We start from the raw sequence: 114,187 nt of genomic DNA, 5'->3' as shown, positions 1-114,187 counted from the left end.
AGAACCTGGGATTCACCGCGGAAGGAGAGGGCTGGAAGGTCACCGAGTCGGGGGCCACCGCGCTCGACGGTGACATCCCGTGGAACGCCTCCGGCGGGGTGCTGTCCAGCAACCCGATCGGCGCGTCCGGACTGATCAGATTCGCCGAGGCCGCGCTGCAGGTGCGCGGGATGGCGGGAGAGCACCAGGTGGACGGCGCCCGGCTCGCGCTCGGCCACGCCTACGGCGGGGGAGCCCAGTTCTTCGCGATGTGGATCGTCGGACGGGAGAAGCCCTGACCAGGGGGGACACCCGCACACCCTCGAACCGAGGAAGAAGAGGTCCGGATGGAGTTCAACCACGCTGACCTGTTCGAAGCGCTCGCGGACGCGATCGGGGACCGCGTCGCCGTCGTGTGCGGCGACGAACGGCGCACCTACGCCGAGCTGGACGCCGAGGCCAACCGGCTCGCCCACTACCTGCTCGACCGGGGCGTCGGGCCCGGCCAGCACGTCGGCATCCACCTCTACAACGGCATCGAGTACATCGCCGCGCTGCTCGCCGCGCTGAAGATCCGGGCCGTGCCGATCAACGTCAACTACCGCTACGTCGAAGCCGAACTGCTCTACCTCTACCGCGACTCCGGCATCCGGGCGTTGTTCTACGACGTCGAGTTCGAGTCGCGGGTGGCCGCCGTCGCCCCCGACGCCCCGGAGTTGCGGCACCTGATCGCGGTGGGCGGGCAGCCGGCCACCCGCGACGCGGTGCCGTACTGGATGGCGCTGGAGAGCGGCAAGCCGGAGCGCGGCTTCGCCCCACGCTCCGGGCAGGACGTCTACATCATCTACACCGGCGGCACGACCGGCATGCCGAAGGGCGCCATGTGGCACGTCGAGGACCTGTTCATGGCCTTCGGCGGCGGCAACCCGTACGGCGAGCCGCGCGCCACCCCGCAGGAGGTCGTCGACGAGGCCGTCAAGGCGAACCCGATCGTGATGATGGCCGCGCCGCCGCTGATGCACGGGGCGGCGCAGATGGCCACCTTCATCGCCTGGTGGATGGGCTCCACCATCGCCTACGTCCGCAAGTTCGACGCCGCCGACGTGTGGCGGACGATCGAGCGGGAGAAGGTGTTCACCGTCAACATCACCGGCGACGCGATGGCCAGGCCGCTCAGCGAAGAGCTCGAACGGGGCGGCTACGACGTCTCCTCACTGGTCGCGGTCAGCTCCACCGGCGCCATCCTGAGCGGCGCCGTCCGCGACCGGCTCCAGGAACTGCTGCCGAACGTGATGATCCTCGACAACTTCGGCTCCACCGAGTCGGGCTTCACCGCCTCGGGCGTCGAGGGCTCCTCGCCGGAGAAGGGGCTGCGCTACCAGCCCAACGCGACCTCCGGGCTGGCCGTGCTCGACGAGAAGCTGCGGCCCGTCGAGCCGGGCTCGGGACAGCTGGGCACCGTGGCCAAGGCCGGGCGGATCGCGTTCGGCTACCACAACGACCCGGACAAGACGGCGCGGACGTTCGTCACCGACGCCGACGGCACCCGCTGGCTGCTGACCGGCGACCTGGCGACCGTCGAGGCCGACGGCACCGTCACCATGTTCGGCAGGGGCTCGCAGTGCATCAACACCGGCGGCGAGAAGGTCTTCCCCGAGGAGGTCGAGGCCGTGCTCAAGGGCCACCCCGCCGTGTTCGACGCGGTGGTGACCGGCGTGCCCGACGAGCGCTGGGGCAACAGGGTGGCCGCCGTCATCGAGCGGCGTCCCGGCGTCGAGGTCGCCTCGGAGGAGCTCGACGCGCACTGCCGGCGATTACTGTCGGGCTACAAGGTGCCCCGCACGTACGCGTTCGTGACCGAGATGGTCCGCTCCCCGGCCGGCAAGGCCGACTACCGCTGGGCCAGACAGGTGGCCGAATCCGCCTGCTGACCCCCATCTGGCAAGCCGCGGCATGGAGGCGGTGATCAGCGCTCTCACCGTCATCGAGGCCACTCACCGCCGAACGGACAAAACCCGGCTCGCCTGGCTCCTGTCCGGTATGCGGATCGTCCACGTTGGCGAAGAGGAGGCCAAAGCCGCCTCAGCGCTGCGGATCGGAGCCGGACTGCATGGTCACAAGTACGCGATCGACGCCGTGGTGGCGGAGCTGGCGACACGGCAACAGCGGCCGGTCGTCATGCTCACCTCCGAAATCGACGACATGACCAAGCTCTGTGGTGATCGAGTTCGGCTCGTAGCCGTGTAGACACGGGGTGAGGTCAGACCGGACACCCGCCTGCCGGCTCAGGCCTTCTCGCCCGTCAGCAGGGCGGCCAGCCCGAGGTAGACGACGCCGCTGCCGATGTCGAGGCGGCGGCGAGCCTTGGCCGACCGGCGCAGGCGCCCGGCCAGGGCCGAGGCCGCCATCGCGTAGGTGCCGTCGCTGACCATCCCGAGCACCAGCCAGAACAGCCCGAGCAGCAGGATCTGCGGCCCGACCGGGCCCGCGGCCGGGTCGGTGAACAGCGGCAGGAACGCCAGGAAGAAGATCGCGGTCTTCGGGTTGAGCACGTTGACCACGAATCCCTCCCAGAACATCCGCCGCCTGGAATGGGTCTCGGTGGCCACGGTCTCCTCGTCTGTCCCGCGCTGCATCAGCTTGCGCACGCCCAGCCACACCAGGTAGGCCACGCCCGCGTACTTGACCACGGTGAACGCCGTCGCCGAGGCGGCCAGCAGCGCGCTGATGCCGAGCGCGGCGGCCACCACGTGGACCAGCGAGCCCGCGTGCACGCCGAGGACCGAGACCAGGCCGGCCGACCTGCCCTGGGCGACACTGCGCATGACGATGAAGAGCACGGCGGGGCCGGGCACCACGAGCAGGGCGAGGGTGGCCGCGCAGAAGAGCGCGAGCGTCGCGAGATCCGGCATGGGGCCATCCTAAGGACGCGGTCAAAGGATTTCCGGCGCTGCGCTTGGCGCTGACGGCTCTTACGCCCGAGGAAAATCCTGATCCGGCACGATCTTCGGTCCGTGTTCCTTGCGCTGCCCGTCCATGGTCCTAAAGAGCGTGATACTCGTCAGGACCGCGATCATCGCCTGCATTCTCACGATGAGGGTGGATATTTTCCGTCCCGCGGTCTCCTGCGCGGCCAGCGCGGCCACGGGATTGGCCATGTAAGACGTGCGGATCAAGGCCAACCCCAACACTCCCAACAGGGTCACCCCGTAGACATGATCGTGGAGACGGTTGAGCAACTTCACCGCCGACGCCAAGTCCTGGGCGTGTCCTACGGCTTCGTCGGAGAGCTCGATGCCCGCGGTCATGAAGGCGCGCAGCTTCGCGTCGGCCGCGACCATGGCATCACCGCTCCACGCCCGTGCGAGAACGTCTCTCTTCGCTGGATCGCCGCCGCGGAAGAGTTCGTGTAACGAGCGTGCCATTGACGCCCAGTAATTCACATGATTGTCCAGGGTTTCGTCGCTCGGAACCACGGCCGTGGCCCAGACCAGCGCGCCCACGGTGGCGGCCACGGACATTCGCCCTGCGACCTTGAGCAACCCGGCGGTGCGGCCACTCCGTATCGCGATGCGCGATGGTTCGGTTTCGGTGGTCCAAAAGGACCTCCGGGACCCCGGCGGCCTGTATTCGGATAGACGGTCGCCTGGGTGCTTGATGTAGCGCTTTTGGGCCAGCATGTGACGCAGCCCCAGCGCGCTCAGCCCCCCAGCGGTTGCTACACCCAGCAGGGCCATCAATTCCCACTCCCTGTTCGAGCCCTGGGCGTCGAACAGGGGATTTCTCCTGCCGTCCATGGACACGGGCTCAGACAGGAGGTCGTGATCGAGTTCCGAGGCATCAGTGGCCGGCAGGTCGAGCAACGCCTGCACGTTGGCGTCCTCGGCCTTGTAGTAACCGTCGGCGCTGCGGATGAGGGTTTCGGACAGATGTTGAGCCGAGTGGGAGCCGTCCGCCAGGCGATCGTTGAAGCCGTGGAGCCCGAGGTTGTAGCGCAGGCGCGCCGGCTCGCCGACAATCCCCAGTGCGCCCACCGGCATCGCGGTCGCCGGATCCATCCCATCTCGTTGCGCGCCGTGCAACGTGAACAGCTGCTCTGCGAAAAGGTCGAGATTGAGGCCTGAGTGCCGCAGAGCGGCGCCTTGGACCTGAAGAGGCTGCTCCACCATGGCGTCATCCTTTCCGGACCTTGGGCTCGACCAGAAGTGGATCACGAAAAGGTGGTTACTTCGTGATCATTTGCCGACTATTCCCGGGCCCGCGGCCTGCTCCGCCAGCTCACGGTGCACCAACTTGCGCACGCCCTGCCAGACCAGGTGGGCCACGTCCGCGGACCTGCCCTGGGCGACGCCTTAAACGAGCTCCCGAGGGAAATCCTGTGACGGCACGTTGCTGGGCCCGGATTCTCTGCGCTGCCCGTCCATCCCCGCGTAGAGCACCATGCCCATCGAGGCGGTGAGCACGGCCTGAACGGCCATGATGGCGATGGTTATCTTGCGCCCCATGGTCTCCTGCGCCGCCAGCGCGGCCACGGGATTGACGGAGTAAAAAATACGGATCCCGGCCAGCGCCGCGACTCCCATCACCGTCACCCCCAAGGCCAGGTCGTGGAGAAGGTTGAGGTTCGCCACCGCCTGTGCCAGGTCGTAGGCGCGTGCCACGGCTTCGTCGGAGAGCTGGATGCCCGCTGTTATGAAGGCGCGCAACTTCGCGTCGGCCGCGACCATGGCATCACCGCTCCACGCCTGGGCAAGGACAGATCTCTCCGCCGGATCGCCGCCGGCGAAGAGTTTGCTTAACGACAGCGCCACACTTGCCCAGTAATTGACGTGATCGTCCAGGACTTCGTCGCTCGGGACCACGGCGGTGGCCCAGGCCAGCGCACCGACGGTAGCGGCCAAGGACATTTGTCCGGCGAGCTTGAGTAATCCAGCGGTACGACTACTCCGTAGCGCCACGCGCGCTCTTTCGTATTCGTTGAACACGGTGGGACTCGGTGCGACGTACCGCGAACTCTTGGCCATGAATTGACGGAGCCCCAGCGCCGTCAGCCCGCTGACGGTCGCCCCTGCCGTCAGGGTCATTCCTTCCCAGTTCCTGTTCAGGCCCCGATGAGCGTCGAACAGGGGATTGCCGGGGATGGAAACGATATCGTCACCGAGCAGACCGAAATCGAGATCGGAGCCACTTCCCCTCTGCTGCATCCTGATCAGGTCCTGCACGTTGGCGTTCTCGGCTTCGGTGTATCCGTCCAGGTTGCGGATGAGGGTTCTGGACAGGAACTTGGCAGAGTGGACGCCGTCGATCAGGCGATCGTTGAAGCCGCGGAACCCGTTGTTGTAGCGGAGGCGCGCCGCCTCGCCGATGATCCCCAGCGCCCCCATCGGCATCGCGGATACAGGGGGGTACCCGTCGCGTTGCATGCGGTGCGTGTCGAGCAGTGCGTTTGCGAAGAAATCGAGATTGATGGCCGAGTTTCGCAGGCCGGCGCCCTGTACCTGAAGAGGTTGCTCCGTCATGCGATCATCCTCTCCGGCCTCCTGTTCGGCAGGAGGTGAATCACGCGCCACGAGGTTGAATTGTGATCATGTGCCTGCGGTTCTGAGTCGGCGCACCCAGCTCCCGTGCACCCCGAGTATCGGTGTGAGCCCGCTGAGCCACCCTCAGGACACGTGGTCAAGGCTCTCCCGAAGCGCTGACAGCAGCGCCTCGGTGGCCGGAGGATGCGGCGGCCCGCCGTAGACGGCTGCGTGGACGTGCCTGGTCGAACCGGCGACCTCGGTGACCGTCACGCCGGGATGGCGGTGCGCGGCCAGCGCCAGCCCCGGCAGCACGGTCAGCCCCATGCCGGCCGCCACCAGCGCCTGCACGGCCACGATGTCATCACTGGTGAACGAGATGCGCGGCTCGAACCCGGCCTTGGCGCAGATGTCGAGCAGATGGCTTCGGCACCGATCGCACCCCGCGATCCACGCCGCTCCCGCATGCTCCGCCAGCCTGGCGGGCTTATGAGCCTTGGGGGACGCGCCCGCCGGTCCGCTGGTTGGTTCGCTGGCTGGGTCGCCTGCCGGTCTGATCGCCGGTCCAGCCGCCGGTTGGCCGGCCGGCCCGGTCGCCGGTTCCCTGGTCGACGGGGAGACGAGGTAGCTGGGGTCGTCGAGGAGGTGGGTCAGGTGGAGGCCGCTCTCCTCGGGCATGGTGTCGTCATAGCGGAACATCACCGCCACGTCGACCCGTCCGGCCCGCAGGAGCCTGAGCGCCTCGGGCGGCTCGGTCTCGGTGAGCTCCAGCTGCAGCCCCGGATGGTCGCGGGCGATCCGCATGGCCGCCTCGGGGACGAACGTGCCCAGCGCCGAGGGGAACGCGGCCAGCCGCACCCGGCCCGAGCGCAACCCGACGTGCGCGGCCAGCTCCTCGGCGGTGGCGTCGAGCCGGCCGATGATGTCGGCCGCGCGCTCGGCGAGCAGCCGCCCCGCCTCGGTCAGCCGGATGCCACGCCCGGCGCGCTGGATGAGCCGGGCGCCGGTCTCGGCCTCCAGGCGGGCCAGATGGTGGCTGACCGACGGCTGCGAATAGTGCAGGTCCTTGGCCGCCGCCGTCAGCGACCCCCTGCGGGCGACCGCCACGAGCACGCGTAGCCGTACGACATCGAGCATTCATCAATCTTATCTATCGATGAGCAACAGAACTTCTGTTGGACCTATCGATGTGAGCTGTAGCAGGGTGGAAACGGAAGGCAGATTAGCGTCTTTCCCTAGGGGGATACCATGGATATGGCGACCATCGTCAGACCAGGACTGGACGAGCTCGTGCGGGGCGTCGGAGCGTTGACCGCCCGCCGGCTCGACCGCCGTGAGACCGCGTTCGCGGTCGCCGACCTGCTCCGCGCCCAGTTCCCGTCGCTCGACCTGCTCACGCCGGAGGAGCGCGAGGGCTCCCCCGACAGGTACGTCTCGCAGGTGCTGCACGCCCAGGACGACTTCTCGATCGTGGCGGTCGTGTGGCGCCCCGGTCAGGGCACGGTGATCCACGACCACGTGTCGTGGTGCGCTTTCGGCGTCCTCAGTGGCATCGAGCACGAGACCCTCTACCGCGACCACGGCGACCACCTGACCGAGATCGGCCGCGCCGACAACCGTCCGGGCGAGGTCAGCGGCTTCGCCCCGCCGGGCGACATCCACGCGGTCCTCAACACCAGCGACGAGGTGGGCGTCTCCGTCCACGTCTACGGCGCCGACGTTCGCCGCCTCGGCAGCAGCGTCCGCCGCGTCTACGACCTGCCCGTCCGTCAGAGGTAGCTCTCCAGAAGGCCGACTTCCCGGCAGGGCCGGCATCGGGGGTGGCCGCTGTCGATCTCGTCGGGCGTGACGCCCGATTAGGGTCGCGGACGAGCCCGCGCTCGACTCGCGAAGTCCTCAGTACGGCGCTGATCCTCAGACCATCGGAAAGTCCGTCTGCGGCACGTTCGCTGGGCCGGTCTTGGTGGGCTGCCCGTCCATGTTCGCGTAGAGCGCGCCGGTGGACGCGACGATGAGGCCGTAAACGAGGCTAATCATCAATGTCAGCCGATGTCCGATGAGTGACGACATTGTCAGAGCAGCCGCAGGATTGACCGGAGAGTACGTACGGACCGCTATGAGTAGGGCAATCTGTACCGCGGTTGCAAGGTAGGTCCAGTCGTGCAGGTTGTTGAGCCTGTCGACCGCTTGTGCCAGGTCGTATCCGCGCCCCACGGCCTCGTCGGAGAGCTGGATGCCCGCGGTCACGAAGTCACGGAGCTTACGGTCCGCCACCTTCATGGTCTCGCCGCTCCAGGCCTTGGACAGAGCCTCTCTGCCCGCGGGATCACCACTGCCGAATGTGGCGTCCAGCTTCGCTGCCATGTTCTGCCAGTAGTCCATGTGCTGGTTCAGGGGCTCGTCGTCGGGGATGATGGCACTGGCCCAGATCAGTACGCCTGCGGCGGCGGTGACGGACATGCCCGCGCCGACCCGGAGCAGCATCGCGGTGCGAGCGCTCGTCATCGCGCCACGGGACCGAGCGATGACCCCGGCTCCTGCCGCGAGACTGGCGCCGACGGCTGCCATAGAGGTCATCCCGGGTAACTGCCAGTCCTTCTCCTCGCGCTTGCGGTTCAGGTTGCGGAAATTGGACGGCGTGTCATCGTCGCGCGGCTTGTATTCGTGGTCGTCGCGCTGGAGTACAAGCTGGAGGTTCTTGGCCTCGGCCTGCAGGTAGCCGTCCTTGCTGACCTTGACCGCCTGAGAAAGGTTGTCGCTGAGGCGACGCCCTCCGCCAGCCGACGCTGGAACGCCTTGAGACCATTGTTGTAGCGTGAGCGCGCAGACTCGCCGACCAAGCCGAGTGCCAACGGCGGCAGCGAGGTCCCTCCGTACGTGCCTGTGCCGTCTCTGAGGGTCTTGAGCTGTGTACTCGTATCCTCGAGGTGAATGGCCGATCGCTCGAAACCGGCACCATGAAAGTAAAGACTCTTGTTCCCCATGAGATCACTGTGAACCGGCCTTCATTGGCCTCAGTGCGAATCCCACGTGCGTAGCGAAAATGTGATCATTATGTTCCCCGGCGCTCGTCGGATATCGGTCAGTCGCCTCGGCAGCAGCGTCCACCCGTGTCTACGACCTACCGTCTCGTCAGAGGTAGCTCTCCAGGCGGTCGGCCAGCTCCACAGGGCGGGCCAGCATCGGGGTGTGGCCGCCGTCGATCTCGTCGGGCGTGATGCCCAGCCGGTCGCGGACGAGCCCACGCATGAACGCCGGCGAGAAGAACCGGTCGTCCCGGCAGAGCAGGAACCTCGTCGGCACGTCCGGCCACGCGGCCAGCGGCCACGGCTCCAGCAGCGCCTTCTCGGCGTGCTCCCGTCCCCGGGTCAGCACCTCGGCGGCGACCTCGGCGGGGACGTCCTGCAGGAAGACGGCGACCGGATCGTCCATCGCGGGTGCGTGGAAGCCGGCGTTGGCCCACCAGTCGGCGGGCGGCTCGCCCGGAACCGGGATCATGGCCGTCACCAGCACCAGCAGATTGGCCGGGACCCGGTCACAGACCAGCGGGCCGACGAAGCCGCCCCACGAGTGGGCCACGACGACCAGGTCGCCGCGGTCGCCGACGGCCCGGACCACGGTGTCGGCGTAGTCGCCGAGGCTCGCCGACTCGTCCTCGATCGGCAGGTCCACGGCCACCGCGTCGTGCCCTCTGCGGCGCAGCTCGGCGACGACCAGGTGCCAGTCCCGGGCGCTCGAGCCGCCTCCATGGATCAGTACGAACGTGGCCATGAGTCCTCCTCGAAGTCCTGTTCCACAGGAAGACCGGCCAACGGCCGGAAAGTCATCGGGCGGACCCGCAGGAAGACCAGTCAGGGGCCGGACCCGCGACCCGGGGCGGTCAGATGCCGAGGGCCGACGGGAGGCTGAGCTCGTGCAGGAAGAGGGCCTCGGCGGTGGCGACGCGGCGCAGCTCCTCCAGGTCGACCCGCTCGTTGGGCGCGTGGATGGCGGCGTCTTCGTCCTCCGCCCCGAACAGCAGGATCTCGGCCGCCGGGAACTGCTTGAGCAGCGTGTTGACCAGCGGGATCGAGCCGCCGGCGCCGACGTCGCGAGGCGGGCGCCCGAAGGCGCGCTCCATGGCCCGGTTGAGGGCCGAACGGGCCTTGCCGCCCGAGTCGGCCTGGAAGCCCGAACCCACGGTGAAGTCGCCGAACGAGACCTGCGCCCCCCACGGCGTGACCTGCTGGAGGAACTCCACCACCGCGTCGACCGTCGTCTTCGGATCGCCCGCCGGGGGCACCCGGACCGTGACGCGGGCCCGCGCCGCCGGCTGCACCGCGTTGACCGCCCCGGAGACGGTCGGCACGTCGAGGCCCGTCACGGTGATCGCGTAGGACGACCAGAGCCGGTCGGCCAGCGAGCCGGAGCCGACCAGTGACACGCCGTCGAGCACGCCCGAGGTCTTCCTGAACTCCTCCTCCGGCGGGCCCTGCCCGAGGAACGACCCCCTGGGCAGCCCCGGGACCCGGATGTCGCCGTTGTCGTCGTGCAGCGAGGTCAGCATGCGCATCAGGGCGGCGAGCGCGTCAGGGGCGGCGCCGCCGAACGACCCGCTGTGCACCGGCCCGCGCAGGGTGCGGACCTCGATGGTGAAGCCCGCCATGCCTCGCAGCGACGTGGTCACCGCGGGGTCGCCGACGCGTGGGTTGCCGGTGTCGGCCACCACGATGGCGTCGGCCCGCAGCAGGTCGGGGTTGCGCTCGACGAAGGCCTCCAGGCGCTCGCCGGCGTATTCCTCCTGGCCCTCGATGATGACCTTGATGCCCACGGGCAGCCGGCCCTGGAACGCGCGCAGCGCCGTGACGTGGGAGATGATGCCCGACTTGTCGTCGGCGACGCCCCGGCCGTACAGCTGCCCGTCGATCTGCGTGGGCTCGAACGGCGGGGTGCGCCACGCGGCGGGATCGCCGGCGGGCTGCACGTCGTAGTGGGCGTAGAGCAGGACCGTCGGGGCACCGGGCGGGGCGGGCGACTCGCCGTAGACGGCGGGGAAGCTGCCCTCGACCGGGACCTGCTGGACATGCCGCAGGCCGGTGGAGCGCAGCAGCTCCTCGGTGGCGGCGGCCGCGGCGAACACGGGCTCCTCCGGGTGCCCGGGGAACGCGACGGAGGGGATGGCGGCGAGCCGCTTCAGCTCCTCGATGGCCTGTGGCATCGAGGCCGCGACGGCGCTCTCGATCTGGTCAGGTGTCACGGACGATCCCCCGGGGGTTGTTCAACGGTCAACGTCTCATTGCATCACACACGGCCCCGCGGCGCGGGATCGGCATGACCCGCGGATCAATCTACCTGCGGATTTCGTAGCAGTTACATGTTGCTGCTGCGGATCTCGGCTTGCTCACAGAATGTCGCAACGTTTTCGCTTGGCAAAGCCGAAGTGAAGAGGCAGACTGTGGTGAGATCAAAGGCAAGGGAAGATAAACATGACGCAGCCGGACAACGACATCCTCAAGGCCGCGCAGGATCATTTGTGGCTCCACTTCACCAGGCACAGCTCCTACGAGCAGGCCGAGATCCCGACCATCGTGCGTGGTGAGGGCTCCTACATCTACGACATCCACGGCAAGCGCTATCTCGACGGCCTCGCCGGGCTCTTCGTGGTCCAGGCCGGTCACGGGCGCGGCGAGCTGGCCGAGGCGGCGGCCAAGCAGGCCCAGGAGCTGGCCTTCTTCCCGCTGTGGTCCTACGCCCACCCCAAGGCGGCCGAGCTGGCCGCGAGGATCGCGGCCCTGACGCCTGGCGACCTCAACCGCGTCTTCTTCACCTCCGGTGGCGGCGAGGCGGTCGAGTCCGCCTGGAAGCTGGCCAAGCAGTACTTCAAGCTCACCGGCAAGCCGCTCAAGCACAAGGTCATCAGCCGCCAGATCGCCTACCACGGCACCCCGCACGGGGCTCTGTCGATCACCGGCATCCCGGCGTTCAAGGAGATGTTCGAGCCCCTCGTGCCCGGCTCCGTCCGGGTGCCCAACACCAACCACTACCGGGCCGACGAGATCTCCGGCATCAAGGGGATGACCCCCGAGGAGTACGGCTTCTGGGCCGCGGAGCGGGTCGCCCGCGCCATCGAGATGGAGGGCCCCGACACGGTGGCCGCCGTCGTCGCCGAGCCGGTGCAGAACGCCGGCGGCTGCTTCCCGCCCCCACCCGGCTACTGGCAGCGCCTGCGCGAGATCTGCGACGAGTACGACGTGCTGCTCGTCTCCGACGAGGTCATCTGCGCCTTCGGCCGTCTCGGCACCATGTTCGGCGGGCAGAAGTTCGACTACGTGCCCGACATCATCACCTGCGCCAAGGGCCTGACCAGCGGCTACTCGCCACTCGGGGCGATGATCGCGAGCGATCGGCTGTTCGAGCCGTTCAAGAAGGGCGACAACACCTTCGCCCACGGCTACACCTTCGGCGGCCACCCGGTCTCCGCCGCCGTGGCGCTGGCCAACCTCGACATCTTCGAGCGTGAGGACCTGCTCGGCCACGTCACCAAGAACGAGCCCGTCTTCCAGGCCACCCTCGAAGGCCTGAAGGACCTGCCGATCGTCGGCGACGTGCGCGGCTCCGGCTACTTCTGGGGCATCGAGCTGGTCAAGGACAAGACCACCAAGGAGACGTTCACCGCCGAGGAGTCGGAGCGGCTGCTGCGCGGCTTCCTGTCCAAGGCGCTGTTCGAGGCCGGGCTCTACTGCCGGGCCGACGACCGGGGCGACCCCGTCATCCAGCTGGCGCCCCCGCTGATCGCGGGGCCGAAGGAGTTCGACGAGATCGGCTCGATACTCCGCACCGTGCTCACCCAGGCGTGGGCCCGCCTGTAGAAACCCCCCTGTCCGGTACGGCATAGCCGTACCGGACATTTTCGTCCCGAAAGGAACCGGCGCAATGAAGATCGGTGTGCCCGCCGAGGTCAAGAACCATGAATACCGCGTGGCCGTCACCCCGGCGGGCGTGCACGAACTCGTCCGCAACGGCCACGACGTCACCGTCCAGAGCGAGGCCGGCCTCGGATCGCACATCACCGACGACGAGTATCTCGCCGCGGGCGCGAAGATCATCGACAGTGCCGACGCGGTGTGGGCCGAGGCGGAGCTGGTGCTCAAGGTGAAGGAGCCGATCGCCTCCGAATACCACCGCCTGCGCGAAGACCTCGTGCTCTTCACCTACCTGCACCTGGCCGCCTCGCACCCGTGCACCGACGCCCTGCTGTCCGCCGGGACGACCGGCATCGCGTACGAGACCGTCCAGGTCGGTGACGCGCTGCCGCTGCTCGCCCCCATGTCCGAGGTCGCCGGGCGGCTCGCCCCGCAGGTCGGCGCCTACAACCTGATGCGGTTCAACGGCGGCCGCGGCGTCCTGCCGGGCGGCGTGCCCGGCGTCGCCCCGGCCAAGGTCGTCGTCATCGGCGGCGGCGTCTCCGGCCTCAACGCCGCGCAGATCGCCGTCGGCATGGGCGCCGACGTCACCGTCCTCGACACCAACGTCGACCGGCTCCGCTTCATCGACGCCGTCTACCAGGGCCGCCTCAAAACCCTGGTCTCCACCTCGTACGCGATCGAGCGGGAGGTCCTTGAAGCCGACCTGGTGATCGGCGCCGTCCTCATCCCCGGCGCGAAGGCCCCCACCCTCGTCTCGAACGACCTGGTCTCCCGCATGAAGCCGGGCTCGGTGCTCGTCGACATCGCCATCGACCAGGGCGGCTGCTTCGCCGACTCGCGCCCCACCACCCACGCCGAGCCGACCTACCGGGTGCACGACTCGGTCTTCTACTGCGTGGCCAACATGCCGGGCTCGGTGGCCAACACCTCCACGTACGCGCTGACCAACGCCACCCTGCCGTACGCGGTCAAGCTGGCCAACCTGGGCTGGCGCGACGCGCTCAAGAGTGACGCGGGGCTCGCGCGCGGCCTCAACACGCACGGCGGGCGCCTCACCAACGAGCCGGTCGCGCAGGCGCTCGACCTGCCCTACACGCCCGTCCCCGACGTACTCGCCGCCTGACCTCCCTCGCGGCCCGCACCGCTATCGGCGCAGGCCGAAACGGCGGCGCAGCTCGCGGGCCGTGGCCAGGACGTGCTCGATCTCGGCCGGGCTGGGCCACGGCGCGCCGCCCGGCCGCAGCAGCGTGACCCGCACCGCGGCCAGATGCTCGATCGCGCTGGTGTGCAGGCCGCTCCGCGCCACCAGCCAGCCGATCACGTCGGCGTGGTCGTGCAGCGGCCTGGTCACCACGTCCCAGGTGCAGAGAACCTCCGTCAGCGCGGGCACCGCCAGCGAGACGCCGCCCCTGCGGCCGGTCGCCGCCGCCGCGAGCTCCGCCCGGGCGCACAACTCGGGCTCGGCCATCCTGCCCCACGACGGCGGCGGCGGATCGGCCAGCCACCGCCGGGCCTCGCCCACCTCCCCGGCCGCCGTCAGCAGGCCGCCCAGCTCAAGGGCCGCCTGGTGGTGCCCGGCCAGCGCCGCCTCACGGAACCAGTGCCGCCCCCCTTCGAGGTCGCCGAACTCCGCGATGAGCAACAGCCCGAAGTTGAACGAGGCCTCCGCATCGCCCCCGGCCGCCGCCCGGCCGAACCAGTGACTGGCCCCGCGCGAGTCGCCCAGCTCCACGCAGACGAACCCGGCCATCCGCTGGGCCTCCACCCGGCCCGCGCCCGCCGCCCGTTCGTACCAGCCGCGAGCCGTGCGCAGGTCGCCACGGGAGAGCGCGATGCCGCCCAACTGGGCGGCGGCGCCGGGATGCTCGCTCGCCGCGGCCAGCCGGAAGTAGGTCTCGGCGGCCTCGGGATCGCGGCTGGCCTGCAGGAACAGGCCCAGACAGTAGGCAGAGTCGGCCTGCCCGCCGCGCGTCGCGAACTCCCACCACCGCACGGTCTCCTCGTCGTCACCGGCCGAGTAGGCCAGGAACCCCAGGTCGTGGGCGCAGGCCGTGTCGCCGTCGGTGGCGGCCCGGCGATGCCACTCCCGCGCCGCGTGCAGCTCGCCCGCGTCCTCGCAGATCAGCGCCAGCCGCCGGGCCGCGGGCCGGGACCCGGCGCGGGCCGCGCACTCGAACCAGCCCCTCGCGCCCTCCAGGTCGCCGCGCTGCTCCAGCAGCAGCGTGGCCAGGTTGACGGCCGCCTCCGCGTCACCCGTGCCGGCCGCCCGCTCGTACCAGAAGACCGCCTCCTCCAGGCTGCCATGCTTCTCGTGCCAGATGCCCAGGTTGAAGGCGCTGTCGACGTTGCCGCCCGAGGCCGCCATCTCCCACCAGTGCCGGGCCGCTGAACGGTCACCCCGCTGCGCGTGCAACCTGCCGAGCCGGTGCGCGGCCTGCGGGTCACCCGCCTGCGCGGCCAGCAGCAGCTCGGCCTCGTCGCCCACGCGCGGCGCCGGAACGGCCGGCGCCTCACCTTGCCACCACGACATGGCCCACAGGGTGACACGTAACCGGACGGAAGCGAGGGGTAATTGCCGGGTCTAGGAGAACTCGATGAACCCCGTGTACATCCCCATCGCGCAGGTGTAGCGCATCGTCCCGGCGGGCTGCGGAGGTAACGTCACGGTCGCCGGCAGGGTGATGTCACGGCCGTCGAGCACCACCGTGCCCGTGCAGCCCTGGTCGACCAGCTTGAACACGACCTCCACCGGCACGCCCGCCCTGGCCGTCACGATGCCCGGCCGGTAGCCGTCGCGCATCGCCCACACCGTGACCCTGCGCCCGCCCTCCGCGACGGCCGTCCCGGTCGTCCCGGTCGTCCCGGTTTCGTGTGTGCCGGTTTCGTGTGTGCGTGCGCTGCCGGTTGTCGGTACGCCGGCCGAGGCCGCGGCGGAGAGCGTCGGCCGCGGCAGCCAGCCGCCCAGGTTGAGCCCGGTGCCGATCGTCCACAGCCCGGCCGCCAGCGCAACCACTCCGGCCAGCCTGGCCACCCTGGTCCGCGAGACGCGCCGGAGCACGTAGCCCAGCAGCGCGAACGCCGGAGCGGTGCCGAGCACGAACCCGGCCATCACCGCCGCCCCGCCGAGAGGGGATCCGCTGGAGACGGCGACCATCTCCATGCCGATCGTCACGCCGCACGGGACCAGGATGGTCGCCGCGCCCAGCAACGGCGCGGCCAGCCGCCTCGTCTGCCGTGCCGGCGGGGCGCAGCCGGGTTCCGTACGGCGCAGCAGTCGTACGGCGAACACGATCACCGTGACGCCCGCCGCCACGAGCAGCAGTGCCCTGGCCGCGGGCGGCAGGCTGACGGCCGCGCCCAGCAGCCCGAGCAGCGCTCCCACCGCCGAGTAGGCGACCAGCCTGCCCGCCAGGAACCACCCGATCAGCGACGGGTCACCGGTGGAAGGCCGCGCCGAACACGTCTCGTCCTTTCCGGCCGCTCTCGTCGATCGGGGGGCGGTGGCCGGGCCAGGGCTTCGGTCCATCAGGCCGACCAGAAGGCCGCCCTGGACCGCCGCGCAGGACGCGGTGCCCGCCAGGAGGCCGGCGGCGAGGCCGCTGGCGAGCAGGGCGGCGGCCTGCGCGCTCAGTGGACGAGAGCCAGGTCGTCCAGCGCCCCGCTCTTGGCCGCCTCCACTATCGAGCTGAACTGATCGCGGCTCATCTCGACGCGCTGCCCGAAGTCGTCGGTGATGATCACCTGACGGTCTTCTGGGGCTGCGTGGTCGACGAACAGCTCGGGGCAGCCACAGCTGCACTGGCCGCAGAATCGGGCGATCGACCGCATACTCGTCCCCACTCTCGATGTAGGTTCCAGGAGCAACGTAACGTGTCTTATTGGACGCGGCCAGTAACAGTATGTTTACCGGCGTTGACCGAATCGGACCCTCGTTCGGGGCCGTCTACGGTGGGTGTGCCTGCGGGGCGGGTGGGCGCTTGGGCCGCGCAAACGAGCGGGCGCCTGGGCCATCTACGGTGGGTGGGCGTTGGGGCTGCGGAGGCGGGTGGGCGCTTGGACCGCGGAGGCGGGTGGGCGTTCCGGCCGACCGCGATTGCCCGGGGTCTGGTGATTTTGGCCTTCGGCCTTGTTTTCGGGCGCGGGGGTACCTGGCACGGTCTTAAGTCGGCCGGAACGCCCACCCGCCTCCGCTTCACCGCCCCCGCCGTCCTGCCTGACCACCGCAGAGCGGGCCGGGCTTCGACGCCTTCCTGCTCGCCGACGCTGAAGCGCCTCATCCCGTACGTCGCGGCTGGTCGCCGTAGGCTGAAGCCTTCACTTTCCGGCACAGCGCGGGCCGGGCACCGTAACTAAACCCCAGCTTTGCGTGGCCGGGCACCGCAGCTGAAGCCTGACTGGACTTTCCAGCACGACGCGGGGTGTGTTCAAGCCCTTGCCTCGATGAGGAAGCGGGCGGAGTGGGCGACGAACGGGCCGTCAGTTTGGATGCGGTCGTGCAGGTCGCGCAGCTCCTTGCGATAGCGGTCGACGGAGAAGCCGGGCACGATCCAGATCACCTTGCGCAGGAAGTAGATCACCGCGCCCACGTCGTGGAACTCCATGCGGAGCCGTTCCGCTCGCAGGTCGACGACGGTCAGACCGGCCGCCTCCGCCTCGCGCCGGGCCTGCTCCGGGTCGCGGGCCGAGCCGTCCAGCGGACCCAGGAAGAACTCCGCCAGCTCGAAGACGCTGCGCTGGCCGACCTGTTGGGAGAAGTACGTGCCGCCGGGGCGGAGCACGCGGGCGATCTCCGTCCACCACGTACGCACCGGGTGGCGGCTGGACACCAGGTCGAAGGCGCCCGTCCGGAAGGGGAGCCGCGGCTCCTCGTCGTCGGCCACGACCGCGCCCCCTCTCTCGCGCAGCCTGGCGGCGGCCAGTCTGAGATTGGGCGGCCATGATTCGGTGGCGACGGTCACCGGCGGGAGCTTCGGGAGCCCGGCCAGGATCTCGCCGCCACCGGTCTGGATGTCCAGCGCGGCCGTCGCCTCGGCCATCCGCTCACCGAGCAGCCGCGCGTACCCCCAGGAGGGGCGTTCCTCGCTCGCTCGTCCGTCGAGCCAGGAGAAGTCCCACCCGTCGACGGACACCGTCTCGGCTTCGGCCACCAAGTCCTCGAACAATCTCCCCATCGCCCGACCGTGCCATCCCACCTGACCCCCGGACAACCGATTTACCCCCCGGCCGCGCCATCCCGCCTCGCCTCAGAAGACTCGATTTGCGCCCCGACCGGCCTCTCCTCGACCGGATACTTGATCAACCGCCAGGTCTCGGCGGCTGCGGCCGTTCAGGGAAGTCCAGCGCAGGTCCCACATATCCGGAGTGTGTGCCCAGCCCGCACTGTGCCGGAAAGTGACGGCTTCAGCTACGGCGAGCATGCCCGGCGGGCGGAAACAGACGCTTCAGCATCGGCGAGACGGAAGGCGACGGGCCCCTGCCCGCTCTGCGGCGGGTGAGCAGAGCGGGCCGGGTAGCTTGAAGCGGAGGCGGGTGGGCGTTCCGGCCGACTTAAGACCGTGCCAGGTACCCCCGCGCCCGCGGCAACGCCGAAGGCGAACATCACCAGACCCCGGGCAATCGCGGTCGGCCGGAACGCCCACCCGTCTCCGCGGCTCCAACAGAGTCGGCCGGAACGCCCACCCGTCTCCGCGGCTCCAACAGAAAGGCGGTCGGCCGGAACGCCCACCCGCCTCCGCGGCCACCCACAGAAAGCACGGACCTGGGAACGGGCCACGCCGAAGCGGCAGGTCAGAGCCAGCCGGGTCTGACCACGCCGGATTCGTACGCGATGACGACCAGTTGGGCGCGGTCGCGGGCGTTGAGTTTCATCATGGTCCGGCTCACGTGCGTCTTGGCCGTCGCCGGCGACATGAACAGCTTGGCCGCGATCTCGTCGTTGGTCATGCCGGCCCCGACCAGGGTGAGGACCTCGCGCTCGCGTTCGGTCAGCCGGTCGAGGTCGTCGGCGGCCAGCGGCTCCTTGGCGCGCGAGGCGTACTCGGAGATGAGGCGGCGGGTCACGCTCGGGGAGAGGAGGGCTTCGCCGGCGGCCACCACGCGCACCGCCTGGATGAGCTCGGCCGGCTCGGTGTCCTTCACCAGGAAGCCGCTGGCGCCGCCGCGCAGGGCCTCGAAGACGTACTCGTCCAGCTCGAAGGTGGTCAGGATGATGACGCGCGGGCCCGGGGGCATCTGGCGGGTGGCGGTGAGGCCGTCGGTGCCGGGCATCCGGATGTCCATCAGCACCACGTCCGGATCGTGCTCGCGCGACAGACGCACGGCCTCGGCGCCGTCGGCGGCCTCGGCGACCACGGTCATGTCGGGCTGGGCGTCGAGCAGGGCCTTGAAGCCCGCCCGCACCAGGGCCTGGTCGTCGGCGAGCAGCACGTTGATCAAGAGTTCTCCTCGGGGAGGGGGAGCCGGGCCGAGACCTGGAAGCCGTGGCCCGAGGGGCCCGCGACCAGCGAGCCGCCCAGCGCGGAGGCGCGTTCGCGCATGCCGGGGATGCCGTTGCCGCTGCCCACCTCCGCGTGCACGGCGGGTGACGTCGCGCCGGTGTCGCTGATCTGGATGCACAGCTCGTCCGCGCCGTACTCGAGGCGGACCGAGACCCGGGAGCCGGGGGCGTGGCGGGCGGCGTTGGTGAGCGACTCCTGCACGATGCGGTAGGCGGCGCGTTCGACCGGCCGGGGCAGCGGCCGGGAGCCGGCGTGTTTGATCGTCACGTCCACGCCGGAGCGCTCGGCCAGCTCGTCGAGGCGGTCGAGCCCGGCGGTGGGGGAGCGGGGAGCGCCGTCGCGGAGCACGTTCAGCACCGAACGCATCTCGCCGAGCACCTCCTTGGAGGCTAGTTTGATCGTGGCCAGCGCGGTGCGGGCCTGTTCGGGGTGGTCGTCGATGAGGTGCAGCGCGGTCGAGGCCTGGACGTGGATGAGCGAGATGTTGTGCGCCAGCACGTCGTGCAGCTCCTGGGCCATGATCAGTCGTTCCTCGCTGGCCTGCCGCCTGGTCTCCTCCTGGACCGCCCGCGACTGCTGGGCGCGGCGCTCCCGCAGAATCCTGAGCAGCTCGGCCGCCACCATGAACACCAGGATGAACGCGCTGATCGCCAGCGCGTGGTAGAGCCAGGGCCCTCCCTGGTAGGTGCCGAGCCCGGCGTAGACGAGGAAGACGGCGAGCGTGACTCCGGCCAGGATCCACGCGGCCAGCCGCCGCCCGTTCATGATCAGCAGGAACAGGACGACGATCGGGGCGAGGAAGATGGGGCCGTACGGGTAGCCCTGCCACACGTACACGTACGTCACCGCGAACGTGATGAACGACGAGATGAGCGGAAGCTTCCGGAACACCGCCAGCATCGCCGGACCGACCAGCAGCAACCCGTACGCCAGAGGGGTGAGCGGTTCCCTGAACGATTCCTGCCCATACTCCGCGCCAGGGGACAACCCCACCTGGACGATCGCGACGATCAGCGCGAGGTATGGGGTGTATCCGGACTTCATGCGCACATGCCCACGCTAGGTCAACGTCCTGACCAGCGCATCCCCCGCATGTCGCAGGGGGCCCTACCGCGACGGGCGTACCTGGTCCATCGTGGACACCATGCGCAGTGTGATCGTTTCCACAGCAGCAGTCCTCCTCATGCTGGCCGGCGCCCCTCCCGCGCTGGCCGTACCCCCTCACAAGGTCCCCGTCGCCGAGGGGACGGGCGGCGCGGTCGCCACCGTCGACCTCGACGCGAGCAAGGCGGCCATCGCCGTACTGAAGAGAGGCGGCAACGCCATCGACGCCGCCGTCGCCGCCGGCGCGGTGCTCGGGGTCACCGAGCCCTACTCCGCCGGGCTGGCGGGCGGCGGCTTCATCGTCTACTACGACGCCCAGCGGCGTAAGGTGCACACGATCGACGGCCGTGAGACGGCACCGAAGGCCATGCACGCGGCCACTTTCGAGGGCATCCCGTTCGAGGAGGCCGTGACCAGCGGCCTGTCGGCGGGGGTGCCGGGCGCGGTCGCGCAGTGGGATCTGGCGCTGCGCAGGTTCGGCACGATCTCGCTCAAGCAGGCGCTGCAGCCGGCCATCGAGGTGGCGTCCAAGGGCTTCGTCGTCGACGAGACGTTCGCCGCCCAGACCGAGCAGAACCGGGCGAGGTTCAAGGACTTCTCCTCCACCGCCGCCCTCTACCTGCCGGGCGGCGCGCCGCCGGCCGTCGGCTCCGTCTTCAGGAACCCCGACCTCGCCGCCACCTACCGCGAGCTGGGCAGGCGCGGCCCCGACTGGTTGTACGGCGGGCAGCTCGGCAAGGAGATCGTCGCCACGGTCAAGCAGCCGCCGGTCGTGCCCGGCGCGACCCGCAACGTCCGGCCCGGCCTCATGGAGCAGTCGGACCTGCGGGCCTACCGCGCCCTGCTGCGTGAGCCCACGCGCGTCGACTTCCAGAATCTGCGGGTGTACGGCATGGCGCCCCCGTCCTCCGGCGGCTCGACCGTGGGTGAGGCGCTGAACATCCTCGACTCGCTGCCCCAGGTCGGGCTGCACGAGTACCTGGAGGCGTCCCGGCTGGCCTTCGCCGACCGCAACAAGTACGTCGCGGACGTGCCCGGGGTGCCGCTGGAGGAGCTGCTGTCCGACGGCTTCGCCAAGGAACGCGCCTGTCTGATCGGCCCCGACGCGATGGCGCACCCCGCCGCGCCGGGCGACCCGGACGGGAGTTACACGTTCTGCGAGGCCCCGAAGGGCGCCTCGACGCCGACGGCCGGCGAGGGCCCGGAGACCACGCACCTGGTGGTCGCCGACCGCTGGGGCAACGTGGTGGCCTACAACCTGACCATCGAGTCGACCGGCGGCAACGGCATCGTGGTGCCCGGCCGTGGGTTCCTGCTCAACAACGAGCTGACCGACTTCACCTTCGGCCCGGCTCCGGGCGACCCGAACCTGCCCGGTCCCGGCAAGCGGCCGCGCTCGTCGATGGCGCCCACGATCGTGTTCCAGCACGGCAAGCCGGTGCTGGCGGTCGGCTCGCCCGGCGGCGCGACGATCATCACCACGGTGCTGCAGATCCTGGTCAACCGCTTCGAATGGGGCATGAGCCTGCCCGAGGCGCTCGCCGCGCCGCGGGCCTCGCAGCGCAACAGCGCGCAGACGCAGGCGGAGCAGGCGTTCCTGGACGCCCATCGGGCCGAGCTGGAGGCCCGCGGGCACAGCTTCGCGCTGACGGCCGAGATCGGGGCGGCGACCGCGCTGGAGTTCGTCGGCCGGAACAAGGTCCAGGCCGTGGCCGAGCCGACCAGGCGCGGCGGCGGCAGCGCGCTGGTGGTGAGACCTAGTAGATGAGCTCGTAGGCGTCGGGCTTCACCTTGCGGGTACGCGCCCAGTACTCGAAGGTGAAGCCCGGCCAGATCGTCCGGTTGACGCCCTGCTCGTCGAGATACCAGGAGTCGCAGCCCCCGGAGTTCCACACCAGCGGGTCGAGCCGTTCGAGCAGCCGCCTGCCGAACTCCCGCTGCCGCTCCGGCCGGACGTCGAGCGCCCTGGCCCGGGTCCTGGAGAGCAGGCGCAGGCAGTCCATGACGTAGCGGATCTGCGACTCGATCATGAAGACGACCGAGTTGTGCCCGAGCCCCGTGTTGGGGCCGAGCAGGAAGAACAGGTTGGGGAAGCCGGCCGTGCTGATGCCGTAGTAGGTCTCGATGCCGTCCTGCCAGGCCTCCTGGATCTTCACGCCGTTCCTGCCGACGATGCGCTGGTCCTGCAGCGACTCGATGACCTTGAAGCCGGTGCCGTAGACGATCACGTCGACCTCGTGCTCGGCGCCGGTCGCGTCGATGATCGAGTGCTCCCTGATCTCCGCGATCTCGTCGGTGACCAGGTCGACGTTGCCGCGGGTGAGCGCCGGGTAGTAGTCGCTGGAGATCAGGATGCGCTTGCAGCCGATCGTGTAGCCGGGGGTCAGCTTGCGGCGCAGCTCGGGGTCGGGCACCTGGCTCTCCAGGTGCCGCCGGGCGAGCGTCTCGTGCACCTTCATCAGCCGGGGGTCCACGGTGAAGCCCAGCGCCCTGCTCTCCAGCAGCCAGTAGAGGGCGTGGCGCAGTGTCCTGGCCGCGCCCGGCAGCCGCAGCGCCCGCCGCATCCGGCGCGGGATGGCGAAGTCGGGTTTGGGATGGATCCACGGCGGTGTCCGCTGGAAGACGGTCAATTTGGCGGCCCTGGAGGCGATCTGGGGGACGAACTGGATGGCCGAGGCGCCGGTGCCGATCACGGCCACGCGCTTGCCGGTGAGGTCGACCGAATGGTCCCATGCGGCGGAGTGGAAGGCCGGGCCCGCGAAGCGCTCCCGCCCCGCTATTTCCGGAAATGACGGGATATGGAGGGCGCCGATGCCGGAGACGACGGCATGCGGCCGCAGGGTCTCGCCGTCCGCCGTGGCCACCTCCCACAGCCGGGCGCCGTCGTCGTACTCCAGGGAGACGACCCGCTTGCCGTACCTGAGATGGGGGGCGATGCCGTATCTGTCGACGCACGCCCGCATGTAGTCCCAGATCTCCTCCTGTGGGGAGAACATCCGCGACCAGTCGGGATTGAGGGCGAAGGAGTAGGAGTACATGTGCGACGGCACGTCGCAGGCGCAGCCGGGGTAGGTGTTGTCGCGCCAGGTGCCGCCGAGGTCCGGGGCCTTCTCCAGGATGACGAAGTCGTGGTAGCCGGCCTCTTTGAGCTTGATCGCCATGCCGATCCCGGCGAAGCCGGAGCCGATGATCACTATGCCTGGCTCAGCCACTGCTCCTCCTCCGCGTCCCGGGATTATTGGACGCGAAGTCCAATGTAATCCGCGTCCCGCGTCCGGTCCAGGTTCTGTGTGGAGTGAACCACATCACACCGACTGGTCGGTATGGGCTGCCTGGGAAACACGAAAAGCGCCGAGAGCCGTAGCCGTCGGCGCACCCTCGGGCCGGGTCAGCGCAGGAGCAGGAAGACGCCCACGCCGACGATCGCGATCGCGAGCACGACGGCGATGATCGGCAGAAGAGGCGACCTCTTGGGCGTCGCCGCCTCCTCCTGCTCGGACTGCTGCGCGAACGCGCGGAACTGCTGGGTGTTGCCCGCGGGGTCTATATGCTGGTCAGACATGGGCAGCAGCCTAGCGGGATCACATGCCGCAATTGCACTGCTTCGTGTGATTCGTAGACCCCGGGTTGATGGGGCGACCACCCGGATCGCCGGATAGCTTGTAACCATGCTGAGGACCCTGCTCTCACCCCGCATGCTGGGGTTGCACCTGCTGACGATCGGGGTCCTCGTCGCGTTCCTCTTCCTCGGGCGCTGGCAGCTCGGCGTCTTCCAGGACTCCGGCAAGCCGCACAGCGCGACCGACCCCGCGCCCGTCGCCGTCGCCACGCTCACCCAGGTGGGCGCGCAGATGCCGAGCGACTCCGTCGCGCGCAAGGTCACCGCCGAGGGCGTCTACGACGCCACCCGCCAGCTGCTGGTCATCGACAGGCGGCCCAGTGTCGAGGCGCCGGGCGGCAACGTCGCGCGAGACGAGGGCTACTGGGTGCTCACGCCGCTCAAGCTCGACGACGGCACGCTGGTGCCCGTGGTGCGCGGCTGGGCGGCCACGGCCGACGACCCGGGCCTCGCGGTGCCGCAGGGCAGGGTCACCGTGGCGGGCCGGCTCAGGCCGCCACAGGGCACCGACAGCGTCCAGCGGCGCGCCGGAGCCCTGCCCGAAGGCCAGGTGCAGACCGTGTCGACGGGTGAGCTGATCAACCTGTGGGCCGGCGAGCAGGTGCGCAACGGCTTCGTCGTCGCCCAGCCGCCGTCGGGCTCGCTCACCCAGGTCGAGGTCGCGCCCCCGGTCGTCAGCGGCACCCTCACCTGGCGCAACCTGGCCTACGCCGCCAACTGGTGGATCTTCGCCGGGTTCGCCGTGTTCATGTGGTTCCACTTCGTACGCGATGGCGTACGCGCGGATCGGGACCGTCGCACGTCCCCTGAAATGGTTCTGGAAGGTTAAACGGTGGAATCGGCTCTCAAGCCCTTCCGGGCGCTCGCCTACGTCGTCGGCGTGATGCTGCTCATCCTCTGCGTGGCGATGGTGCTCAGGTACGGCTTCGACAACGCGACCCTGTCCAAGGTCGTGGCGCCCATCCATGGATTTCTCTACATGGTCTACCTGGTGGCGGTGATGAACCTGGGCATGAAGGCGCGCTGGAACTGGCCGTACATGCTGGGCATCATGCTCGGCGGCACGGTGCCGTTCCTGTCGTTCGTCGTGGAACGCAAGGTCACCGAGCGGGTGCGGAACGCCCAGCCGGCGGAGGCCTGAGGCCCCCGCCGCCCGGGATCAGCGGCCGATGCCGCGCTTGCGCGACCTCTTGAGCCGCTCGCGCTGCGACGGGTCGAGCATCAGATAACCGACCACGGGGGCGCCGACCACGCCGAGGATGACCAGCAACGTGATCCATCCGGCCCCGAAGAAGATCAGAGAGAGCAGAACCGCTGCGCCGGCTCCGATGGCGTACTTCTGAACTGGCGACATCCTCAACGTCCTCCGAACGCGGGGCGCACGCCCCGCCTCTTCACTATTCTGCGTCGCCGGTCCAACGAGTGGCGCACGGACACGGTTCCGTACGCGATGTATCTCAACCGTTGCGTTCACCTGGAGCCGGTCCTCAGGCCCTCGGCCTCGGCGCCGACCGCCAGCAGCTCCTGGCGCAGCTCCGCCAGGTCACCCCGTTGGGCCGGGTCTCCCGACAGCAGCCGGAACAACACCGGCGCGAGCGTGCCCGCCCTGGTCAGCGGGGCGCCGGGGGCGGGCGACCGGCCCTCCACGGCCGCGAACAACGTGGCCCCCAGCGACCACAGGTCGGCGGCCTGGCTCGCGACCCCCTCGGGCGCGGTGTAGTCGGGCATGGGCGGCCCCGCCACCCGTGCCGAACGCAGCCGCGCGGGAGCGCCGCCCGCCGGCAGCAGGACCATCCCCGGATGCACGGCGCCGTGGTGCCGGCCGCGCGAGTGGATCGCGGCCAGCTGGTCGAGCACGGCCAGCCCGATCGCGACCACCTGACCGATCGGCACCGCCCCGGAAGAGGCGATCACCTGGTCGAGGGAGCGGTCGAGGGCGAGCCGGTCGAGCGTCTCGGCCACCACTTCGGCGGGCGGCGGTCCCGCCGGATCGAGCATCGCCCGGATCAGCGACCGCAGTGGATCGGCGCCCGCGACGGGCGCCGGGCCCGGCGGCCGGCCCTCCACGGCGAAGTGCAGTGTGGCGGCCAGCGACCAGAGGTCGGAGGCGGGCGACAGGCCGGGATCCGGGAACCCGAACCCCGAGAGCAGCGCCCGGCCGGTCGAGGTGAGCAGCACGTTGGCCGGATTGACCCGCCCGTGCACGATCCCCTCGGCGTGCGCGGCCAGCAGCGCCGAGAGCACGCAGACGCCCACCCGCGCGGCCTGCAGGACGGGCAGTGGATGGCGCGACAGCACGGTTCGCTCCAGCGAGGCGCCCGTGGCGGACTCCGTGACCAGCCACGGCTCGCCCTTCTCGACCACCACGTCGAGCACGCCGACGATCGAGGCGTGGCGCAGCCCGATGGCCCGCCGCGCGTCACGCACGGCGGCGTCGCGCAGCTCGGGCGGCACGTGCACGGCTCTGACCGTCACGTCGCGGTGCTCCAGCTCGTCGAAGGCCGGTCGTGCGACCCCACCGCCCAGGGGGTCCAGCAGCCGGTAGCGCCCTGCGAGTTTCGTGGTCTTTCCCATCCCGAGGTGCACGATAGCGGCCTCTAACCGGGCAAGCCATGGATGAACGTCACGAGACTCACGTACCGCATTGTCCCTGACAGGAGGCGTCAGGCCGGCGTCGCCGCGAGCCACTCCTCGTGCGCGTCGTGCAGCCTGCCGAACAGCGCGTCCTTCTCCCCGGCGCTCACGTCGTCGAGCGACAGCCCGAACACGTCGGCCAGCGCGGCGTAGTAGTCGCGGGCCGAGTCAAGCGTGACCGAGTGGCTGCCGCTGCCGAGGCGGGACAGCCTGAGCCCGCGCAGGATGTCCGCCCCCGAGGCGTCGCGCCGCTGCACGGTGGCGACGCGGACGAAGCCGGAATCCGGCGAAGTGCTCAGGTGGTCATGCATTTTTGTGAAGGCCGACATGTCAGTGGGTGTCAGGGCGAAATCCATGCCCTCGAACGAGCCGCCCGGGTCATGGTCGAACCGCCAACCGCCCGGCACCACCTCCGACGGCCGCAGCCCGTACCTGAAGGGGCCCTGCCGGTACGTCCCCTCGACCAGCGGGAGCGGCTCGTGCAGGCCGTCGCCGAGCCCGAGGTCCACCAGCCACTCGCCGCCCGGGTTGTCGTCGGACGGCAGGCCGCGCGCGGTGAGCACCAGGTGGTTGCCGCTGACGCCGGGCTCACCACCCCGCATCTGCGCGCCTCCGACGTGCCGGGTCACCTCGTACCCCAGCTCCATGGCCAGCCGGGAGAACGCGCCGTTCAGGTGGTAGCAGTAGCCGCCGCGTCCCCGCAGGATGCGTTCGGCCGACTCCAGCGGGTCGACGGTCGTCGCACGGCCCAGCCAGATCTCCAGCACTTCGTATGGCACCCGCTCGACGTGCGCGACGTGCAGGGCCCGCAGGCTCTCGGCCGAAGGCGGGGTGTTGAGCAGGCCGGGAAGCCCGAGACGGCGGAGATATTCGGCAGTATTCACTCGCCCAAGTCTGCACCGGATGTGCACAGTTAGGGGAGTGCCGTCTGCACGGGGCACTTCTAGGCTTTCGTCCGTGGCAGAGCAGCGACGCGTCCTCCTGGTCGAGGACGACGAGACCATCGCCAGGGCCGTACGCGACAGATTGGCGGCGGAGGGGTTCGACGTCCGGGTGGCCGGCGACGGCGAGACCGCCCTGACCGAGTACGGCAGGGCGGAGCCCGACCTGGTGATCCTGGACCGGTTGCTGCCGGGCCTCGACGGGCTGGAGGTGTGCCGCCGGATGCAGGCGGCCCGGCCGGTGCCGGTGCTCATGCTCACCGCGCTCGGCGAGGAGACCGACGTGCTCGTCGGGCTCGGCGTCGGCGCCGACGACTATCTCGCCAAGCCGTTCAGCATGCGCGAGCTGGTGGCGCGGATCCACGCGCTGCTGCGCCGGGTCGAGCGGGCCGCCCAGCTGGCCGCCGAGGACACCGTGCTCCGCGTGGGGGAGATGGAGATCGACACCGCGGCCCGCCGGGTGTTCGTCCGCGGCACGGAGGCGCAGCTCACCAGGACCGAGTTCGACCTGCTGCGCCGGCTCGCCGAGCGGCCCGGCCAGGTGTTCGAGCGCGATCGGCTGCTGTCCGACGTGTGGGGTTTCTCCGAGGCCGCCGCCACCAGGACCGTCGACAGCCACGTGCGCGCGCTGCGCCGCAAGCTCGGCTCCGACGTCGTACGCACCGTCCACGGCGTCGGCTACGCCCTGGTACGGCCATGAGACCGCTCGACTTCCTCGGCCGGATCAAGGTCAAGCTCGGCATCGTGATCGTGCTGGCCGTCGGCACCGCGTTCGTCATCAACGAGGTCGGCATCTACTCCGGGTTCACCCGCGACGTCAGGATCGCCGTCGCCGTGGTGCTCGCCCTGATCATGGTGCAGGTGCTCGCCATGGGCATGACCAAGCCGCTGCGCGAGATGGCCCGCGCCGCCCAGACCATCGCCAAGGGCCGCTACACGCTGCGCGTCCGCGCCACCTCGCGCGACGAGGTCGGCGAGCTGGCCAGGGCGTTCAACGCGATGGCCGCCGACCTCGGCGAGGTCGACCGGCAGCGGCGCGAGCTCGTCGCCAACGTCAGCCACGAGCTCCGCACGCCCATCACCGGGCTGCGGGCCGTGCTGGAGAACGTCGTGGACGGCGTCTCCGCGCCCGACCCCGTCACCATGCGCACCGCGCTCGCCCAGACCGAACGACTCGGCAGGCTCGTCGCGCAACTGCTCGACCTGTCGCGGCTCGACTCCGGCGTCCGGCTGATCGAGCCCGAGACGATCGAGCTCGCGCCGCTGCTCGTCCAGGCGGTGCGGGAGAGCGCGCTCGCGCGCGAGGACGTCCGGCTCGCCGCGGCGGTCCCCGGCCGTCTCGTCGTCCGCGCCGACCCCGACCTGCTCGCCCAGGTGCTGGCCAACCTGCTCGACAACGCGGTACGGCACAGCCCGCCCGGTGGCGTGGTCACCGTGTCGGCCGCCCCGACGGAGGGCGGCGTCCAGATCACCGTCGCCGACCAGGGGCCCGGCATCCCCGCCTCGGCCCGGAGCCGCGTGTTCGAGCGCTTCTCCCGGCTCGACAGCGGCCGCGCCGCCGACGCCGGGGGAGCGGGGCTGGGGCTGGCCATCGTGAAGGAGATCGTCGAACTGCACGGCGGTTCGATCAGCATCGACGACTGCGCGGGGTGCCGCATGATCGTCGAACTACCAGGGAGGACGATGATGGCGAACGAGCCATTAGAGGGACGGCAGGTGGAGTCCGGCCTTCCGGCCACCCCCACGCTGACGCCGGTGACCAGTCCTGGGACGGCGGTTGCCGGTGTGTCGGCGTCCGGCCCCCCGGCGTCCGGCCCTCTGGCGTCCGGCCCTCTGGCGTCCGGCCCTCCGGCGTCCGGCCTCCCGGTGTCCGGCCCTCTGGCGGGCGCGGCCGAGCCGGGTGCCCCTGCCGCGGCGGCCATCCCGGCAGGGGCGGCTGAGAGCGCGGACGGGGTGACCGCTGCCCTGGCCGCGCTGATCGGGGCCGTTCCCGGCACCGAGGGAGCGGACGCGACCCGCGCTCCGGGCGGTGGCACGGACGCGACAGGTGACCGGGCCACGCCGCCCCCGGCGGTCACGGATGCCGCCCAGGCGACCGTCGCCGGCATGGAAGACGCGGCCGGCACCGGCACCGGGACCGGGACCGACACCGGCACCGGGACCGGGACCGCCACCGGGACCGGGACCGGCATCGTCACCGGCATCGTCACCGGCACCGGCACCGGGACCGGGACCGGGACCGGGACCGCCACCGGGACCGGCATCGTCACCGGCACTGGGGCGGCCGGTAAGGGAGTCGTGGTGCGTGAGCTCGGCCCAACCGGCTCCGTGGACGCGCTCGATGGGAGCGTCGAGACCACTACGGCGGCGATCGTCGGCCCGATGGACACCACCGTGGCCGTGCCGGGAGCTGGGCCGATGGCGTGGCCGGTGCCGGAGGCAGGGGTGCTGAGGGGGGCGCAATCCCGGCCGATGCCTGGAGAGACGGCAGGGCCGACGGCCGAGTCCGGGCCGAGGCTGGTGCGGATGGTGGTCGGGACCATCGTCGGGCTGCTCATCGGCTTCCTGGGCGGCATGTTCGCCGCCGTGTTCATGAGCGTCACCGTAGGCGACGGGATGGCGTTCATCACGCTCGTGCTCTGCACCGCGCTGGTCGGCGCCATCGGCATGGCCATCGGCGCGGGCCCCGGTCGCCGACCGGCTCCACACCAGGGCCACGACGGGCCGCACCAGGGCCAGGGCGGGCCGCAGCAGGGCCAGGGCGGGCCGCAGCAGGGCCAGGGCGGGCCGGAGCAGGGCGAGACCTACCCGAGATCGCCGTACCAGGGCGAGACGCACCATGGGGAGGGTGGGACACCGGCGCGCCCTGGTGCGCCACACCCCGCGCAGGCGTCCGGGCCGCGGCAACCGCCGCCACCGTACGTGCCGCCACCGCTGTTCCCGCGGCCGGAGCTGCCCGAGACGCCGCGCTGGCTGCTGCCCGCGGCGGCCGGGGCAGGGGTGTTCACGGCGGTGGCACTGCCCGAGGCGCAGGCCGGGCTGGGGCTGGTGCTGGTCGCGATGGTGCTGGGCGCGGCGGCGCTGCCGGCGGTGCTGCGGAGGATGACGCCGTGGACGCTGGGGTTCGGGGTGCTGGCGTACTGGCTGATCTCGATGGCCGCGGTGAGGGACGCGGACTGGCTGGTCAGTCTGCTCGTCGTGGCGGGGGTCGGGCTGGCCGCGCTGGCGGTGTCGGGGGCCGGGCTCGGCTGGCTGGGCGTGATCAGGGGCGGCGTGTCGGTGCTGCTGGCGCTCGGGCCCGTGCCGTGGTTCCTGGGCAAACCGGTGAAGAAGCTGAAGTCCAGGCACCACGTCATGCCGACGCTGGTGGCGCTGGGCATCACGACCGTGCTGCTGCTGGTGTTCGGGCTGCTGTTCACGTCGGCCGACGCGGTGTTCGCCTCCTACGTGGAACGCCTGACCAGCACTCCCGACTGGGTGGAGTCCCTGCCGATTCGGATCTTCCTGTTCGCGGTCGGCGCGGCGCTGCTGGCGGCCGTGGTGCTGGTCGCGCTCAGGCCGGTCGCCGATCCCGTGGGCCCCGAGGTCAAGGTCGTCGTGAGCCGGGCCATCTGGCTGCTGCCGCTCACGGCGGTCAACCTGCTGTTCGTCGCGTTTGTCGCGGTACAGATCACCGCGCTGTTCGGCGGCAACGCCTGGGTGCTGGAGACGGCCGGGCTCACCTACGCCGAATACGCTCGTCAGGGCTTCTTCCAGCTCGTCGTGGTGAGCGTGTTCGTGCTCGGCATCGTCGCGGTGGCCAGCGGCATCCTCAGGACCTCCAACCGTGAGCGCTGGCTGCTGGCCGGGCAGCTCGGCGTGCTGTGCGCGCTGACCGTGGTCGTCCTCGCCTCGGCGCTGCACCGGATGGACCTCTACACCGACGCGTACGGGCTGTCGCGGCTCCGCCTGTCGGTGCAGGCGACGGTCTGGTGGCTGGGCGCGGTGTTCGCGCTGGTGCTGCTCGCCGGTGCGGTACGCCTGGCCGGCCGTGGCTCCGGCTGGCTGCCGCGTACCGTGGTGCTGATCACCGCGATCGGGCTGGGCGCCTTCGCCATGGTGAACCCCGACCTGCAGGTGGCCCGCACACAGGTGGAGGTGCGGGGCATCGCCAAGATCGACCCCGACTACCTGGGAGACCTGGGCGCCGAGGCCGTGCCGGCGCTGGACCGGCTGCCGGAGCCGCAACGCAGCTGCGTGCTGGCCGACGTGGTGCGTGCCAACGGCCTGGACCGCCCGGACCCGTGGAACGGCTGGAACCTGGCCCGTGCGCAGGCCCGCGACCTGCTCGCCAAGCGGCCCGTCAACCAGGCAGCCCAATGCGCCGACCGCACGCACTGACGACCGGGCGGCCCAATGCGACGGCCGGACGGGGCTGACGGCCGGGCGGTCTGATGTGACGGCCGGATGAGGCTGACGGCCGGGCGGTCTGACGTGACGACCGGACAGGGTGGCCGGGTCGGCGGTCCGATGGCCGGCCGGATGAGGTGGCGGATCGACGGCGGACCTGAAGCCGTACCGGCCGGTCGATCGGGTTTAATCCTTGGGTGGCCTTCGATGTGATCATCAGCGGCGGACAGGTGCTCGACGGGACCGGCGCTCCGCCGTACCGGGCGGATCTGGCGATCACCGGCGACCGGGTCGCCGCCGTGGGCCGCCTGGACGGCGCCGAGGCGGCGACTGTGATCGACGCGAGCGGCCGGTTCGTGGCGCCGGGGTTCGTCGACTGCCACGCCCATGGCGACGCGGCGGTCTTCGACCCGGCGGTGCAGCTGGCGGCGTTGCGGCAGGGGGTCACGACGTTCGTGCTCGGCCAGGACGGCCTCTCCTTCGCGCCGGGCTCCGCCGCGACCGTCGCGTACGCGTCCCGCTACTTCGCCGCCGTCAACGGGCCGCTGACCGGGAGGCCGCTCATCAAGGGCCCGCTTGTTGAGGGCCCGCTCGTCGAGGGCCCGCTGACCGTGGGGGAGTTGCTCGGTGGTTACGACCGGGCCGTCCCGCTCAACACCGCCTACCTGCTCCCGCACGGCACCATCCGCTATGACGTGATGGGGCCGTCCCCCGCCGCGCCCACCCGCGACGAGCTGGCCCGGATGGTCGGCCACGTCGAGCGGGGGCTGTCGGAGGGCGCGGCCGGGCTGTCGAGCGGGCTCGAGTACCTGCCGGGCCGCTACGCCTCCGCCGCCGAGCTGACCGCGCTCTGCGAGCCGCTCGGCGGCCGCCCGTACGTCACCCACATGCGGGCCTACGGCGCCCAGGCCGGGGTGGGCATGGCGGAGGTCGTGGAGATCGCCACCCGCTCGGGCGCGGCCGCGCACGTCTCCCATCTGCACGGGCCCGCCGACGTGCTGCTGCCTCTGGTGGAGGACGCGCTCGCCGGTGACGTCGACCTGACCTTCGACACCTACCCCTACCTGCGCGGCAACACGATCCTGGCGATGGTCGTGCTGCCGCCCGAGGTGCCCGGAGCCGACACCGGCCGGGCTCTGGAGATGCTCGGCTCCGGCGAGCTCGACGACTGGTGGCCGCGGCTGGCCGAGACCTGGCCGCGGCTGACGATCTCGCACGCCCCCGGTCTCGCCTGGGCCGAGGGGCTGGGCATGGTGGAGGCGGCCGAGCGGGCGGGTGTCGCGCCGGCTGAGTTCTGCCGCCGCCTGCTCGTGGAGACCCGGCTGGAGGCGGGCTGCGTGACGGCCCGCCCCGACGAGGGCCCACAAGGGGAGGATTCTGTACGAAGGATGCTCCGCCACCCGTCGCACACCGGCGGCTCCGACGGCATCTACGTGGGCGGTCATCCGCATCCGCGCGGGTTCGGGGCGTTCGCCCGGTTCCTTGGGCGGCACGTCCGGGAGCTGGGTGACTGGACCTGGGAGCAGGCCACGGTCCATCTGGCCTCGCATCCGGCGCGGCGCTTCGGGCTGGCGGACCGGGGGCTGCTGCGAGACGGGTTCGCGGCGGACGTGGTGGTGTTCGACCCCGTCACGGTGGCCGACCGGGCGACCTACGCGGCTCCGCGGCTGCCCGCGACGGGAGTCGAGGACGTGCTGGTGTCGGGTGTACGGGTGCTGGCGGCGGGCGAGCCCACCGGCGCGACACCTGGCAGAGCCCTCCGCCCTGCCTGATCGAAAATCGGGCGAGATAGGGTCATGCCCGACAAAGGGGGTGTCGTGCAGGGATCGCTCAAGCAAACGGTCTTCAAGGGAGGGCTCTCCTTCCCGCTGATGGTCGCGCGACGCGAGGCACTCGAACACAACATCGCCACCATGGCGGCGTTCGCCCGCGACCACGGCATGGAGCTGGCGCCGCACGTCAAGACGCACATGTCGCGCGAGATCGCCGCCATGCAGCTCGGAGCGGGCGCGTGGGGTCTCACCGTGGCCACCACGCGGCAGGCCATGGCGGCCCGGGGCTTCGGCGCCGCCCGCGTCATGGTGGCCAACCAGGTCGTCGACCCGGCCGGGCTGGAATGGGCCGCCGGCGAGCTAGCGCGCGACCCGGGCTTCGAGTTCCTCAGCTTCGCCGACTCGGTGACGGGCGTCGACATCCTCGCCCGGCACGCGTCGGCCCGGCCGTTCACCGTGCTGGCCGAGCTGGGACACGACGGCGGGCGAGCCGGCTGCCGGTCGCTGGAGCAGTTGCTCGACGTCGCCCGGCACATCCAGGACACGCCCGGCGTCGAACTGGCCGGAGTCGCCGGGTACGAAGGCGCGCTGCGGAACGCCGAGGAGGTCAAGGCGTACCTCCGCCGGTTGCAGGACGCGGTCGAGCACCTGAGGGTCAGAAACCCCATTCTGTCGGTCGGCGGCAGCCAGTGGTTCGACGTGATCGGCCGCGAACTCGTCGCCACCCAGGCCACGATCGTGCTGCGCAGCGGCGCCTACGCCGCCCACGACGACGGCTACTACCGCGACCGCACCCCGTTCAACCGCGTGGCGGGCGAGCTGCGGCCCGCGCTCGAGATCTGGGCGCACGTGCTGTCCACGCCCGAGCCGGGCCTGGCGATCGTCGGCATGGGCAAGCGCGACGCCCCGTACGACGAGGGGCTGCCCATCCCCAGGCGCGAGGGCGTCACGGTCGTGGCCATCCAGGACCAGCACACGGTGGTACGCGCCGACGGGGTCCAACCAGGCGACCTGCTCGCGTTCGGCATCTCCCACCCGTGCACGGCGTTCGACAAGTGGCGCACGCTCCCGCTGGTCGACCGCGACTACCGGGTGGTCGGCGAGATCACCACGTACTTCTGAGACCCGCACCGTTGCACCCCTACCGATGAGGAGAACCATGAAGAAGGAACTGAAGACCACCGACGGCCCCGCCCCCAAGGGCTCCTACTCCCAGGGAGTGGTCGTCGGCGACTTCGTCTTCACCTCCGGCGCGTCCGGGGTCGACCCGCAGACCGGTGAGCTGGCCGGCGACGACGTGGTCGCGCAGACCCACCAGGTAATGCGCAACCTCGGCGCCATCCTCGCCGCCCACGGCCTCGGCTACGACGACGTGGTGAAGGCGACCGTGCACCTGCAGCACCTCAAGCGCGACTTCGACGCCTACGACGCGGTCTACAAGTCCTACTTCACCAAGCCGTACCCCGTGCGCACCACGGTGGGATCGGACCTCTTGGACATCCTCGTCGAGATCGACTTCGTGGCGCACAAGAGCACCTGACCAGAACTGTAAGGTCGGCTCGTGGACAGTTCGGTGTACGCCTTCGTCGAGGACCTGCGGGGCGAAGGCGTGGAGCGGGTGCTCGACAGGGTCAGCGGATACGGCGCGGCGGGCGTCACCGTCGGCGTCGTGCACCACGCCTCACGCGACGTCACCCCCCACGGACTGTCCCGGCTCACCGTGCGCCACGACGGCGCCCACTTCCCGGTGCCCGCCGAGCTGTTCGCCGGGCTGCGGCTCAAGCCCACCCCCGGCCACGCCGACGCCCTCGACGGCGTGCGCGAGGCCTGCTCCGAGCGCGGGCTCAAGCTGCACGGCTGGACCGTCTTCCTGCGCAACGCCACCCTGGGCGGCCAGCACCCCGACGTGACCGTGCGTGACTGCTTCGGCGACCGCGGCTCGCTCACCGACCTGTGCCCGGCTCATCCCGACGTACGCGACTACGCAGTCGCCCTGGCCCGCGCCGTCGCCCGGCTCGGCGTCGACAGCGTGGTGGCCGAGTCGCTGCACTTCAGGCCGCTCAAACCGCAGCGGTCGTTCGTGCCGCTGGGGCCGATGGACGCCTACCTGTTCGGGCTCTGCTTCTGCGACTACTGCATGCGACGCGCCACCGACCTGGGCGTGGACGCCGACGTGGCACGCGACGAGTGCGCCCGGATCGTGGGCGGCGTGCTCGACGGCGACGCTCCCGCGCAGGGCGAGGTGACCCGCGCCGCGCTGACCGCCTACGCCGGCCCCGACGTGGTGGCCTACGCCCGGGCCCGTTCCGAGACGGTGACCACGCTGGTGTCGGAGGTCGCGTCCGCGGTGGCCGACGAAGGGTCGAAACTGGTGTTCATCGACTCGACCGGAGCCGTCAAGGGCTACACCGACGGCCTGCCCACCCCCGGGCTCGCGGCCCACGACGCCTGGCAGCTCGGCGTCGACCTGGTCGCCCTGGGCGACCTGGTGCCCGCGTTCGGGGTGCTGGCCTACGCCCGCGACGCGGCCCGGGTGGCCGACGACGTCGGCGCCTACCTGCGGTCCGTGGGCAAGGACCGCGAGGTGCGGGCGGTGTTACGGCCCGGATTCCCGGACAGCGACTCGGCCGACCGGCTCGTCGCCAAGGCACGCGGAGCGAAGGCGGCCGGGGCGATGGCGATCGACTTCTACGCCTACGGCCTGGTGCCGCATCCGGTCCTCGACCGCATCCCCGTCGCCCTCGCCGAAGTGCACTGAGGCCCCGGGTCAGCCGGCCCCCACCCCGTCCAGGACCGCCGACACCGCCTCGGCCGCGAACCCGTCGGAGACCGGCAGCCCCCGGAACACCGCCCTGACCCACACCGCCCCGGCCAGCAGGTCGACGACCAGCATCGGGTCCACCGACCCGGCCAGCTCGCCGCGCCGTACGGCTCGCTCGAAGATCTGACGCTCGCGTACGAACCGGTCGACGAAGAAGCGGCGCCCGTCGAGCTCGGGATGGCGGACGGCGGCGCCGAGCGCGGCGACCGCGATGTCGCTGGCCGGAGGCTCGGTGAGCAGCCGCCGGACGCCCTCGACCAGCGCGACCAGGTCGCCCCGCAGGCTGCCCGTGTCAGGCGGCTCGAACCCCAGCACGTCGGCCTCCACCAGCGCCGCCCCGAGCAGCGCCGCCTTCGACGGCCACCAGCGGTAGATCGTCGTCTTGTTGACGCCGGACCGCTCGGCCACGCCCTCCACGGTCAGCCCGTCATAGCCCTTCTCCGCGACGAGCCACAGCGTCGCGTCGAAGATCTCCTGCTGCTTCCTCGGCGCCATGTGGTCATTTTCTCCCGGCGAACGCGGCGAGGACGCCCATCCCCAGGTAGACCACCCCGCTGAAGTGGCGTAGCGCCTTCGCTCCGCCTGCCAGGCGGCTGCCCAGGGTGCCGGCCGTGATCGCGTACGCGATGTCTGACAGCAGCCCGAGCAGCAGCAGCGTGACCCCGAGCAGCACGATCTGCAGCGCGGCCGACCCGGCGGCCGGGTCCACGAACTGCGGCAGGAACGCCAGGAAGAACAGCATGACCTTGGGATTGAGCACGTTCACCACCACGCCCTCCAGAAAGACCGCACGCAGCGGCTGCGGCCTCAGCGTCTCGGCCCGAGCCGGCTCCTTGGCGGTGAAGGCGCGGATCCCCAGGTAGACGAGGTAGCCGACACCCGCCCACTTGACGATCGCGAACAGCGTCGCCGATTTCGTGATCAGGTAGGACAGCCCCGCGGCGGCGGCCGCGATGTGCACCAGCGTGCCCGTCTCCACCCCGAACGCGCTGGCCAGCGCCGCCGCCCTGCCCTGCGTGAGACCTCGCGCGGCGATGTAGAGATGGTTGGGCCCAGGGATCAGCACCAGCACCAGCGAAGCGGCCAGGAACGGCACCAACGTCGACCAAGAGATCATGAATCCTCAGCGTAGAACGGCTTTGGTCCGGTCATCAGGGCCAATCGACGCCTTTGTTTGTGTACCAATGGGGATGTCGGCAGAACATGGGATAGTGGCGGGCGTGAATGGTCTTCTCGTCGGGCGTGGCGCCGAGCTGGAAAGACTCGTGCGGGTGCTCGAGTCCGCCGTCGCGGGCACGGCGGGAGTCGCCCTGGTCGGCGGCGACGCCGGCATCGGCAAGACCAGGCTGGTGACCGAGCTGGCCGGCCGGGCCCGCGAGCTCGGCTTCCACGTGCTGGCCGGCCAGTGCGCCGAGCTCGGCGACACCCTGCCCTACCTCCCGCTGGCCGACGCGCTGCGCGGCGCCGAGCCCGCGGTCCGCGAGGCCGTGGCCGCCCACCCCATGCTCGGCCAGCTGCTGCCCGGTGTGGAGACCGCCCCCTCGTCGGGGCTCACCCAGCAGCGGCTGTTCGGCTCGCTGCTCGGGCTGCTGGCCGACCTGCAGCCGGTGCTGTTCGTCATCGAAGACCTGCACTGGGCCGACCGGTCCAGCCGTGACCTGCTGGTCTTCCTGAGCCGGATGGTGCAGACCGAGCAGGTGTGCGTGGTCGGCACCTACCGCACCGACGACCTCCACCGCCGCCATCCGCTGCGGCCCGTGCTGGCCGAGCTGAAACGCCTGCCCACGGTGACCTCGATCGACCTCGGCCCGCTCGACACCGGCGAGATGACCGACTACGTGGCGACCATGGGCGAGATCGAGGCCGGAGAGCTGGGGGAGATCGTCGCCCGCGCCGACGGCAACCCCTTCTACGCCGAAGAGCTCTACGCCGCCCTCGCCGAGGGCGACAGCCTGCCCGACGGCCTCGCCAGCCTGCTGATGTCGCGCGTCGAAGTGCTGTCCGAGCCCGGACAGCGGGTGCTCAGGGCCGCCGCCGTGGCCGGCCGGCGCGTCGAGGACGACCTGCTGCGAGAGGTCTCCGGCCTGCCGCTCGACGCCTTCGAGGAGGCCGTCCGCGAGATCGTCTCCCGCGGCCTGCTCCGCGTCACCGGCCACGGCTACACCTTCCGCCACGCCCTGCTGCAGGAGGCCGTCTACACCGACCTGCTGCCAGGCGAGCGCACCCGGCTGCACGCCGCCTTCGCCCGGCTGCTCACCTCACCCGCCGAGCTGGCCCACCACCACCTGGCCGGCCATGATCTGGCCGGCGCCCTCGCCGCCTCGGTCCAAGCCGGCCGGCTGGCCGAGCGGCTCGGCGCGCCGGCGGAGGCGCACAACCACTATGACCAGGCGCTCAGCCTGTGGGAGCGCGTCGACGACGCCGCCTCGCTGGCCGGGGCGAGCCGCGTCCGGCTGGCCTTCCGCAGCGCCGTCATGGCCGCCGACAGCGGCGACAAGCACCGGGCCGTCACCCAGCTCCGCGCCCTGCCCCAGACCAGTGAGGTCAGCGAGCGCCTCGCCTACTACCTGATCGAGCTGGACGACCAGGACAGGGCCATCGAAGCCGCCGAGCGAGCCGTCGCCACCGCCACCGGCCAGGCCGACCTGGCCCGTGCCCTGGCCACCCACGCCCGCACCCTCACCTGGAGCCCCCGCCACACCGAAGGCGAGCGACTCGCCCGCCGCGCTCTCGACACCGCCCGCGCCGCCGGAGCCCGCGACGCCGAGGTCGGCGCACTGCTCACGCTGACCATCCACGCCGAAGCCCGAGGCGACCTGGCCCGGGCCCACGACCTCCTCGGCGTCGCGCTCACCGAGAGCACCGGAGATCTCGCGTTGGACCTGCGAGCCCGGTTCCACCACGCCCGGATCCACTTCGAGGAGGGGGCGCTCCACCATGCGGCGGCTGCCGCCGACGAGGGCGTCCAACTGGCCTTCGAGAGCGGGCTCAAGTGGAGCACCTACGGCACCGACCTGCGCTTCCTGCGCTTCCTGATCTACTACGTGTCCGGCGACTGGGATCAGGCTGAGGCCGTGGCCGCGTCCTTCGGCGCCCGCGTGGGCACCTCTCCCGAGGCCGTGCTCTCGTCCTTCGCGCTGTTCCTGGAGGTGGGCCGAGGGCTGCCGGCCGTCGAGAGCCGCCTCGAATGGCTGCGCCCGTTCTGGTCCGACACACTCGCCTCCTACATCTCGCGCGGGCTGGCCGCCGAGCACGCCCTCTGGAAGGGCGACCCGGCCGCCGCCCTCGATCACGTACGCGCCGTGCTCGACGACCTGGTCCCCGGCGAGCCCGGCACGCTCCGCGTCGCCGCACTCGGGCTGTGGGCGCTCGCCGACCTCGGGATCACGGAGGGAGCCGACGAACTGGCCGAACGGGCCCGGTTCGCCGTCACCCACGGCACGGCAGGGCATGGCAGCCGACTGGGCCCCGAAGGTCAGGCCTGGGCCCTGCGGGCCGAAGCCGAATGGCACCGGGTCCACGGGCGGCTCGACCCCGACCTGTGGCGGGCAGTGGTGACGGCGTTCGACTTCGGCTTCGTCTACGAGACGGCGCGAGCCCGCTGGCGGCTCGCCGAAGCCCTGCTGGCGACCGGCGACCGCGACGGCGCCCAGGCGGAGTGGGAGCTGGCCAGGGATACGGCCGGCAAGCTACGCGCCGTGCCGTTGGAGAACGCCCTGGCGGAGTTCGCCAGGAGAGCCCGCTTCGCCGGCGGGCAAGCGGACGGGGGCCTGACGGCCCGGGAGATCGAGGTGCTGCGCCTTGTGGCCGAGGGGTTGACCAACCGGGAGATCGCGCAACGCCTGTTCATCGCCCAGAAGACGGTCAGCGTGCACGTGTCCAACATCCTCGGCAAGCTCGACGCCTCCACCCGCACCCAGGCCGCCGCCGCGGCCCGTCAGCGCGGGCTGCTCTGATCCGTTACGTGCTCGCGTCCGCTGCCAGGTCTCGTACGACCTGGATGAGCTCCGCCGGATCGAACGGCTTGGTCAGGTAGGCGTCCACGCCGATGCCCCTGCCGCGCCTCTTGTCGTCATCCTGAGCCCGGGCGGTGATCAGCACCACCTTGATGTGGCTGGTGGCCTCGCCCATGCGCAACCGCTGGGCCGTCACCCACCCATCGAGGCACGGCATCATCACGTCCAGGGTGATCACATCGGGCATGACGTCGAGCACCCGCTCGAGGCAGTCCTGCCCATCGGTGGCCGTCGCGACCTCGAACCCTTCCAGGCTCAGGTTGACCGCGATCAGCTGACGGATGACCTCGTCATCGTCCACTACCAGTACTTTGCCAAGAACCTCGCCCACGGCGGCAAAGCTACCCGTAGTGGCGCGGTCACGTGCGGTTTTCCAGGATGTGTGATCGGAGGTTTATCGCGTGACGAGTGGTGGCCTGATGCTGGTAGCCTTGTCACACGTTGAGCCCCCTTAGCTCAGGGGATAGAGCACCGGCCTCCGGAGCCGGGTGCGTAGGTTCGAATCCTACAGGGGGCACTCGATCTTGACCGGCGGTTCCGGCCGCTGACCAGGACGAACATCGTACGAACGGGCGGGCCTTCAATCTCACGGAGGCCCGCCCGTTCTCGTTGACGCTCGCTAGCTGTGGGCCAGTGTGGGCAAGAATGGAGCATTCCTCCGGGCCTCGCAGAGATGACATGGGTCAGCAGGGCCGTCGGATCAACAGTCGCTGATCAGTCGTCGGCGGTCACGATCAGGGGGATCAGCCGACAGTCGCATGGGGTCACGTCCACGGACGTGGTGTATGGAGGGTCCGTGTGATCAGCGCGGGCGGCTGAGAGCGGCCTCGGCCAGATCCGTCCACTTCTCGGCCGAGGAGTGAGGCACGACCACCCAGTCCTTCACCACCCTGCCCTGGCCCGTTGGGTCGAACAGGGACGCCCCGGCCAGCTGGAGCGCGGCCGTGTACTCAGGGGTGTCCCTGACCAGCCGGAAAACCATCGCACCGTCGCGCTGCAGGCTCGCGAACACCTTCCCCGCCTGGTTCTTGAGCGCGGGCCTGCCCATCATCCTGGAGACCCCCACACCCAGATCGGCCAACTCGGCGCCGACCTGCTGGAAATCCTCTTCCGCGCTCATCGTCATCTGATCGCCTCGACCTCGCCTGCCTGCAGCACAGCTATCAGCTTAGTAGTCGGCGATCAAGGGCCTGACCTCGCCAGGAAGGTACAGATGCGATCACGTCGTTGTTCGGCACCCGCAGCCGTTCCCACCGCAACCTACGGGAGCAGTGCGTCGGCGTTGGCCTCCAGGAGGGCGCGGCCGAGGTCGGTCAGGTGATGCAGCGTACGGTTGTGGTCGCGGTGGCTGAAAACCAGGCCGGAGTGCCGCAGTACGGTCGTGTGCTCGCTGGCCGAGGCCAGGGAGATGCCCAGGTGGCGGGCCAGCACCGTGGTGCTCGTCTCCTCGCGGGTGCCGACGGCCTCCAGCACCGCGGCCCGGGTCGATCCGATCAGCGCGCCGAGCGCCGCCGGCACCCCCGAGGCGCGCGACGGCACAGCCTCCGGCCCGCGTACCGCGGGGTAGACCAGCACGGGCGGCAGGTCCGGGTCGAGCATCGTCAAAGGGCCGCTCACGCAGAAGTACGTCGGGATGAGCAGCAGTCCTCGGCCGTGCAGGTGAAGCTCCTGGTCGCGATGCCCAGGGATGCGGAGTTCGCCCGAGGACCAGGTCATCATCGGCCGCAGGCTCGTCAGCAGTCCTTCCACGCCGCCGGCGGCCAAGGCTGAGGCACGGATCCGGCGCTCCCTCTCAAGGGCGGCGTCGACGCTGCGCCGATAGGGCAGGACGATCAGCTCGTAGCAGATCCGCATGGCCTCGGTCAGGTCGGTGAGCATGGCGGGCTCGCCGTCGGCCACGCGCCGCGCGTTCGAGGGCAGCCGGCGCGTCGCGGCCAGGCGGCGGACGTCCCGCTTGAGCATCGTGACAGGGGTGCTGCGCAGCGCCTCGATACCCTGATCCAGACCGTGGATCGCCTTGCTGGGGTTGAGGAAATCGGGGAAGTAGCCCACGTTCGGGGACAGGGCCAGCAGCAGGTTCAGCATCTCCCCGAGTTTCGCCTGCCGTACCGCCCGGCACGCTTCCCGGCGCCACGCGGTGAAAAGCAGATCGCCTCGCTGCGGCCTGAGCATCTGCAGGCCGAGCACCAGTTCCCACAGCGGATCCGGCCCGGTGGCGATTCTGGTCCGCGCGATGTCATCACTCGTGAAATAGATCCTGAGCATGAGCGGGGCCCTCCGATGCAGGGTGCCGGACTCTCTTACTCTTTCGGGTGACGTTTGCCGTTCATCAGCATTCTGAATGACGTTCGCCGTTCATGTGCTGTTGGCGCGTTCCAGGCCCTGACCTGCCCGGAGCTGGGTGTTTCGGACACAACCGAATGACATCGACAACGGCGTGGGCCCGGCTCACGATCCCAGGAAGAAACCGGGGTCCGCAATCGAGAGGATATGACAATGCGTTCGATCATTCGGCTGGCAGGGGCCCTTTGCCTCGCGTTTCCTCTTTTCGCGCCCAGCCCGGCTGTCGCGTCCGGCGCCGCCGACTCCTGGCATCGGGATCCCATCCCGTACACGCTTCACGCGGGCTCCGTGAATGGCGTATGGCGGAATGTCGCCCGCCTCGGCGAGGGGGAACTGTACTGGACCGACTATGGGGCACGGGTGACGGTCTCGTTCTGGCTCAAGGACTTCGCCACGGACGGATACTGCGCGGCAGGCTGGATCGACGAGTACAGCTACGAACCCGTGCAGACGCACACCCGTCTGGAGTGCAACGGCGTGGACAAATGGGTCTCGGTGAGTCTCCCGTCCACCGGGCAGCGCATCTGCATGATCACCGTACGGGTGGGACGCCAGAAGAGCAGCGGAGCTCTCCCGCCCAGCAGCGCCGGCCCTTACTACACAACGGTGGGCAGCTGGAACAACCGCGACGGGTGCTGACGGCGGTCCGACTCCGGCACGAATTCGGCCCTCGATGGCTGCGAGCTCGGCGACCCCGGCGGCGCCGAGCTCGGTGGCGGGCGTCAGTTGCGGCGGTACGTGGCGAAGCCGATGCCGAGCTGGGCGCGGCGGGATTCATCGGCGGCGTATCCGGCGAGACTCACGGCGTCCGACTATTCGGCCGGTCTCCGCTCGTCATGCTGCACTCTCTTGCCATGACCCGTGGTCTTAGCAACTCGTTGAGCACTGAAGCGCGTGGTGGATGACCTTGGCCACTTGAGGCTGTGGGTCAGCTTGGCGGACCTGGCCCACGTCTCGGCCATGCGGCCAGGGCCAGTTCGGCGATGTCGGCGAGTTCGGTCGCGTCGGCTCCGTCCCGGGCGCGCTGCGACATTCCTTGGATGACGGCGGCGAAGTAGCCGGCCAGCGCACGGGGATCGGCGTATGGGGGTAGTTCGCCGTCCTGCTGAGCGGTGCGCAGGCGGTCCTGGAAGACCGCGAGGTTGGCGTTGCGCAGATCGCGCAGGAACGCTGCTATCTCGGCGTCCTGGACGGTGACGTTGGTGGCGGCGGTGATGGTCAGGCAGCCGGCGGGGTGGGAGGGGTCGGGGTAGATCGTCGCGGCCTCGCGCAGGATGCGAGCGAAAGCCTGGTAAGCCGTGGGCTCCTCGTGGAGGGCGAGGCCGATGAACGCGCCGACGGGCGAGCGGGCGTAGGCGTGCACGACCTCCTTGAACAGCGCCTTCTTGCCGCCGAAGGCGGCGTACAGGCTGCCTGGCCGGATGCCCATCGCCTCGGTGAGCTCGTTGAGCGAGGTGGCCTCGTAGCCGTGCTCCCAGAACAGTCGCGTGGCTGCGGCGAGTGCCACGTCACGGTCGAACGTGCGCGGACGGCCCCGTGCCGTGCCTGCTTTACTCATGCCTCACATTCTAGAGCGTTCACTCAAAAAATCATGCTAGCGTGATTGTTGAGCAATCACTCAAGAAATAGGAGGTAGCACATCATGGGCGGACGCAGGCTGGACGACAAGGTGGCGCTGGTCACCGGCGGCAGCAGGGGGATCGGGCGGGCCATCGCCGAGCGGCTCGGCCGGGAGGGCGCGGTCGTGGCCGTCGCCTTCGCCCGCGATCAAGCCGCGGCCGACGAGGTCGTCCAAACAATCGGCAAGGACGGCGGCCGGGCGTTCGCGATCCGGGCCGAGCTGGGCAGGCACGGCGACGCGGCCGCGCTGTGGGCCGCCTTCGACGCCCAGACCCAACGGCACTCGCTCCGGGCGGGCGTCGACATCATCGTCAACAACGCCGGCATCGGCCGCAGCTCAGACCTGGCCTCGCTCACCGAAGAGGAGTTCGACGAGGTCTTCGCGGTGAACGTCCGGGCACCGTTCTTCATCCTGCAGCAGGGGCTGAGCCGGCTGCGCGACGGCGGGCGGATCATCAACATCTCCAGCGGCGCGGCCCGCCTGGCCATGCCGGAGATCATCGCCTACAGCTCCACCAAGGGGGCCCTGGACACCTTCACCCTCAACCTGGCCAAGCAACTGGGCCCGCGGGGCATCACGGCGAACTCGGTGGCCCCCGGAATCGTGGATACCGACGTCAACGCGGGATGGCTGCGCGGCAACGCGGAAGCCGAGGCGCACGCCGCGTCGCTGGCCGCGCTGGGCCGGGTCGGGCAGCCCGAAGACATCGCCGACATCGTGGCATTCCTTGCCTCCGGCGAGGCTCGCTGGGTGACCGGCAGGGTGATCGACGCGACCGGTGGTGCCGGATTGTGACCCTCTTCTCGGGTGGGGCCCACTGAACGGTCAGTCCGTCGGCAGCGGCGTCAGAACCCGCATGTCGACGTACTGACGAATGCCGGCACTCGGTACGGCGGCCCACGCTCGCTACATCGAGCCGGGGCTCCTGGCGGGAGCCATGGCCGCGCCGGTCGGCAGGGGTGTCTGGCTCTCATCGCCATGCTGTCGGCGCACGATCTCGTTGATCCAGATGGGTGCGAACGGCGACGTGCAGCCCGGCGAAGTCGGGTAGTCCTTGAGCACCTCCAGGCGCTCACCGATGTCGATCGCACGGGCGCGGTGCTCGGCGTACTCGATGCCGATCTGAGCCAGGCAGTGGTTCATCGCCCACTGCAGGCGATCCGGGGCGTCCTTCATCTCGGCCTCGATGACGTCGAGCAGTCCTGCGAGGTCGAGGCCGTCGGGCTTCTTCGCCACGCGTTCGGTGGTCAGCGCCCAGCCGGCGCTCGCGACCACTGGATCCGGATCGGCGGACCAGACCTGGCGCAGCTCCTCGGCGTGCGGGTTCTTCTTCACCACGTAGTTCACGAGCCAGTCGTGCACCTTGGGTGTGCGCGCCTCGCGCATCATGGCGTCCAACTCGTCACGCTCGAACGCCTTCGGACGGCAGATCAGGGTCGCCAGCAGTCTCGCCGCGGTGTCACCCGTCTCCCAGAGCCGGCACGCGAGCTCCTGCCGCGTCTTCAGCCGCTTCGCGAGCGCGCGCAGCTTGCCGAGGTTCACACCGTGATCGTCGCCGTGTTTCTCGTTCACCTCGCGTATCTTCGGGTCCTCGAGGTCGGCCAGCTCGGCCATCACCTCGACCACGGTCGTCTCGGTCACTCCGGCCTCCCGTCCGTCACGCGCGGGATTCAGCCTACGACGGAAGTCGGCCTCCTGTCGTACCCGCCGGTGCGGCGTCGGATGGTGTGATCAACGGCGGTGGGTGGCGCGTACGACGACGTCGTGAAGGGGGACGGCTCGGTCGCCGTGGCCGGTGAGTGTGCGGAGGTGTTCTTCGGCGGTGACGATCTCCCACTCCGTGCCGTTCAGGCGCGCGGTGATGGACGTGGAGGTGGCCGACGCTTCGGCGGGAGGGTGGTGCCCGTGGCCGGTAGCGCCCTGGGTGCGCAGGTGCCCCACGATGAGCAGCGTGCCGCCGGGGGCCACCCAACCCGCCAGCCGGTCGTAGAACTCCAACTGGGGCATCGCCGGGTGGGCGTAGTGGGTCATGACCAGGTCGAACCGTACGTCCGGGCTCCAGACGCTCAGATCCGCCTCGACCCACCGCAAGCGCTCGGAGGCTCCGCTCGTCGCCGCGCGCTCGGCGGCGCGAGCAAGGGCCTCGGACGAGATGTCGGCCGCGGTGACGTGCCAGCCATGGGAGGCGAGCCAGATCGCCTCGGCGCCGCCGCCGCACCCCGCATCCAGCGCCGTGCCCGGTGTCAGGCCGCTGGTCTCACGAGCGAGGTACGGGTTCGGCGGATTGCCGCCCATGGAGCCGGGGCCACCATCTCGTCCCTGTTGCCAGTGCCGCTCCCAGAAGTCCTTGTCGAATTCGTACGTCAACAGTTGTCCTCCTCGTCGCGAGGCTGCGCGGATCCGTCCGCCGTGGCCGGTGACCTCGTCACGGCCAAGGTGCCAACGGCTCCGCCGGGCTGACCCGCGGATCGTGCACCCCTTCGCGGTGCGTTCCTCGGTTCGTGGTTCATGGTGCTGGCAAGGAAGGCGGACGCGCAAACGTCGTTGCCGAATGGCGAATTGGCGGGGTGGGCGAAGCCACAGACCGCACTCTTGACGCTGTCGGGCCGCTAAACGCCTTCGGCTGCGTCGGGACATGGCGCTCGCCGACCTCGCGCAGGAGACCGGCATCTCCACCAGCACCTTGTCCCGGCTTGAGGCGGGCCTGCGACGCCCCACGCTTGAGCAGCTGCTTCCGTTGGCTCGCGCCCACGGGGTCACACTCGACGAGCTCGTCAACGCGCCGCCGACCGGCGACCCCCGCGTCAATCTGCGTCCCATCCCCTGCGGCGACGGCGCGGTCATCCTGAGATCGTCAGGCTCTGAGCTCGTCCGCCTGCCACGGCCCGGCCCGGGCGTGGTCGACCATCTGATCCGCGCGCACGCAGCGCTTTCAACCGCTGGGTTGACCGATGGGCGGCCCACGGTCTACGGTCCTTTCAACCGTTGGGTTGAAAGTAAGGGAGACGACCACGGACACGCTGTCCCGGGTCTTCGCCGCCCTCGCCGATCCGACTCGGCGCGACATGGTGGCCCGGCTCGCCGAGGGCGACGCGACTGTGAGTCAGTTGGCTGAGCCGTACCGGATGACGCTGCAGGCCGTCTACAAGCACCTGCGGGTGCTCGAGGACGCCGGGCTCATCAGCCGGCCGCGAGGGCCGCAGCCCCGGCCGGTGCGCCTGGAGGTCCAGGCCCTCGACCTGATGGACACCTGGATCGAGCGCCACCGGGACCGCGTCGAGCAGCGCAACCGCCGCCTTGACGCCGTCCTGGCGGAGATGAACGGAGACGAGCATGGACAGGTTCACGGAGACGGTCATCGAAGTCGACCCGAAGCTGCCGATCATCCTGACAACACGTGACTTCGCGGCGACGCCCGAGCAATTGTTCCGCGCCCACACCGATCCCGAGTTGTTCGCCCGTTGGGTGGGCCCCCACGCCCTGGCCACCCGGATCGAGCACTGGGACGCCCGTACCGGCGGCAGCTGGCGGTACGTCTCGGCGCAGGACGGCACGGAGTACGGCTTCCATGGCTGCTTCCACGAGGTGAGGCCGGACCGCATCGTGCAGACCTTGACGTACGAGGGCGATCCCGACGGAGTCACGCTGGAGACGTTGTGGTTCGAGGACCTGGGCGGCGGCCGTACCCGGCTGCGGACGCAGGCGTTGGTCGACAGTTTCGAAGGCCGCGACGCGTGGCTGCGCAGCGGTATGGAGATCGGTGTGAACGAGGGTTACGCGAAGCTGGAGAGGATGCTCGCCGATGGTGCTGTCTGATCACCCGGCCGAGCGGCACCGGCAGGTCGCCGGGCTGTTCACGGACCGGGTCCGAGGCGTCCGATCCTGGGACGCGCCGTCGCCGGTCGCCGGTTGGGCCGCCCGCGACGTCGTGCGTCACCTGACCGAATGGTTCCCCGGGTTTCTCGCCTCCGGCGCCGGCATCGAGCTGCCCCAGGGAGCGTCGGTGGATGAGGACCCGGTCGCCGCGTGGCAGGTGCACTGCGACGGCGTGCAGGCGGTGCTGGACGACGCGGCGACGGCGCACCGGGAACTCGTCAACCGACACGTCGGCAGCCTGCCTGTGGCGGCTGCGATCGACCAGTTCTACACCGTTGACGTGTTCATGCACACCTGGGATCTCTCCAGGGCCACCGGCCAGGACGACCGGCTGGACCCCGAGTTCTGTGCTCGGCTTCTCGCCCAGATGGAGCAGATGGAGGAGGCTCTGCGCGCTTCCGGCCAGTACGGTGCCCCGGTCGAGGTGCCCGCCGGTGCGGACGCCCAGACCAGACTGCTCGGTTTCATCGGCCGGGACCCGTTCTGGGCAGGGCGGTGAGCCGGACTCCGTAACAGGGAGACTCGGGGGCGCTGACCTATCACCCGAGGCTTCGGGCATGCACAGCTGGCAGGTACGTTGCATGGGTTTTGCCTAGGGACTCAGCGAACTGCCTTACTCCGCGAGCAAGCTTGGCGGAAGTGAGATCGATTGCAGCTCATTCGCGCGTTAAGTTGCATATGTATCCGGTTCTGAGGCTGTTTCCCCAGGTCGCGTCGAGAGAGACGTCGTGGCCTGGGGAGGCTTTTGTTGGAATTCGCGCGAAGGGCGTTTGCTATGGCGATATATGGCTATCGCTGTCCGCACTGCTCCGACATTGATGCCGCATTTCCGATCGGCAGCGCACCGGCTGATATGCCGTGCCCGGACTGCGGAGCGACCTCGGTCCGGGTGTTCTCGCCGCCGATGCTCACGCGCACTCCGGCTGCCGTGTCGGCCCAGTTGCGACGCGCGGAGCGCAGCGCCTCCGAGCCCGAAGTCGTCACGTCCCTGCCACGGCGCCGCGCCGTGGGGGCGGTGGCCACCCATCCCGCCACCAGACGCCTGCCGCGCCCGTGACCGTCCCTGTGCCGAAAGGAATCCAGCCGTGCCAGAGCTGATCTTCCCGCTCGACTCGACCAAGAAGTTCACCGACCAGGCCAAGATCGGTCACAACCGTTGGCATCCCGAGATCCCGCCGGTGGCACGGGTCAAGCCGGGCGACAGCTTCCGGGTCCACTGCCGGGAGTGGTTCGACGGCGCGATCCACAACGACGACTCCGCCGAGGACATCCGTGACGCCCCGCTGACGACGGTGCACGCGCTCAGCGGCCCCTTCGCGGTCGAGGGGGCCGAGCCGGGCGACCTGCTGATCGTGGACATCCTGGACGTGGGGCCCATTCCGCAGGAGGACAGCGGCCCGCTGGCCGGCCAGGGCTGGGGCTACACCGGCGTCTTCCCCACCAAGAACGGCGGCGGGTTCCTCACCGAGCAGTTCCCCGATGCCTACAAGGCGATCTGGGACTTCTCCGGTCAGGAGGCCACATCACGCCACATCCCGGCGGTGTCGTTCATCGGCATCGTCCACCCCGGCCTCATGGGCACCGCGCCGTCGGCGGAGCTGCTGGCGAAATGGAACTCCCGGGAGGGCGCGCTGATCGCCACCGACCCGCAGAGAGTGCCGCCGCTGGCCCTGCCCCCCGAGCCTCAGGACGCAGTCCTCGGGTCGGTGCCCTCATCGGAGTTCGGCCGGGTCGCCGGCGAGGCCGCCCGCACCGCGCCGCCCCGGGAGAACGGCGGCAACCAGGACATCAAGAACCTGACCAAGGGCTCCCGCATCTTCTATCCGGTGTTCGTCTCCGGCGCGAACCTGTCGGTCGGCGACCTGCACTTCTCGCAGGGCGACGGCGAGATCACCTTCTGCGGCGCCATCGAGATGGGCGGCTTCATCGACCTGCACGTCGACCTCATCAAGGGCGGCATGGAGACGTACCGCGTCGGCGAGAACGCCATCTTCATGCCGGGCCGCACCGCCCCCCAGTACAGCGAGTGGCTCGCGTTCTCCGGGACGTCCGTCACGCTGGACGGCGAGCAGCGCTACCTCGACTCGCAGCTGTCCTACCAGCGCGCCTGCCTGCACGCGATCGACTACCTGACGACCTTCGGCTACAGCCCTGAGCAGGCATATCTGTTGCTCGGCGCGGCGCCGATCGAGGGTCGGCTGTCGGGAGTGGTGGACATCCCCAACTCCTGCGCCACCGTCTACCTGCCCACCGCGATCTTCGACTTCGATGTCCGTCCCGGCGCGTCCGGCCCGGCCCGCGTGCCCCAGGGCACCAGCGCACCGCACGCCAGCTTCGGCTGAGCCGCGGAGAGAGCCGAGAGGTCGGGCATGATCACGGCTCAGGCCGGTTCCGGGCCCGGCTTGCGGGCGACGCCTCCCACCAGGGTGTGGTACGTGATGCCCTGCGCGGCCCGGTCGTCGGGGCCGGGTCGCCACTCGGCCACCGGCACCAGGCCGGGGGCGAGGACCTCGAAGTCCCCGAAGTAGGCGAGGATCTCGTCGTGGAAGCGCCAGCGGCCGGTGCCCAGGTTCTCGTTGAACAGCTTCTCGGCCGACGCCGCCTGCTCGGCGATCTCGGGCCGGGCGGCACCCGGATTGTGGAAGTGGGAGATGGCCAGGTAGCTGCCCGGAGGCAGCGCGTTCCTGAGCCGGGCGGCGATTCCCTCGGGGTCCTCGGCGTCGTTGAGATGATGCAGGATCGAGAAGAGCAGCAGGGCGACGGGTTGCGAGAAGTCGACGAGCCGGCGCAGCTCCGGATGGCTCAGGATGTCGTCGGCCTGGCGGATGTCGGCCTGGATGACCGTCGTGGTGTCGTTCTTGGCCAGCAGGGCGCGGCCGTGCACGAGAACGATCGGGTCGTTGTCGACATAGACCACCCGCGCCCGCGGGTCAACGCCTTGGGCGATCTCGTGCACGTTTCCCTGGGTGGGGAGGCCCGAGCCGATGTCCACGAACTGCCGGATGCCCGCTTCGGCCGCCAGGTGGCGCACGACCCGGCGGAGGAACTCACGGTTGGCCCGCGCGGCCTCGGGGGCGTCCGGCGCGATCTGGAGGGCCATCTCGGCGACCTTGCGGTCGGAGGCGAAGTTGTCCTTGCCGCCCAGCATGTAGTCGTAGACCCGCGCGATGCTCGGCTTGCTGATCTCGATGCCGGCCGGAGCCCGGTCCTGTGCGCCTTCGGCCGAGCTCAGATCTTCGGACATGATTCTTCCTCCTGCTCGATCGCACACTGACCGATCGACAGCGATCTTAGTCAGCTTCTCTGGAGAGAAATCAAGCTTTCTTCCCGTTCTTGCTGGAGATTAGAGAAATCGGGTGTCTGGCAGAAATTGGGAAGAGGTAGAACTAGCGTCCTTGTCATCCGATAACGGCTTCATGTCATATTTCAGGGTGTCAGGTCGGCCTTGATCTAGAACGATACGGCTGGAAGGGCCTCGGTAGCGGATGACCCGTTATCTACGATGGACGGGTACCCGGGGGTGGTGATGAAGGCGTCCGGCTTATTCCTTGCGTTGATCTTCGGCGTGCTGCTCGCGACGACATACGACGGACCGGCCACCGAGGTGGGAGGGTCGCCTCCGGCCCAGACCATGCCGGTGTCGCCTTCTGCTTCCCCTGTGCCGGTGACCGTTCCCGTGCCGACGGTGACGGTGACGCGGATCGCGCAGCCGCCGTCTCACGACTCCGGAGCACTCAGTGTCGGGGACGGCGTGCTGATGATGATCTGCGCCGCCGCCGTGACCTTCGCCCTCTCGGCCTGCTGGGTCACGTACGCGAGGAGGGACTCCTGATGAGTGTGGTCGTGGCGGTCACCTGCCTGCTCGTCGCCGTCGCGGCGCTCGGCATCGTGCTCCGGTTCCGCAACGAGGTCGGTCTCTTCCGGAGGGACCTCGACCACGTCGAGGACAGAGAGGCGGCGAGGAGCAAGGCGCTGGAGAGCCAGTGGTCAGCACACCGCGAACTGCTGGACAGGCTGGGCGAGGTGCGGGACGAACTCGCCGTTCTGAGAGAGTCCCAGGATTCGCGGATCGCGAGTGTGGTGGACAGGCATATGGCGGAACGAGGGTTCCGCGAAACACTTGCGGCGGGCGCCGCGGAGGTGGGCGCCACGGTGGCCGTGGAGGTCCGGGGACTGGACCACGCGCACGAACCCACCGTCGTCCAGTACGTCGAACGATTCTTGGAAGCCCTTTCACCGGTGCGGATAGTGCCCAAGGCGGCGAGGGCGAATTCCTGGAGAGTCGGATATCTGGTCGAGTTCGCCGCAGGCCAGACATTCGACAGCATTCGGCAGCGCCTCTCGGAGGCACTGCCCGCCGCGGGCGGAGAGGATGACGGCACGGATGCCTCCATCGCCCTGCGCCGGCTGCTCGTCGCGATCCGAGCCACCACGGTGACCATGTACGTGGGTCCCCTCGCGGCCGTCGCGGAGAACGGCCGGCTGGCCGTCGCGTTACTCGACCGCGAGGAACTCCGGTCCTTCGTGGCGGAGGACACCATCGGCGACGTGGCACGCACCCGGACCTATCTGGAGCGCCTCGCTCCGGGCCGGACCAGGGACCTCGCCGACTGGACGGCGAGCCGGGACCCCGCTCCCAGAGGTCATCCTTACCGCATGGACGCGGGGGAGCGCCCCGCCTCATCCGACCTGATCCTGCCGAGCAGGGAAGAGCGCCTGGGCAGGGATGACCGTTCCGAGAGGGATGACCGTTCCGAGAGGGATGACCGTTCCGAGAGGGATGACCGTCCCGGCAGGGGTGGCCGTCCCGGCAGGGGTGGCCGTCCCGGGCCTTATGAGCAGCCGGGCTCGCGTGACGACTTCGGGCCGGATGGGCGGTAGGAGGGTGTGATGGGCGCGATCCTCGCGCAGGTGAGCAGCTCGATCGCCGCTCTCATCGCCGCCGTCGCGGCCATCTCGGTGGCGTACTTCGCGCGCAGGCAGATCCGGGTGGAGGCCGACCGCGCCCATCGACGGGAAGTCGAAGGCCGGGCGGCCCAGTTCGAGCACGAGAGGCAGACTCGCCTCTACGAGGCCCGGTCCAGCGCGTACGCGAAACTGCTGGCGGCGCTGCACGACACGCAGGAGGCACTGATCCGCTATCAGCAGGCTCCGACCGACGAGGCGCGGACCGCGTGCGACAGCACGTTGATCGCGCTGGGGCTCGTCAGGGCGGAGGTCCGGCTGATCGCGAAGCCCGAGACCGATGCGAAAGCCAACGAGGTGTGCAGGTCGCTGACCGCGGCGGTGGCCCACGCGCTGAGCGGAGGCCGGCGGCCGTCCGGGCTGGACCGGGATCTCAAGCCTCTTCTCGACAGCATGCGAGCGGATCTGGGCAGCGACGGAGACCTTCCCGAACAGCGCCGACCCCACTGACGCACGCCAACGCGCTGTGAACCCGGCAAAGAGTTGGTGCGAATGTGGGCAGTGTGTCGGATGAATCATCGCTTTGCTGGCGTTAGTGGGCACCCTCCTACATAACTCGACATAGGACGCATTGTCAGACTCGGGTTACCGACCGTCACAGGCCACACCCGAGGAGGGACATGTACCGCCAGCTCAGTGCCGTGGGCACCGCCGTCCTGACCGCCCTGGCCGTCATGACGGGGACCGCGTCCGCGTCGCCGCGCGAGGTCGACACCATCGCGCATCGGGGCGCCTCCGCGTACGCGCCCGAGAACACGCTCGCGGCGTGCGCCGTGGCCCGGATCCAGCGGGCCGACGTGTGCGAGTTCGACATCCAGCAGACCAAGGACCACCAGCTCGTCCTCATGCACGACGCCACGCTGACCCGTACCACCGATGTCGAGAAGGTCTTTCCCCGGCGTTCGCCGTGGCGGGTCTCCAACTTCACGCTCGCCGAGATCCAGCGGCTGGACGCCGGCTCGTGGTTCTCCTCGCGGTACCGGGGCGAACGGGTGCCCACGCTCGGCCAGGCCATGCGGGCGCTGCGGAACACCGAGATCGGCCTGCTGCTGGAGATCAAACACCCGCCGGACAGCCCGGACATCGACCGGCGGGTGGCCGCCGAGCTGCACGACGCCCGTGCCTGGTGGGGGCGCAAGCGGCTGACCGTGCAGGCGTTCGACTGGCGCTCGATGCGGGCCTTCCACAGCATGGTGCCCCATGTCCCGATCGCGCTGCTCGGCAAACCGGCGGCCGATCGGCTGCCCGAGCTGGCCCAGTACGCCAGCGGGATCAACCTGCCGCACCGCGACCTCACCCCGGGATACGTCGAGGACGTCCACGACCAGGGCATGCGGGTCTTCACCTGGTCGACGAGGAGGCCGCCCGTGATCCGCCGACTGATCTCGTACGGCGTGGACGGCATCATGACCAACAAGCCCGACCGGCTGGAGAACGCGAAGCGTCAGTCGTGACCGGCCCCGCGGCTCACCCGGCGAAGGTCGAGAAGGGGACGCGGCGCGGCGGGTCGGGGTGTCGAGCACGGCGGCAGGGGTAGACGGGCGGCGTGGACAACACCGACAGTGGCGCGGGCCCGGGCGAAGAGCTCCTGGTCACCAGCATGAACGGCGCAAAGATGGAGGCGGCCCCCGCCGAGCTGCTCGACACGGCGGAGGCGCCCCCTGCCGAGCTGCTCGACGACCTCTCCGACCTCCGGGTGATCGACGACGATGACGACGATCCGGTCCTGGTCGACCTCGACGGCCGTCCGTACGACACCTGGCGCGAGCACTACCCCTACCGGAGCCGGATGGACCGCGCCGAGTACGAGCGGACCAAGCGGCTGCTGCAGATCGAGCTGGTGAAGCTGCAGTACTGGATCAAGGACACCGGGGTCCGGCTCGTGGTCCTGTTCGAGGGGCGCGACGCGGCGGGCAAGGGCGGCACGATCAAACGGTTCCAGCAGCATCTGAACCCCCGGGGCGCGGCCGTGGTGGCGCTGGACAAGCCCAGCGAACGCGAGAGCACCCAGTGGTACTTCCAGCGCTACATCGCCCACCTGCCGTCGGCGGGGGAGATGGTGTTCTTCGATCGCTCCTGGTACAACCGCGCGGGGGTCGAGCGGGTGATGGAGTTCTGCACCCCGCGCGAATACCTGGAGTTCCTGCGTCAGGCGCCGCTGTTCGAGCAGATGCTCGTCGAGGACGGCATCCAGCTGGTCAAGTTCTACTTCTCGGTCTCGCGCGGCGAGCAGCTCACCCGCTTCGTCATCCGGTCGATCGACCCGGTCCGGCGCTGGAAGCTGTCACGGATGGACCTGGCGTCCCGCCAGAAATGGGACGAGTACACCGATGCAAAGGAGGACATGTTCCAGCACACCGACACCGACTTCGCGCCCTGGACGGTGATCAAGAGCAACGACAAGAAACGCGCCCGCGTCGAGGCGATCCGGCACGTGCTGAGCCTGTTCGACTACGAGGGCAAGAACCACGAAGTGGTCGGGGTGCCCGATCCGCTCATCGTCCGTACGGCCGCCGACGTCCTCGACGAGGACCGCGACTCCTACCCCGGCTCCCCTCGGCCCGCTGGGTAGCGGCCTCGGAGGGGCGGCCTGCCGCCTCGTGCGAGGCGAGCCGTCAGGAGAGGTGAGCCGTCAGGAGAGGTGAGCCGTCAGGAGTGGACGGCGCGGATCTCCGTGACGGTGAAGTCGTCGACGATGTGCCGGTTCTGCAGGAGGAACCCGACCACGCCCGCCACCGCCTCCACGCCCAGGGTGGCCCGCACCTGCCCGCTCAGCAGGTAGACCAGGGGAGTCGACGGCTGGTCGAGCGCGAAACGGCGGCCGTGGCGGTGGACGTCCTGCAACGCTCTGATCGGGATCGGCCGTTTGGTGGTGAACCACGCCGCGACCTCCCACAGCGGCAGCTCCGGATCGGCCTCGGCCTCGGCGGTGGCGTCGTAGCAGGTGACGCAGCCGTGCCCGGCGTGCTGGCCGTGCGGGCAGGTCCACTGGGCGAGGTCGGCGGTGCTCAGGGTGCTCAGGATCGCCGCCTTGGTCACGCGGCGGCGCACGCGCGGTGGCGGGTCCTCGAACGGGTAGTTGTCGCTGACGATGATCGGATCCCTTCGCGCCCATGTGCCGAGACATCCGAGCCTAACCCTACGTGCCCCGGTGCTGATCCCCGTGGGAGTGTCCACCGCGCCTGACTCGCGCACCCGCTGCGCCGATCTTCGTGGGAGTGTCTACCGCTCGGGGACGGCCATCTCGCCGAGGAGCGACCAGTCGTCCTGCGGGACGTTGACGTTGACGATGCGCGGCGTCTCGGCCAGGTGGGGCGGGAGGGTCCGCCGCGCCTCGGCGAAGTGCTCGGACCCGACGTGCGCGGCCCCGGCCTCGTCGTCGCGGAACGCCTCGACCAGGACGTACACGTCCGGCTCCTCGACGCTGCGCGACCAGTCGAACCACAGGCACCCGGGCTCGGCGCGGGTCGCCCTGGTGAAGTCGGCGGTGATCTCGGGCCACCGGTCGGCATGCTCCGGGAGAACGCGGAACCTAGCGGTGATGAAGATCATTGAGACACTCCTCCGGCTCGACATGCGCCCACGCTCGCCGACGACAGACGGCTTCGACGACATACGGTTTCGACCACCTGAGGCTAACGCAGGCCATCGCCCCTTTCGGGGAGGTGGCGACGGCGGCGCTCAGCCGCACACCCCCTGGTAGGGCAGATCGGCTCCCACGTGCTCGCGCCACTCCTCGCGGGTCAGCGCGCGTCCCGCCCGCGCGCACACCTCCGAGGCCGCGCGCGCCGGATCGACCGGCAACTCCTGTACGGTCCCGTCGCGCCCCGCCACGTGCAGCAGGGAGCCGTCGGGCGAGAACGCGAGGGCGGGCACCGGATCGTCCGAGTCCCGCGGATCGGACAGGTCGGTGACGACGGTGCGGCCATCGCCGAGCTGACGTCCCGTGGCCACGTCGAACAGCGAGACCCTGTCGTCGTGCGCCACCGCCAGGATCCGCCCGTTGGGGGAGAAGACCGCGCCTAGCGCGTCGCCCGGCAGCCTGAACACCCGTCCCGTGGTCCGCCAGGTGCGGCTGTCCCACAGCACCACCGCCCTGTTGCCGTACGGCGAGGCGGCCAGTCCGCCCTTGGGCGCGAGCTCCATCCACCCGCGCGCCAGCGTGCCCGGCCCCTCGGACCGGGGGAGCACCTTCCGCGAGACCAGATCGATCACGTCGGCGCCCGCGGGATCGGCGGTGACGAGGAACCTGCCGTCGGCGCTGAAGGACAGCGCGCCTCCGGCGACCGGCCCGAACCGCATGATCTGTTCGCGCCGCGCGAGGTCGATGACGACGACCTCGCCGCTGCCGTAGAGGTCGCCGGGCAGGGTGTGGCTGACGGCGAGCAGCCGGTTGTCGGGGCTGATCTCCATGTCCGCCCGCTCGGGCTGGGAACTCAGCGGAACCCGGCCCAGCTCGCGCCCGGTGGCGGCGTCCCAGAGCGTGACGCCCTCCGTATGGTTGTCCCAGTGGCCGGTGACGATCGTCCGCCCGTCGGGGCTGACCAGCATGACCGGGCCGTGGTTCACGGCGATGTCGACGCGCGACCTCGTCTCGGTGAGGCCGGGCAGCGACCAGCCGCGCACGGCGCCGCCGGTCCGGGCGAACAGGGCGTCCACGCCGGCGGTGAACCGCCTGTCCCGGGCCCTGGCCGGCAGGACGAGCGGCGGACGGGTCCGCCGGCCGACGTCGTAGCCGGTCACCCGCCCCGACTCGTCCAGCAGGCTCAGCGTCCGGTTCTCCGGGTCCAGGCGCGGTGGGCCGGTCAGCGTGGACGCGATCGTCAGCCGCAGCAGCGGGGCCCCGTCGTCCAGCCGCCACAGCGACAACGGGCTGCCCGCCTGCCTGCCGGAGGTGATCAGAAACCGGCCGTCGTCGCTGAAGACGGCGTCGCTGACGTCACCGGGGAACACCCGCTCGGCCCGCTTGCCGGTGAACAGGTTCCACAGCTCCGTCCTCGTCCCTTCTCCCACGGCGGCCAGGGAGCCGTCGGGGCTGAACGCGAGGACGGGACCGGGCAGGCGCTCGGGAAGCCGCCGGCCCGCGAGCTCTTTCTGGTCGGGGAAACCCCGCAGCGAGGTCTCCGACCGCTCGGCCATGACCTCGACGGAGCCGAAGCGGTCACCCGGCCCGAGCCGCGCGTCTCCCAGCGGCTCGGGCCCCCATCTCGTCTCCAGGCTCCGCCGCGCCACGTTCCACAGCCCGACGTAGGGGCCGCCGAGGTTCTGGCGAACGACGAGATAGCCCCCGCCGGGGCTGAACTCCAGGCTGCCGGGAAGGCCGGTGGGCAGCCCGAATACCTCCGGCACGTACCTGCCCTCGCCCAGCCGGGCGCCGGTCCGCAGGCTCCACAGGGCGACCGTGCCCTGCCTGGCGAGCGCCAGCGTGTCGCCGTCCGGGCTGAGCGCGGCGGTGAAGGGGCCCGCGCCGACCCCGCCGAACGTCCGGACCGTTCGTCCCGTCCACACGTCGTAGGCGGTCACCCGATCGGCGCCCGCGCTGACCAGCGTCCGGCCGTCGGCGCTCAGCGCCCGTCCGGAGTTGGCGGGCGCCGGATCCGTGAAGACCCGCTGCTCCTGCTGGGCGAGCGAGCTCAGCACCGCCGCCCCCGCCTCGGGCACCGGCGCGATGCGGTGGGCCGCGACGCTGAGCAGCATCGACTTCACCGGATCGGTCCCGCGCAGCGCGTCGGCCTGGAGCGCGACCCGTCTGGCCGTGGCCTTCGCCCGCTCCTCGGCCAGACTCCGGTCGCTCGCGTCGCTCCTCAGCGACTGCTGCCACGCGAGGCCGCCCGCGGTGAGCGACACGGCGAGCAGGGCCGCGACGCCCGTCGTGAGCAGGCGCCGCCGCCTGGTCCGCCGCGCCGACCTGGCTCGGCTCGCCTCCACGAACTCCTTCTCCGTCAGGTTCAGCGTCAGCCGCGTGGCGCTCGTCCAGGACAGCGCCTGCCGCAGAGCCGACCCCTGGAGGAGATCCTCGGGACGGCGTCCGCCGCCCGCCCAGCGGCGGGCGGCCTCGCCCAGCTCCCGGTGGGGGCCGAGATCCGCGCGGTCGCTGCTCACCCACTCGTGCAGCCGGGGCCAGGCGTACAGCAGGGCGGCCCTGGCGAGGGTGACGGTGTCGTCCTGGCGCTGGACCAGCGTGGCCTCTTCGAACGCGGCGAGCACCTGTCCGGCTGTCGAGTGCGGCATCTCGGTCAACTCGATCACCGTCGCGCGGCGCGGCGTCTCGTCGCCGTCGCTCACGTTCACCAGCCGCAGCAGCAGGTCGCGGGCCACCTCGCGGTCGGCGGCCGGCAGCGCCGCGTAGACCTCCTCGGCCACCGTGCCCAGCGCGGGCTCGGCGGCGAGTTCGCGCGGCGGCCGCACGCCCGCCGCGGCCTCGGCCCCCTCGGCGAGCACCGTGTGGCCGCCGCCACCGAGGAGGGTCAGCAGGAGCCGCTCGGCGGAGGGACGCGCGGCGGGGTCCTTCGAGAGCGTCGCGCCGACCAACTCGCGCAACCCCTCGGGCAGGGGGCCGAGGTCGGGATCGTGATGGAGCACCCGGTTGATCACCGCGATCGTCGTCGGACCGGCGAACGCGTCACGGCCCGTCGCGGCGAAGTAGACCACCGCGCCCCAGGCGAACACGTCCGCCGCCGCCTCGGCCCGGCCGCCGGAGAACAACTCGGGCGCCATGTACATCGGGGTGCCGGTCAGCTCGCCGGTCGAGGTCATCGACAGGCCCGCGGCTCGGGCGATGCCGAAATCGATCACTCGCGGCCCGTCGTGCCCGAGCAGCACGTTCTCCGGCTTCAGGTCGCGGTGCACCACCCCGGCCTGGTGGATCGCGGTCAGCGCCGTGCCCATGCCGACGGCCAGCCGGTGCAGCCCGTCGCGGTCCAGCGCGGGCCGTTGCGTCACCGCCCGGCGCAGGCTCGGGCCGGGCACGAACTCGGTGACGATGTACGGGCGCTCGCCCTCCAGATCGTGGTCCAGGATGCGGGCCGTGCAGAAGGACGCCACGCGCTGGGCGGCGCTCACCTCCCGGGTGAAGCGCCGGCGCAGCGGGGAGTCACCGGCCAGGTAGGCGTGCAGCACCTTGACCGCCACCCGGTTGGCCGCGCGGTCGTAGCCCTCGTAGACGACGCCCTGGCCCCCTGAGCCGAGCCTGCTCGCCAGCCGGTAGCCGCCCAGCCTCGACGGGTCTCCCGGGCGTAACTCGTCCGCGTTCATGATCCCTTGGACGACCCGTCGCGCTGAGAGGTTCGGCCGGACACCGACTCGGCCGGCGAGGGTGATCGTTCGATCAGCGATCCGGCCGCAGGCCGGTGGCCGCCCGGCCGGTCTCGGAGTCGACCGGGTAGGAGACGTGCTGGTGGATCATCTTCCACGCGCCGTCGATCCGCTGGAACACCCGGGTGCCGCGCGACCAGAGCTCGACCGGCTCCCCGCCGGGCTCCTGGGCGCGCATGCGGTTGAGCCCCCAGCTGACGGCAAGGTCGTCGCGGACCATGACGCGCAGGTCGGGGATGTCCCAGCGGAGTTCGCCGGCCATCACCTCGAAGCCCTGACGGCAGCTCTCGCGGATGGCTCGCGCGCCCGTGTAGACGAGCGGGGCGTCGTGCTCGTACGAGACGGCGTCGTCGGCGATCTTCGTCATCACGGCGTCGAGATCCTTCGCGGCGGCGTCCCTGAACCACTCCTCGAAGTGCTCACGGATCTCCTTCTCGGCGGTCTTGTCGGCGGTCTTGCTCATGTCGGTCAGCTCCTCGTGGTAGCCGGTCGTGGTGGTCGTGGTGGTCGTGGTGGTCGTCGGGGTCGGCCAGGCGGTCACCGGGTGGTCGTCAGGTGGTCGCCGGGTCGTTCAGGTGGTGGTCAGGTGGTGGTCGAGGTTGTCGAAGCACTCCCGCCAGCCCTCGGTGTTGCCGTCGCGCGTGGCCGCCGAGTCGAAGCCGGTCTGCTCGAAGGTCATCTCCGTCTTTGAGCCGTGCTCGGCGAAGGCGACGGTCACCAGGGTCTCGGGGCCGGTGTGCCCGTCGTCGCCCTGCTGGGTGAGGGTGAAGACCAGCCGCTCCGGCCGTACGACCTCGCGGAACTCGCCGTACTCGCGGTGCCCCTCGCCGGAGGCGGACCGGAACCGTACGTGCCATCGCCCGCCGGGGCGGGCGTCCACCGCGCAGTCGGTGACGGTGAAGCCGTCCGGCGCGAACCAGGCGGCGACGTCCTCGGCCTGGGTCCAGGTGCGGAAGACCAGCTCGCGCGGAGCGTCGAAGAGCCGGACGATCGAGATGGGACGGGCTGTGTGGCCTTCGGCGTGAGTGGACGCCATCAGGCTCTCCTTTCGCTGGTGGGGGAGTCGCTCACCAGGGAGTCGCTCGCAAGGCTTTCGCTGGTGGGGGAACTGGTGGGGGAGTCGTCCTCGCGCGGCCGGGTGAGCCGCTCGTCGAGCCGGTCGAAGCGGTCCTGCCAGACCTGCCGGTAGGAGTCGAGCCACGCGTCGACGTCGACGAGGGGCTCCACGCGGATCCGGCTGGGCCGTCGCTGCGCGTCGCGGGCCCGGGTGACCAGACCCGCGGACTCCAGGACGGCGATGTGCTTGGACACGGCCCGCGGCGTCATGGCGAACGGTTCGGCGAGCTCCGTGACCGACGCGTCGCCGTCGAGGAGGCGGGCGAGGATCGCGCGCCGCGTCGGGTCGGCGAGGGCCGCGAAGACCGTGCTGAGCGTGTCCATGCGAACCTCCAAGTTCCGGAACTAGTCAGTACTATAAGCAGCTACTTAACAAAGAGGCAAGGGGCGCCCGCGTCCGGACCCCGAAGAGAAGTATGACCTCAAGAAAATTAAGATTTACATCTTGAAAATTAAAGATGCTCTCGATATAACTTTAGATATGGCAGAACAGGCGATGGACTGGCAGGAGCTCACCAACCTGACCCGGGGTCAGCCGTTCGTCGTCGAGCGGGTGCGCCTGGCGGGCAACGGTGTCGCGATCGAGGGTGAGTTCGAGCTGCCGCAACTGGCTCAGCTCAGTGTCGAGGATCAGATCTTCGTCACGGCGTTCGTACGGTGCCACGGCTCCATCAAGCAGATGGAACGGATCTTCGGGGTGAGCTACCCGACGATCAAATCGCGACTGAACCGGATCATGCAGCTGCTCGACTTCGTCGAGGTCGATCCGGCGCCGCCGTCGGCCGAGATCGTCGATCGGTTGCGCCGCGGCGAGATCACCGCACAGCAGGCACTGTCCGAACTGGAGGGGCGCACGTGATGCCGCAGTTGGTGACCGTAGGGGTCAAACGCCCGGACCGTAGCCCCATCCGGGTCTGGGTCCCAGTGCTCCCGGTAGTGCTCGTGTTCTTGCCGGTCGTGGTCCTGGCCCTACTGGCGGCAGCCGTGGCCTGCCACGTCTACCGCATCAGTGTGGTGCGGGCACTCGACACCGGATGGCGCATCGTCTGCGCGTTGCCCGGCACCCGACTCGACATCGAATACAGCCGTACGGCTGTGCTCGTAGCCATCCGATAGGAGAGGTGCGATGAACGAACAGCGCAGGGACATCCTCGGCATGCTGGCCGAAGGCAAGATCACCGCAGAGGAGGCTGAGCGGCTCATCACCGCGCTCGAACGGGACCACCCGCCGGCGGCGTCGAGTCCCGGCGCCCGGCCGAAGGGCAAGGCGAAGTATCTGCGGTTGATGGTGCACACCGTTGAGAACGGCGAGCAGGGGCGGATCGACGTGCGGGTGCCGCTGCAACTGCTGCGGGCCGGCGTGCAGTTGGCGGCCCTGATCCCGCCGCAGGCACTGGCCGCGGCCAACGCCAAACTGGACAAGTCGGGCGTGCCGTTCGATCTCACGCAGCTCAAGCCCGAACACCTCGAGGCGCTCGTGGAGCACCTCGACGATCTGACCATGGAGGTCGACCAGCCCGATGCCCAAGTGCGTATCTTCTGCGAGTAGGCGCCGTCCGGTTGGACGGGCCCCCGGGAGAGTGCTGGAACACCCTCCCGAGGCCGCGCCCGCCACAGCAGAGCACGATTGAACTACCACCCTGAACTTTAGCCGCCCATCAGTGCGGCCCGGTCGACCTCCGCACCGGCGGCGAGGTCCGCTTCCGCGCGATCGGCGCCTGTGAGGCGATCAAGAACTCCGCCGAATACCCCCCGAAATCGGCAAGGCCACCGGCGAGTAAGCAGCCATGGCGGCAGGACCGAGCGAGCCGAATCGGCGCTACCGGTAGCGCCTGGAGATGGTCAGCGGGCCGCTTGGGGGACAAACGGCGCTATCGGCGAACACAAGGCGCGCACGCAGCGGCTTCCAGCGGCTTCCAGCGGCTTCCATCGTCCCGTCGCACGGCGATCGATGCGCTGGAGCGGTGCCTGCGACGCCATCAATCGCGCCACCAATCCCGTCGCGGGCGACAAGCCGTGACGAAACAGAGAACGGATGTCTGGATGACAGTCAATGAGGCCCGAGGGCCTGCGATCCATGTGCAGGGCCTGGAGAAGTCGTACAAGGAGTTGCGGGTGCTGCGGGGTGTGGACTTCGCCGTGGCCCGGGGCAGCATTTTCGCGCTGCTCGGTTCGAACGGGTCGGGCAAGACCACGGTGGTGAAAATCCTGTCCACGCTGCTCAAGGCCGACGCGGGGACGGCCGGCGTCAACGGTTTCGATGTGGTCACGCGGGCCGCGGACGTGCGGGAGTCGATCAGTCTGACCGGGCAGTTCGCGGCGGTCGACGAGATCCTCAGCGGGCGGGAGAACCTGGTGCTGGTCGCCCGGTTACGGCACCTGAAGGATCCGGGGGCGATCGCCGACGGCCTGCTGGAGCGGTTCTCGCTGACGGACGCGGGCGCGCGCAGGGTGTCGACGTACTCGGGGGGCATGCGCCGCCGCCTGGACATCGCGATGAGCCTCATCGGTGATCCGCCGGTCATCTTCCTCGACGAGCCGACGACCGGGCTGGACCCGCAGGCGCGGCTGGAGGTGTGGCAGGCCGTCAAGGAGCTCGCCGGCCGGGGGACGACGGTGCTGCTCACCACGCAGTATCTGGACGAGGCCGAGCAACTCGCCGACCGGATCGCGATCCTGCACGAGGGCCGGATCATCGTCAACGGCACCCTGGCCGAGCTCAAGCAGCTGCTGCCGCCCGCCAAGGTCGAATACGTCGAGAAGCAGCCGACGCTTGAGGACGTCTTCCTCACCCTCGTCGGTGACAACGGCAAGACCGGCAAGACCGGCAAGACCGGCAAGACCGGTAAGACCGGCAGGCACGGCCAGGACCGCAACGTCGGCACGGACGCGTAAGGAAACCACGATGACCAAGCATTTCCTCGGCGACACCGCCGCCCTGCTGGGACGATCCCTGCGTCACATCACGCGCAGCGCGGACACCATCATCACCACCACGCTCATGCCGATCGCCATGATGCTGATGTTCGTCTACGTGTTCGGCGGCGCGATCGACACCGGCTCGGAGTCGTATGTGAACTATCTGCTGCCCGGCATCCTGCTCATCACGGTCGCCTCGGGCATCGCCTACACCGCCTTCCGGCTGTTCATGGACATGAAGAGCGGCATCTTCGAGCGTTTCCAGTCCATGCCGATCGCCCGCTCGTCCGTGCTGTGGGCGCACGTGCTGACCTCGCTGGTGGCCAATCTGATCTCACTCGTCGTCGTGCTGCTCGTCGCCCTGCTGATGGGCTTTCGCTCGTCGGCGGGAGTGGCGCCGTGGCTCGCGGTGGCCGGCATCCTCATCCTGTTCACCCTGGCGCTGACGTGGCTGGCCGTCATCCCCGGCCTGTCGGCCAAGACCGTGGAAGGCGCGAGCGCGTTCTCCTACCCGCTCATCTTCCTGCCCTTCCTCAGCTCGGCCTTCGTGCCCACCGCGACCATGCCCGGCCCGGTGCGCGCCTTCGCCGAACACCAGCCGGTGACCTCCATCGTCAACGCCCTCCGCGACCTGTTCACCCAGCAGCCGGTCGGCACCGACATCTGGATCGCCCTGGCCTGGTGCGTCGGCATCCTCATCGTCGCCTATGTCTTCGCCATGAACAGCTACCGCCGCAAGATCTCCTAGATAGCCGTCTCCGCAGACCGATCAGTCAGCAGTTTCGGTGGCTCGGTGCCACCCCCTCGCCAAGGAGGAGAGCGGAATGTCGGCAGACCTGCCCCGCTCACCCGCGCTGCGCGCGTCCGACGCGGAACGCGACCGGGTCATCCAGCTCGGCGGTCCGGGCCGACGTGGCGGTCTGAAGGGCGGTAACGCGCGATATTTGGAGATTTCGGATGCGTTCGGGGCCGCGGACGCTCGCGGGGACGTACGCTCTTGGGATATCTGACAGCGGCCGGGGCGCGAGGCTCGCCCCGGCCGGGCACACGGCCCCCGGCCGTCGCGGTGACCGATGATCTCCCGCGCGGCCCGATTCGGTGACGCACGTCACCGTCGAACCCTCTCACCTGGCGTTTTTACATGGTGCACCCCCGCCTAGATGGGTGTCAGGCCCAATGGTGGGATCCTCCCGGTTTGACCAGACTGGAGGCACACACAGCCAGGACCGCGGGAGGGAGACGTCAATGGCCGTGCCTCGCAGCGGCGCGTGGACGCCGCTCTCGGCGCACGCGTACGCCATCGCCGGCGACCCGATCACCTGGGTCATCGTGCTCGTTCTGCTGCTCGCCGTCCTGGCCGTCTCCTGGGTCCGCGTCGTCCCCGCCGGCGAGCGGCTCGCCGTCTTCCGGCTCGGCCGCTTCGCGGGGATCAAGGGCCCCGGGGTCGTCGTGGTGCCGACGGGCGTCGCCCGCGCCGTGCCGATCCCGATGCGGCCCATGCACGTGGACCTGCTGTGGGTGGAGGCCACCACCAGGGACGAGGTGAGGGTCACGGTCAGCGGGGTCGCCCTGGCGTCCGTGGCCGACCCCATCGCCTACGCGGTGGCCGAGGACACCTCCACCGCCGCCACCAGCGCCGTGGCCGAGAGCGAGATCCGCCGGTACGTCGCCCAGCGGGACCTGGCGGAGCTGTCCGCACCGGACGGCGGAGACACGCGTGAACTGGCCGCGAGGATCAGCCGCCGGACCGCCGAGTGGGGCATCGAGGTCGGTCTGGTCGAGCTCTCCCGCGTCGAGATCCCGGTCAGGAGCGACCTGATCCGCTGGGCCGAGAACTACCGGTGCGGCTCGTGCCGTCCGGCCGGGGGGCGAGATGACCAGGCATGAGACGGCACAGTCCCGACCCGAACCCGATCAAGCCTCGAAAGAAGGTGTCATGCAGGCACGCGATATCGCCGTACAACTCCCGACGGTGACTGTGCACGACCCGGTCGCCAAAGCGGTGCGGGTGATGGCGATGGGCGGTCTGCCCGGGCTGATCGTCGTCGACGACAAGTCCCGGCCCCGGATGGTGCTGCCCGGCACCCAGGTGCTGCGCATGGCGGTGCCCGGCGCGTTCCAGGAGGACCCGGCGCTGGCCAGGACCATCGACGAGGCCCACGCCGACCTGTTCTGGCAGGCGCTGGGCGGGCTCACCGTGGGCGACTGTCTGCCGCGCCAGCAGGTCGCCCCGGTCACGGTGAAGCTGGAGGCGACGCTGCTGGAGGTCGCGGCCCTGATGGCCCGCCTGCGCAGCCCTCTGGTCGCGGTGGTGGACCGGACCGGGGAGCTCGCCGGAGCGATCACCCTGGGCCGGCTGCTGACCAGCCTGGCCATGCCGGACCTCGACGACTGAGCGCCCCCCCCGAGAACTTTCCCTACGTGATCGGCCGCCGCGCGGCTGCGTCGGCGTGCCCATCCGAGGCCTGTGTATGAACCGCCCGGGCCGGTTGAGGTTTCAGCCCGGATTGAGACGCCCAACGTACGGAGGTCTGACTGTGTGTGAATATCGCCTGGCGGTGCCCTTGCGGCATGCCTTGATCCGAGAACTGCCCCGTTCCCGCGCTCGTTTCGCGATGCCTGTTCTCGCCGGGGTGCGTACCGGCCCGCCGGGGCGTGGCCGATGAGCGCGATCATCTCGCTGGCCATTTTCGCGGTGGCGTTCTTCTTCATCGCCACCGAAAAAGTTAACAAGGTCAAAGTGGTGCTCATCGCCGCCGGGGCCATGCTCGTCCTCGGGCTGGCACCCGGGGCGGACGTGTTCTACTCGGAGCACGAGGGCATCGACTGGAACGTCATCTTCCTGCTGCTCGGCATGATGATCATCGTCGGGATCATCAAACAGACGGGTGTCTTCGACTATCTGGCGATCTGGGCCGCGAAGAAGTCCAAGGGACGGCCGTACCGGCTGATGGTGATGCTGATGATCATCACTGCGGTCGCCTCGCCGTTCCTGGACAACGTCACCACGATCATGCTGGTCGCGCCGGTGACGATCGTCGTCTGTGAACGACTCGACGTGCCGGCGCAGCCGTACCTGATCGCCGAGGTCCTCGCGTCGAACATCGGCGGCGCGGCCACCCTGATCGGCGACCCGCCCAACATCATCATCGGCAGCCGGGCCGGACTGACGTTCAATGACTTCCTCATCCACATGACCCCGATCGTCGTCGTGGTCTTCGTGGCGTTCGTGTTGCTGACGAGGGTGCTGTTCCGCAAGTCGTTCCGCTACAACCCGGACCGCGTGGCCGAGGTGATGGCGCTGCAGGAGAAGCGCGCCATCACCGACCCGGCCCTGCTCGTGCGCTGCATGGTCGTGCTGGCCCTGGTCATCGTCGGGTTCGGACTGCACTCCGTGGTGCACGTCGAGCCGTCGATCGTCGCCCTGGTCGGCGCCGGAGTGATGATCCTCGTGTCGCGTGTCGAGGTCTCGGAGAGCCTGAGCGAGGTCGAGTGGCCGACGCTGGTGTTCTTCGTGGGCCTGTTCGTCATGGTCGCCGGGCTGGTGCACACCGGGGTCATCTCCACCGTGGGCGACTGGGCGGTGAACGCGGTCGGCGACAACTTCTTCGGCGCCGCCACCTCGCTGCTGTTCGGCTCGGCCGTGCTGGGCGCCTTCTTCGACAACATCCCGTACGCCGCCACGATGGCGCCGATCGTCGAGGGACTGGTGGCCCAGGCTCCCGACCCGGTCACCGGGCAGGCGCTGTGGTGGTCCTTCGCCCTGGGCGCCGACTTCGGCGGCAACGGCACCGCGGTCGCCGCCAGCGCCAACGTGGTGGCCATCGGCATCGCCGCGCGGGCCGGTCACCGCATCTCGTTCTGGCAGTTCACCAAGTACGGAATCCTCGTCACGATTCTCAGCTCGGTGATGGCCTGGGTCTACGTCTACCTGCGCTACTTCATGTGAGTCCGCACCCCGGCCACGACATCGATAGGAGGTTGACCCATATGGACATCACCCACTCCACCGCCCCCGGCATCGGAGTCGTCCATCATGTCCACACCCAGGAAGGGCATGTGCTGTCCGTCGTCCATCACCACGACGGACGGCGCACCCTGCTCGTCTACGACGCCGCCCCCGACGCCGCCGACCCCGACCGCCCGGCGAAGACGATCGACCTGGACGGCGGCGAAGCCGACCAACTGGCGGATCTGCTGCACAGCCGGTCCGTCGCCGAGCGGCTGGCCGCCATCGAACGGGCGCTGGCGGACCGCGTCGACGGCCGGCCCAGGTAGGCCGCCGAAGCGGGCAGGCCGATCCTGCCCGCTTCGGATGTCCAGCGGTGGTTTCCTGACGGGGCCGCATCCCGCCCGGCATGGGCGGGGGTGGGGGCGGCCGGCCGGAATCGGCTACTAACGTGGTCACGGGAGTTGTCGTCGTGCCGCGGAGATGGAGTGCCAGATGTCGGACAACGGATTCACCGCCGGAGGGCTCGTGCCTGGGCTCGCGGAGCGGCGAGTGGCGCTGGGCCTGACCCGAGAGGCGCTGGCCGAGCGGGCGGGCGTCCCGGTCGCGCACGTCGAGTGCCTGGAGGAGCCCGAGCTGGCCGCCAAGCTGGCGCGGGCGCTGGAGACGCTGGCCGAGGAGCGGGGCGCGAAGCCGTCCAGGCCGGAGCTGGTGAAGCTCGACCGGGAGGAGTGCCTGCGGCTGATCTCGCCGGGCGGCATCGGCCGGATCGGCTACTACGGCCGCTTCGGTTCGACGGTGCTTCCGGTCAACTACCGGGTGCACGACGGGGCGATCGTCATCCGCACGGTCGCGGGCGGCGCGACCGACGAGGACCTGCGAACCGGGCTCCAAGGGGTGGAGTACCAGGTGGCGTTCGAGGTGGACCGGCTCGACGAGTTCACGCGCACCGGCTGGAGCGTGCTCGTCCGGGGCTCGTTGCACCACGTCACCGACGACGAGTTGGCCGCGGCGTCGGCCGAGGTGGAGCCGTGGGCGAGCGGCGATCGCCGGCGCTATCTCCGGATCACGCCGTCCCACGTGACGGGACGGCGCATCGTGACCGGTTGAGCCCGCCTGCCCCAGGCATGATCAGCGGGACTCGGCCGGGCCGCCGATCTGGGCCACGTCCTCGGCGGCGTCGATGATGAGCTTGTCGGCCAGGTCCATCAGGGCGCGTCCGGCGGCGAGCTCGTCGCCGATCTCGGGCACCGGGCGGTCGCCGGGGTTGCGCCTGGCGACGCCGACGCTCTCGTGCCACCTGGTGCCCTGCGCCGACAGCACCGCGCGGGCCAGGGTCCGCTGGTCGCCGTCGTCCTCACTGATGTAGATCTGCACTGTCCACTGTTTGACCTGCATGGCTCCCCCTTGGGTCAGTCGGGTCACTGGTTCCGCGGTGGGCCGGTGAAGGCTCGGCGCCTTCAGATCATGGGCGCGAGATCGGCCCGTGCGTGCTCCAGGTCCCCGACGTGCTCAGGGACCTCGACGTTCTTCAGGGCTTCGACGTTCTTCAGGGCTTCGACGTTCTCCAGGCCCCCGACGTTCTTCAGGCCCCCGACGTGCTCCGGGGCTCGGACGTTCATCAGGGTCCGGATGTTCTCCATCGCCCGGACGAGGGCGAGGTTGGCGGCGGTCAGCGTGCGGACCTGCTCCTCCAGGTCGCTCACCCGCCTCTTCAGCGCCGCCAGCTCGGTGTCGAACACCGGCGATTCCATGATCATGCGGCCACCGATCATGATGTGCTCACCTCCCAGAGAGCTGGACGGTCCCATCGTCGCCCGGCGGCGCGCTTCGCGGGTAGCGGCGAACGTCACCGCCGGTGAGGACCAATGGCACTGTCCGCTCGTTCGCCTCCGCGCTGAAGTGAGACACGGAAATCCCCGTAGGGGCGGAATTTCCGCTCCTACGGCCACCCGAAATCGGCCTTCTATGTTCAGTTTCCAGCAATTTGGGCATTTTGTCCGCATCGACGATCGGCGGATGACCGCCGGGCACTGAAACGTGGCCGAGCGAGGGCGTCAAACCGCCCGCGGTCCTCGTGACAGGAGGCGAACGGCGATGAGCAGGCCCATCGTGGTCGGGGTCGACGGTTCGGAGTCGGCGAAGGCCGCGCTCGACTGGGCGATCGACGACGCGGCACGGCGCGCCCGGCCCCTGCGGATCGTGCACGTGCGCGAGCCCTGGAAGAGCGAGCGCCCCTTCACCAAGGCCCACGAGGAGCACACCCGGTCCGAACAGGAGGCCCGGCTGCTGGCCGCCAGTGAGGCCCACGCGCGTACCCGGGCCCCCGGCCTCAACGTGACCACCGCTCACCTCACCGGCGCGGTGACGGAACGCCTGCTGACCGAGTCGGAGACCGCCGACACCCTGGTGGTCGGCAACAGGGGCCTCGGCGGGTTCGCCGGGCTCGTGCTGGGCTCCGTGGGGCTGCACCTGGCCGGGCACGCCCACAGTCCGCTCGTCATCGTGCGAGCCCCCGCGCACGCCGGGAACGGCGAGGTCGTGGCCGCCTACGACGGGTCCGACGACGCGGACGCCGCCCTCGAGTACGCCCTCAAGCAGGCCGCCGCCATCGGCGCCCGGGTGCTCGTGGTCTACGCCGAGCGCTACCCGTCGCTCGGTCCGCAGGGCGCCGGCTACGGGCCGCTGCTCGCCGGGGCGTTCGCCGACATGAAGACCGAGATCCGGCAGCGGCTGGTGCCATGGCGAGAGAAGTACCCGGGGGTCGAGATCGTCGAGTCGATCGTCGAGGGGCACCCGGTGCCCATCCTGGCCGCCGCCTCCCGGACCGCCGACCTGATCGTGATCGGGCCGCACGGGCTGGGCGGGTTCGCCTCCGCCGTGCTCGGCTCGGTCACGCACGGCGTGATCCACCGGGTGCACTGCCCGGTGGCCGTGATCCGAGCGCCTTGGAGGCCGTCATGACCGCCGTCGTCGCTCCGCCGTACCTGACCGATGAGGCCCGCCGCGACTGGCAGCTGCTGCAGGCGGCGACCGAGGATCCCGAGCCGTTCGACCCCGTGCGGGCCGCCCTGCTGCCGGAACCCGCGCGGCGCTGGCTGCTGCACGCCATCGCGCCCGGCACCCCGCTGCTGGGAGCCGTCGTGCTGGAGACGCACGGCACGATCCGGCTGGGCGGCTGGCGCACCTTCCACGCCACGCAGGCGCTGCTGCCGATGGTGGGCTTCGTCTGGACGGCCACCGCGTACGTGGGACTGCTGAACATCGAGGGGTTCGACCGCTACCTGTTCGGCGCCGGGGAGATGCGCTGGCGGCTGCTGAACACGATCCCGGTCATGTCGGGCACCGGCGAGGACATCGACCGGAGCGCGGCCGGGCGACTGGCCAGCGAGTTCGTCCTGGCGCCCGCCTCGGCGCTCGATCCGCGGATCCGCTGGAAACCGGTCGACGACCGCCGGGTGATCGCCTGCGTGCCGGTGGGGGACGAGGAGCACGAGGTGACGCTCGACATCGCCCCCAGCGGCAGGCTGGTGGCGGTCACCCTGCGGCGTTGGGGCAACCCTGACCAGGAGAGCTACCGCCACCACCCGTTCGGGGCGCGGTGCGAGGGTGAGGTCACCTTTGACGGGTTCACCCTGCCCGAGTCGCTGCGGGTCGGCTGGTGGCCGGGCACGGAGCGGTGGGCCGAGGGCGAGTTCCTCCGCTTCTCGATCGACGACGCCCTCTACCGATGAGCGCCGGGGCGGGACCTTGGGCCCACGGACGTGGGACGTTCGCCAGTGCCGAGACCGTCCGGCCCACGGCATCGTGAGGGATGAAGAGGAGGTGAGCACGATGGCAATCCAAGTCAAGGACGTCATGGGTCGCGTGGCCATCGCCGTGCTCCAGGACGCCTCGTTCGCCGACATCGTGTCGGCGATGAAGCGTTACGCGGTGGGCGCGGTCACCGTGATCGACGCCGACCGGCGGCCGGTGGGGGTGGTCTCCGAGGACGACCTGCTGCTCAAGGAGGCCGATCCCGTACGGCACAGCGTCTCCATGTTCGAGTCGCGCAGGCAGAAGCAGGAGCACCAGAAGGCCGCGGGCGTCACGGCGACCCAGCTCATGACCTCCCCGGCGATCACCATCACTCCTGGGACCCCGGTCCGCGACGCGGCCCGGCTGATGTACGACAAGCGCGTCAAGCAGCTCCCCGTGATCGATCCCGTCACCGGGCGCATCATCGGCACCCTGCACCAGCGCGACGTGCTGCGGGTCTTCCTCCGTCCGGCGACCGAGCTGGAGGCGGACATCCGGTCCCTGCTTCCTCAGCGTGACGCGTTCACGATCGACATCGACAGGGGCGTGGTGACCATCGGCGGCCGGGTCAGCTGGAACTCCCAGGTCGTCACGCTGATCGAGGCGATCCGCCGCGTCGAGGGCGTGGTGGACGTGGTCAACGAGCTGACCTACGAGAGGGAAGACCTCCTCGTCGTCCCGCCGGTGCTCTAGGCCCGTCGCATGGCTGTCGAGGAGCACGCTCCCGCGCGGGTCCGGCCGTACGTCCGGCTCCTGGTGACCGGGGCGGGAGAGCGGCAGGTGCCGTACCCGCGCCAGGAGCCCCCAGCCGACCGGGCGACCTGCGACGACTGCCTGCGCGAGCTGTTCGACCCGGCCAACCGCAGGTACCGCTACGCGTTCATCGACTGCGCGTCGTGCGGTCCGCGCGCGGCCATCGCCGAGAGCCTGCCGTACGCGCGGGAGCACACGGTCATGCGCCACTTCCCGATGTGCGCGACCTGCGCCGCCGAGTACGACGACCCGGGCGGGCGGCGTTTCCGCGCCGAGTCGACCGCCTGCCCGTCGTGCGGCCCCCGGCTGCGTTTCCTCAGCGTCACCGGAGATCAGGCACTCCGGACCGCGGTCGAGATCGTCGCGGGCGGCGGGGTGATCGCGGTCAAGGGCCCCGGCGGCTTCCAGCTCGTCTGCGACGCGATCGACGACGCGGCCGTGGCCCGGTTCCGCGAGGTCACCGGACGCGCGACGGAGCCGCTGCCCGTCATGGTGCGCGACGTGACCAGCGCCGGCGCCCTGGGCCACCTGGCCGACGCCGACCGTCGCCTGCTGCGCGACCCCGCGGCCCCGATCGTGCTGGTCCCGCGCGCGCGTCACGCCGTGCTGTCCGCCGCCGTCTGCGCCGGGACCGCCGGCGTCGGGCTGGTCCTGCCCGGCACACCGCTGCACCACCTGCTGCTGGACGGCCTCCGCCGCCCCCTCGTGGTGGTCACGGCGGACCCGCCCTCCGGCACGGAAGAGGCCGTTGAGCTGGGCGTGGACGGGGTCCTCACGCACGACCGGCCGCTGGTGAGCCGCCGCGACGACTCGGTGGTGCGCTCGCTCGGGTCGCGTTCGACCGTGATCCGCCGGGCTCGCGGCCTGGCGGACGCGCAGTTGCCGCTGCCCGTCGCCGCCCGGCGGCCACTGCTCGCCCTGGGCGCGGAGCGGGCCGGCACGTTCACCCTGGCATGCGGTGAGCGGGCCGTCCTCGGCCCGCACCTCGGCGACCTCACCGACGCCCGCGCCCTGGAGGCGTACGAGGTGGAGCTCGACCGGCTGCGCTCACTGCACGGCGTCGAACCCGCGTACGCCGCGCACGACCTGGACTCCGGCTGCCTCGCCTCACGGATGGCGAGCCGCTGGCCGAGCCGCGTGGCCGTGCAGCACCACCACGCGCACGTCGCGGCGGTGGCCGCCGAGCACGGACTGCCGGCCCCCTTCCTCGGGGTCGCCTACGACGGGCTCGGCCTGGGCGACGACGGCACCTTCTGGGGCGGCGAACTGCTGCTGGCCACCTACACCGGCTATCAGCGGCTCGGCCGCTTCTCCTACGCTCCGATGCCCGGCGGGGCCGCGGCCGTCCGCAGGCCCGCCCGCATGGCACTCGGCTACCTCGTCGGCGGCGAGACCACCGACCAGCCCATCCCCATGGGGCTCGCCGCCGATCTCCCCGGATTCCCCCCGGTGGACGGCATTCGCCAGGTGATCGCCCGTGGCGGCCCGGTCACCTCCGGCGCGGGCAGCCTGTTCGACGCGGCCGCCGCGCTGCTCGGCCTCTGCCCGGCCGCCGGCCACGCAGGGGACGCGGCGGAGCGGCTGGAACAGGCCGCCACCGGCTGTCCCCGCGTGGAGCCGCTGGCCTGGCGGCTGGCGCGGCGTGACGGGCTGTGGGTGTACGACGCCGTGGCCACGCTGCGCGACCTGCTGGAGGCCAGGGCCGACGGTGAGCCGGCCGGGCGGATCGCCGCCGCCTTCCACGCCACGATCGCGGCCGTCACGGTGCTGATGTGCGAGCGGGCCGCCGCCGAGCACGACGTCACCACGGTCTGCCTGTCGGGGGAGGTGTTCCAGAACCGGCTGCTGGCCGCCGACGTGCTCGCCCGGCTGACCCTGGCCGGCTTCGAGCCGTACATCGGCGAGCGGGTGCCGGTCGGCGACGGCGGAGTCAGCTACGGCCAGGCCGTGATCGCGGCCGCCACGCTGGCCACGCCGTCGCGCCCGACGGGACTCACCTCAGATGCCTGACCCGGACGATGCCGGGCACGGTGCGGGCGAGCACGTCGGCGATGCGGTCGGCGTGCGGGTGGGGTGGCCCGCTCAGCTCGGCCACGCCGTCGTGGACGGAGACGTCCCAGCTCGGGCCGAAGGGGTACTGCTCGCTGAGCGCCTCGCGCACGGCCTGGCACAGCTCCTCGTCGGGTCGGGCCAGCATCGCCATCAGGTCGCGGCGGCTGACCATCCCGACGATCTCGTCGCCCCTGAGGACCGGCAGGCTCTTGATCCGCTTGCCGACCATGAGGTCGATGGCGACGGTGACGTCCGTCGTCTCGGTCACGGTGACCACCTCACCGGTCATGACCTCGGCCACGTGGCGGGGCGGGGGCTCGGCGGGCGTCTCGACGGGACGCGCCGAGGCGCGGGGGTCGGGCTCGAACTCGCCGCGCAGCAGGTCGAGCTCACTGACCACGCCGGCCAGCCGTCCCTCGGCGTCGACCACGGGGGCCGCGGTGATGTCGTGCCGGTGCAGCAGCCGGACGGCCCTGCGCACCGGGTCGGTGCGCAGGACCGTGACGACCGGACTGCTCATGACCTCGCGGACGAGCATGACTAGCTGCCCTCCCACTTCGAGTCGTCCTGCTTCCAGGTCAGGTTGTCGATCACGTCGACCACGCCGTTGACGCGCTGGGTCATCCGGGCCGCGATGCCCGCCTCGCTGCGGCGGTCCATCCAGCCGCCCAGCGTCACCACGCCCTGGTGGACCTCGACGGTGACGTGGGAGGTGTCGACCCACAGGGCCCGCTCCAGGATGTCGTCCCGTACCTCGGCGGCGATGTCCTCGTCGGCGCGCAGGAACAACTTGACCAGGTCGCGGCGGCTGACGATGCCGACCAGCCTGTTGTCGGGGTCGACGACGGCCAGCCGCTTGACGTCGCGGGAGTCCATCAGGCGGGCGGCCGAGACCGCCGACGCCTCCGGGGAGACGCTGATCGCGGGCGAGCTCATCAGCTCGGCGGCGGTGTCGCCCGCGGCCTTCTGCCTGCCCTTCGGGTGGCGCAACCGGGCGCGCAGCGGCGGCTGGTAGCCCTCGCGGTAGAACTGCTCCCTGAACTCCTCCTTGCGGAGCAGGTCGGCCTCCGACACCATGCCGATGACGTGGCGATCGTCGTCCACCACGGGCACGGCGCTGATGCCGCCCGAGATGAGCGTCTCGGCGATGTCCTTGAAGGGGGTGTCGCCTCTCACCGAGGCGACTTCGGTCGTCATCACGTCCTTGACGGTCATCCTCATGACTACCTCCTTGGGGTACTCCCATCACACCTCGCGGAGCGGCCCGCCCGTAGGGGCGGAAGTCCCGATCCGCCCGGCCCTTGGTCAGTTCGGACGACCGGTCGGTGGACGGCCGGTCAGTGCGGACGGCTGGTCAGCGCAGGCGGCGCAGCAGCGGCGACGGCTGCGGCAGGGACGGCGCGACCCGGATCCGGGCGTCCACCGTCGTGGCGCCGCCGGGAGTGACGATCACCGGGTTCAGGTCGAGCTCGGTCACCTCGGGCAGATCCTCCAGCAGCCGGCCGATGCGGACCAGCTGCTCGGCCAGGGCCTCGACGTCCACCGGCTGCGTGCCCCGGTAGCCGTGCAGGAGGGGCGCGCAGCGCAGCTCGTCGATCATCTCGACGGCCGTGGCGCGGCTGAGCGGCGGCACCCGGAAGGACTGGTCGGCCAGCAACTCGGCCGTCACGCCGCCCATCCCGACCATGACCAGCGGCCCGAACGACGGGTAGTTGACCCCGCCGATGATGATCTCGACGCCCTTGGGCAGCATGGGCTGCACGATGCCGCCGGTCATCTCGGGGCCGATCCGCGCGGCCATGTCCGTGTACGCCTGCCGTACCTCCGCCACGCTCCCCAGGTCGAGCCGTACGCCGCCCACGTCGCTCTTGTGCACCGGGCCCGTCGCCTTCAGCACGACGGGCAGCCCGACCTTGGCGGCCGCCTCGGCGGCGGCCTCGGGGCCGTCCACGTCCACGGTGGGCACCAGGTTCAGCCCGTAGTGGCCGAGCAGGGCGGTGGTGTCGGCCGGGGACAGCCAGCCGCCGGTGGGGGCCGCCTCCAGCTCGGCTCGTACGATCTCCCGTCCCGCGCGCTCGTCGACCCGCGGCCGGGGCTCCGGCTCCTCGGCCGGGCGGGCCCGCCACTCGGCGTAGTGGACCGCGTTGGCCAGCGTCTCGACGGCCTGCTCGGGGAAGGCGTAGCTGGGGATGCGGTCGTCGATCAGCCCGTCATGGCCCACGATGCAGGCCACCACGGTCTTGTCGGTGTGCTCGGTGGCGGCGGCGATGGCCCGGCGGGTCTCCTCCAGCCCGGAGCCGAACGGCGGCGTGTAGACGACCAGGATGGCGTCGATGTCGGGAAACTTGCCCAGGGTCTCGATCGCCGCGCCGATCTGGCCGGCCGGCGCGTCGGCGGTCAGGTCGACCGGGTTGCCCAGGGCGGCCGACTCGCCGGCCTCGATCAGCCCGGCGGGCAGCTCGGGGACGACGAGCCCGTGCAGCTCGCAGGCGTCGGCGGCCATCGCCTCGGGGCCGCCCGAGTTGCCGACGATCGCGACGCGGCGGCCCTGGGGGAGCGGCTGCGTGGCGAGCAGGCGGGCGGTGTCGATGAGGTCGTGCACGCTGTCGAGCCGCAGCACCCCCGAGGCGCGGACGAGCGCGTCCACGGCGACGTCGGGGCTGGCGGCGGCCGCGGTGTGCGAGCGGACCGCCCGGTCACCGGCGCCCGACCGGCCGCTCTTGACCAGCAGGATCGGCTTCTTGGCCGAGACGCGCCGGGCGATGCGGGCGAACTTGCGCGGGTTGCCGAACGACTCCAGGTAGAGCGCGATCACGTCGGTGTCGTCGTCGTCCTCCCAGTACTCCAGCAGGTCGTTGCCGCTCACGTCGGCCTTGTTGCCGACGGACACGAACGACGAGACGTTCAGCCGCTCCAGCAGCGCGGCGCCGACGGCGCCCGACTGCGACATGAGCGCGACGCGGCCCGGGACCGGGGCGTGCGGCAGGAAGCTGGCGTTGAGCCGGGCGGGGGTGCTCACGACGCCCAGGCAGTTGGGGCCGACCAGGCGCATCCCGGCGGTGCGGCAGATCCGCAGCAGGTCGGTCTCCACGTTGCGCAACCCGGCCTCGGCGAACCCGGAGGTCAGCACGACCAGCCCGGACACCCCGGCCTCGGCGCACTCGCGGGCCACCTTCAGCACGTGCGTGGCGGGCACCGCCACGACCGCCAGGTCCACGCCCGTGGTGATCGCGCCCACGTTCGGCAGGCAGGTCAGTCCCTCCAGCGTTTCGGCGTTGGGGTTGATCGGATAGAGGTCGCCGGCGAAGCCGCCGTCGATGAGGTTGCGCAGCACCCGGTGGCCGACGCTCCGTGGGTCGCGGCCGGCCCCGATCACGGCGACCGACCTGGGGGCCAGGACACGGGCCAGCGAGGCGCGCTCGGCCTCGTGGTCGCGGGCCTCGATGCCCGCCTGCAACTCCGGCGTCGGCAGCGCGTCGATGCTGATGTGCATCGAGCCGCCGTCGAACCGGCGCCGCACGTCCAGGCCGAGGTTCCGCAGCACCCGGATCATCGTCTGGTTCTCGGCCAGCACGTCGGCGATCAGCTCGTGGACGCCGTTGGCGGCGGCGTCGAGCGCGACATGCTCCAGCAGCAGCGTGCCCAGCCCGACGCCGTGCACCGCGTCGTCCAGCAGGATCCCCAGGTCGGCGGAGTGGTCGTCGATCGGGATGTACTCGGCGACGGCGACCAGCCGGTCCCGCATGGTGGCCACCATCGCGCGGCCCCGATAGGCGGGGCCGGTGAGCCGGTCCATGTAGGAGTGGGCGGTGTTGCGCCCCCCGGTGAAGAACCGCAGGTAGGCCGAGCGCTCCGACGAGCGGTCGACCAGCTCGTGCAGAGCGGGGCGGTCGTCGGGGGTCAGGCGGCGCACGTGGGCGATGCCGCCGTCACGCAGCAGGACATCGTAGCCGTCAAACATGCGAACTCTCCAGTTCGGTGGCGGGGCGGCGTGGGCTGCGGGCCACGTAGGGGCCGTAACCGAGCCTAATGATCATCTGAGGGTGTCCGCGCCGGTGGTGCGGGTCCCTGCGCTGACGCATGTCGCGCAGGTCGAGCGGCTGGTTGAGGAAGGACGCCGACAGCCCGTACCTGGTCGCGACCAGCAGCAGCCGTTGCAGCGCCTGCCCGGCCCGCAGCCAGTCGATCGGCCGGTCGCCCGGCGTGGTGAGCACGGCGAGCTGGGGACGCTCCTCGAACCGGGCCTTCGTGGTGTGCCGTCCGAAGTCGCGCACGGGAGCCGGCTCGCCCGTGGGGCGCGGGCCGTGCACGTAGGCGGGGACGCCGTCGTAGCGCGCTCCCGGCATCGTCCACGCGGCCAGTTCGGCCTGGTAGTCGTGGTCGCCGGACAGCTCCTCCTCGGCGATCGCGGCGTAGTCCATGATGTCGGCCGCGCCGCGCCGGTCGAGGGGCAGCAGGTTGGCGCCTTCGCGGGAGGCGGCGATGCGCAGCTCGGCGATGACCGACGACGGCACCGGGCGCGAGTAGTAGGGCTCGCGGTTGGTGCGCCGCTCCCAGATGAGGTCGTACAGCTCGCGCTGCTCGCCTGACGACGGGCGGGCGTCGGTCATCCGCACGGCGGCCAGCAGATCGGGCTCCTCGTCCGGGCTGGGCAGCAGCCAGACCACCGGCCGCTGCCCGGCGGCCCGCACCGCGAGCCGCAGGTTGAACAGGGCCGCGCCGCAGCTGACGTGCAGGGAGCGCCCCCGGGGGTCGCTGACCCGCAACCGCCGGTCGGGGTCGGCGAACAGCTCGACGATCTCGTGACGGACGACGTCGAAGCGCCAGGGCTGGGTGTTGAGAACCGACGGCGCGTGCCCGGCGGCGACCAGCAACCGCCGGACGCCGAGCTCTGTGGCGAGTGGGGTAGACATGACACACCTCCTACTCAGACGCTCGCGTAGGTCCCATTGTGCCGGGAGTGCCGGAGGGCCCTCGGGTCGGTGCCAAAGGTCCCTGCCTGACGGCGGGCGAAGAGACGGCGAAGGCCCTCGTGCGGACCTCACCACAGGTCAGAGCGGGTTCAGGCGGACGGAAAGGAAGGACCAAGGTCCCATCGGGATGGGGTCTGCCGGCCCTACGGGTGGACAGCGGGCGTGCACGACCCTGCTGGCATGGATGTTCTGGACCTTTCGCGGTGGCAGTTCGGCATCACGACCGTCTACCACTTTCTGTTCGTACCCCTGACCATCGGGTTGTCGATCCTCGTGGCCGGGCTGCAGACCGCCTGGCACCGTACGCGGAAGCCGGAGTATCTGCGGCTCACCAAGTTCTTCGGCAAGCTCTTCCTGATCAACTTCGCGATGGGCGTGGTGACCGGCATCGTGCAGGAGTTCCAGTTCGGGATGAACTGGAGTGACTACTCCCGCTTCGTCGGCGACGTGTTCGGCGCCCCGCTGGCGATGGAAGGGTTGATGGCCTTCTTCCTCGAATCCACCTTCATCGGACTGTGGATCTTCGGCTGGGATCGCCTCTCGCCCCGGTTGCACCTGGCCACGATCTGGATCGCCGCGATCGGCACCAACCTGTCCGCCTACTTCATCCTGGCGGCGAACTCCTGGATGCAGCACCCGGTCGGCTACCGGATCAACAACGGCCGGGCCGAGCTGACCGACATCTGGGCCGTGCTCACCAACTCCACCACGCTGGTCACCTTCCCGCACGTGATCTTCGGCGCGTTCATCGCCGCCGGCGCGTTCGTGCTGGGCGTCAGCGCCTGGTTCCTGCTGCGCAAGCGTGACGTGGACATGTTCCGCATCTCCGCCCGGATGGCCATGGTCGTCAGCCTGGTCGCCGCGATCGGCGTCAGCCTCTCGGGCCACTGGCAGGCCCAGATCATGACCGAGCAGCAGCCGATGAAGATGGCCGCCGCCGAGGCCCTGTGGGAGGACGAGACCTCGGCCGGCTTCTCGCTGTTCGCCATCGGCGACGTCGAGAACGGCCGCAACCACGTCAACCTGCAGATCCCGTACGGCCTGAGCCTGCTGTCCACCAACACCCTGGACGGCAAGGTCGAGGGCATCAACGACATCCAGGCCCGCTACGAGGCGCTCTACGGCCCGGGCGACTACCGGCCCGTCGTCGGACTGGCCTACTGGTCGTTCCGGCTGATGATCGGGTTCGGCATGCTCTCGGCGCTGGCGGCGCTCGTCGGGCTCTGGCTGACCAGGCGCGGCAGGCTGCCCGCGAGCCGGTGGCCCTACCGGCTGGCCATCGTGGGCATCGGCCTGCCGTTCCTGGCCAACACCCTCGGCTGGATCTTCACGGAGATGGGCCGCCAGCCGTGGACCGTGTTCGGCCTGATGCGGACCGCCGCCGCCGTCTCACCCGGCGTGGACGTCACCTCGGTGGCGATCACGCTCGTCGGCTTCACCCTCGTCTACGCCGTGCTCGCCTTCATCGAGGTGCGGCTGATGCTCAAGTTCATCCGCATCGGGCCGCAGGAGGAGCAGGAGCCCGACTCCGCCGTCCCCGCCCTCAGCTACTAAGGCCCTCGGCTACTAAGGCCCTCTGCTACTAAGGACTCCACGTCATGGAACTCACCACCGTCTGGTTCGTACTGATAGCCGTGCTGTGGACCGGCTACTTCGTTCTTGAGGGCTTCGACTTCGGGGTCGGCATCCTGCTGCCCTTCCTGGGACGCGACGAGGCCGACCGGCGCACCATCGTCCGGTCCATCGGGCCGGTGTGGGACGGCAACGAGGTGTGGCTGCTGGTGGCCGGCGGCGCGACCTTCGCCGCCTTCCCCGAGTGGTACGCCACCCTGTTCAGCGGCTTCTACCTGCCGCTGTTCCTCATCCTGCTGGCGTTGATCATGCGCGGCGTGGCCCTGGAGTATCGCAACAAGAGCGACAGCACCAAGGGCTGGGACCGGGCCTTCTTCTGGGGCTCGCTCGGCCCCGCCCTGCTGTGGGGCGTCGCGTTCACCAACATCGTGCGCGGCGTGCCGCTCGACGCCGACCACGAGTACACCGGGACGCTGTTCACCCTGCTCAACCCGGTCGCCCTGCTCGGCGGTGTGGCCACGCTGCTGCTGTTCACCCAGCACGGCGCCGTCTTCCTCGCCCTGCGCACCACCGGCGACCTGCGGGCGCGGGCCGTCCGGGCCGCCCGGCTGCTCGCCCCGGTCACCATCCTCGTGGGGCTGGCGTTCCTGCTCGTCGTCCGGTCCGGGGCCGTCTCCTGGGCCGCCCTGGCGCTGGCCGTCGCGGGCCTCGCCGGCACCCTGGTCGCCACCCTGATCGGCCGTGACGGCTGGGCGTTCACCGCCAGCGCCGTCGCCATCGTCGCGGTCACGGCCACCCTGTTCACCAGCCTGTGGCCGAACGTGATGCCCGCGCTCGACCCGGCCAACAGCCTGACCGTGATCAACGCCGCCTCCAGCCCGTACACGCTCACGGTGATGACCTGGGTCGCGGCCATCTTCACGCCCCTGGTGCTGATCTACCAGGGCTGGACGTACTGGATCTTCCGTCGCCGTCTGACGGGAGCGTTCTGAGGGAGGCCGGCCGGGTGAAGGCCGACGGTCCCTGGCCGGAGGGGACCTTCGGCCCTCACCGTGTCCCTCCGGCCGTGATGAGCTGGACTGGACACCGGTTGGAGGTAGCGCCATGACCACTCGAACGCCAGAACAGCGGGAGGACGCGATCCGGGCGGCGCTGGAGGCCGGTCGCTGGGCGCCGTCCGTGCACAACACGCAACCCTGGTCCTTCTCCGTGTCCGGCGAGGTCGTCAGCCTGCGCGCCGACGTCGACCGCAAGCTGCGCGTGGAGGACAGCTCCGGGCGGGAGCTGCTGATCGGCTGCGGCGCCGCCCTGTTCAACATCCGTACGGCCCTGCGGTGCGCGGGTTTCGAGCCCATCACGCGGGTGCTGCCGGACCCCGACCGCCCGTCGCTGGTGGCGACCGTGGGAGTCGGGGCCCCGATGGAGCCCGACGAGCACACGCGGCTGCTCGGCGGCGAGTTCGAGCGGCGGCGCACCCACCGGGCGGGGTTCACCGACCTGCCCGTTCCGGAGCGGCTGGTCGAGGCGCTGGTCGGCGAGGCCAGGAGCGAGGGGGTCAGGGTGACGCCGGTCGTCGCGCCCGGGGCGGTCGAGGTGGTCGCCGCGCTCACCCGGGCCGCGCAGGAAGTGCAGGCGCAGGACCGGCGCTTCAGCCTGGAGGTGATCCGCTGGGCGCGCCCGCCGGGCAGCGGCCGCGGTGACGGCGTGCCGGCCGGGGGCTACCCGCGCGAGGCGGCGCCGACGGAGCCGAGGTTCGCGCAGCGTGACTACGCCTGGCGGCACGAGTGGGGCAGCGAGGCCGACCAGAGCAAGTCGGCCTCGACCGGGGTGGTCGCCTTGCTGACCACGTCGGGCGACAGCCGCGAGGACTGGATCGCCGCCGGTCAGGCGTTGCAGCGGGTGCTGCTGCGGGCCTCGGCGCACGGGGTCAGCGCCGCCTTCCACACGCAGGCGCTGGAGATGTTCCACCTGCGCGAGTTCCTCAGGGCCGAGCTCTGCTCGGGTGAGTTCCCGCAGATGATCGCCCGGTTCGGCATCACGTTCGACGACAAGGACGCCGTTCGCCGGCCCCTGTCCGAACTCGTCGACTGAGGCCGAACGCATGCCCGGACCGAGCATCCCATTTGCCTTCGATATAGGGTGGGGGGGTATGGTATGAAGGAACCTGTTGTTCGGAGAGCACACTGATGAGGGGTTGACGAGGATGAGCACCAGCACCTATGTCGTCGAAGGCATGACCTGCGGCCACTGCGTGAGCTCGGTCAAGGAGGAGGTCGGCCAGGTCGAAGGTGTCACCTCGGTCGAGGTCGAGCTCGACGGCGGGCTGCTGACGGTCGGCAGCGACGGCCCGGTCGAGCAGGCGAAGATCAGCGCCGCCGTCGAGGAGGCCGGCTACACGCTGGTGTCGCGGTCGTGAACACCGCGGCCAAGCTCGGCGCCTACGCCCTGGGGCTCGCCGTCGTCTTCGGCGGAGCCCTGGGGGTGGGCGCGGCGGTGGGTGAGACGGCGGCCCCGGCGGCCCCGGCCCCGCACGACACCGCCCAGCAGGGCCACGACACAGCCTCCCCTGCCGCCGAGCAGGGCCACGACACCGGGCACGCGTCCCCTGAGCAGCCGGAGGACAATACCCCCGGGGGGCTTCAGGTGTCGCAGGGCGGCTACACGCTGACCCCGCTCACCACCGGGATCAAGCCCGGCGAGCGCACCGAGTTCAGGTTCGTCGTGACGGGCCCTGACGGACGCCCGGTCACCGGCTACGACGTGGCCCACGACAAGAAGATGCACTTCATCGTGGTCTCTCGAGATCTGGGCAGCTTCGCGCACCTGCACCCCGAGATGAGCCCCGACGGCGTCTGGTCGGTCAAGATGACCTTCCCGGCCGCCGGGCCCTTCCGCGCCTTCGCCGACTTCGCCCCCACGGGCGGGAGCGGCCTGACCCTGGGCACCGACGTGTTCGTCGCGGGCGACTACCAGCCCCAGGAGCTGGAGCCGGTCAACCGCACGGCCGAGGTCGGCGACTACACTGTGACCCTCGACGGTGACCTGGTGCCCGGCCAGGCCGGCAGGCTCACGCTCACGGTGAGCAAGGACGGCAAGCCGGTGACCGACCTGCAGCCCTACCTCGGCGCCTACGGCCATCTGGTGGCGTTGCGCGCGGGCGACCTGGCCTACCTGCACGTTCATCCCGACGAAGCCGGCACGGCCGGTTCCCGGATCGCCTTCGACGCCGAGGTGCCGAGCGGCGGCGACTACCGGCTGTTCCTGGACTTCAAGCACGACGGCGTCGTACGAACCGCCGACTTCACCGCCAGCGCGGGCCCCGCGCGGCCGGCCGCGACACCGGCCGCGACACCGGCGGCCACGCCCGGTGACGACGACCACGGTGACGATGACCACGCTGACGACGGCCACGGTCACTGACGCGGACGCGACACGAGAAAGGAGAGATGATGTCCCAGCACACGTCTCACCTCACCGATGACACATCACACCAGGCGGTCGAGCTCTCGATCGGTGGGATGACGTGCGCCTCCTGCGCCAGCCGCATCGAGCGCAAGCTCAACAAGCTCGACGGCGTCACCGCGACGGTCAACTACGCGACCGAGAAGGCCAAGGTCACCTTCCCCGGCAGCGTCGAGCCGCGCGACCTGATCGCCGAGGTGGAGAAGGCCGGCTACACCGCCGCGCTGCCCGCCCCGCCCGCCGAGCCGGACGCCGAGGAGGAGCCCGACGACGGGCTGCGCTCGCTGCGCCAGCGGCTGATCACCGCGATCGTGCTGAGCGTGCCGGTGATCGCGATGGCGATGATCCCGCCGCTGCAGTTCACCTACTGGCAGTGGTTGTCGCTCACGCTCGCCGCTCCGGTCGTGGTCTACGCGGGCTGGCCGTTCCACAAGGCGGCCTGGACCAACCTGCGCCACGGCGCGGCGACGATGGACACGCTGATCTCGATGGGCACCCTGGCGGCGCTGGGCTGGTCGCTGTGGGCGTTGTTCCTCGGCACGGCCGGCATGCCCGGCATGACCCACCCGTTCGAGCTGACCATCCAGCGCACCAGCGGCGCGGGCAACATCTACCTGGAGGCCGCGGCGGGGGTGACCGCGTTCATCCTGGCCGGCCGCTACTTCGAGGCGCGCTCCAAGCGCCGGGCGGGCGCGGCGCTGCGGGCGCTGCTGGAGCTGGGCGCCAAGGACGTCGCGCTGGCCGACGGCCGCCGGGTCCCCGCCGACCAGCTCAAGGTGGGCGACCGGTTCGTGGTCCGGCCAGGAGAGAAGATCGCCACCGACGGCGTGGTGGAGGAGGGCAACTCGGCGGTCGACGCCTCCATGCTGACCGGCGAGTCGGTCCCGGTGGAGGTGCGCGAGGGCGATCCGGTCACCGGCGCGACCGTCAACGCCGGCGGCAGGCTCGTGGTCCGGGCGACCCGGGTGGGCTCCGACACCCAGCTGGCCCAGATGGCCAGGCTGGTGGAGGAGGCCCAGACCGGCAAGGCCCAGGTGCAGCGGCTGGCCGACCGGATCTCCGGCGTCTTCGTGCCGATCGTGATCGCCCTGTCGGTCGCCACCCTGGGCTTCTGGCTCGGCACCGGCGGCGGCGCGGGCGCGGCGTTCACCGCGGCGGTGGCCGTGCTGATCATCGCCTGCCCGTGCGCCCTCGGCCTGGCCACCCCGACCGCGCTGCTCGTCGGCACCGGCAGGGGCGCCCAGCTCGGCATCCTGATCAAGGGTCCCGAGGTGCTGGAGTCGACCCGCGAGGTGGACACGATCGTCCTGGACAAGACCGGCACGGTCACCGAGGGCCGGATGACGCTGACCGGCGTGCACCTGGCCGAGGGGGAGCAGCGTGAGGAGGTGCTGCGGCTGGCCGGCGCGCTGGAGCACGCCTCCGAGCACCCCATCGCCCAGGCCGTCGCCCGCGCCGCCCGGTCCGACGCGAAGGTCGAGGACTTCGCCAACGTCGAGGGGCTCGGCGTCCAGGGCGTCGTCGACGGGCACGCGGTGCTCGTCGGCCGGCCCCAGCTGCTCAGTGAGTGGTCCCAGCACCTTCCCGCCGAGCTGGCGCGGGCGGTCGAGGAGGAGCAGACGGCCGGCCGTACGGCGGTCGCCGTCGGCTGGGACGGCCGGGCGCGCGCCGTGCTGGTCGTCGCCGACGCGGTCAAGCCGACCAGCAAGGAGGCGATCGAACGGCTGCGCGGGCTCGGGCTCACCCCGGTGCTGCTCACCGGCGACAACGAGGCCGTCGCCCGCACGGTCGCGGCGGAGGTGGGCATCGACGAGGTGATCGCCGAGGTGCTGCCCGCCGACAAGGTCGAGGTGGTCAAGCGGCTGCAGGGCGAGGGCCGGGTCGTGGCCATGGTCGGCGACGGGGTCAACGACGCCGCCGCGCTCGCCCAGGCCGACCTGGGCCTGGCCATGGGCACCGGCACCGACGTCGCCATCGAGGCGTCCGACCTCACGCTGGTCCGGGGCGACCTGCGGGTGGCCGCCGACGCGCTGCGCCTGTCGCGGCGCACGCTGGCCATCATCAAGGGCAACCTGTTCTGGGCCTTCGCCTACAACGTGGCCGCCCTGCCGCTGGCCGCCGCGGGTCTGCTCAACCCGATGATCGCCGGGGCCGCGATGGCGTTCTCCAGCGTCTTCGTGGTCACCAACAGCCTGCGGCTGCGCGCGTTCAAGTAGCGCTCAGGTAGCGCTCAGGTAGCGCGGAGTGGCGTTCAGCGAGGGTTCGGGCGGCGGCTCGCCGCCGCCCGGCCGCGGACGGCCGTCTCGGGCAGCGAGATCGCGCGTTTGAGGATCTTGCCGGTGGCCGTCACCGGCAGCTCGTCCACGAACGAGACGTGCCGCGGATACTTGTACGCCGCCACCCGCTCCTTCACGAAGGCGCGCAGGTCGTCGGCCTCGACCGGCACCCGCAACGCCACCACGGCCGCGATCTCCTCGCCCAGCTCCGGATGGGGCACCCCGATGACGGCGGCCTGCCGGACGGCGGGATGCTCGTAGAGCACCTCCTCCACCTCACGCGGATAGACCGTGTAGCCGCCTCGGATGATCACGTCGCGGCGCCGGTCGACCAGGAAGAAGAAGCCGTCCTCGTCGACCCTGCCGAGGTCGCCGGTGTGGAACCAGCCGCCGCGGATCGCCTCGGCGGTCGCGTCGGGGTTGTTCCAGTAGCCCTTCATGACGTTGGGGCCCCGGACCACGATCTCGCCGATGTCGCCGCGGGGCACCTCGTGGCCGTCGTCGCCGACCACCTTCATCTCGACGCCCTTGACCGGGTAGCCGATGGACCCGGGCCGGCGGGCGGGGCCGCCCCGGTTGGACGCGGCCACGGCCGAGGTCTCGCTGAGCCCGTACCCCTCCACGATGGAGCAGCCGAGGCGCGTCTCGTACTCGCGCAGCACGTCGAGCGGGAGCGCGGCGCCGCCGGAGACGCAGACGCGCAGCAGCGACATGTCGCCGGCCCCGGGATGGTCGAGCAGCGCGATGTACATGGTGGGCACGCCCTGGAAGACGGTGACCCCGTCACGGCGGATGACCTCCAGCGCCCGGCCCGCCTCGAAGCGCGGCAGCAGCGTGAGGCGCGCGCCCGCGTGCACGGTGGCGTTGAGCGAGCAGGTCAGGCCGAAGGCGTGGTAGAGCGGCAGCGCCCCGAGGACCACGTCGTCCACGCCGAGCGCGTGCATGCGGGCGACCGTGGCGGCGTTGCCGTCGAGGTTGCCGTGGGTCAGCTCGATGCCCTTGGCCCGGCCGGTCGTGCCGGAGGTGTAGTGGATGAGGGCGGTGTCGCCGGGCGCCCTCGGGGTGATCTCGTGCTCGGCCGCGATGCCGCGCAGCAGCCGGCGGAACTCCTCGGGCACCACGAAGAAGCAGTCGGTGCCGGAGGCCGCGGTGCCGGCCTCGGCGGTCTCGGCGTAGGCGTGCCAGGCGATCAGCAGCCGGGGGCCGCAGTCGGCGACGTAGGAGGAGATCTCGCGCCTGCGCAGCAACGGGTCGAGGGGCACGACGACCGCGCCGACGCGCAGCACGCCGTAGTAGACGACGGCGAACTCCGGCACGTTGGGCAGCATGATCGCGACCCGGTCGCCGACGCCGATGCCGCGCCCGCGCAGCATCGCGGCCACGCGGGCGCTCATCAGCTCCAGCGCGTCGTAGGTGAGCTCGGCCCCGTCGAGTGTGAGGACCGGCCTGCCGCCGAGCCGCGCGGTGGCGGTCTGGAGCCGGTCAGCGAGGTTCATCGAATCTCCTTGAGGCTGGAGATCCCGTCCTTCGGGGCGGAGAGGAAAGCCGGAACAATGCCATCAAATCGAACACGTGTACGAGATTTGGCGGATCTTGCGATAGGTTGTGGGGCGTGGCACAGATCGTGAAGCGGGCCTACAAGTACCGCTTCCACCCGACTCCCGAGCAGGCAGTGGAGCTTGCTAGGACGTTCGGCTGCGTCCGTCTGGTCTACAACAAGGCGCTGGAGGAGCGGACTCGCGCTTATCGGCTGGAGGGCCGCGGCGTCTCCTATGAGGAGTCGTCGGCACTGCTGACGGCGTGGAAGCGCTCTGCGGAGTTGCGGTTTCTCGCCGAGGTGTCGTGTGTCCCGTTGCAGCAGGCGTTGCGCCACCTTCAGGCGGCGTTCGCCGCCTTCTTCGCCAAACGGGCCAGGTATCCGGTGTTCAAGTCCCGTAAGAAGTCGCGCCTGAGCGCCGAATACACCCGTTCGGCCTTCCGCTGGCGCGACGGCCGGTTGACGCTGGCGAAGATGGGCGAGCCGCTGGACATCGTGTGGTCGCGGCCTCTGCCTGAGGGTGTGGAGCCGTCCACGGTGACCGTGAGCAGGGACGCGGCCGGACGCTGGTTCGTGTCCATCCTGGTGGAGGAGAAGATGTCCCCGCTGCCCCCGGTAGAGGCCCGCGTGGGGGTGGATGCGGGGATCACCGCTCTGGTCACGTTGTCGACCGGGGAGAAGATCGTCAACCCGCGTCATGAGCGGGCCGACCGGCGCAGGCTGGCTCGCGCTCAGCGGGCGCTGGCCCGTAAACAGAAGGGCTCGGCCAACCGGGTCAAGGCCCGGCTGAAGGTGGCCCGCGTGCACGCGCGGATCACCGACCGCAGACGCGACTTCCTGCACAAGGTCAGCACCCGGCTTGTTCACGAGAACCAAGTGATCGCCGTGGAAGACCTGACCGTCCGCAACATGATCCGCAACCGCAGCCTGGCGCGCGCCATCTCGGATGCGTCCTGGCGGGAGTTGCGCGGCATGCTGGAGTACAAGAGCCGCTGGTACGGGCGGCGGCTTGTCGTGGTGGATCGCTGGTTTCCCTCCTCCAGGCTGTGCTCGGCGTGCGGGACACTCCAGCCGTCCATGCCGCTGAACGTCCGGACCTGGGTATGCGCCTGCGGCGCCTGCCATGACCGGGACGTCAACGCGGCCAAGAACATCCTCGCCGCCGGGCCGGCGGAGAGCCGAAACGCCTGCGGAGCCGATGTAAGACCTCAAGGGAAGTCCTCCTTCCTGGCGGGCGACCGGCGATGAAACAGGAACCCTCACGGGCGACCGTGGGAATCCCCCTCGTTCACGAGGGGGAGGAGGTCAAGGAACGACCGTACGCCCGCGCTCCCGCGGTGCTCATTGGTCGCGGTGGCCAGTCTTTCCCGCCCGGAGTTGGGCGGCAGAGAGTCGTGCAGCGCGATCGCCACGAGCAGCTCCACGAGGTCGTTGATCCGGCGCAGGCTGCGGCCGGTGCGCTCCTGGATCCGGCGCAGCCGGTACTGCGCGGTGTTGGGATGGATCTGCAGCCGCTCGGCCGAGGCGCGCAGGTTGAGGTCGGCGGCGGCGAACGCGCGGATCGTCGCGGTGAGCACGCCGCCGCGCGCCCGGTCCTCGGCCAGCAGCGCGGTGATGCGCGGATCGACGAGGTGCCGGGCGGTGTCGTCGGCCCGCAGCGCGAGGTACTGGAACGGGGTGATCCTCGGCAGCGCCGCCACGCCGCCGTCCTCGGGCAGGAACTCCAGCACGGCGCGGGCCTCCTGGTAGGCCTGCGGGATCCCGCTGGTGCCGGTGACGACGGTGCTGATGCCCATGGCCAGCGTGATGCCCTCGCCGAGCAGGCTCTCGCGCACCGCCTGCAGCCGGTCGCACAGCTGCTCGGGGTCGCCGCCGGGGCCGAGCGCGGGGATGGCCACGATCTCCGACTGGCGCACGACGGACAGGGTGCGGGTGCCGTTGCCGCCGGTGCGGGCGATCGCCGCGCAGGCCGCGTGGCGGGCGTCGGCGCCCTGGTCGGGGCCGCGCCGCACGTCGGACCGCGAGCCGATCAGCACGGCGATCACCACGAGCAGCGGCGTGCGCGCCTCGGGGCCGAGGCCGTGCGCCTGGGCCGCGGCGAGCTGCCGGCCACGGGTGGGCACGCCGCCGGCCAGCAGTGTCTCCAGCAGGTCGCGGCTCTCGCGCACCGCCTCCGCCGCGGCGTACTGCTGGAACTCCATGTACGCGTTGGCCGCGTGCGTGCTGGCGAAGTCGCAGTAGCGCATGAGCGGGGCCGCGAGCGCCAGCGCGGCCTCGTGACCGGCGAACGAGTGCCCGGCCCGCTCGACCACCGACTCCCAGAACACCTGCTGGCCGACCCGGAACGCGTTGATGTAGTCGGCCAGGGCGATCCCGGCCCGCGCGCGCCGCATCGCCGCCCGCCGGGTGTAGGCGATGTCGTCCAGCGTCACCGTGCGGTCCTCCAGGAGGACGGCCAGCTTGCCGCGGTAGTGGCGCGCCACCTGGTCGCGCACGTCGGCGTGGAACGCGTCGTCCATCGCGGCGTAGGCGGGGATCTCGGCGCACATCGTCGTGACCGCGGCGCCGGCCAGCTCGTCCAGGCCGGCGAGTAGTTCGGAGAGGATCCGGGCGCGTTCCGCGCGGACCGTTTCCGCACCAGTGAGCGTTTCCAAGCTGAAACCACTGGACATGCCGGGGATCATCCATGGTTGTCGCCGACAGGTCAACGGGTCGTAACCGGTCCGAGACAGATGCTGTGCTCTGCGGACAACTCCCCCCGAACTTCTTGGGTGTCCGTACCCAATGCGGGCGGCGACGGGCGGATCCTACGCTGACCCCAACTTCAGAACATTGTTCTCCACCCGCTGCGTCCCAGGAGGCCGGATGCTGGAGGTACACGATCTCACCGTTCGCTTCGGAGGCATCACGGCGCTGGACGGCGTCGGCTTCTCCGTGCGGCGCGGCGAGATGGTGGGGCTGATCGGCCCGAACGGCGCCGGCAAGACCACCCTGTTCAACTGCCTGACCCGGCGCTACGACGCCGACTCGGGCACGGTCACGTACGAGGGCCGGAGCCTGCTCGGCGTGGCCCCGCACGCCATCGCGGCGCTCGGCATCGCCCGCACCTTCCAGAACCTCGGCCTCTTCCCGCGCATGTCGGTACGGGACAACGTGATGGTCGGCGCGCACCACAGGGGCCGGGCCGGGTTCCTCACCGCGGGCCTGCGGCTGCCGGGAGTGGGCGGCGAGGAGCGCCGGCTGCGCGCCGAGGCCGACGAGGTGCTGACCCGCCTGTCGCTGGCCGAGGTGGCCGAGCACCCGGCGGCCGGGCTGCCGTTCGGCACCCTCAAGCGGGTGGAACTGGCCCGGGCGCTGGTCGGCCGGCCGAGGCTGCTGCTGCTGGACGAGCCGGTCAACGGGCTCAACTCGGCGGAGGTGGAGGCGTTCGCCGGCACGCTGCGCGCCATCCGCGACGACCTGGACGTGACCGTGGTCGTGGTCGAGCACCACATGGGCTTCGTCATGGGCACCTGCGACCGGGTCGTGTGCCTGGACTTCGGCCGCAAGATCGCCGAAGGCACGCCCGCCGTGGTCCAGCGCGATCCCGGCGTCATCGAGGCGTACCTGGGGACCGCCGTATGAGTGCGCTGGTGGTGACCGACCTGCACGCCGGGTACGGGGACGCCCGGGTGCTGCACGGCGTGAGCCTCAGCGTGGGCGAGGGTGAGGTCTGCGCGATCCTCGGCCCCAACGGGGCGGGTAAGACGACCCTGCTGCGGGCGCTGTCGGGCATGGTCAGGACACGCGGGACCGTCCGGCTCGGCGACGCCGACCTGGCCGGGCGCTCGCCCGACACGATCGCCCGGCAGGGCGTCGCGCACGTCCCCGAGGGGCGCGGCACGTTCATGCCGCTGACCGTCGAGGAGAACCTGCGTCTCGGCGCGTACGTCCGGCCGGCGAGCCGGCGGGCCAGGGCCGAGGTGGACGCCGACCTCGAGCGCATCCACGGCTACTTCCCGGTGCTCAAGACCCGGCTGAGGCAGGCGGCGGGCAGCCTCAGCGGGGGTGAGCAGCAGATGCTGGCCATCGGCCGGGCGCTCATGCTGCGGCCGAGGCTGCTGCTCCTCGACGAGCCGTCACTGGGCCTCGCCCCGCTGGTCACCCGGGAGCTGTTCCGCATCGTGCGGACCATCAACGAACAGGAGCGGACCACCGTGGTCGTCGTCGAGCAGAACGCCCATCTCGCCCTCGGCATCGCCCAGCAGGCGCATGTCCTGGAGACCGGCAGGATCGTGCTGTCGGGCACGGCGGAGCAGATCCGGGCCGACGAGCAGGTCGCCCAGTCCTACCTCGGTTACCGGGTCTGACGATGACCGGTTTCCTGCAACAGCTGGTCCAGGGCCTCGGCGCCGGCGCGATCTACGCCAGTCTGGCGCTCGCCCTGGTGCTCATCTACCAGTTCACCGGCATCGTCAACTTCGCGCAGGGCGAGCTGGCCATGTTCTCCACCTACCTCGCCTGGCAGTTCACCGCCGCCGGGATGCCGTTCTGGCTGGCCCTGGCGCTGACGCTGGCGGTGTCGTTCGCGGGCGGCATGCTCATCGAGCGGCTGGTCATCCGGCCCGTCGAGGGAGCGCCCGAGCTGACCGTGGTGATCGTCACCGTCGGCCTGTTCATTTTTGTCAACGCCGCCGCCGGGTGGATCTGGACGTTCCTGATCAAGGACTTTCCCAACCCGTTCCCCGGGGGCGCGCTGGAGGCCGGCGGCCTCCGCGTGAGCTACTCGACGCTCGGCGTCCTCGTCGTGGTCGGTCTGGTCATGGGCCTGCTCTACCTGCTGTTCCAGCACACCAGGATCGGGCTGGGCATGCGGGCCGTGGCGACCAACCCCGACTCGGCCCGGCTCGTCGGCATCCGGGTCGGCTGGACGCTCGCGCTCGGCTGGGGTCTCGCGGCCACCGTCGGCGCCGTGTCGGGCGTCCTGGTCGCGCCGCTGCTCTTCCTGGAGCCGAACATGATGGGCGGCGTCCTCATCTACGCCTTCGCCGCGGCGACCCTGGGCGGCTTCGACAGCCCGGTGGGCGCGGTCGTGGGCGGCCTGATCGTCGGCGTCGCCGAGACGCTGGCCGGGGCGTACGTCGGGTTCATCGGATCCGATCTCAAGGTCGGAGTGCCACTGGTGATCATCCTGGGCGTCCTGCTGCTGCGGCCCCAGGGGCTGTTCGGACGAGCGGCGGTGGAGCGGGCATGAGCGACACGGCGGAGGTCACGCGGGTGGACGCGCCGACCCGGGCGGGAGCCCTCAGGCGGGTCGCGGCCGAGCGGTGGCGGTGGATCGTGCTGGCCGCCCTGTTCGCGGCGGCCTGCTACGCGCCCTTCCAACTGGTGCCGTTCCGGGTCTTCCAGTTCACCATGGTGCTGGTCTACGCGGTGGCGCTGCTGGGGCTCAACCTGCTCGTCGGCCACGCGGGCCAGATCTCGCTCGGGCACGGCGCGTTCTTCGCCGTCGGCGCGTACGGGGCCGCGATCATGCTGGACCGGTTCGAGCTGCCCTACCCGGTGACGCTGCCGATCGCCGCCGCCGTGGCGTTCGTGATCGGGCTCGCGCTCGGGCTGCCGGCCATGCGGTTACGCGGCCTCTACCTGGCCCTGGTGACGCTGGCCATGGCGATCTTCCTGGTGCCGCTGCTCAAGCGGTTCGAGGAGGTGACCGGCGGGTCCATGGGGCTGACGCTGCCCAAGCCGGCCCCGCCCGCCTGGACCGGGCTGGCCGAGGACCAGTGGCTGTACTTCCTCGCCCTGGCCGTGGCCGTCGCCGCCTTCCTGTCGGCGTACAGCCTGATGCGCTCGCGCGTCGGACGGGCGCTGCACGCCATCCGCGACAACGAGGCGGCGGCCGAGACCATGGGCGTGCGGCTGTCGTTCTACAAGACACTCGCCTTCGCCTGGAGCGCGATGTTCGCCGGAGCGGCCGGCTGCGTCTACACCTGGGTGATCGGCTTCGTCTCGCCGGACTCGTTCGCCGTGACGCTCTCGATCACCCTGCTGGCCGGCCTCGTCGTCGGCGGCCTGGGCTCGCTCTCCGGACCGTTGCTCGGCGGGCTGTTCGTGATGTTCGTGCCCAGCATCTCCCAGGACGTCAACGAGGCCGCGCCCGGCGTCATCTTCGGCCTGTTGATCATCGCGGTGATGTACGTCGCTCCGACCGGACTCGCCGGGCTGACCGGACGCGCGGCGCATTCGATCAGGAAGACTCTCCGGAAGGAGTAAAGGAATGCGGGTAACTGCGATCGGCTGTACGGCTGTGCTCCTGCTCGCCATGACGGCTTGCGGCGGGCGGGAGGAGGCGGGCGGCACCGGCACGACGGCCACAGGTGAGTGTCAGGGGCAACAGACGACCGGCATCACCGACAAGAGCCTCAAACTCGGCGGCATCTATCCGCTGTCAGGCCCCGCCTCCGCCTACGGCGCCATCCCCAAGGGCATCAAGGCGTACTTCGACTTCGTCAACGCCGAGCAGAACGGCATCGGCGGGCGCAAGGTCGAGTTCCTGGTGCGGGACGACGGCTACCAGCCGCCCAAGGCCGTGGAGGAGGCGCGCAGGCTGGTCGAGCAGGAGAAGGTGTTCGCGCTCTTCCAGACACTGGGCACCCCCTCGACCACGGCCACCTGGGACTACGCCAACCAGCAGAAGGTGCCCCAGGTCTTCGTCGCCACCGGCGCGTCCACGTGGGGCACCGACACCGCCCATCCGTGGACCATCGGCTGGCAGCCCAACTACGTCTCCGAGGCCCGCGTCTACGCGCAGTACCTCAAGCAGGAGAAGCCCGAGGCCAAGGTGGCGGTGCTCTTCCAGAACGACGACTTCGGCAAGGACCTGCTCGGCGGGTTCAAGCGGGCCCTCGAGGGCACCCAGGTCAAGATCGTGGCCGAGCAGAGCTACGAGGTCACCGATCCCAGCGTCGACCCCCAGATGAGCAACCTGGCCGAGTCGAAGGCCGACGTGTTCCTCAACGTGACGACGCCCAAGTTCGGCTCCCAGGCGCTGGCCGCCGACGCCAAGAACACGAGCTGGAACCCGGTGCACATCGTCAACAACGTCGCCGCGTCCGTCACCGTGCTCAAGCCCGTCGGGTTCGAGAACGTGCAGGGCGTCGTGTCCTCCACGTACTACAAGGACCCCAACGACCCGACGTGGCAGAGCGATCCGGAGATGATGCGCTACCAGGCGAAGATGAAGCAGTACGCCCCCGACGCCGACCCGGCCGTCCCCTACCACGCCTTCGGCTGGGCGGTGGCCAGCAGCTTCCACAAGGCCATGGAGGCGGCCAAGTGCCCGACCCGCGAGGGGCTGCGCGACTCGGTGCGCGCCCTCGGCAACGTGCAGGTCGACATGCTGCTGCCGGGCGTGACGATGAGCACCGGACCCGATGACGGGTTCCCCATCGAGTCCATGCAGCTCATGACGTTCAAGGGCGAGCGGTGGGAGCTCTTCGGCGACGTGATCGACACGCGCAAGGAGTTCGGCCCGCTCACCGGCTGACGGACGGACGCGCGGCCGGCCGGTCGCGACACGGCCGGCGCCGTGTCACGGCCGGTGCCGGGTGATGGCCGGCCGTGACCTACGGCGCCGCTACAGGGGTAGGCCCCCTGTGGCGGCGCTGGTCGATCCGGTGGTGCGGTAGGCGTCGATGGTCCGCTCGGCGATGCGCATCTGGTGGATCTCGTCGGCGCCGTCGGCGAAGCGGGCCCAGCGGGCGTGCTGGAACATGTGGGCCAGCGGCGTGTCGGTGGAGTAGCCGAGCGCGCCGTGCACCTGGATCGCCCGGTCGATGATCCGGTTGAGGCTGTTGGCCACGAAGTGCTTGGCCATCGACACCTCGGTCCGGAAGTCCTCGCCCTTGTCGATCTTCGAGGCGGCGTGCAGCACCATCAGCTTGCACTGGTAGAGCTCCATCGCCGAGTCGGCGATCAGCCACTGGACCCCCTGCTTCTCGGCGAGCAGCGAGCCGTGGCTGTACCTGTTGAGCGCCCGGTCGACCATCATGTCGAGCGCCGTCTCCGCCTGGGAGATCCAGCGCATGCAGTGCGCGAGCCGCGCCGGGCCGAGGCGGTACTGGCCGAGCCGGTGGCCGTCGCCGCGCCCGCCGAGGATCTGGCCGTCGGCCACCCGCAGGTCCGTGATGACGATCTCGCTGTGTCCCGTCGAGCCGTGCATCGTCTCGACCTCGCGGACGTCGTGCCAGCCCTCCTGCGGCAGGTCGATGAGGAAGGCCGTGTTGGCGCCGCGCGTGCCCTCGGGCACGTCGGTCTCGGTCCGCGCGATGAGGATGGCGAAGCTCGCCCGCCGGGCGTTGGAGATGAACCACTTGTGGCCGTTGATGACCCACTCGTCGCCGTCCTTGACGGCGGTGGTGCGGATGAGCGTCGGGTCGGAGCCCGCCACCTCGGGCTCGGTCATCGCGAAGCACGACATCGTGCGGCCGTCGAGCAGCGGGCGGAGGTACTTCTCCTTCTGCTCGTCGCTGGCCCAGTGCAGCAGCGTGTGCATGTTGCCCTCGTCGGGCGCCTGGCAGTTGAGCACCCACGGGCCGAGCCGCGTCTTGGCCGCCTCCGACTGGACCATGGCCAGCTCGACGTGGCCGAGGCCCATGCCGCCCCACTCCTTGGGCATGTGCGGCAGCCAGAGCCCCTCCGCCCTGGCCTTCTCGCGCAGCTTGAAGATGGTCCGCAGGTAGGTGTCGCGGTCGCCCTCCTCCAGGTCCTCGACGGCCGGGATGACGGTGCCCTGGATGAAGGCCCGCACCCGCTTGCGGATCTCCTCGTGCTCGGGGGCGAGGGTGAAGTCGATGGCCATGCTGCTCCTTGAATCTGGTTCCGTCTCAGTCTGTTCTGGTGCAGCCTGTTCCGGAAGAACAGCCTGTTTCCGGAAAAATCAGGCTGTTTCCGGGAAGTGGCAGGCCACCCAGTGGCCGCCGGTCAGCGGCCGGATCTCCGGCTCCTCCTCGGCGCACCTGGAGGCCGCTCTCGGACACCGGGTACGGAAGCGGCAGCCGCTCGGCGGGTCGACCGGTGACGGCGGCTCGCCCTTGATCAGCCGGTCGGCCGGGGGCAGGTCGAGGCCGCTGCCGGGGATCGAGGCGAGCAGCGCCCGGGTGTAGGGGTGGGCGGGCCGCTCGATCAGCTCGGTGCTCGCGGCCAGCTCGCACATCTTGCCGAGGTACATCACCAGGATCCGGTCGCTGACGTTCTTCACCACGGCCAGGTCGTGGGCGATGAACACCAGCGTGAGCCGGTAACGCTCCTTGAGGTCCTCCAGCAGCCCGAGGATCTGCGCCTGCACCGAGACGTCCAGGGCGGACACCGGCTCGTCGCAGATCACCACCTCCGGCTCCAGCACCAGCGCCCGCGCGATGGAGATGCGCTGGCACTGGCCGCCGGAGAACTCGTGCGGCCGCCGCACGGCCGCGGTCGCCGGGTCGAGCCCGACGGCCTCCAGCACCTCGTCCACCCGGTCGCCGCCGGCGCCCCACACGCGGGTGCCCTCGCTGACGATGTCGCGGACCCGGCGGCGCGGGTTCAGCGACGAGATCGGATCCTGGAAGATCATCTGCAGCCGCCTGCGGGTGCGCCGCAGCGCCTCGCCGCGCAGCGTGGTCAGCTCGACGTCGTCCAGCCGCACCGAGCCGCCGCGCGGCGGCGGCAGTTGTACGAGCGCCCGCGCGGTGCTCGACTTGCCGCACCCCGACTCGCCGACGATGCCCAGCGTCTCGCCCCGCGCCAGGTCGAAGCTCACCCCCGACACCGCCCGCACGGTACGGCCCCGCCCCGCGGGGAACTCCACGACCAGGTCCTCCACCTGGAGCAACACCTGGTCGCGGGGACGAAGATGGGCGTTTCCGCTACCGGCCACGGCTCTCGGCTCCTTCGCTGATCGGGCTGCCGGTGGGATACCAGCACGCGTACAGATGACCGTCCTCAAGCAGCTCCGGAGCCTCGGTCACGCACCGGTCGCGGGCGTGGGCGCAGCGCGGCTGGAAGGCGCAGCCCGACGGCAGGTCCACCAGGTCCGGCGGCCGGCCGGGGATGACCCGCAGCCGGTGGTGCGCCGGGTCGGTCAGCCGGGGCGCCGCCTGCAGCAGCGCCTCGGTGTACGGCATGCGGGTGCGCCCGAAGATCTCGGCCGTGGGGCCGCGTTCCACGACCTTGCCCGCGTACATCACGATGACCTCGTCCGCCCACTCGCGCACCACCGCGAGGTCGTGGCTGACCAGGACGACCGCCATGTGACGCTCCTCCCGCAGCCGGTGCAGCAGCCGCAGCACCTGGTCCTGGATGGTGACGTCGAGGGCGGTCGTGGGCTCGTCGGCGAACAGCACGTCGGGGCCGCACGACAGGGCCATCGCGATGGTGACCCGCTGCCGCATGCCGCCCGACAGCTGGTGCGGATAGCGGCCCAGCATCCGTCCCGGATCGGGGATCCCGACCTGGGCGAGCAGCCGCGCGGCCTCCTCGCGGGCCTGCTTCCGGTTCATCCCGAGGTGCACCCGGAGCGGCTCGGCCAGTTGCGCGCCGATCGTCCGCACCGGGTTGAGCGCGGTCATCGGGTCCTGGAAGACGGTGCCGAGGCGCGGGCCGAGGATGTGCCGCATCTCCTCGGGGGTGCGCCGGGTGAGGTCGTCGCCGTCCAGGTAGACGTTGCCGCTCCGGTCGACGCCCGAGCCGGGGAGCAGGCCGAGGATCGAGCGGATCAGCATCGACTTGCCCGAGCCCGACTCGCCCACGATGGCCAGCGTCCTGCCGCGCTCCAGGGTGAAGGAGACCCCGTCGACGGCCTTGACCAGGCCGCGTTCGGTGACGAAGTGCGTCCGCAGGTCCTCGACCTGGAGCAGGCTGTCGCCCACCGCGTGGACGGGGGCGGCGGGGGCCGCCGGAGGCGCCTGCCGTACGGGCTCCAGGCCGCTGTGCCGGACGTCGGTCAGCGCCCTCAGCCGGTCGCCCACCAGGTTGAACGAGAGCACCGTCAGGAACATGACCAGCGACGGCGCCAGCACCACGTGCGGCGCGTCGTCCATCAGGGTGCGGCCCTCGTTGATCAGCCCGCCCCAGGTGGGCGTGGGCGCCTGCACCGACAGCCCGAGGAAGGCGAGGCTGCCCTCGGCCACCACGACCACGGCCATCCCGATGAACGCGTAGGACGCGGCGGGCACCGCCACGTTCGGCATGATCTCCCGCCACAGGATCCTGCTGTCGCGCACGCCCAGCACCCGGGCCGCCAGGACGAACTCCCGGTCGGCGAAGGAGAGCGTCGCGCCCCTGATCAGCCGGGTCCAGGCGGGCACGCCGAGCACTCCGAGCACGATCAGCACGTTGCGCAGGCTGGCCCCCGCGAACGCCACCACGGCCAGCGCGAAGACCAGCGACGGGAAGGCCAGCGCGACGTCGTTGAACGCCATGATGATCGCGTCCGTGGCCCGCCTGCGGTAACCCGCCAGGATGCCGAGCGGACCGCCGATGGCCAGACCGAGCAGCACCGCGCCGATGCCCACGCCGAGCGAGACCCGCGAGCCGTGCACGACCCGGCTGAACACGTCGCGACCCAGGCCGTCGGTGCCGAACGGGTGGTCGGCGCTGGGACCCGACCGGGGCGGCCCGGCCAGCGTCTCGTCGTAGCGCGCGATGGGCAGCAGGTCGGCCAGCAGCGCCCCGGCCAGCACCAGCAGGATCCAGCACGCCGCGATCCAGAACCCCGGGCCGAGACGCCTACGCATGCCGGATCCTCGGGTCCACGGCGGCGTACACCAGGTCCACCACGAAGTTGACCAGCACGTAGCCGACCGAGATCAGCACGACGCCTCCCTGCACGGTCAGGTAGTCGCGGGAAAAAATGGAGTCGACGATGAGCCGGCCGATGCCGGGCAGCCCGAAGAGCGTCTCGATGATCACGGTCCCGCCGATCAGCGCCCCGAGGTTCAGCCCGACGGCGGTGATCAGCGAGATCGTGGACGGGCGCAGCGCGTGCCGCCACAGGATGCGCCGCGGCGACAGGCCCCGGGCGCGCGCCAGCGTGATGTAGTCCTCCTGCAGCGTCGCGATCAGGTCGGTACGCAACAGCCGCGCGTAGACGGCGAGCTGCCCCGCGCCGAGCGTGATCGCGGGCAGCAGCACCGAGGTGATGTTCCACCCCAGATCCACCGAGATCGGAGTCCACCCGGTGGCCGGCAACACCTGCCAGGTGACGGCGAACACCAGGATCAGCAGCACGCCGAGCACGAACACCGGGGTGGACAGCAGCGCGAAGCTCATCGCGGTGAGCACCTGGTCCAGCGTGCCGCCGGCCCGGCGGGCCGCCGCCACGCCCACCGGAACCGCCAGCCCCAGCGCCACGATCTGCGCCGCGACCAGCAGTTCCAGCGTGACCGGCAGCCGCTCGGCCAGCTCCTGCGCGACCGGCACCTGGTTGATGTACGAGGTGCCGAAGTCGCCGGTGACCAGGCCGCCGAGCCAGTCGGCGTACCGGACCAGCAGCGGCTGGTCCAGGCCCAGTTCCTGGCGGAGCTGCGCACGGGCCTCCTCGGTCGCCGACAGGCCGAGGATCTGCGTCGTCGGGTCACCGGGGAGCAACCCGAGCAGGGCGTAGGACAGGAACGTCACCACGAGCAGGACCACCAGGAGCCGGACCAGCCGGTGCAGGAGGATCACTGCTGGGTGATCCAGACGCCGGAGAAGGGGTGGTAGGGGATGGGTGAGCCGGTCATGGGCAGCCCCTTCTCCCCGTCCGGCAGCACATGCTCGCCGATGCCGTGCACCGTGGTCTTGGCGATGACGGCGCCGGTGTCGAGGTGGTCGACGAACACGTACGGCACCAGCTCACGCAGCCGCTGCTGGACGGTGGCGTACGCCTGCTTGCGCGTCGCCTCGTCCGGGCTGGTGCGGCCCACGTCGAAGGCCTGGCTGAGCTTGTCGTCCTTGAGCCGGGTGAAGTTCAGCGCGATGGAGCCGACGGGCCCCGCGTACCCCTTGTGCATCCAGATGTACTCACCGTCGGGGTCGGGTGAGGAGAACTGGGTCCACACGGTCGCGGCGAAGTTGCCGGTGACCGCGCGGTTGATCAGGTCGGCCTGGTCGGCCTGCTTGATCGTCACCTCGATGCCCGCCTTGCGCCACATGTCCTGCGCCAGCTCGATGCCCTGCATGGTGTTGGGGTCGGGAGTGGAGATGATCTCGAACTTGATCGGTCCCTTCTCCGCCTCGACCTCCTTGACCAGCGCGGTCGCCTTGGCCAGGTCGTACTCCGGATAGCCGCCGCCCTCGGCGTACCACTTGGAGTCCTTCGACCAGGGGCCGTCGGCCTCCTTCGTGAGCCCGCCGCGCAGCGTCGAGATGACCGCCTTGCGGTCCATGGCGTGCGCCAGCGCCCTGCGGACCCTGATGTCGTCGAAGGGCTTGACGGCGGTGTTGAGCATGAACATGTACTCGGCCACGGCCATGCCCTGCGACCGCTGCACCGTGAAGGCGTCCTTGAGCGCGCCGAACTTGGTGATGTCCTCGTCGCGGCTGGTGCCCATGGCGTCGAGCTGGCCCGCCTCCAGCGTCTGCGCGCGGGTCTGGCTGTCGGGCAGGATCCGGAACTCGATCTGGGTCAGGTACGGCAGGCCCTTGCGCCAGTAGTTGGCGTTCTTGGCCACGACGAACCTGCTGTCGGGCACGTACTCCTGGAAGGTGAACGGCCCGGTGCCGACGGGCTTCTGGCTGGCTCCTCTGGGATCCTTGAGCGAGGAGGGCGGCACGATCATGCCGATCTGCGCCGCCAGATAGTACGGGAAGGCCACCCACGGCTGCTTCAGCTTGACCTTGACCGTCTTCGGGTCGACCAGCTCGAACGACGAGACCGGCGCGAGCACCGCGTTGTTGAGCGGCGACGCCTTCTGCGCCTCCAGGTTGGCCTTGACCACCTCGCCGGTCAGCGGCGTGCCGTCGGAGAACGAGATCCCCGACCTGACCGTGATCGTCCACTCGTCGGACTTCTTGTTAGGCGTCAGGGACTCTGCCAGGTAGGGCTTCCAATCGCCGTTGACGTCCACGCTCACCAGCGGCTCGATGATCGTCGTCGCCATGCTGTAGCTCTGCGCCGCGAACTGGTCGGTCACCGGGTTGAATCCGGCGGCGTCGGCGCTGAGCCCGTACACCAGCTTTCCGCCGACCACGGGTGTCGTCGGGTCGGAGCTCTTCTCACTGACGGCCACGGGTCGCTGCCCGCTGCACGCCACCAATACCACCGAAGCCAGCGACAACGCCGCCAGTCTTCTCCAGCGTTTCATCCACGCCTCCTCCCGGTCGTCCCCCCGAGAGCAATTTCACCGATAGTACTATCGGTGAGGAAACTCACAAGTGTCCAGTAGCGATCGTTATCCAGGGACGCTCGGCGATACTGTTATCGGCGACAAGCAAGAGGGAGGTGGCCCGTGAGCAGCACACCGCTCAGCAGGAGCGAGGCCAAGGACCTGACCCGGCGCAGACTGATCCGCGCGGCGCTGGCCATCCTCGACACCGAAGGCGAGACAGGGCTGACGACCGTCAAGGTCGCCAAGGCCGCGGGCATCGCCCAGTCCAGTTTCTACGTGCACTTCAGGGACAAGCAAGATCTGCTGCGGGTGCTCGGCGACGAGGGCGGTGACCGGCTGCGCCGGTCCATGCGGGAGGCGCGGCGCCGGGCCCGCGAGGCGCCCGACGTCACCGAGCACCAGCGCGACACCTTCCGCATCCCGCTCGAAGCCATCTGCCGCCACCCCGAGCTGCTGCGCATCCTGCACCGCGCCCGGCACGACCCCTCCTCGTCCATGCACGAGTTCGCCAAGGAGGCCTCACTCGCCTACCGCGACCACCACGCGGCCGACCTCGCGGCCCTCGGCTACACCGCCGACAACGAGCGTGACCGGCGGCGGCTGGAGATGATCGCCGAAGGCATCAACGCCGCCACCAACGCGTTGGCCCTCGGGCATCTGGAGGGGCGGTATCCCGACCTGGAGGAGGCCGTGGATGTGCTGGTGTCGTTGTCGAAGGGGGCTCTGCGGATGCTGAAGTCGTCCAGTGCGGCCGCCGCCGCTCGGGAGGCTGGGCCGGTTGCCGGCCCGGGTAGGTGAGTGCCCTTGGCGGGCAACTGTGCCGGGCTTCGTGTCGCGGTGCCGGCCGCGTAGGGCGGTGAGCTTTGTCGCGGTGCCGGCCGCGGAGGCTCGTGTTGTGGTGCTGTCTGGCGGTCTTGTTGCGGTGCCGGCCGCGGAGGCGGGTGGGCGTTCCGGCCGACCGCGATTGCCCGGGGTCTGGTGTTTTTCGCCTTCGGCGTTGTTTCGGGCGCGGGGGTACCTGGCACGGTCTTAAGTCGGCCGGAACGCCCACCCGCCTCCGCTTCACGGTGTCCGGCCGCTCGGCTTGCCCGCCGTAGGGCGGGCTCGGCTTCGTCGTCGTTCTTCTCGCCGATGCTGAAGCGCCTGTTTCCCGTCTTTGGCGGTTTGTCGCCGTAGCTGAAGCCGTCACTTGCCGGCACAGTGCGGGTCGGGCGCCGCAGCCGTGGCCCGTCGTCTGACGCCCGCTCCCGTCCATGGGTGCTGGGCCTCGACCAATCCCGCGTCTTGGTCGGCCGCCACTGTCTGGCGCTATGGGCGGGACCGGGCGGCCGGTCAGCTTCGTGGTTCGTTCGGTTGCGGGTCGCGGCGTTCCAGCGCGGCCTCGAAGGAGCGGAGTGCGGTGACGACGGTCGCGCGTTCGGCGGGTGACAGGTCGTTCATGACGTGTTCCCAGGCGGTGGCGCTGCCGGACAGCCAGGCGCGGATCGGTTCGGCGTAGGCCGGGGTGATGGCGATGATGCGGCGGCGACGGTCGGCGGGGTCGGCGGTCCGCTCCAGAACGCGTGGCCGCACCAGTTCGCTGACCATGAGGCTGACGGTCGTGGGCGCCACCTCTAGCCGATCGGCGAGCTCGTTCACGCTGGCGGGGCCGTCATATTCCAAGTGGGCCAGCAGGGCCAGGTGCCGGGGCGCCAGGTCGAGGTCTCGCAGCTCCGGCGGAATCGGCAGGCGTTTGGCACGGCCGACGAGCCGAGGCATGAGCAACAGCAGCGTGCGGACGGCCTCGTTGACGGTGATACCACCCGCCTCGGTGGACATCAGCAACCCTTCACCGGTATCTTTAAGCTCAAAGCCTTTAAGGTCAAAGCCTTTAAGGTCAAAGAAAATGAGGTCCACTGTGCCGCATCTGACCGCCCATCTTCCAGACACCAGGCTAGCGGGCAACGAGCCCGAGCTCGTGACCGCCCTGACCGAAGCGATCGTCGGCGTCTACGGTGAGTGGGCGCGGCCGCTGGTGAGCATCCGGCTGTCCGGCGTTCCCGCGGGCCGCTTCGCCCAGGGAGGCGTGCCCGTGGACACCGGCGCTTCGGTCACGCTGGGTGTCCGGTCAGGTGTGTTCGAACGCCCTGACGCGGCCGAGATCACTGCCCGCCTCGGCGCCGCCCTCACCGACGCGATCACATCGGTCCTGGGCGAGGAACTCCGCCCAGGCACCATGGTCGAACTCCTCGCCTCTCCTCCTGAGCGGACCTTCGTCGGCGGGCGATGACGATCGTCTCGCTGGGCTGGGCGCGAGCGCCCGCCAGCGGCTCCACCTGGACGAATCTCGTCAGGGTTGGCTCCCATCCCCACGTGCACGGCTACCTGCGCGACCTGAGAGAGGTCACTGGAGGGTCTGCGTCAGGCGGCGGGTGAGCATGGTGTTGCGGGGGCGGCCGAGGCGGGCGACCGCGAGCTCCAGGGCCCTGCGGTCGCCGACGAGCACGACCCACGAGCGGGCCCGGGTGACGAGGGTGTAGAGGAGCCTGCGGCGCAGCATGATGCCGCCCGCCTCGGCGACGATGGGCGCCACCACGAACGGGTATTCGCTGCCCTGCGAGCGGTGCACGCTGATGGCGTAGGCGTGGGTGAGGTCGTCGAGCTCGTCGAAGCCGTAGGTGACCGGGTCGCCGTCGTCGATGACGAGCTCGACCTGGCGCTGCTCCTGGTCGATCCGGGTGACCGTGCCGGTCTCGCCGTTGAAGACGCCCTTGTCGTAGTTGTTGCGGATGGGCATCACCCGGTCGCCGACGCGGAAGACCGAGGCGCCCGACCAGTGCTCCGGCTGACCGTCGCGGGCCGGGTTGAGGCGTTCCTGGATCATGCGGCCCAGCTCGGCGGTGCCGGCCGCGCCCCTGCGCATCGGGCACAGCACCTGCACCTGGCCGGGGTCCACCCGCTGCTTGCGCGGGATCGCCACGGTCGCCAGGTGGACGACCCGCTCGGCGACGGCCTCGGGGGTGTCGACCTCCTCGAACCAGAAGCCGCCGCCGCCCGGGATCGCGGGCAACTCCCCGGACCGGATGCGGTGCGCGTTGCGGACGATGCCGCTGCCGTCCGCCTGGCGGAAGACGTGCGTCAGGCGGACGCGTGGGATCTCCTCGGCCCGCAGCAGGTCGGAGAGCACGCTGCCGGGGCCGATGCTCGGGAGCTGGTCGCTGTCGCCGACGAGCAGCAGGTGGCTGCCCGAGGGGACCGCCGAGCAGAGCCGGGTGGCCAGGTGCAGGTCGAGCATGGACGCCTCGTCGACCACGATCAGGTCGGCCTGCGCGGGCACCTGGTCGAACAGGGCGTCGGGGTCGGGCTCGTGCGCCAGCATCCGGTGCACGGTCATCGCCTGCAGGCCGGTGAGCTCCGACAGGCGCTTGGCCGCCTTGCCGGTCGGCGCGGCCAGCGTCACCCTGCCGCCCATCGCCCGCGCCGTGGCCGCGATCGCCCGCACCGTGTGGCTCTTGCCGCAGCCCGGCCCGCCGGTGAGCACGGAGACGGTGCTGGTCAACGCCATGGTCACGGCCGCGCGCTGGTCGTCGTGCAGGTCGGGGTCCTCGCGGAAGTCGCGCATCGGCAGCGTCGAGCGGGCCTGCCAGAGCCGGGCCAGCTGCTCGGCCAGCTTGACCTCGCGGCTGTGCAACTCCTTGGAGTAGACGACCACCTGGTCAGGGGCCGCCTCCACGACGATCCGCCGCTCGGCCGTGAGGGCGTCGATCACCGGGCGTAGCAGGTCCTGGTCCTGGTCGATGAGCTCGGCGGTCTGCGTGAGCAGCGCGGTCATCGACAGGTAGCAGTGGCCGCCGCTCGCCGCCGCCGACTCCAGCCGGTCGAGGATCGCCGCCCTGATCCGTTGCGGGCTGCGCTCGGACACGCCCGACCGCAGCGCGATCCGGTCGGCGGTGTGGAAGGCGATGCCTCTGACCTGGCCGATGAGCTGGTAGGGGTCCGACTTGAGGATGCCGGCCGAGTCGGAGCCGTAGACCTGGTAGATCTTGGCCGCGAGCAGCGGGCTGATGCCGTAGCCCTGGAGGACCACCATCAGCGCGGCGATCTCCTTCTGCTCCCGCCACGCCTCGACGATCTGCGCCTGCCGGGCCGGGCCGATGTTGACGACCTCGGTGAGCCGCCCCGGCTCGGTGTCGATGACGGTGAGCGTGCTGTCGCCGAAGTGGGAGACGATGGCCTGCGCGAGGCGCGGGCCGATCCCCCGGATCAGGCCCGAGCCGAGGTAGAGCTGGATGGCCCGGACCGTCGACGGGACGACCCGCTCGCAGGTCGCCACCTGGAAGCGGCGGCCGTGACGCGCGTGCTCACCCCACTCGCCGGTGAGCCGGAGCGTCTCCCCGGGCTGCACCCCGGCCAGCGCCCGCCCGGTGGCGACGAACCCGGCCCCCTGCTCGTCGGTCATCCGGGCGACGGTGTATTCGTCCTCGCGGACGTACACGAGCTGCTCGACCGAGGCTTCCACGGCAAGAATCCCATCATCCCTGTACGGCTTCGCAGCTTAGAAGACCGCACCGACAGGTCACGCCGGGCTCACGCGACCTGTGGCCCCCGGCTCTCGCCCGCGCCGAAACGGGACGTTTGATATGTGAAAGGGCGTGCAGTTGAATGATCGGGTGCATGTGGGCCCAGTGATCTCTCCGGTTCTGGTGGGGCGGGAGAAGGAGCTCGCCCGGCTCGTGGCTCTCATGGCCACCGCGCCCTCCGTGGCGGTCATCGAGGGCGAGGCCGGCATCGGGAAGTCACGCCTGGCCGCCGAGCTGCTGGGTGACCCGGCCGTGGCGGGGATGCGGGTGCTGCGCGGGGCGTGTGTGCAGATCAGGGAGCCGTTCCCGCTCGGGCCGATCGTCGAGGCACTGCGCGGACGCGCGACCGATCTGGCGGGGGCGGAGCTGACGCCCGTCGCGGGAGCCCTGCGCGACCTGCTGCCCGAGCTCGCCGGGGTGCTGCCGGAGAAGCCCCGGCTGCCCGACGACCGGGCGGCCGAGCGGCACCGGATCTTCCGCGCCCTGGCCGAGGTCATGGCCGCGTTCGGCCCCGCCGTCCTGGTCGTGGAGGACCTGCACTGGGCGGACGAGCAGACGATCGAGTTCCTCACGTACCTGATGTCCGTGCTGCCCGGCGCGCTTCGCGTGGTTCTGACGTACCGGGGCGAGGAGGCGCCGGCGGCGGTGCGGGCGATCACCGCGCGGACCACTGACGCGATCGGCGTCGCGCACCTGGTGCTGCCGCCGCTCGACGCCGCCCAGACGCAGATCATGGCGTCGGCGATCCTTGAGGCCGACCATGTGACGGCCGAGTTCGCCGAGCACCTCTGCGCGCGGGCGTCCGGGCTGCCGCTCGCCGTGCAGGAGCTGCTGGCGCTGCTGCGCGGGCGGGGGGCGCTCATCAAGTGGGAGGGTGGGTGGGCGCGGCGCGCGCTCAACGAGCTGGACGTGCCGAGCGGCGTCCGCGTCACGGTGCGCGAGCGGGTCGCGCAGCTCTCCGACAGGGCCAAGGAGGCCGCGGAACGGGCCGCCGTGCTGCGGACGCCCGTGCCCGTCGAGGTGCTCGCCGACGCCGACCCCGGGGCGATCGACGAGGTGCTCGGCTCGGGGCTGTTCGCCGAGACGGACGGTGCGGTGGGGTTCCGGCACGTGCTGGCGGCCCAGGCGGTCTACGAGGCGATCCCGCCCGGCCGCCGCCAGGCGCTGCACGCCGCCGCCGCGGACGCCGTGCGGAGGCTGCGGCCGGTTCCGCTGGGCCGGCTGGCCCACCACCTGCGGCACGCGGGACGGGCCGAACAGTGGGTGGAGACCGCCATCGAGGCGGCCGACCAGGCGTCCAGGCTGGGCGACGACGCCGAGGCCGCCCGCCTGCTGGAGGACGTGCTGCGGAACACCGAGCTGCGGGCGGCACGGCGGGCCGAGCTCACGGTCAAGCTGGGCTGGGCCGCCCTGGAACTGCTGCGCCCGCCCCCCGTCGCCGACCTCATCAGCGGCGCGCTGGACCAGGCCGCGGCGGAGCGGAACGTGCCGCGCCCGCTCCGCGGCCAGCTCCGCTTGCTGCTCGCCCTGCACCTGGAGCGCACCCGGACGGACATCGCCCGCATCGGGGACGCCTTCGCCCAGGCGGTCGATGACCTGGCCGGGGAGCCGGGGCTGGCCGCCTGGGCCATGGTCGGGGTGGGCCGCCCGCCCAACGACCTGCCGTCCGGCGAGAGTAAAGCCTGGCTGGAGAGGGCGCTCGCGACGTTGCCCGCCGTCGGCGATCCCGCCATGCGGATGCTGGTGCTCGGCAAGATCGCCATGATCTTCGTGGTGATCGGCGACCCTCGGTGGGCCGAGCTGTCGGAGGACCTGGTCCGGGAGACCGGCGGGCGCGGGCTGTCGCGCCGTGAGGTCAACGCCTACCGGTCGATCGGCGGCGCGGCCCTGTTCAGCGGGCACCACCGCAGGGCCCGCCGCCTGCTGACCGCGGCGATCGAGGACGGGGCCGAGCCTGATCTCCGCGGGCGGCTGGAGCTCCGTTGCCTGGTGAACCTGGCGGCCGCCGACTACTTCGACGGCTCCTGGGACGGGCTGGCCGAGCGGCTGGAGGAGCTGCGCGACCATTTCGGCGACGAACCGCACGAGCGCGTCCTGGTCACCATCGTGGCCGCCTGCCTGGGAGCGGTGCTCGGCCGCCAGGAGGCGGCGCTGCCGCCCCTGCTGGACGCGATCGCCACAGCCCAGTCGCGCGGGCAGTTCGACGATCTGGTCCTGCCCGTCACCATGCTGCTCAGGCTGGCCACCACCCGGGGCGAGCCGGAGCCGGCGATCGCGACGGCCGCCGAAGCGGTCTCCCACTGGGAGGCGAGTGGCCTGTGGCCGGTGGCGGTCCGCGCCCTGCCCGCCCTGACCGAGGCTCTGCTGTCGGCCGGTCGTCCCGTGGAGGCCGCGGACGTGATCGAGAGGTACGCCTCACGGCTGGCCGGGCTCGACGCGCCGCTGGCCGGACCGGCTCTCGGCCACGCCCGTGGCCTGCTGGCCGCCGCCGAGGGACGCCGGGAGGAGGCCGCGCGGGAGTTCGCCGCCGCGGCCGAGGCGTACGAGCAGGTCCCGGCACTGTACGAGGCCGCACAGGCCGGCGAGCACGCCGCCGCCTGCCTCTTCACCCTGGACGATCCCGCAGCCGTCACCCACCTGGGCCGGGCCGTCATGCTGTACGGCCGCCTGCACGCGCGCTGGGACCTGGATCGCGCCGCGGGGCTCGGCCGCCGGTGGGGGGTCCGCCCGCCCGCGCCCGCGCAGAACGGGAATGACCAGGCGTTGTCGGCCCGCCAGGAGCAGGTGGCTCGGCTGGCGGCTGAGGGGCTGACCAACCAGGAGATCGCCAAAGAGCTGTTCCTGTCACCGAAGACGGTGGACAAGCACGTGAGCGCGGCCATGCGCAAGGTCGGCGCGCGGTCGCGGACGGAGCTCGCCCGCCGCCTCCCCGGGAGCTGAATCCCAGATTGGGGATTTTTCCCCATTGGTATCCCCATACCCCCTTCCTCTGACGGTGGCGAGACTTGCGGCATGTCCGAAACCTCAGCCGAATCAGCTCACCAGGACTCGGGCCGAGCCGGCCCGGAAGACCGCCCGGAAGAGCCATCGGAGCCGCTCCTGCCTCCTGATGGCTTCGAGCCCGCCTGACATCCCCCTTCAGAAAGGCCACCATGGCACTGCCCCGCCCCCCGTTGGCACGCCGCGCAGGCCTGCTGCTGACCGCCGGCACGATGCTGGCCACAGCACTGGCCGCCACGCCGGCGTCAGCCGCCGAAGCCGAGCGGACCACGCCCACTCCCGCCGCCACCTCGCAGGCCCAGGCACAGACCGTCACCCTGTCGGGCGTGCGCGCCGGCAAGGTCGACATCACGCTGATCACCGGTGACAGGGTGCGGCTGAGCCGGTCCGAGGCCGGCAAGTATCGGGTGGAGACCGCCCCCGGCACCCGGGAGACGGGCCGCCGCGTCAGCCTGTTCACCCAGTTCGCTCCTGACGGCGTGTTCGTGCTCCCGGACGACGCGGTCTCCGCCATCCAGGCGGGGCTGCTCGACAAGCGATTGTTCGACGTCAGGTATCTGGCCGAGAACGGCTACGCCGACGACGTGACCAAGCGGCTGCCGGTCATCGTCCAGTATCCGAAGGACCAGGCCGAGGCGTCGGTCAAGAGCTCGGCCGCGGCCATCCCCGCCAGCGAGCCCACCCAGACGCTGGAGAGCATCAACGCCTCCGCCCTCGACGTCGCCAAGGCGGAGACGGGCGCCTTCTGGGCGGCCGTACGCGAGCAGCCGAACGCCAGGCAGGGCCTGGCCCCGCCTGGCACGTTGCGCGGCGGCATCGCCAAGATCTGGCTGGACGCCAAGGTCAAGGCGGACCTGTCCGAGAGCGTGCCGCTGGTCGGCGCGCCCCAGGCCTGGGCGCGAGGCCACGACGGGACCGGCGTGAAGGTCGCCGTCCTGGACACCGGCGCCGACACCGCCCACCCCGACCTGAACGGGAAGATCGCCGACAGCAGGTCGTTCGTCCCCGGCCAGACCGTCAAGGACGGGCACGGCCACGGCACCCACGTCGCCTCCACCATCGCCGGCACCGGCGCGGCCTCGGGTGGCAGGCACAAGGGCGTCGCCCCCGGCGCGCGGCTCGTCGTCGGCAAGGTCCTCGACGACCAGGGCTCGGGCCAGGAGTCGTGGATCATCGAGGGCATGGAGTGGGCCGCCCGCAGCGGCGCCAGGACCGTCAGCATGAGCCTCGGCGGCGCGCCCACGGACGGCACCGACCCGCTCAGCCAGGCCGTCAACGACCTGACCGCGGAGACCGGCGCCCTGTTCGTGATCGCCGCGGGCAACCTCGGCGCGGACGAGACCGTGAGCACCCCCGGCGCGGCGGACGCGGCGCTGACCGTGGCCGCGGTCGACAAGAGCGACCAGCTCGCCGGATTCTCCAGCCGCGGCCCGCGCGTCGGGGACTCGGGGCTCAAGCCGGACATCGCGGCTCCCGGCGTGGCCATCGCGGCCGCACGGGCGGCGGGCACCGCCATGGGCGCCCCCGTCGACGAGCACTACACGAGCGCCAACGGCACCTCGATGGCCACGCCGCACGTCGCCGGCGCCGTCGCGATCATGGCGCAGCGGCACCCGGACTGGAAGGCCCGGCAGCTCAAGGCCGCGCTGATGTCCACCGCCAAGGACGACGGCTTCACCGTGTACGAGCAGGGCGCCGGGCGGCTGGACCTGGACCGGGCGACCGGCCAGCAGGTCTTCACCGCCGGCGGCGGCGTCGACTTCGGCCGGCTCGAAGAGTCCGATGGGCCGAAGACCGGCGAGGTCTTGTACACGAACCTGGGTGACCAGCCGGTCACGCTCGCCCTCAAGGCAACGATGAGCGGCGGGGCGAAGCTGAGCGTCGCCGACGCGACGCTGACCGTCCCGGCGGGCGGCACGGCCGCGACGACCGTCACCCTCGACCCGTCCGGGCTGGAGCTGGGCAGGTACAGCGGGGCCGTGGTCGCCGAGGCCGAAGGAGCGCGCCTCACCACGCCCGTGGGCGCGGTGCGCGACGTGCCCACGTTCGACCTCACCGTCCGCACCCTCGACCGGGACGGCAAGCCGCGCACCCCGACGGCCATGAGCCTCGTCGACGTCGAGGGGACCAAGGGGGAGCTCGGCCCGCACCACGTGCACGACACGGGCGTGATCGTGACCCGGGTGCCGGCGGGCACCGTCAGCCTGCTGCAGGTGCTCGACTGGGTGGACGGCGACGACCGCGCCAACCGCGGCTGGCTGTTCGACCCCGAGCTCACCATCACCGGCGACACCGAGATCACCCTCGACGCCCGCAAGGCGACGCGGATCCGCTTCACCGCGCCGAAGACCGCCGAGCCGCTGAACAACTTCTACGAGGTCTTCTTCCAGCGGACCCTCCCCAACGGCCAGATCTACGGCGGCACCCTGCTCAACGCGCCGCCCGCCGGGGCCTGGGAGAAGACGTGGGCGCTGCCGACGAAGAAGGTGACCAAGGGCAAGTTCCGCTTCACCGGGCAGTGGGAGCTCGGGGTGCCCGAGGTCACCATGACCATGCGCACGCCGAAGCGCACGACCCTGAACCCGGTCTCCAGGGTTCACGTCCTCGACCGCGCGGAGCTCCACCCCGGCTACGTCCCCTTCGAGGGCACGCGGGACCTGCGGGTCGTCGACGCCGGCAAGGGCCGTCCCGAGGACCTCGCGGGCAAGGACCTGCGCGGCGCGCTCGTCCTGATCGACTCCGAGCCGGCCCAGGGGGTCATGGGGTACGAGTGCGGCCTCCAGATCGAGCGCGTCGGGCCGATCAGGGACGCCGGCGCCGCCGGAGTCCTCGCCTTCAACGAGCAGCGGGCCAGCTGCCCGATCCCGCTGGCCATCACGCAGAAGCCGTTCAGCGGACCGCTGCTGCCGGTCAACGTCCCCGTCGCGTACGTGTCGTACGCCGAGGGCATGAAGGTGCGCGAGGCGGTCGGCCGGGGCCCGGTCACCATCCGGGTGGAGGGCACGCCGATCACCCCGTACTCGTACGTGTTCCGGCCGTACGCGGACGGCCGCATCCCGGACTCCATGCACTACAAGGTCACCGAACGCCAGCTGCACCGCGTCGACTTCGAGGTGCCCGCCGGGTCGTACACGAAGGCCTCGATCTCGCGGAGCACGTGGCGTACCGACGACGTCACCTATCTGGGCACCGGCACGGACGCCGTGAACTGGGCTCTCCCGCTGCCGCAACGCAGGTCGCAGTGGGTGTGGCCGCTCGACCCCACGATCGTGCACTCCACGGGCATGTCGGCCCTGGTCACGCCGGACCGGGCCGCGGAGATCGAGGAGAGCCGTTACCGCGTCGACGTCTTCGACAAGCCGGGGAGCACGTCGCAGCGGTGGTTCGCCACCCCGAGCACACCCGGTGCCGCCACGGCCTCCGACAAGGTGTTCAAGCTCGCCGATCCGAAGGCCGCGCCGCTCCAGAGCCTGGTGGTCGGGGTGCCGTGCGCGATCTGCGTGCACGACGGCAACCTCTGGGTGACCCCGTCGATGGTCAGCGGGGTCGGGGAGCGGCGTGACGACGGCACGGCCTTCG

Annotated in this window: 104 protein-coding genes, 1 tRNA gene and 2 pseudogenes (2 of these 107 running past the window's edge); 59 read left to right on the top strand and 48 right to left on the bottom strand. The window is 70.7% G+C overall.

Annotated elements, in window-relative coordinates:
- The 3 genes in view from IEY82_RS15210 to IEY82_RS15200 are tightly spaced (at most 48 nt apart) and all read left to right on the top strand, a layout consistent with a single transcriptional unit that may run on beyond the window.
- On the top strand, positions 1-278 hold the 3' end of the coding sequence (locus tag IEY82_RS15210) for a thiolase family protein (RefSeq protein ID WP_189124751.1). 868 nt of this gene lie to the left of the window's left edge; 278 of the gene's 1,146 nt are visible here — the last part of the coding sequence; the start codon falls outside the window, past its left edge; it ends in the stop codon at positions 276-278.
- Positions 279-326: 48 nt separating this feature from the next.
- Positions 327-1,910, top strand: a complete 1,584-nt coding sequence (locus tag IEY82_RS15205; protein WP_189124750.1) for an acyl-CoA synthetase — start codon at positions 327-329, stop codon at positions 1,908-1,910.
- Positions 1,911-1,932: 22 nt separating this feature from the next.
- A complete protein-coding gene (locus IEY82_RS15200; protein WP_189124749.1) occupies positions 1,933-2,226 on the top strand; it encodes a DNA-binding protein in 294 nt (97 codons plus the stop codon).
- Positions 2,227-2,264: 38 nt separating this feature from the next.
- Here the strand turns inward: IEY82_RS15200 and IEY82_RS15195 are convergent, their stop codons facing one another.
- From IEY82_RS15195 to IEY82_RS15180, 4 genes are all read right to left on the bottom strand, one after another.
- Complete coding sequence (locus IEY82_RS15195) at positions 2,265-2,891, bottom strand: LysE family translocator (protein ID WP_189124748.1); 627 nt, start codon at positions 2,889-2,891, stop codon at positions 2,265-2,267.
- Positions 2,892-2,951: 60 nt separating this feature from the next.
- Positions 2,952-4,148, bottom strand: coding sequence for a hypothetical protein (locus IEY82_RS15190; protein ID WP_189124747.1), 1,197 nt, complete (start codon positions 4,146-4,148; stop codon positions 2,952-2,954).
- 183 nt (positions 4,149-4,331) lie between these two features.
- Positions 4,332-5,498 (bottom strand): hypothetical protein, encoded by a 1,167-nt coding sequence (locus IEY82_RS15185; protein WP_189124746.1) that lies wholly within the window; start codon positions 5,496-5,498, stop codon positions 4,332-4,334.
- Between the two features lie 144 nt (positions 5,499-5,642).
- A complete protein-coding gene (locus IEY82_RS15180; protein ID WP_189124745.1) occupies positions 5,643-6,635 on the bottom strand; it encodes a LysR family transcriptional regulator in 993 nt (330 codons plus the stop codon).
- A 111-nt stretch (positions 6,636-6,746) separates the two neighbouring features.
- Here IEY82_RS15180 and IEY82_RS15175 point away from each other — a divergent pair, with 111 nt between their 5' ends.
- Positions 6,747-7,277 (top strand): cysteine dioxygenase family protein, encoded by a 531-nt coding sequence (locus tag IEY82_RS15175; protein WP_189124744.1) that lies wholly within the window; start codon positions 6,747-6,749, stop codon positions 7,275-7,277.
- Between the two features lie 135 nt (positions 7,278-7,412).
- Here IEY82_RS15175 and IEY82_RS15170 read toward each other — a convergent pair whose 3' ends face one another.
- From IEY82_RS15170 to IEY82_RS15160, 3 genes are all read right to left on the bottom strand, one after another.
- Positions 7,413-8,066, bottom strand: a complete 654-nt coding sequence (locus IEY82_RS15170; RefSeq protein WP_189124743.1) for a hypothetical protein — start codon at positions 8,064-8,066, stop codon at positions 7,413-7,415.
- Positions 8,067-8,630: 564 nt separating this feature from the next.
- Complete coding sequence (locus IEY82_RS15165; RefSeq protein ID WP_189124742.1) at positions 8,631-9,269, bottom strand: alpha/beta fold hydrolase; 639 nt, start codon at positions 9,267-9,269, stop codon at positions 8,631-8,633.
- A gap of 109 nt (positions 9,270-9,378) precedes the next feature.
- Entirely contained in the window at positions 9,379-10,734 is a 1,356-nt protein-coding gene (locus IEY82_RS15160; protein WP_189124741.1) for a dipeptidase, read from the bottom strand.
- Between the two features lie 229 nt (positions 10,735-10,963).
- Here IEY82_RS15160 and IEY82_RS15155 point away from each other — a divergent pair, with 229 nt between their 5' ends.
- Complete coding sequence (locus tag IEY82_RS15155; protein ID WP_189124740.1) at positions 10,964-12,346, top strand: aspartate aminotransferase family protein; 1,383 nt, start codon at positions 10,964-10,966, stop codon at positions 12,344-12,346.
- Between the two features lie 64 nt (positions 12,347-12,410).
- Complete coding sequence (gene ald / locus IEY82_RS15150) at positions 12,411-13,526, top strand: alanine dehydrogenase (protein ID WP_189124739.1); 1,116 nt, start codon at positions 12,411-12,413, stop codon at positions 13,524-13,526.
- Positions 13,527-13,547: 21 nt separating this feature from the next.
- On the opposite strand, the gene IEY82_RS15145 is transcribed toward ald, so the two are convergent.
- From IEY82_RS15145 to IEY82_RS15120, 6 genes are all read right to left on the bottom strand, one after another.
- Positions 13,548-14,933, bottom strand: a complete 1,386-nt coding sequence (locus IEY82_RS15145) for a tetratricopeptide repeat protein (RefSeq protein ID WP_189124738.1) — start codon at positions 14,931-14,933, stop codon at positions 13,548-13,550.
- Between the two features lie 51 nt (positions 14,934-14,984).
- Entirely contained in the window at positions 14,985-16,013 is a 1,029-nt protein-coding gene (locus tag IEY82_RS15140) for an urease accessory protein UreH domain-containing protein (protein ID WP_263647901.1), read from the bottom strand.
- Positions 16,014-16,030: 17 nt separating this feature from the next.
- Entirely contained in the window at positions 16,031-16,231 is a 201-nt protein-coding gene (locus IEY82_RS15135; protein WP_189124737.1) for a hypothetical protein, read from the bottom strand.
- 596 nt (positions 16,232-16,827) lie between these two features.
- Positions 16,828-17,574 (bottom strand): class I SAM-dependent methyltransferase, encoded by a 747-nt coding sequence (locus IEY82_RS15130; protein WP_189124736.1) that lies wholly within the window; start codon positions 17,572-17,574, stop codon positions 16,828-16,830.
- Between the two features lie 616 nt (positions 17,575-18,190).
- Entirely contained in the window at positions 18,191-18,838 is a 648-nt protein-coding gene (locus IEY82_RS15125) for a response regulator (protein ID WP_189124735.1), read from the bottom strand.
- Entirely contained in the window at positions 18,835-19,944 is a 1,110-nt protein-coding gene (locus IEY82_RS15120) for a sensor histidine kinase (protein WP_225262790.1), read from the bottom strand. The genes IEY82_RS15125 and IEY82_RS15120 overlap by 4 nt, the downstream gene beginning before the upstream one ends.
- A gap of 100 nt (positions 19,945-20,044) precedes the next feature.
- On the opposite strand from IEY82_RS15120, the gene ggt reads away from it, so the two are divergent.
- Positions 20,045-21,772, top strand: coding sequence for a gamma-glutamyltransferase (gene ggt / locus IEY82_RS15115; RefSeq protein WP_189124733.1), 1,728 nt, complete (start codon positions 20,045-20,047; stop codon positions 21,770-21,772).
- Here the strand turns inward: ggt and IEY82_RS15110 are convergent.
- Together IEY82_RS15110 and IEY82_RS15105 are read right to left on the bottom strand one after the other, a co-directional pair.
- On the bottom strand, positions 21,762-23,165 hold the full coding sequence (locus IEY82_RS15110; protein WP_443686085.1) for a flavin-containing monooxygenase: 1,404 nt from the start codon (positions 23,163-23,165) through the stop codon (positions 21,762-21,764). The genes ggt and IEY82_RS15110 overlap by 11 nt on opposite strands.
- Positions 23,166-23,392: 227 nt before the next feature.
- The gene (locus IEY82_RS15105) at positions 23,393-23,566 is read right to left on the bottom strand and encodes a hypothetical protein (protein WP_189124731.1); all 174 of its coding nucleotides are present in this window, start codon (positions 23,564-23,566) and stop codon (positions 23,393-23,395) included.
- Positions 23,567-23,672: 106 nt separating this feature from the next.
- On the opposite strand from IEY82_RS15105, the gene IEY82_RS15100 reads away from it, so the two are divergent.
- Together IEY82_RS15100 and IEY82_RS15095 are read left to right on the top strand one after the other, a co-directional pair.
- Entirely contained in the window at positions 23,673-24,452 is a 780-nt protein-coding gene (locus tag IEY82_RS15100; RefSeq protein WP_189124730.1) for an SURF1 family protein, read from the top strand.
- Between the two features lie 3 nt (positions 24,453-24,455).
- On the top strand, positions 24,456-24,764 hold the full coding sequence (locus IEY82_RS15095) for a DUF3817 domain-containing protein (RefSeq protein WP_189124729.1): 309 nt from the start codon (positions 24,456-24,458) through the stop codon (positions 24,762-24,764).
- A gap of 18 nt (positions 24,765-24,782) precedes the next feature.
- Here the strand turns inward: IEY82_RS15095 and IEY82_RS15090 are convergent, their stop codons facing one another.
- The 3 genes from IEY82_RS15090 to IEY82_RS15080 all read right to left on the bottom strand — a co-directional run bounded on the left by IEY82_RS15090 (position 24,783) and on the right by IEY82_RS15080 (position 27,141).
- Positions 24,783-24,977 carry a tail-anchor membrane protein gene (locus tag IEY82_RS15090; protein ID WP_189124728.1) on the bottom strand — a complete coding sequence of 65 codons (195 nt, stop codon included), beginning with the start codon at positions 24,975-24,977 and terminating at the stop codon, positions 24,783-24,785.
- A 116-nt stretch (positions 24,978-25,093) separates the two neighbouring features.
- Positions 25,094-26,197: a protein kinase domain-containing protein gene (locus tag IEY82_RS15085; protein ID WP_189124727.1), complete on the bottom strand. Its 1,104-nt coding sequence runs from the start codon at positions 26,195-26,197 to the stop codon at positions 25,094-25,096.
- A gap of 89 nt (positions 26,198-26,286) precedes the next feature.
- Positions 26,287-27,141: an arylamine N-acetyltransferase family protein gene (locus IEY82_RS15080; protein ID WP_225262715.1), complete on the bottom strand. Its 855-nt coding sequence runs from the start codon at positions 27,139-27,141 to the stop codon at positions 26,287-26,289.
- Positions 27,142-27,214: 73 nt separating this feature from the next.
- On the opposite strand from IEY82_RS15080, the gene IEY82_RS15075 reads away from it, so the two are divergent.
- The 6 genes from IEY82_RS15075 to IEY82_RS15045 all read left to right on the top strand — a co-directional run bounded on the left by IEY82_RS15075 (position 27,215) and on the right by IEY82_RS15045 (position 36,117).
- The gene (locus tag IEY82_RS15075) at positions 27,215-27,898 is read left to right on the top strand and encodes a response regulator transcription factor (protein WP_225262717.1); all 684 of its coding nucleotides are present in this window, start codon (positions 27,215-27,217) and stop codon (positions 27,896-27,898) included.
- Positions 27,895-31,578 carry a DUF4153 domain-containing protein gene (locus IEY82_RS39130; protein WP_225262719.1) on the top strand — a complete coding sequence of 1,228 codons (3,684 nt, stop codon included), beginning with the start codon at positions 27,895-27,897 and terminating at the stop codon, positions 31,576-31,578. The genes IEY82_RS15075 and IEY82_RS39130 overlap by 4 nt, the downstream gene beginning before the upstream one ends.
- A 206-nt stretch (positions 31,579-31,784) precedes the next feature.
- Positions 31,785-33,359 (top strand): N-acyl-D-amino-acid deacylase family protein, encoded by a 1,575-nt coding sequence (locus IEY82_RS15060; protein ID WP_189124724.1) that lies wholly within the window; start codon positions 31,785-31,787, stop codon positions 33,357-33,359.
- Between the two features lie 45 nt (positions 33,360-33,404).
- Entirely contained in the window at positions 33,405-34,481 is a 1,077-nt protein-coding gene (locus tag IEY82_RS15055) for an alanine racemase (RefSeq protein WP_225262721.1), read from the top strand.
- Between the two features lie 37 nt (positions 34,482-34,518).
- Positions 34,519-34,899: a RidA family protein gene (locus tag IEY82_RS15050; protein WP_189124722.1), complete on the top strand. Its 381-nt coding sequence runs from the start codon at positions 34,519-34,521 to the stop codon at positions 34,897-34,899.
- Between the two features lie 21 nt (positions 34,900-34,920).
- Complete coding sequence (locus IEY82_RS15045) at positions 34,921-36,117, top strand: hypothetical protein (RefSeq protein WP_189124721.1); 1,197 nt, start codon at positions 34,921-34,923, stop codon at positions 36,115-36,117.
- Between the two features lie 9 nt (positions 36,118-36,126).
- Here IEY82_RS15045 and IEY82_RS15040 read toward each other — a convergent pair whose 3' ends face one another.
- On the bottom strand, positions 36,127-36,675 hold the full coding sequence (locus IEY82_RS15040) for a TetR/AcrR family transcriptional regulator (protein ID WP_189124720.1): 549 nt from the start codon (positions 36,673-36,675) through the stop codon (positions 36,127-36,129).
- A 4-nt stretch (positions 36,676-36,679) separates the two neighbouring features.
- Positions 36,680-37,297, bottom strand: coding sequence for a LysE family translocator (locus IEY82_RS15035; RefSeq protein WP_189124719.1), 618 nt, complete (start codon positions 37,295-37,297; stop codon positions 36,680-36,682).
- Between the two features lie 103 nt (positions 37,298-37,400).
- Here IEY82_RS15035 and IEY82_RS40155 point away from each other — a divergent pair, with 103 nt between their 5' ends.
- Positions 37,401-40,136 (top strand): ATP-binding protein, encoded by a 2,736-nt coding sequence (locus IEY82_RS40155; protein WP_308015958.1) that lies wholly within the window; start codon positions 37,401-37,403, stop codon positions 40,134-40,136.
- 4 nt (positions 40,137-40,140) lie between these two features.
- On the opposite strand, the gene IEY82_RS15025 is transcribed toward IEY82_RS40155, so the two are convergent.
- Positions 40,141-40,527: a response regulator transcription factor gene (locus tag IEY82_RS15025; protein WP_189124717.1), complete on the bottom strand. Its 387-nt coding sequence runs from the start codon at positions 40,525-40,527 to the stop codon at positions 40,141-40,143.
- Between the two features lie 114 nt (positions 40,528-40,641).
- Here IEY82_RS15025 and IEY82_RS15020 point away from each other — a divergent pair.
- A tRNA-Arg gene (locus IEY82_RS15020) sits at positions 40,642-40,713 on the top strand.
- 285 nt (positions 40,714-40,998) lie between these two features.
- Here IEY82_RS15020 and IEY82_RS15015 read toward each other — a convergent pair.
- Together IEY82_RS15015 and IEY82_RS15010 are read right to left on the bottom strand one after the other, a co-directional pair.
- Positions 40,999-41,322: a hypothetical protein gene (locus IEY82_RS15015; protein WP_225262723.1), complete on the bottom strand. Its 324-nt coding sequence runs from the start codon at positions 41,320-41,322 to the stop codon at positions 40,999-41,001.
- A 134-nt stretch (positions 41,323-41,456) separates the two neighbouring features.
- Complete coding sequence (locus IEY82_RS15010; protein ID WP_189124716.1) at positions 41,457-42,461, bottom strand: ArsR/SmtB family transcription factor; 1,005 nt, start codon at positions 42,459-42,461, stop codon at positions 41,457-41,459.
- A 231-nt stretch (positions 42,462-42,692) separates the two neighbouring features.
- Here IEY82_RS15010 and IEY82_RS15005 point away from each other — a divergent pair, with 231 nt between their 5' ends.
- Positions 42,693-43,178 (top strand): hypothetical protein, encoded by a 486-nt coding sequence (locus IEY82_RS15005; RefSeq protein WP_189124715.1) that lies wholly within the window; start codon positions 42,693-42,695, stop codon positions 43,176-43,178.
- Between the two features lie 289 nt (positions 43,179-43,467).
- Here the strand turns inward: IEY82_RS15005 and IEY82_RS15000 are convergent, their stop codons facing one another.
- The gene (locus IEY82_RS15000; protein ID WP_189124714.1) at positions 43,468-44,097 is read right to left on the bottom strand and encodes a TetR/AcrR family transcriptional regulator; all 630 of its coding nucleotides are present in this window, start codon (positions 44,095-44,097) and stop codon (positions 43,468-43,470) included.
- Between the two features lie 84 nt (positions 44,098-44,181).
- Between IEY82_RS15000 and IEY82_RS14995 the strand changes: the two genes are divergently transcribed.
- On the top strand, positions 44,182-44,955 hold the full coding sequence (locus tag IEY82_RS14995; RefSeq protein WP_189124713.1) for an SDR family oxidoreductase: 774 nt from the start codon (positions 44,182-44,184) through the stop codon (positions 44,953-44,955).
- Between the two features lie 111 nt (positions 44,956-45,066).
- On the opposite strand, the gene IEY82_RS14990 is transcribed toward IEY82_RS14995, so the two are convergent.
- Both IEY82_RS14990 and IEY82_RS14985 read right to left on the bottom strand, forming a co-directional pair.
- Entirely contained in the window at positions 45,067-45,774 is a 708-nt protein-coding gene (locus IEY82_RS14990; protein ID WP_225262791.1) for a DNA alkylation repair protein, read from the bottom strand.
- A 117-nt stretch (positions 45,775-45,891) separates the two neighbouring features.
- On the bottom strand, positions 45,892-46,527 hold the full coding sequence (locus tag IEY82_RS14985; RefSeq protein ID WP_189124712.1) for a class I SAM-dependent methyltransferase: 636 nt from the start codon (positions 46,525-46,527) through the stop codon (positions 45,892-45,894).
- Positions 46,528-46,727: 200 nt separating this feature from the next.
- Here IEY82_RS14985 and IEY82_RS14980 point away from each other — a divergent pair.
- From IEY82_RS14980 to fmdA, 5 genes and pseudogenes are all read left to right on the top strand, one after another.
- Positions 46,728-46,981, top strand: a pseudogene (locus IEY82_RS14980) (helix-turn-helix domain-containing protein); the annotation flags it as partial.
- Positions 46,982-47,150: 169 nt separating this feature from the next.
- Positions 47,151-47,561, top strand: coding sequence for an ArsR/SmtB family transcription factor (locus tag IEY82_RS14975; protein WP_225262725.1), 411 nt, complete (start codon positions 47,151-47,153; stop codon positions 47,559-47,561).
- Positions 47,494-47,976 (top strand): SRPBCC family protein, encoded by a 483-nt coding sequence (locus tag IEY82_RS14970; RefSeq protein WP_189124710.1) that lies wholly within the window; start codon positions 47,494-47,496, stop codon positions 47,974-47,976. Before IEY82_RS14975 ends, IEY82_RS14970 begins: the two co-directional genes overlap by 68 nt.
- Positions 47,963-48,535, top strand: coding sequence for a TIGR03086 family metal-binding protein (locus tag IEY82_RS14965; RefSeq protein WP_189124709.1), 573 nt, complete (start codon positions 47,963-47,965; stop codon positions 48,533-48,535). Before IEY82_RS14970 ends, IEY82_RS14965 begins: the two co-directional genes overlap by 14 nt.
- A gap of 586 nt (positions 48,536-49,121) precedes the next feature.
- Positions 49,122-50,378, top strand: coding sequence for a formamidase (fmdA, locus tag IEY82_RS14960; protein WP_189124708.1), 1,257 nt, complete (start codon positions 49,122-49,124; stop codon positions 50,376-50,378).
- A 38-nt stretch (positions 50,379-50,416) separates the two neighbouring features.
- Here the strand turns inward: fmdA and IEY82_RS14955 are convergent, their stop codons facing one another.
- A complete protein-coding gene (locus IEY82_RS14955; protein WP_189124707.1) occupies positions 50,417-51,280 on the bottom strand; it encodes an SAM-dependent methyltransferase in 864 nt (287 codons plus the stop codon).
- A 279-nt stretch (positions 51,281-51,559) separates the two neighbouring features.
- Between IEY82_RS14955 and IEY82_RS14950 the strand changes: the two genes are divergently transcribed.
- From IEY82_RS14950 to ppk2, 5 genes are all read left to right on the top strand, one after another.
- On the top strand, positions 51,560-51,868 hold the full coding sequence (locus IEY82_RS14950) for a hypothetical protein (RefSeq protein WP_189124706.1): 309 nt from the start codon (positions 51,560-51,562) through the stop codon (positions 51,866-51,868).
- Between the two features lie 5 nt (positions 51,869-51,873).
- Entirely contained in the window at positions 51,874-52,917 is a 1,044-nt protein-coding gene (locus IEY82_RS14945; RefSeq protein WP_229697589.1) for a hypothetical protein, read from the top strand.
- A 9-nt stretch (positions 52,918-52,926) separates the two neighbouring features.
- Complete coding sequence (locus IEY82_RS14940) at positions 52,927-53,451, top strand: hypothetical protein (protein ID WP_189124704.1); 525 nt, start codon at positions 52,927-52,929, stop codon at positions 53,449-53,451.
- A gap of 170 nt (positions 53,452-53,621) precedes the next feature.
- A complete protein-coding gene (locus IEY82_RS14935; RefSeq protein ID WP_225262729.1) occupies positions 53,622-54,455 on the top strand; it encodes a glycerophosphodiester phosphodiesterase in 834 nt (277 codons plus the stop codon).
- A 92-nt stretch (positions 54,456-54,547) separates the two neighbouring features.
- Positions 54,548-55,573, top strand: a complete 1,026-nt coding sequence (gene ppk2, locus IEY82_RS14930; protein WP_225262731.1) for a polyphosphate kinase 2 — start codon at positions 54,548-54,550, stop codon at positions 55,571-55,573.
- Positions 55,574-55,650: 77 nt separating this feature from the next.
- Here the strand turns inward: ppk2 and IEY82_RS14925 are convergent, their stop codons facing one another.
- The 6 genes from IEY82_RS14925 to IEY82_RS14900 all read right to left on the bottom strand — a co-directional run bounded on the left by IEY82_RS14925 (position 55,651) and on the right by IEY82_RS14900 (position 61,755).
- Positions 55,651-56,052, bottom strand: a complete 402-nt coding sequence (locus IEY82_RS14925; protein WP_189124703.1) for a hypothetical protein — start codon at positions 56,050-56,052, stop codon at positions 55,651-55,653.
- A gap of 171 nt (positions 56,053-56,223) precedes the next feature.
- Positions 56,224-56,553 carry a putative quinol monooxygenase gene (locus IEY82_RS14920; RefSeq protein WP_189124702.1) on the bottom strand — a complete coding sequence of 110 codons (330 nt, stop codon included), beginning with the start codon at positions 56,551-56,553 and terminating at the stop codon, positions 56,224-56,226.
- A 129-nt stretch (positions 56,554-56,682) separates the two neighbouring features.
- Positions 56,683-60,255 carry a WD40 repeat domain-containing serine/threonine protein kinase gene (locus IEY82_RS14915; RefSeq protein WP_189124701.1) on the bottom strand — a complete coding sequence of 1,191 codons (3,573 nt, stop codon included), beginning with the start codon at positions 60,253-60,255 and terminating at the stop codon, positions 56,683-56,685.
- A gap of 73 nt (positions 60,256-60,328) precedes the next feature.
- Positions 60,329-60,856, bottom strand: coding sequence for a YybH family protein (locus tag IEY82_RS14910; RefSeq protein WP_225262734.1), 528 nt, complete (start codon positions 60,854-60,856; stop codon positions 60,329-60,331).
- A 30-nt stretch (positions 60,857-60,886) separates the two neighbouring features.
- A complete protein-coding gene (locus IEY82_RS14905) occupies positions 60,887-61,351 on the bottom strand; it encodes an SRPBCC family protein (RefSeq protein ID WP_189124700.1) in 465 nt (154 codons plus the stop codon).
- On the bottom strand, positions 61,351-61,755 hold the full coding sequence (locus IEY82_RS14900; protein WP_189124699.1) for an ArsR/SmtB family transcription factor: 405 nt from the start codon (positions 61,753-61,755) through the stop codon (positions 61,351-61,353). Before IEY82_RS14900 ends, IEY82_RS14905 begins: the two co-directional genes overlap by 1 nt.
- Before the next feature lie 121 nt (positions 61,756-61,876).
- Here IEY82_RS14900 and IEY82_RS14895 point away from each other — a divergent pair, with 121 nt between their 5' ends.
- The 10 genes from IEY82_RS14895 to IEY82_RS14850 all read left to right on the top strand — a co-directional run bounded on the left by IEY82_RS14895 (position 61,877) and on the right by IEY82_RS14850 (position 69,409).
- Positions 61,877-62,290, top strand: a complete 414-nt coding sequence (locus tag IEY82_RS14895) for a DUF2089 domain-containing protein (RefSeq protein WP_225262736.1) — start codon at positions 61,877-61,879, stop codon at positions 62,288-62,290.
- Positions 62,291-62,373: 83 nt separating this feature from the next.
- Entirely contained in the window at positions 62,374-62,547 is a 174-nt protein-coding gene (locus IEY82_RS14890) for a hypothetical protein (protein WP_225262738.1), read from the top strand.
- A gap of 10 nt (positions 62,548-62,557) precedes the next feature.
- On the top strand, positions 62,558-62,980 hold the full coding sequence (locus IEY82_RS14885; protein WP_189124697.1) for an SHOCT-like domain-containing protein: 423 nt from the start codon (positions 62,558-62,560) through the stop codon (positions 62,978-62,980).
- A gap of 494 nt (positions 62,981-63,474) precedes the next feature.
- Positions 63,475-64,326: an ABC transporter ATP-binding protein gene (locus IEY82_RS14880; RefSeq protein WP_225262740.1), complete on the top strand. Its 852-nt coding sequence runs from the start codon at positions 63,475-63,477 to the stop codon at positions 64,324-64,326.
- Between the two features lie 10 nt (positions 64,327-64,336).
- Complete coding sequence (locus IEY82_RS14875; protein ID WP_189124696.1) at positions 64,337-65,098, top strand: ABC transporter permease; 762 nt, start codon at positions 64,337-64,339, stop codon at positions 65,096-65,098.
- A 497-nt stretch (positions 65,099-65,595) separates the two neighbouring features.
- Positions 65,596-66,237, top strand: a complete 642-nt coding sequence (locus IEY82_RS14870) for an SPFH domain-containing protein (RefSeq protein ID WP_189124695.1) — start codon at positions 65,596-65,598, stop codon at positions 66,235-66,237.
- A 49-nt stretch (positions 66,238-66,286) separates the two neighbouring features.
- Entirely contained in the window at positions 66,287-66,745 is a 459-nt protein-coding gene (locus IEY82_RS14865; protein WP_189124694.1) for a CBS domain-containing protein, read from the top strand.
- 267 nt (positions 66,746-67,012) lie between these two features.
- On the top strand, positions 67,013-68,299 hold the full coding sequence (locus IEY82_RS14860; protein WP_189124693.1) for an ArsB/NhaD family transporter: 1,287 nt from the start codon (positions 67,013-67,015) through the stop codon (positions 68,297-68,299).
- Positions 68,300-68,340: 41 nt separating this feature from the next.
- Positions 68,341-68,628, top strand: a complete 288-nt coding sequence (locus IEY82_RS14855) for a cation:proton antiporter regulatory subunit (RefSeq protein ID WP_189124692.1) — start codon at positions 68,341-68,343, stop codon at positions 68,626-68,628.
- 166 nt (positions 68,629-68,794) lie between these two features.
- Positions 68,795-69,409, top strand: a complete 615-nt coding sequence (locus IEY82_RS14850; RefSeq protein ID WP_189124691.1) for a pyridoxamine 5'-phosphate oxidase family protein — start codon at positions 68,795-68,797, stop codon at positions 69,407-69,409.
- A gap of 21 nt (positions 69,410-69,430) precedes the next feature.
- On the opposite strand, the gene IEY82_RS14845 is transcribed toward IEY82_RS14850, so the two are convergent.
- A complete protein-coding gene (locus IEY82_RS14845) occupies positions 69,431-69,697 on the bottom strand; it encodes a DUF1876 domain-containing protein (RefSeq protein ID WP_189124690.1) in 267 nt (88 codons plus the stop codon).
- Between the two features lie 62 nt (positions 69,698-69,759).
- A complete protein-coding gene (locus IEY82_RS14840) occupies positions 69,760-70,059 on the bottom strand; it encodes a hypothetical protein (protein WP_189124689.1) in 300 nt (99 codons plus the stop codon).
- 337 nt (positions 70,060-70,396) lie between these two features.
- Here IEY82_RS14840 and IEY82_RS14835 point away from each other — a divergent pair, with 337 nt between their 5' ends.
- The 4 genes from IEY82_RS14835 to hypF all read left to right on the top strand — a co-directional run bounded on the left by IEY82_RS14835 (position 70,397) and on the right by hypF (position 74,860).
- On the top strand, positions 70,397-71,263 hold the full coding sequence (locus IEY82_RS14835; RefSeq protein WP_189124688.1) for a universal stress protein: 867 nt from the start codon (positions 70,397-70,399) through the stop codon (positions 71,261-71,263).
- Positions 71,260-72,033 carry a DUF6544 family protein gene (locus IEY82_RS14830; RefSeq protein WP_189124687.1) on the top strand — a complete coding sequence of 258 codons (774 nt, stop codon included), beginning with the start codon at positions 71,260-71,262 and terminating at the stop codon, positions 72,031-72,033. The genes IEY82_RS14835 and IEY82_RS14830 overlap by 4 nt, the downstream gene beginning before the upstream one ends.
- Positions 72,034-72,133: 100 nt before the next feature.
- A complete protein-coding gene (locus IEY82_RS14825; RefSeq protein WP_189124686.1) occupies positions 72,134-72,790 on the top strand; it encodes a CBS domain-containing protein in 657 nt (218 codons plus the stop codon).
- Positions 72,791-72,799: 9 nt separating this feature from the next.
- Positions 72,800-74,860, top strand: coding sequence for a carbamoyltransferase HypF (gene hypF / locus IEY82_RS14820; protein WP_189124685.1), 2,061 nt, complete (start codon positions 72,800-72,802; stop codon positions 74,858-74,860).
- Here hypF and IEY82_RS14815 read toward each other — a convergent pair.
- From IEY82_RS14815 to IEY82_RS14800, 4 genes are all read right to left on the bottom strand, one after another.
- On the bottom strand, positions 74,844-75,440 hold the full coding sequence (locus IEY82_RS14815; protein WP_189124684.1) for a CBS domain-containing protein: 597 nt from the start codon (positions 75,438-75,440) through the stop codon (positions 74,844-74,846). The genes hypF and IEY82_RS14815 overlap by 17 nt on opposite strands.
- Positions 75,441-75,442: 2 nt before the next feature.
- Positions 75,443-76,123, bottom strand: coding sequence for a CBS domain-containing protein (locus IEY82_RS14810; RefSeq protein WP_189124683.1), 681 nt, complete (start codon positions 76,121-76,123; stop codon positions 75,443-75,445).
- Positions 76,124-76,256: 133 nt separating this feature from the next.
- Positions 76,257-78,863 carry a bifunctional acetate--CoA ligase family protein/GNAT family N-acetyltransferase gene (locus IEY82_RS14805; RefSeq protein WP_189124682.1) on the bottom strand — a complete coding sequence of 869 codons (2,607 nt, stop codon included), beginning with the start codon at positions 78,861-78,863 and terminating at the stop codon, positions 76,257-76,259.
- On the bottom strand, positions 78,856-79,947 hold the full coding sequence (locus IEY82_RS14800) for an Acg family FMN-binding oxidoreductase (protein WP_373291463.1): 1,092 nt from the start codon (positions 79,945-79,947) through the stop codon (positions 78,856-78,858). The genes IEY82_RS14805 and IEY82_RS14800 overlap by 8 nt, the downstream gene beginning before the upstream one ends.
- A 108-nt stretch (positions 79,948-80,055) precedes the next feature.
- Between IEY82_RS14800 and IEY82_RS14795 the strand changes: the two genes are divergently transcribed.
- The 6 genes from IEY82_RS14795 (at position 80,056) to IEY82_RS14770 (ending at position 87,125) form a co-directional block, all read left to right on the top strand.
- On the top strand, positions 80,056-81,429 hold the full coding sequence (locus IEY82_RS14795; protein WP_189124680.1) for a cytochrome ubiquinol oxidase subunit I: 1,374 nt from the start codon (positions 80,056-80,058) through the stop codon (positions 81,427-81,429).
- A 44-nt stretch (positions 81,430-81,473) separates the two neighbouring features.
- Positions 81,474-82,439, top strand: coding sequence for a cytochrome d ubiquinol oxidase subunit II (gene cydB, locus IEY82_RS14790; RefSeq protein WP_189124679.1), 966 nt, complete (start codon positions 81,474-81,476; stop codon positions 82,437-82,439).
- Positions 82,440-82,551: 112 nt separating this feature from the next.
- A complete protein-coding gene (locus IEY82_RS14785; protein ID WP_189124678.1) occupies positions 82,552-83,538 on the top strand; it encodes an Acg family FMN-binding oxidoreductase in 987 nt (328 codons plus the stop codon).
- Between the two features lie 112 nt (positions 83,539-83,650).
- Complete coding sequence (locus tag IEY82_RS14780) at positions 83,651-83,863, top strand: heavy-metal-associated domain-containing protein (protein WP_189124677.1); 213 nt, start codon at positions 83,651-83,653, stop codon at positions 83,861-83,863.
- Positions 83,860-84,867: a DUF8832 domain-containing protein gene (locus IEY82_RS14775; RefSeq protein WP_189124676.1), complete on the top strand. Its 1,008-nt coding sequence runs from the start codon at positions 83,860-83,862 to the stop codon at positions 84,865-84,867. The genes IEY82_RS14780 and IEY82_RS14775 overlap by 4 nt, the downstream gene beginning before the upstream one ends.
- Positions 84,868-84,893: 26 nt before the next feature.
- A complete protein-coding gene (locus IEY82_RS14770; protein WP_225262742.1) occupies positions 84,894-87,125 on the top strand; it encodes a heavy metal translocating P-type ATPase in 2,232 nt (743 codons plus the stop codon).
- A 35-nt stretch (positions 87,126-87,160) separates the two neighbouring features.
- Here the strand turns inward: IEY82_RS14770 and IEY82_RS14765 are convergent, their stop codons facing one another.
- Positions 87,161-88,681: a long-chain-fatty-acid--CoA ligase gene (locus IEY82_RS14765; protein WP_189124675.1), complete on the bottom strand. Its 1,521-nt coding sequence runs from the start codon at positions 88,679-88,681 to the stop codon at positions 87,161-87,163.
- A 116-nt stretch (positions 88,682-88,797) separates the two neighbouring features.
- Here IEY82_RS14765 and IEY82_RS14760 point away from each other — a divergent pair.
- Positions 88,798-89,993: pseudogene (locus tag IEY82_RS14760) on the top strand (RNA-guided endonuclease InsQ/TnpB family protein); the annotation flags it as partial.
- Here the strand turns inward: IEY82_RS14760 and IEY82_RS14755 are convergent.
- Positions 89,982-91,394: a PucR family transcriptional regulator gene (locus IEY82_RS14755; RefSeq protein ID WP_189124674.1), complete on the bottom strand. Its 1,413-nt coding sequence runs from the start codon at positions 91,392-91,394 to the stop codon at positions 89,982-89,984. The pseudogene IEY82_RS14760 and the gene IEY82_RS14755 overlap by 12 nt on opposite strands.
- 193 nt (positions 91,395-91,587) lie before the next feature.
- On the opposite strand from IEY82_RS14755, the gene IEY82_RS14750 reads away from it, so the two are divergent.
- The 5 genes from IEY82_RS14750 to IEY82_RS14730 are packed head-to-tail and all read left to right on the top strand — an operon-like array spanning position 91,588 to position 96,247.
- Positions 91,588-92,346: an ABC transporter ATP-binding protein gene (locus IEY82_RS14750; RefSeq protein WP_189124673.1), complete on the top strand. Its 759-nt coding sequence runs from the start codon at positions 91,588-91,590 to the stop codon at positions 92,344-92,346.
- Positions 92,343-93,071: an ABC transporter ATP-binding protein gene (locus IEY82_RS14745; RefSeq protein ID WP_189124672.1), complete on the top strand. Its 729-nt coding sequence runs from the start codon at positions 92,343-92,345 to the stop codon at positions 93,069-93,071. The genes IEY82_RS14750 and IEY82_RS14745 overlap by 4 nt, the downstream gene beginning before the upstream one ends.
- A 2-nt stretch (positions 93,072-93,073) precedes the next feature.
- Complete coding sequence (locus IEY82_RS14740; RefSeq protein WP_189124671.1) at positions 93,074-93,955, top strand: branched-chain amino acid ABC transporter permease; 882 nt, start codon at positions 93,074-93,076, stop codon at positions 93,953-93,955.
- Positions 93,952-94,974: a branched-chain amino acid ABC transporter permease gene (locus IEY82_RS14735; RefSeq protein WP_189124670.1), complete on the top strand. Its 1,023-nt coding sequence runs from the start codon at positions 93,952-93,954 to the stop codon at positions 94,972-94,974. Before IEY82_RS14740 ends, IEY82_RS14735 begins: the two co-directional genes overlap by 4 nt.
- Before the next feature lie 4 nt (positions 94,975-94,978).
- Positions 94,979-96,247 (top strand): ABC transporter substrate-binding protein, encoded by a 1,269-nt coding sequence (locus IEY82_RS14730; RefSeq protein ID WP_189124669.1) that lies wholly within the window; start codon positions 94,979-94,981, stop codon positions 96,245-96,247.
- Positions 96,248-96,337: 90 nt separating this feature from the next.
- On the opposite strand, the gene IEY82_RS14725 is transcribed toward IEY82_RS14730, so the two are convergent.
- The 5 genes from IEY82_RS14725 to IEY82_RS14705 all read right to left on the bottom strand — a co-directional run bounded on the left by IEY82_RS14725 (position 96,338) and on the right by IEY82_RS14705 (position 103,025).
- On the bottom strand, positions 96,338-97,561 hold the full coding sequence (locus IEY82_RS14725) for an acyl-CoA dehydrogenase family protein (RefSeq protein ID WP_189124668.1): 1,224 nt from the start codon (positions 97,559-97,561) through the stop codon (positions 96,338-96,340).
- Positions 97,562-97,639: 78 nt separating this feature from the next.
- Positions 97,640-98,617 (bottom strand): ABC transporter ATP-binding protein, encoded by a 978-nt coding sequence (locus IEY82_RS14720; protein ID WP_189124667.1) that lies wholly within the window; start codon positions 98,615-98,617, stop codon positions 97,640-97,642.
- Positions 98,607-100,475: a dipeptide/oligopeptide/nickel ABC transporter permease/ATP-binding protein gene (locus tag IEY82_RS14715; RefSeq protein WP_189124666.1), complete on the bottom strand. Its 1,869-nt coding sequence runs from the start codon at positions 100,473-100,475 to the stop codon at positions 98,607-98,609. Before IEY82_RS14715 ends, IEY82_RS14720 begins: the two co-directional genes overlap by 11 nt.
- Entirely contained in the window at positions 100,468-101,406 is a 939-nt protein-coding gene (locus IEY82_RS14710) for an ABC transporter permease (RefSeq protein ID WP_189124665.1), read from the bottom strand. The genes IEY82_RS14715 and IEY82_RS14710 overlap by 8 nt, the downstream gene beginning before the upstream one ends.
- Positions 101,403-103,025, bottom strand: a complete 1,623-nt coding sequence (locus tag IEY82_RS14705) for an ABC transporter substrate-binding protein (RefSeq protein ID WP_189124664.1) — start codon at positions 103,023-103,025, stop codon at positions 101,403-101,405. Before IEY82_RS14705 ends, IEY82_RS14710 begins: the two co-directional genes overlap by 4 nt.
- Positions 103,026-103,169: 144 nt before the next feature.
- Here IEY82_RS14705 and IEY82_RS14700 point away from each other — a divergent pair, with 144 nt between their 5' ends.
- Positions 103,170-103,847, top strand: coding sequence for a TetR family transcriptional regulator (locus IEY82_RS14700; protein WP_189124663.1), 678 nt, complete (start codon positions 103,170-103,172; stop codon positions 103,845-103,847).
- Between the two features lie 534 nt (positions 103,848-104,381).
- Here the strand turns inward: IEY82_RS14700 and IEY82_RS14695 are convergent.
- Positions 104,382-104,945: a MarR family winged helix-turn-helix transcriptional regulator gene (locus IEY82_RS14695; protein WP_225262744.1), complete on the bottom strand. Its 564-nt coding sequence runs from the start codon at positions 104,943-104,945 to the stop codon at positions 104,382-104,384.
- On the opposite strand from IEY82_RS14695, the gene IEY82_RS14690 reads away from it, so the two are divergent.
- On the top strand, positions 104,935-105,318 hold the full coding sequence (locus IEY82_RS14690; protein WP_225262745.1) for a tautomerase family protein: 384 nt from the start codon (positions 104,935-104,937) through the stop codon (positions 105,316-105,318). The two genes, IEY82_RS14695 and IEY82_RS14690, sit on opposite strands and share 11 nt — an antisense overlap.
- 114 nt (positions 105,319-105,432) lie before the next feature.
- On the opposite strand, the gene recD2 is transcribed toward IEY82_RS14690, so the two are convergent.
- Positions 105,433-107,547: an SF1B family DNA helicase RecD2 gene (recD2, locus tag IEY82_RS14685; RefSeq protein ID WP_225262748.1), complete on the bottom strand. Its 2,115-nt coding sequence runs from the start codon at positions 107,545-107,547 to the stop codon at positions 105,433-105,435.
- Between the two features lie 166 nt (positions 107,548-107,713).
- Between recD2 and IEY82_RS14680 the strand changes: the two genes are divergently transcribed.
- On the top strand, positions 107,714-110,548 hold the full coding sequence (locus tag IEY82_RS14680; RefSeq protein ID WP_225262750.1) for a helix-turn-helix transcriptional regulator: 2,835 nt from the start codon (positions 107,714-107,716) through the stop codon (positions 110,546-110,548).
- A gap of 212 nt (positions 110,549-110,760) precedes the next feature.
- Positions 110,761-114,187: the 5' portion of a S8 family serine peptidase gene (locus tag IEY82_RS14675; RefSeq protein ID WP_189124661.1), read on the top strand. It continues 596 nt past the right edge of the window; the window shows 3,427 of its 4,023 coding nt (coding positions 1-3,427); it begins with the start codon at positions 110,761-110,763; its stop codon lies beyond the right edge, outside the window.

Origin of the sequence: Nonomuraea cavernae (assembly GCF_014646355.1) — a bacterium.
In the GTDB taxonomy this organism is placed as follows: Bacteria; Actinomycetota; Actinomycetes; order Streptosporangiales; family Streptosporangiaceae; genus Nonomuraea; species Nonomuraea cavernae.
This window is presented reverse-complemented; position numbering and strand designations above follow the sequence as displayed.

Coding starts and splice junctions, on each gene's coding strand:
- IEY82_RS14745 (WP_189124672.1), top strand. CDS start 92,343: ATGAGTGCGCTGGTGGTGACCGACCTGCACGCCGGGTACGGGGACGCC.
- IEY82_RS14845 (WP_189124690.1), bottom strand. CDS start 69,697: ATGCAGGTCAAACAGTGGACAGTGCAGATCTACATCAGTGAGGACGAC.
- IEY82_RS14940 (WP_189124704.1), top strand. CDS start 52,927: ATGGGCGCGATCCTCGCGCAGGTGAGCAGCTCGATCGCCGCTCTCATC.
- IEY82_RS14780 (WP_189124677.1), top strand. CDS start 83,651: ATGAGCACCAGCACCTATGTCGTCGAAGGCATGACCTGCGGCCACTGC.
- IEY82_RS14735 (WP_189124670.1), top strand. CDS start 93,952: ATGAGCGACACGGCGGAGGTCACGCGGGTGGACGCGCCGACCCGGGCG.
- IEY82_RS14870 (WP_189124695.1), top strand. CDS start 65,596: ATGGCCGTGCCTCGCAGCGGCGCGTGGACGCCGCTCTCGGCGCACGCG.
- IEY82_RS15145 (WP_189124738.1), bottom strand. CDS start 14,933: ATGTCGTGGTGGCAAGGTGAGGCGCCGGCCGTTCCGGCGCCGCGCGTG.
- IEY82_RS15000 (WP_189124714.1), bottom strand. CDS start 44,097: ATGAGTAAAGCAGGCACGGCACGGGGCCGTCCGCGCACGTTCGACCGT.
- IEY82_RS14750 (WP_189124673.1), top strand. CDS start 91,588: ATGCTGGAGGTACACGATCTCACCGTTCGCTTCGGAGGCATCACGGCG.
- IEY82_RS15180 (WP_189124745.1), bottom strand. CDS start 6,635: ATGCTCGATGTCGTACGGCTACGCGTGCTCGTGGCGGTCGCCCGCAGG.
- IEY82_RS15010 (WP_189124716.1), bottom strand. CDS start 42,461: ATGCTCAGGATCTATTTCACGAGTGATGACATCGCGCGGACCAGAATC.
- IEY82_RS15100 (WP_189124730.1), top strand. CDS start 23,673: ATGCTGAGGACCCTGCTCTCACCCCGCATGCTGGGGTTGCACCTGCTG.
- IEY82_RS15135 (WP_189124737.1), bottom strand. CDS start 16,231: ATGCGGTCGATCGCCCGATTCTGCGGCCAGTGCAGCTGTGGCTGCCCC.
- ald (WP_189124739.1), top strand. CDS start 12,411: ATGAAGATCGGTGTGCCCGCCGAGGTCAAGAACCATGAATACCGCGTG.
- IEY82_RS14850 (WP_189124691.1), top strand. CDS start 68,795: ATGTCGGACAACGGATTCACCGCCGGAGGGCTCGTGCCTGGGCTCGCG.
- IEY82_RS14725 (WP_189124668.1), bottom strand. CDS start 97,561: ATGGCCATCGACTTCACCCTCGCCCCCGAGCACGAGGAGATCCGCAAG.
- IEY82_RS14690 (WP_225262745.1), top strand. CDS start 104,935: ATGAGGTCCACTGTGCCGCATCTGACCGCCCATCTTCCAGACACCAGG.
- IEY82_RS15120 (WP_225262790.1), bottom strand. CDS start 19,944: ATGAAGTCCGGATACACCCCATACCTCGCGCTGATCGTCGCGATCGTC.
- IEY82_RS14865 (WP_189124694.1), top strand. CDS start 66,287: ATGCAGGCACGCGATATCGCCGTACAACTCCCGACGGTGACTGTGCAC.
- IEY82_RS14810 (WP_189124683.1), bottom strand. CDS start 76,123: ATGAGGATGACCGTCAAGGACGTGATGACGACCGAAGTCGCCTCGGTG.
- hypF (WP_189124685.1), top strand. CDS start 72,800: ATGGCTGTCGAGGAGCACGCTCCCGCGCGGGTCCGGCCGTACGTCCGG.
- IEY82_RS14880 (WP_225262740.1), top strand. CDS start 63,475: ATGACAGTCAATGAGGCCCGAGGGCCTGCGATCCATGTGCAGGGCCTG.
- IEY82_RS14795 (WP_189124680.1), top strand. CDS start 80,056: ATGGATGTTCTGGACCTTTCGCGGTGGCAGTTCGGCATCACGACCGTC.
- IEY82_RS14885 (WP_189124697.1), top strand. CDS start 62,558: ATGAACGAACAGCGCAGGGACATCCTCGGCATGCTGGCCGAAGGCAAG.
- IEY82_RS14990 (WP_225262791.1), bottom strand. CDS start 45,774: ATGGCCGAGCTGGCCGACCTCGAGGACCCGAAGATACGCGAGGTGAAC.
- IEY82_RS14825 (WP_189124686.1), top strand. CDS start 72,134: ATGGCAATCCAAGTCAAGGACGTCATGGGTCGCGTGGCCATCGCCGTG.
- ggt (WP_189124733.1), top strand. CDS start 20,045: ATGCGCAGTGTGATCGTTTCCACAGCAGCAGTCCTCCTCATGCTGGCC.
- IEY82_RS14835 (WP_189124688.1), top strand. CDS start 70,397: ATGAGCAGGCCCATCGTGGTCGGGGTCGACGGTTCGGAGTCGGCGAAG.
- IEY82_RS14805 (WP_189124682.1), bottom strand. CDS start 78,863: ATGTTTGACGGCTACGATGTCCTGCTGCGTGACGGCGGCATCGCCCAC.
- IEY82_RS14715 (WP_189124666.1), bottom strand. CDS start 100,475: ATGCGTAGGCGTCTCGGCCCGGGGTTCTGGATCGCGGCGTGCTGGATC.
- IEY82_RS15170 (WP_189124743.1), bottom strand. CDS start 8,066: ATGGCAGCCGTCGGCGCCAGTCTCGCGGCAGGAGCCGGGGTCATCGCT.
- IEY82_RS39130 (WP_225262719.1), top strand. CDS start 27,895: ATGAGACCGCTCGACTTCCTCGGCCGGATCAAGGTCAAGCTCGGCATC.
- IEY82_RS15035 (WP_189124719.1), bottom strand. CDS start 37,297: ATGATCTCTTGGTCGACGTTGGTGCCGTTCCTGGCCGCTTCGCTGGTG.
- IEY82_RS14770 (WP_225262742.1), top strand. CDS start 84,894: ATGATGTCCCAGCACACGTCTCACCTCACCGATGACACATCACACCAG.
- IEY82_RS15105 (WP_189124731.1), bottom strand. CDS start 23,566: ATGTCTGACCAGCATATAGACCCCGCGGGCAACACCCAGCAGTTCCGC.
- IEY82_RS15090 (WP_189124728.1), bottom strand. CDS start 24,977: ATGTCGCCAGTTCAGAAGTACGCCATCGGAGCCGGCGCAGCGGTTCTG.
- IEY82_RS14765 (WP_189124675.1), bottom strand. CDS start 88,681: ATGAACCTCGCTGACCGGCTCCAGACCGCCACCGCGCGGCTCGGCGGC.
- IEY82_RS14920 (WP_189124702.1), bottom strand. CDS start 56,553: ATGATCTTCATCACCGCTAGGTTCCGCGTTCTCCCGGAGCATGCCGAC.
- IEY82_RS14995 (WP_189124713.1), top strand. CDS start 44,182: ATGGGCGGACGCAGGCTGGACGACAAGGTGGCGCTGGTCACCGGCGGC.
- IEY82_RS15040 (WP_189124720.1), bottom strand. CDS start 36,675: ATGGCGCCGAGGAAGCAGCAGGAGATCTTCGACGCGACGCTGTGGCTC.
- IEY82_RS14705 (WP_189124664.1), bottom strand. CDS start 103,025: ATGAAACGCTGGAGAAGACTGGCGGCGTTGTCGCTGGCTTCGGTGGTA.
- IEY82_RS14900 (WP_189124699.1), bottom strand. CDS start 61,755: ATGGACACGCTCAGCACGGTCTTCGCGGCCCTCGCCGACCCGACGCGG.
- IEY82_RS14830 (WP_189124687.1), top strand. CDS start 71,260: ATGACCGCCGTCGTCGCTCCGCCGTACCTGACCGATGAGGCCCGCCGC.
- IEY82_RS15130 (WP_189124736.1), bottom strand. CDS start 17,574: ATGGGGAGATTGTTCGAGGACTTGGTGGCCGAAGCCGAGACGGTGTCC.
- IEY82_RS14955 (WP_189124707.1), bottom strand. CDS start 51,280: ATGTCCGAAGATCTGAGCTCGGCCGAAGGCGCACAGGACCGGGCTCCG.
- IEY82_RS15015 (WP_225262723.1), bottom strand. CDS start 41,322: ATGACGATGAGCGCGGAAGAGGATTTCCAGCAGGTCGGCGCCGAGTTG.
- IEY82_RS14905 (WP_189124700.1), bottom strand. CDS start 61,351: ATGGCGTCCACTCACGCCGAAGGCCACACAGCCCGTCCCATCTCGATC.
- IEY82_RS15155 (WP_189124740.1), top strand. CDS start 10,964: ATGACGCAGCCGGACAACGACATCCTCAAGGCCGCGCAGGATCATTTG.
- IEY82_RS15085 (WP_189124727.1), bottom strand. CDS start 26,197: ATGGGAAAGACCACGAAACTCGCAGGGCGCTACCGGCTGCTGGACCCC.
- IEY82_RS14855 (WP_189124692.1), top strand. CDS start 68,341: ATGGACATCACCCACTCCACCGCCCCCGGCATCGGAGTCGTCCATCAT.
- IEY82_RS14860 (WP_189124693.1), top strand. CDS start 67,013: ATGAGCGCGATCATCTCGCTGGCCATTTTCGCGGTGGCGTTCTTCTTC.
- IEY82_RS14815 (WP_189124684.1), bottom strand. CDS start 75,440: ATGCTCGTCCGCGAGGTCATGAGCAGTCCGGTCGTCACGGTCCTGCGC.
- IEY82_RS15005 (WP_189124715.1), top strand. CDS start 42,693: ATGCGTTCGATCATTCGGCTGGCAGGGGCCCTTTGCCTCGCGTTTCCT.
- IEY82_RS15185 (WP_189124746.1), bottom strand. CDS start 5,498: ATGACGGAGCAACCTCTTCAGGTACAGGGCGCCGGCCTGCGAAACTCG.
- IEY82_RS14740 (WP_189124671.1), top strand. CDS start 93,074: ATGACCGGTTTCCTGCAACAGCTGGTCCAGGGCCTCGGCGCCGGCGCG.
- IEY82_RS15190 (WP_189124747.1), bottom strand. CDS start 4,148: ATGGTGGAGCAGCCTCTTCAGGTCCAAGGCGCCGCTCTGCGGCACTCA.
- IEY82_RS14785 (WP_189124678.1), top strand. CDS start 82,552: ATGACCACTCGAACGCCAGAACAGCGGGAGGACGCGATCCGGGCGGCG.
- IEY82_RS15175 (WP_189124744.1), top strand. CDS start 6,747: ATGGATATGGCGACCATCGTCAGACCAGGACTGGACGAGCTCGTGCGG.
- IEY82_RS14935 (WP_225262729.1), top strand. CDS start 53,622: ATGTACCGCCAGCTCAGTGCCGTGGGCACCGCCGTCCTGACCGCCCTG.
- IEY82_RS15205 (WP_189124750.1), top strand. CDS start 327: ATGGAGTTCAACCACGCTGACCTGTTCGAAGCGCTCGCGGACGCGATC.
- IEY82_RS15110 (WP_443686085.1), bottom strand. CDS start 23,165: ATGGCGATCAAGCTCAAAGAGGCCGGCTACCACGACTTCGTCATCCTG.
- IEY82_RS14965 (WP_189124709.1), top strand. CDS start 47,963: ATGGTGCTGTCTGATCACCCGGCCGAGCGGCACCGGCAGGTCGCCGGG.
- IEY82_RS15050 (WP_189124722.1), top strand. CDS start 34,519: ATGAAGAAGGAACTGAAGACCACCGACGGCCCCGCCCCCAAGGGCTCC.
- IEY82_RS14840 (WP_189124689.1), bottom strand. CDS start 70,059: ATGATCATGGAATCGCCGGTGTTCGACACCGAGCTGGCGGCGCTGAAG.
- IEY82_RS14730 (WP_189124669.1), top strand. CDS start 94,979: ATGCGGGTAACTGCGATCGGCTGTACGGCTGTGCTCCTGCTCGCCATG.
- cydB (WP_189124679.1), top strand. CDS start 81,474: ATGGAACTCACCACCGTCTGGTTCGTACTGATAGCCGTGCTGTGGACC.
- IEY82_RS15195 (WP_189124748.1), bottom strand. CDS start 2,891: ATGCCGGATCTCGCGACGCTCGCGCTCTTCTGCGCGGCCACCCTCGCC.
- IEY82_RS15165 (WP_189124742.1), bottom strand. CDS start 9,269: ATGGCCACGTTCGTACTGATCCATGGAGGCGGCTCGAGCGCCCGGGAC.
- IEY82_RS14970 (WP_189124710.1), top strand. CDS start 47,494: ATGGACAGGTTCACGGAGACGGTCATCGAAGTCGACCCGAAGCTGCCG.
- IEY82_RS14875 (WP_189124696.1), top strand. CDS start 64,337: ATGACCAAGCATTTCCTCGGCGACACCGCCGCCCTGCTGGGACGATCC.
- IEY82_RS14755 (WP_189124674.1), bottom strand. CDS start 91,394: ATGTCCAGTGGTTTCAGCTTGGAAACGCTCACTGGTGCGGAAACGGTC.
- IEY82_RS14915 (WP_189124701.1), bottom strand. CDS start 60,255: ATGAACGCGGACGAGTTACGCCCGGGAGACCCGTCGAGGCTGGGCGGC.
- IEY82_RS15200 (WP_189124749.1), top strand. CDS start 1,933: ATGGAGGCGGTGATCAGCGCTCTCACCGTCATCGAGGCCACTCACCGC.